The following is a 115343-nucleotide window of genomic DNA, read 5'->3' on the forward strand; positions in this document are numbered from 1 at the left end:
CTTCAACTCCGGGTGGGGCACCCTGTCGCCGAGAGCGGCCGGGCTGGCCGCGTTGCGCGAGGCGTACGCCAAGCGGCCGTACGTCTGACCGAGCCGCCCCGACGTCGAGGTCGGCCCGTCCAGCGTGGACGGCGTACGCGGGGCGGTAGGGGCGTCGGCGCCGGATGACCCGGCCGCGATGACGGCCCGGTCGGGGGAGGTGCCCGGACGTTGCCGCCCGTCCGGGCACGGCCCGCCGATCGGCTACCTATGCTCGGATCATGGAACTGAGGATCTTCACCGAGCCGCAGCAGGGCGCCACCTACGACCAACTACTCGCGGTGGCCCGCTGTGCCGAGGACGCCGGCTACGGCGCGTTCTTCCGGTCCGACCACTACCTCAAGATGGGTGGGGTGAGCGGCGACCCCGGCCCCACCGACGCGTGGACGACGCTCGCCGGCCTGGCCCGGGACACCAGCCGCATCCGGCTCGGCACCCTGATGACCGCCGCCACCTTCCGGCTGCCCGGCCCGCTGGCGATCACCGTTGCGCAGGTCGACCAGATGAGCGGCGGTCGGGTGGAGCTGGGCATCGGCGCCGGCTGGTACGCCGAGGAGCACACCGCGTACGGCATTCCGTTCCCGGCGCTGGGGGAGCGGTTCGACCGCCTGGAGGAGCAGCTCGCGGTCATCACGGGTCTCTGGGCCACGCCAGCGGGGGAGCGGTTCCGGTACGACGGCCGGTACTACCCGGTCAGCGACTCGCCCGCCCTGCCCAAGCCGGTGCAGCAGCCCCGCCCGCCGATCCTGCTGGGCGGCATGGGCCCGAAGCGGACGCCCCGGCTGGCCGCCCGCTACGCCGACGAGTTCAACCTGCCGTTCGCCTCGGTGGCGGACACGGCGGAGCAGTTCGAGCGGGTACGTGCCGCGTGCGCCGAGATCGGTCGCGACCCGGCCGGGATGGTCTGGTCCAACGCCCTGGTGCTCTGCTGCGGGCGCAACGACGCAGAGGTGGCCCGGCGTGCCGCCGCCATCGGCCGCGACCCGGACGAGCTGCGGGCCAACGGCCTGGCCGGCACGCCCGACGAGGTCCTGGACACCATCGGTCGGTACGCCAAGATCGGCAGCCAGCGGCTCTACCTCCAGGTGCTGGACCTGGCCGACCTGGACCACCTCGAACTGGTCGCCGCCGAGGTGATGGCCAACCTCTGAGCGCTGGCCGGTAGGTCAGGCGGCGGGCTCGCGCGGCGGCGGCCCGGGCGCTGGTACGGGCGTCGGGGCGGGCGCGGGCGCGGGTGTCGGACGGGGGCCGGGCGTGGGCGACGGGTGGCTCGCCCACCGGGCGTCCGGTGGGGCGCTGGCCGGCTCGACCGCGCTGCCGGTCGGGTCCAGCTCCTCCTCGGACGGGAACACGTCGCCCCGTGGGGCAGGGTCACGGTAGCTGCTCATGGGCGTAGGGTTCCCCGACGATGGCGAGAACAACCGTGCCCGATCGTCCGGTGTCCGTGGCGCCCGGTCTGTCGGAGGATGCTGGGAGCGACGCCACGGTCAGAAACGGGGGTCCGAGCGTGGAGCTGCGCCGGAGCCGGGGGTCCCGGCTGCTCGCCCTGGTGTGCGTACTCGGCGGGGTGGTGCTGTTGGCCCTGCCCAGCGACGGCGCCCTGCTCCGGACGATCATCGCGGTCGGTGCGGTCGCGCTCGGTGTCGTGGCGCTGGTCAGCGCCCTGCGGCCGTTCCGGTTCACGATCGGCGAGGACGGGCTTACCATCCGGCGTCCGGGCCTGCGCCGGTCGATCGCCTGGGCCGAGGTCGACGCGCTGGTCCTCGACGAGCCACCCCGACGGGACGGCCATCGGGACCCACCGCGTCTGCTGCTGGTGCCCCCGCCGGGTGTGCCTGTCGAGCCGGTGACCGCCCGCCACCCGATCGACGGGCGGCCCGCGATCGAGCTGCTCGTCCTCGACCAGATCCGGGAGCAGCCCGAGCAGGTGGCCGCCGCGCTCGCCCGCTACGCCGGCGGCCGTTTCGTGGACCTGCCCGCGCAGCGCCGTGCCGCCTTCGCCGACCCGGACCTGCCCGTCGGCCTGCGCGGCTACCAGATGAACCGGGTCGACGACCTGATCCGACGCGGCCAGGACGCGCTGCTGTCCGGTGACGCGCAGGCCCGGCAGGCCGCCCGCGACGAGATCGAACACGCCTGCGCGGCCGGCCTGCCGATCGCCCAGCGGGGGTACGGCGGGCTCCAGGCCGACACGGCACTTGACGCCCTCGCCGCCGCGCTGACCGACCACCCGACCACCGACCGGAGGACCACGCAGTGACCGCCCCCGGACAGGGCGGCCCGCCGGCCGCCGCCGACGTGCCGCGCCACAACTGGGCCGGCAACGTGCGCTACGCCGCGCGGGAGTTCCACCGACCCGCCACGACCGACGAACTGCGCCGGCTCGTCGCCGGCAGCAGCCGGATCCGCGCGGTCGGCACCGGGCACTCCTTCAACCGCCTCGGCGACACCGACGGCGACCTGGTCGCCCTCGCCGGCCTGCCCCCGACGATCGAGATCGACCGGGAGCGCGGGCAGGTCACCGTCGCCGGCGCGCTGCGCTACGGCGACGTCGCCCAACACCTGCACACCCAGGGGTACGCCCTGGCGAACCTCGCCTCACTGCCGCACATCTCGGTGGCCGGCGCGGTGGCCACCGCCACCCACGGCTCCGGTCAGACCCACGGCAACCTCGCCACCTCCGTCGCCGCCCTGGAACTCGTCACCGCCGACGGCGACCTGCTGCGCGTGGACCGCGACGACGACACGTTCGCCGGCATGGTGGTCGGGCTCGGCGCGCTCGGCCTGGTCACCCGGGTCACCCTCGACCTGTTGCCGACCTTCGACCTGCGCCAGTACGTGCGCCTCGACCTCGCCCCCGAGACGTTGGACGAGGCGCTCGGCTCGGCGTACAGCGTGAGCGTGTTCACCGACTGGCGTACGCCGCGCCTGCGGGAGGTGTGGCGTAAGCAGGTGGCGGACCAGCCGCCGCCCCCGGCGGACTGGCTCGGCACCACGGCCGCCGACGAGCCACGGCACCCGGTGCTCGGGATGCCGGCGGAGAACTGCACCCCCCAGCTCGGCGTGCCCGGCCCGTGGCACGAGCGGCTGCCGCACTTCAAGCTCGGCTTCACCCCGAGCAGCGGCGACGAACTCCAGTCCGAGTACCACCTGCCCCGCGCGGCGGCGATGGAGGCGCTCGCCGCACTGGGGGACGTGGCGCACCTGATCGCGCCGGTGCTCCAGGTGTGCGAGCTGCGTACTGTCGCGGCGGACGAGCTGTGGCTCAGCCCGAACCACCGACGCGACAGCCTCGCGGTGCACTTCACCTGGGTCGACGACGCCGCCGCGGTGCTGCCGGTGCTGGTCGAGGTGGAGGAGCGGCTGGCCCCGTTCGCGCCCCGCCCGCACTGGGGCAAGGTCTTCGTCACCGGCCCGGCTGAGTTGGCCGCCCGCTACCCGAGGTACGCCGACTTCGCCGCCCTGCTGACCCGCCTGGACCCGAAGGGCAAGTTCCGCACCGACCTGATGGACAGGTACTTCCCGGCATAACCCTCCGGCCGGGGGGTGGTTGGGATTGGGGCGCTCCCCGACAGCGGAAGACAATCGCTACTGTCGATGGATTTCCTCGACCGGCCCCGTCTCGGGGTCGTCGGCTCCTTCCCCCGGAGCGAGACATGCAGCCCTTGCCCGCCATCACCCCTGTCCCGTCCGCCCTCCCTCGCCCTCGCCCCCGCCGCTTCCGCCCCGTCCTACGGTGGGCGCTCACGCTGGCCGTGGTCGGAGCCGGCCTCGGTGCCGCGCCGGCCGCTCACGCGGTGGGCGCCGGCCTCGGTGCCGCGCCGGCCGCTCACGCCGCCAGCCCGTATCAGCGCGGCCCCGCCCCCACCGTGACCAGCATCGAGGCCACCCGGGGCGCGTTCGCCATCGCCCAGAGCACCGTCACCGCCAGTAGTGTCACCGGCTTTGGCGGCGGCACGGTCTACTACCCGACCAGCACCGCCGAGGGCACCTTCGGCGCGGTGGCGATCTCACCCGGCTACACCGCCGCCCAATCCAGCGTGGCGTGGCTCGGGCCGCGTCTCGCCTCGCAGGGCTTCGTGGTGATCACCATCGACACCCTGTCCCGGTACGACCAGCCGGGCAGCCGGGGCACCCAGCTGCTCGCCGCCCTGGACTATCTGACCAACACCAGCAGCGTGCGTACCCGGATCGACCGTAACCGGCTCGCCGTGATGGGCCACTCGATGGGTGGCGGCGGCAGCCTCTCGGCGGCGAACACACGGCCGCAGTTGCAGGCCGCCATCCCGTTGACCGGCTGGCACACCGTCAAGAGCTGGTCGGGGGTACGGGTCCCGACGCTGGTCATCGGCGCGGAGAACGACTCGGTGGCCCCGGTCACCTCACACTCGGAGCCCTTCTACACCAGCCTGCCGTCCACGCTCGACAAGGCGTACCTGGAACTCAACAACGCCAGCCACTCCGCGCCCACGTCGTCGAACGTCACGGTCGCCAAGTACAGCATCTCCTGGCTGAAGCGCTTCGTGGACGACGACACCCGCTACGAGCAGTTCCTCTGCCCCGCCTCCCAACCCTCAACAACCATCCAGGAATACCGCAACACCTGCCCCCACTCCTAACCCGCCTCCCACCCTGCCCCCTCCTGGCCCCCGCCCTGCCCCGCCTCGCCCCGTTGATCATGAAGTTAGCGACGCCGGTGTCGGCGTGTCGCGCCGCTAACTTCATGATCAACGCAGTGACGGGCGGGGTGTGGGTGGGTGGGGTGGGTGGGGTGGGTTACTGGGCGGCGGCTGAGGTGCGGAGGGTGCCTCGTTGGACGGCTCGGCTGATGTCGCTAGGGGAGATGATGCCGGTGAGGCGGCCGTCGTCGGTCACCACCAGAGCCCGGCCGTCGGCGCACTCACTGAGCCGGGGGAGCAGGTCGTTGAGTTGTTCCCCCGCCTGGGCGAGGACCAGTTGGTCGGCCCGGCAGGCCACCTCGGCCAGCGTGGTCGACGCCCGCCGGTCGGCCGGTACGCCCCGCACCCGGTCCAGAGTGACCAGCCCGGTCGGGCGGCCCTCCTCGGTCAGCGGCAGCGCCGAATGCCGGTACGCGAACAGGTAGTGGTCGACGAAATCGGCGACCGTCATGTCCGCCGAGGCGGTCTGCGGCTGTGGGGTCATCACGTCGGCGACCCGGATCCCACGCAGCGCGCTGCCGGTGCGGGCCTGCCGCTCCTCCATCCCGGCGGCGCCGATCAGGAACCAGCCGATCAGCACCAGCCACAGCCCACCGAACCCAACGCCGGACAGGAACCGCCACAGGCCGAGACCGATCAGCAGCACGCCGAGCACCCAGCCGGCCCGAGCGGCGACCACCGAGGCCCGCGTACGGTCGCCGGTGGCCTTCCAGACGGCGGCGCGCAGCAGCCGGCCGCCGTCCAGGGGTGCGGCGGGCAGCACGTTGAAGATCGCCAGCAGTACGTTGATGCCGGCCAGCCACGCCACCGCCCCGAGCAGCAGCCCGCCCTGCCCGGCCAGCGCGAGCAGCGCCGCGATGGCACCGAAGAACGCCCCGAGCAGCAGGCTGACCAGCGGGCCCACGCCCGCGATCCGCAGCTCCGCGCCCGGGTCGCGCGGCTCGCCCCTCAGCTCGGCCACCCCGCCGAACAGCCAGAGCGTGATGCCCTCGACCGTCAGGCCGTTGCGCTTGGCCACCACGGCGTGCGACACCTCGTGGGCGAGCAGGCCGACGAAGAAGACCACCGCCGCGGCCAGCCCTGCGATGGCGTACGCCACCGGGGAGCGGTCAGGATACGAGCGGGGGAACTGGTTGGCGGCCAACGCCCAAGCGATCAACGCGAAGATGACCAGAACGCTCCAGTTGACACCGACCGGCACACCCGCGATCCGACCAAGTCGGAAGCTCGCCCTCATCCCCGGCTCATACCCGCAGATGGCGCTCTCATGCCGGCGGGTGTGATCGGGCAGCCGTGCCGGGTGAACATCCGTCGGAACTCCGCCCGGCCGCGCTCGACCACGTCGAGCAGCGGCCCGGGATCGACGTCGCCGGGCAGCGGCGTATCGGTAGTTAGGTCCCGAACGGAGAAGGGATTGGATAGCCAGCGTTGTAGTGCCCGGCGATCGACGGCCCCATCCGCCCGATCACCCAGCAGCCAGACATCTGTCTTGTACGGGGTGCTATCAGCCCCCAGTGCGGCAAGTAAACCCGAGTGACGTACGAGGCAGGGGTAGCAGTGCCCGCAGTGGTAATGCCTCGCGTTGGGCCGATCCCGTGGCGGGTGTCCGCAGCTCACGGTGGCCTGGGTGAGGGTCGTCGGGCTCAGCCCGGCGCTCAGGGCGCGTTGGCAGACCTGCCCCTTGGTCAGGTGCAGATAAGGGTTGACGACGGTCACCGCGCCACCAAGCGCACGAATGAGAGAGTTGAGCAGGTGCAGCGTGCCGGGATGGACAGACTTCGTGGAGCAGGCGGCCACCCGAGCCGCGGTGAGCGGCGGGTTGATGGCGAGCTGCCCGTTCTCGGGCACAGCGACTTGCGATACCTCGTGGGCGGCGGCCAGGTAGATGGCAGTGGCGAGGTAGAGCAATCCGCGGGTACGCGCCGATGCCTCGAGTTTCCTTCTCAGCCGCACCTGCTGTGAAGCCTTGAGTTGTGCGATATCGCGCCGGGCGGAACTTGTGATGACAGTGAGCGCCTGGTCTTGTTTGCGGCTCCATTGTGGTTCGAAGTACGAGACCAACAGGAGGGGGCCATCTGCGACATCGGCGCGCTCCGCTGCCCAGGCCGTGGAGTCGAGCCCTCCAGAGAACAGGGCGATTTCCTCTATGTCGGTGTAGGTGGTGCGTGCCTGCTGAGGCCATCGCTGGGCACCGGGACGGACGGTGATCACCCAGCTGTCCGCGCTCAAGGTTTCCAAGAGGCGGGTCAGCAGTTGCAGTGTCGAAGGGCTCCAGGCGTCGGGATTGATCACCTCCACGGACAGGTCGAGCCTTCGGGTCCAGCCGTCGAGGGAGCGGTCGCGCAGCGACAGCTTGTCAACCAGGTACGCGGCTCGGGCGATCTGCAGCAGGTCCTGCGCCCAGTCGGGGCGGTGCTTAGGCACCTCTGCCAATTTCTGCAACCGCTCATCGGCGTGAGCAAGTGACGGCCAGCCGATGGTCTCCCGCATCGGCTCCATGGAGGTTCGGCCGCTGGCGGCGTAGTGGTAGGCGAAGCTCCCCGAGCTCATGCCGCCAGCTCCAAGTCGCTGCCGCCGAGCCCGAGAGCCGCGGTCACGGTGGTGGTGAGCAGGTCCTTCGCGACGTCTGCGAGCCGTGGTGGCGCAGGCCCACGTTTGGCTGCCTCGGCGCAGGGGTTTGGCAGCACCCTCGTAACCTGATCAGCGACGAAGTCAGCGACAACGTCCGTGGGGTCGAGGATGACCAGTGCTGGCATCGCGATCTTGACGTTTTCGGCGATGAGAATGTGAACGAATTCGCCGACCACCTCACCGAAGAACGCCTGGTACAGCGCGCAAAACAACTCGCCGGGCAGCCTTGCTGGGCGATCGGCGTTGGCAAACGGACCATCGGAATCCACAAGGCTCGACGCGATCCGTAGGGCGGCTCGGCGGACAGCCGCGTCCACGATCAGTTGACCGTCGCCCGCAACGTGGCTGACGAATCCGCGGACGAACTCATCGGGGTTGCTCTGCGCCACTGGTAGGCCAGCGCTTCGGCTGAGGTCATCCAGCAGTTCGATAAGCCGTCCGCCGGCCTGTTTAGCCGCGTCTTGGATGCCGAACGCGTCGGGGTCCGCGATCAGCGCGTCGCGCAGCGCATCCTGGTATCGGGTAGCGATGACCTCGGCGCGCCGTCGGTCAGGCTCGAGCAATTGGTCAGGCTGGCTGGCAGAGTCCGGTTTCCATCTGCTCAACCGGTCTTTGGCGCCGGTCCAGCCCGCGTTCTTTGGCCCAGGTAGACGGGACGAGGTGCCCATGCAACCTCCCGGAGGGGTGGGAAGGCATTGCGGGAAGTCTATTGATACGCAGGGTGCGTGGCCAGATCCATTCCGTGCGCAAGCTGCGGTCGTCGCTGATCAGTCTCCGGAAAGGTAAAGTGCGCAGGCTGAGCCGGAACATGGACGGCCAGGGCGGAAGGGTCGGCGGATGCGGGAGGATTCACCGCGCTGGGAGCAGATCAACTCCAGCTCGTACGTCTGGGAGCAGGACGGGCTGCGTGAGTTGGCCGGCTACCTGCCCGACACCGACCCGTACCACGTGTGGACGAATGTCGAGTTCGTCGGCGCCGACGGCTCGATCAACGAGGTCGACGCTCTGGTGCTCGCGCCCAGCGGGCTCTACGTTCTGGAGCTGAAGCACTGGCAGGGTGAGATCCGCGGTGACGGCACCCAGTGGGTGCGCCGGGCACCGAACTCCCGGCTGATCCCGGAGGACAACCCGTACATCCTGGCCAACCGAAAGGCGAAGCGGCTGGCCAGCCTGATCCGCTATTACGCCAAGCAGCACGGACGGCAGCGCGAGACGCCCTATGTCGGGGCCGCCGTGTTTCTCCACGCGAAAGCGATGCGAGCCGACCTCGATGCGATCGGCAGCCAGCACATCTACGGGCTGGAGGAGCATGACTCGGGCCTGCCCGGTCTGAAGAAGCTGCTGCTGGCCCTGCCCCGTAACCCGGACCATCTGGTGGACGAGGCGCGTGGTCGGGAGATCGTCGAGCTGGTACGCGGGGCAAAGATCCGGCCGTCGGTGGCGGACCGCAAGGTCGGCCAACTGCTGCTGCATCCGAAGCCCTTCGCGGAGGGCCTCGGTTGGCAGGACTTTCTCGCCGGGCACGCGCTGGACACCTCGCTGGTGCGTCGGGTGCGGTTCTACCTGACCAGCCGGGCTGCCGAGCACGAGGTGCCGACGATCCGTAAGGCGGCGGAGCGGGAGTTCCGCCTCTTGCAGGGCATCCACCATCCGGGGGTGGCCCGCGCTCACGACCTGGTCGAGCATTCGTGGGGCCCTGCGGTCGTCTTCGACCACCAGCAGGACTGGGTACGCCTCGACCAGTGGTTGCTCAGGCGCGGTGACGCGTTGACGCTGGCCCAGCGCTTGCAGTTGGTGCAGGATCTCGTCGAGATCATCGACTATGCGCACTCCCGCCGGCTGGCTCACCGGGCGCTCTCGCCCCGGGCGATCTATGTCGGTGACCCGGACGGGTCGCGTCCGACCCTGGTGGTCACCGATTGGCAGACCGGCGGTCGGCTGGCCGGCACCACTCAGCTGACCCGGCTGGGCCCGTCGAGCGATCCGGCCAGTCTGGAGTTGTTCTTCGACGACGAGGTTCGTCGTTACCAGGCGCCGGAGGCGGAGAACGCCACCCGGCGGCCGGGCCATCAGCTTGACGTGTTCGCGCTCGGCGCGTTGGCGTACCGGATCTTCGCTGGGGCGGCGCCGGCTGCCACACCGGAGGAGTTGATCAACGCGGTCCGAGACGGCGGGTTGCACCTCGATGCCGCCGTCGATGGGATGCCGGACAGGCTCGTCACCCTGGTCTACGACGCGACCCGAGGTGACCCGGCGCACCGGCTGGCCAGCGTTTCCCGCTTCCGCAGGGACCTGGAAGAGGTCTGGGACGAGCTGACCGCACCGGAGCCGGAGCCGGTGACGGACCCGCTCTCGGCCCACCGGGGGGACCAGCTCGACGGTGGCCTGGAGGTGAAGGACCGGCTCGGCTCCGGCGCCACCGCCGTCGCCCTGTTGGTGACCCGGCAGGACGAGTCCCGCGATCTGGTGTTGAAGGTGGCCCGGGACGAGCAGCACGAGGAACGGCTGACCGCGGAGGCGCACACCCTCACGAAGTTGAAGCATCCGCAGGTGGCCGCGTTGGTCCAGGGTCCGGTGCGGGTTGGCGGCCGGACCGCCCTGCTGATGGAGAGCGCCGGGTCGCGCACCCTCGCCGAGGAGTTGCGTGGTGGCCGGTTGGCGCTGGACCTGCTGGAGCGGTACGGGCGGGATCTCCTCGACATCGTCAATTACCTCGACGGGCAGGGTGTCTGGCACCGCGACCTGAAGCCTGCGAACCTGGCGGCCCGGCCCCGCCCGAAGGACAAGCAGCCACACCTCTGCGTCTTCGACTTCTCGCTGTCGTCGATCCCGGCCGACCAGATCGGCGCGGGCACGGTCGGCTACCTCGACCCGTTCCTGGGCCCGCCGCGCCGACTGCGCTACGACGCGGCGGCGGAGCGGTTCGCGGCGGCTGTCGTCCTCTACGAGATGGCGACGGGCACCCTGCCTCGGTGGGGCGACAACGCCAACCCGGCGGTGGTCAGCGACGAGGTGGCCCTCGACCCGGCGGCGTTTGACCCGGCGGTCGCCGACCGGCTGGTGGAGTTCTTCGGCCGGGCGCTGGCCAGGGACGCAGCCGCTCGGTTCGACACGGTCGACGAGATGACCGATACGTGGCGGGCCATCTTCCAACAGGTCCCGCAACCGGCCGTGACGCCGGTCGGGCCGGTGCCGGCGGTCGTGGGCCTGACCCGTGAGTCGCCGCTGGAGGTGACCGAGCTGACCGCGCGAGCCCGCTCGGCGCTGGAGCGGCTCGGCATGCACACCGTCGGTGACCTGCTGAGCGCCGAGCCTTCGGCGTTGACCAGGGCCAAGGGGGTGCCGGACGCCACCCGCAAGGAGATCCTCGCCGTCGGGCGGGCGTTGCTAGCGGTGCTGCCCGGCGACAGCGAGCCGACTCCCACCGACGAGCAGCCGCTGGCGCAGGGCGTGGAGTCGCTCTGCGCGACCCTGCTGCCAGCCACCACGTCGCGCAATCACCGGACCTTGGCCGTGCTGCTCGGGCAGGCACCCGCGGATGACGGCACATTCCTGTGCTGGCCGGCCCAGAGCGAGGCCGCCCGGGCCACCGGTCGGAGTCAACCGCAGATCTCCAAGCTGTTGAGCGCACAAGCCCGGACCTGGCTGGCCAACCCGGCACTGGAGGCGGTTCGCAACGAGCTCGTGGCGTTGCTCGACGCCCGCGGTGCCGTGATGTCCGCCGAGGAGTTGGCGCAGTCGTTGATCGCTGCACGCGGCTCCTACACTGCGGCGCCGAAGCGGTTGCCGCAGGCGGTCGGGCTGGTCCGCGCCGCCGTCGAGGCTGAGCTGAGCACCGGCGGGGACGCCCGGTTGGCCATCCAGCGGTTCCGTACCTCCAACACCATCCTGGTCGGTCGGGAGCCGGACGACCCGGCGTCGGACGTCACCGCCGCGGACTTCCTCGGGTACGTGGTGGAGCTGGGCAGTCGGGCCGTCGAGCTGGCTCTCGCCGACCCGCTGCCGACCCGGCAGCGCGCTGTCGAGGAGCTGCGCAGGCTGCCCTTGCCGGCTGGCATGCCGGCGGTAGCCGACCTGCGGCTGTTGCAACTCGCCGCCGTCGGAAGCAGCGATCGGGTCGACGTCAACGCGCAGGGGCAGCTCTATCCGGTGGGCATGTCGGCGGAGCGCGCGCTGCGGTTGTCGGTCGGTGGCCTGATCGGCCAGCGGCTGGGGCCGCAGCAGATTCGTGACCGGGTGCACAGCCGGTTCCCCCGGGCGGAGCGCGTCCCGGAGCGGCCGGCCCTGACCGACCTGCTCGCGGCGGCCGAGGTGCCGCTGACCTGGCATTCACAGGAGCGGGTGTACGGGCCGGTGAGCACGCCAGCGTCGGTGACCGGCACCCGCCTGGCCACCACCCATGCGCCGTTGCTCGGGCTGACCGCCGCCGACGAGGTGGGCGACAAGCTCGCCGCGGCCATCGATCGGCGAGCTTTCCTGGCGGTGCTGGCACCGCTGCGCAGACTCGTCCCGGCCCGGCGGGCGCTGCTGGCCCGGCTGCCATTGATCGAGGTGGACGTCACCGCGATCCTGCTGGACCGGCTGCGCACGCTGGGCTTCCCCTGGGAGGCGATCGTGGCGGCCGACAACGGCTCACCCCTGGATGCCGACTTCCGCAGCCTCGTGGATCTGGTGCGGCACCAGGTCGTGCCGGCGCTCAACGAAGCGATCGCCGCCGCCGACCGGCCGGTGTTGATCACCGAGGCGGCGCCGTTGGCCCGCTACGGGCAGCTCGGGCTGCTCCAGGAGTTGGCCGACCCGACCAGACCTCGACCGGCGGCCCGGCTGCTGCTGGTGCCCGCCCGTCGACCTGACCCGGCGGTGCTGGACGGGACGCAGTTGCCGCTGACCTCGCCGGCCAGCCAGTCGCTGTGGCTCGCCGACGATTGGATCGAGTCGTCGGGCCGGGCGGTATCGCCGACGAGTTGAGAGGGAGACGCCCGGAGCGGTGACGCTTCGCCCCTCGGATGGCATCTTCGTTGCTGGGCGCCGGAAGCGGTGAGCCAGCGAAGGGATTGAATTATGGCGAAGCTCGTGTTGACGCCGGCCGAGGCCGCGCTCTATGAGCTGGTCGGCTCCCGGATTTTCGTGCGCGCGCGCCAGCTGCTCGAACGCGGGAAGCTGCTGGACGTGACGTGGGATCCGGAGACCGGGCAGGGGCATGGTCGGGTCGACGGCAGCGCAACCGGCCGGGTGGTGGCCACGGTGCGGCTGGGCGCCGACGGCATGATCGAGGCGCTCGATGGTTCGTGTACGTGCGGGCAGGCCGGCTGTGCCCACCCTCCCGCGCTGGTGCTTGCGATGCTCGCTGAGGCCGAGCCCCGGAGACCCCGCCCGGCGCGGCCCACGACGAGCTGGGAGCGGGCGGTCTCCGCGTTGGTCCGGGACGTCGCCCCGCCGCCGGTTGTGCCGGAGTCGGAGCCGCCTGGGCTCGGCCTACAGTTCGAGGTCGTCTCTCAGGGCCCGGACGCTGCGGCGGGTTTTCAGGTCGACCTGCGGCCGGTGGTGCCGGGCCGCACCGGCTGGGTACGTTCCGGGATCAGCTGGTCGACGCTGAGCTACACCTATTTCGATCGGTCGACGCGGACCGAGCGGCACCGCCGACTGCTCGTCGAGATCGCCCGACTGTCGCGTGCGGACACCGACCCCCTCGACCACTACTACGACAGCAATCGGCGTGCGGTCGCGCTACACGAGTTCGCCAGCCGGCGAATCTGGGACCTGCTGGCTGAGGCCGACGAAGCCGGGCTGCCACTGGTGCAGGCCGGCAAGCGCGCCGGGCCGGTCGTGCTGGGCCGTCCGGCACGGCTCTCGGTGCAGGTCGGTCGACTCGATGGGGAGCTGGTGCTGGCGCCGACATTGTCGGCCGGTGGCGCGCCGATCCCCGTGTCGCGCGTACTCCTGATCGGTGAACCGGCGCACGGCCTCGCCGGGTTGGGGGAGCTGGGCGGGCCTGACGCCCGATCCGGCGTACCGGCACTCTGGTTGGCGCCGCTGGCCGGGACGCTGCTGCCGGGGATGGTGCGGGCGCTCGCCGGGCCGGCGATCCGGGTTCCGGCAGCCGACGAGCAGCAGTTCTTCGACCGCTTCTACCCGGAGCTGCTCCGCCAGGTGGACGTGTTCGCCGCCGATCCGGCTGTCCAGCTTCCGACGGTCGGGCCGGTCACGCTGACCGCGACGGTGAGCCCCGAGCCCGACCACCGTCTCCGGGTGGGCTGGGAGTGGCATCGGGTCGTCGGTGGCCAGCGCCACCCCGAGCCGCTGCGGGACGGGATGGCCGCCGAAGCGGACGAGCGTCGTGCGGAGCTGCTGCGGCGGGTCGCCGACCTGGTCGCCAAGCCGGTACCCGAGCTCCTGGAGCCGTCGTCGGCCGGGCCCCGGCTCGCCGCCTCGGTGAGCCTCGCCGGCGATGCCCTGATCCGGTTCGTCAGTGACGTCCTGCCGCGACTGGCCGAGCTCGACGGTGTCGAGCTGGTCACTCCGTCGGATGGGGCGCTCGACGACTATCAAGAGACGTACGCCGCGCCCACCATCACCTTCGCCGACGGCGGTGCGCCCGGCGAGCACGACTGGTTCGACCTGTCGGTGCGGGTCACCGTCGGTGGGGAGCAGGTCGACTTCGTCGAGCTCTTCGCGGCGTTGGCGCAGGAGCAGCAGTACCTCATCCTGCCCAGCGGCACCTACTTCGCGCTCGAACGACCGGAGTTCCAGCAGCTGCGGGAGCTGATCGCCGAGTCCCGGGCACTCGCCGACGCGCCGCCCGGGGTGTTGCGGGTCGGCCGGTTCCAGGCGGGGCTCTGGGACGAACTGGCCGAGCTGGGTGAGGTCACCGGCCAGGCCGCGGCCTGGCAGCGGTCGGTACGCGCGCTCAGCGAGGCGGAGCACTCCGCCGAGCAGCAGATCCCATCCGGGGTACGAGCGCAGCTTCGCCCGTACCAGCAGGATGGTTTCCGTTGGCTGGCCACCCTGCACGACCACGGGCTCGGTGGCGTCCTCGCCGACGACATGGGGCTCGGCAAGACCCTGCAGACGCTGGCGCTGATCTGCCACGCGCGCGCCGAGGCGCCGTTCCTGGTGGTCGCCCCGGCCAGCGTCGTCCCCAACTGGGTGGCTGAGGCGGGCCGTTTCACTCCGGAGTTGGACGTCCGGGCGGTCACGCAGACCGCGGCACGGCGCGGTGCACCCCTGGCCGAGACGGTGGCCGGCGCGAACGTCGTGGTCACCTCGTACACGCTGTTCCGGCTGGAGTACGACGACTATCGCGCCATCGAGTGGGCCGGGCTGATCCTCGACGAGGCGCAGTTCGTCAAGAATTCGCAGTCCCAGGCGCACCGCTGCGCGAAGCTGCTGCCGACCCCGTTCAAGCTGGCGATCACGGGCACGCCGATGGAGAACCACCTCGGGGAGCTCTGGGCGCTCTGTTCGATCACCGCACCCGGGTTGCTGCCGCGCGCCGACCGGTTCACCGAGTACTACCGAACCCCGATCGAGAAGGAGCGGGACGCGGAGCGGCTCGCCCAGTTGCGTCGCCGGATCCGGCCGTTGATGTTGCGCCGACGCAAGGCGGACGTTGCGGCCGACCTGCCGGCCAAACAGGAGCAGGTCGTCGAGGTGGAGCTGGACCGCCGGCACCGTCGGATCTATCAGGCGTACCTGCAGCGGGAGCGGCAGAAGGTCCTCGGTCTCCTCGGCGACCTGGAGAAGAACCGGTTCGAGATCTTCCGGTCGTTGACGCTGCTCCGGCAGGCGAGCCTCGACGTGGCGCTGGTCGACCCGAAGCACCAGAATGTGCCGGCGACGAAGCTGGACGTGCTCACCGAACGGGTCAGCAACCTGGTCGCGGAGGGGCACCGGAGTCTGGTGTTCAGCCAGTTCACCCGCTTCCTCGGTGCGGCCCGCCAACGCCTTGAGGCGGCCGGGATCACCTGTAGCTACCTGGACGGGTCCACCCGGGACCGGGCTGCCGTCATCGACGGTTTCAAGAGCGGCGACAGCCAGGTTTTCCTGATCAGCCTCAAGGCCGGCGGCTTCGGCCTCAACCTCACCGAGGCCGACTACTGTCTGCTGCTCGACCCGTGGTGGAACCCGGCTGCGGAAAACCAGGCGGTCGACCGGACGCACCGCATCGGCCAGACCCGCAACGTCATGGTGTATCGGCTGGTCGCCAAGGACACCATCGAGGAGAAGGTGATGGCGTTGCAGGCGCGGAAGGCGGAACTCTTCAGCAGCGTCCTGGACGGCGGCGAGTTCGCCTCCGCGCAGTTCACCGCCGCCGACATCAAGAGCCTGTTGGAGTGAGCGGCACCGGCGACGGTGTCGCCATGCCGACATCTGAATATGGACGCGGCTCACCCGTCGGGATAGTTGCGAGGGTGGCGAGGCTGACCGACGAGGGCGATGACCCGTACCTCTGGCTGGAGGAACTTGACGGCGCGGACGCTGCCAGGTGGGTCTGGAACCGCAACGCGGAGGTCGTTGCCGCATTGACCCACGGTGCGGCGTTCGCGGGTGTGCGGGCCGAGATCCGGCAGGTGTACGACGACGAGGAGCAGATTCCCTATCCGGGCTGGCTCGGGGACGGCTTCTACTACAACTTTTGGCGCGACGGGACGCATCCTCGTGGGCTCTGGCGGCGGACGACCCTCGACCAGTACCGCCGCCCTGAGCCGGAGTGGGACGTGCTGCTCGACGTCGACGCGTTGGCAGCCGAGGAGGGCGAGAACTGGGTCTGGAGCGACGTGGCGGTGCTGCGGCCCGGTTACGATCGCGCCCTGATCAGCCTGTCCCGGGGTGGTGCGGACGCGGTCGTGGTGCGCGAGTTCGACCTCGGGAGCCGTGCTTTCGTCGTGGACGGATTCACGCTTCCCGAGGCGAAGAGCGGCGTCTGTTGGATCGATGTCGACACCATCTACGTCGCCACCGACTTCGGGCCTGGCTCCCTGACCACCTCCGGCTATGCCCGGGTGGTGAAGCGGTGGCGGCGCGGCAGCCTGTTGGCCGAGGCCACCGTTGTCCACGAGGCGCGGGCAGACGACATCGCCGTGTACGCCTCGCACGACCCGACACCCGGGTACGAGCGCGACTTCGTGGGCCGCTTCCTGGACTTCTACCGCCGCGAGAACTACCTGCTGACGGAGGCGGGCGAGTTGACCCGGATCGCCGTGCCGGAGGACGCGCGGTGGGACGTACACCGGGATTGGTTGTTGATTCGACTGCGGTCGCCGTGGGCGGTTGGGGGAGTGACGCACCCGGCTGGCGCCCTGCTGGCGACCCGGTTCGACGCGTTCCTGGCCGGTGGCCGGGACATGGCGGTGCTGTTCCGGCCGGATGGTCGCACGGCGCTGAGCTACCACTACTGGACTCGTAACCACCTGATCCTGGGCACCCTTGCCGATGTGAAGAGCCGGTTGGAGGTGCTGACGCCCGGCGAGACCGGCTGGCAGCGGGAACCGCTCGCGGGAGTGCCGGAGGTCGACCACAGCCACATCGTGGCGACCGACCCGGACCACAGCGACGACTACCTGCTCGCCTCGGAAGGGTTCCTGCGACCGGCGACGTTGCGGCTCGGGCAGATCGGCGGAACGGTCGAGGTCCTCAAGCGGGAACCGGCCATGTTCGACGCGGCGGGCCTGACCGTGCGTCAGTTCTTCGCCACCTCGGCAGATGGCACGCGGGTGCCGTACTTCGTCGTGGGCGACCCGGACGCGCCCGGCGGCCCGACGCTGCTCACCGGGTACGGCGGGTATGAGCAATCCCTGGTCCCGGGGTACGACGGCGTGATCGGGCGGGGGTGGCTGGCCAGGGGCGGCACGTACGCGGTGGCGAACATTCGGGGTGGCGGGGAGTACGGCCCGGAGTGGCACCGGGCCGCGCTGCGGGAGAACCGGCCCAGGGCGTTCGAGGACTTCGCGGCCGTGGCGGCCGACCTGGTGACGCGCGGCATCACCACACCGGCGCAGCTCGGCATCGAGGGCGGCAGCAACGGCGGCCTGCTGATGGGCGTGATGCTGACCCGTTACCCGGCACTCTTCGGAGCGGTCGTCGCGCAGGTGCCGCTGCTGGACATGCGGCGATACCACCGGCTGCTGGCCGGCGCGTCGTGGATGGCCGAGTACGGTGACCCGGATCGAGAGGCGGACTGGGCGTACCTGCGCGAATATTCGCCGTATCACAACACCAATGGCGACTCGTCGTACCCGCCGGTCCTGCTCACCACCTCCACCCGCGATGACCGGGTGCACCCCGGTCACGCCCGCAAGATGGCGGCCCGGCTGCGCGAGCATGGCCACGAGGTGTCCTACTACGAGAGCGTCGAAGGTGGGCATGGTGCGGCGGCGAACAACGAACAGCGGTCCTTCGTCTGGGCGCTGACGCTGGAGTTCCTCTGGCGGAAGCTGCGCGGGTCGGACCCCGGGTCGGTGGCGCTGCCACGTCAGCACGCCCCTACCAACGAGCCGATAGTCGACGGGCGCTGACGCCCCGAACGTCCCTGTGGCGCGGAAGAACCCGTGATGTCGTGGCCGATGACGATTCGGAGTAGTGGCAGCCGGAGGGACAGACCTTAGGATCTAGCGGTGATCGAGCTGAGGGCATTGCAAGCGCAGGTCAAGACCCTGGTGGAGGACCTGCGCACGCAGGTCGCGGAGGCGCACGGGCTACGCGCGGAACTGCGCCAGGAGTACGACCAGGCGCACGCCGCCCAGCGGGTCGGCGGCAGCTTCGAGACCTGGCTTGATGATGTGCTCGACCAGGCGGCGGTGGCCTGGGTGCTCGGCTGCGTGTTCGTCCGGTTCTGCGAGGACAACGGGCTGGTCGAGAAGCTCTGGATCGGCGGAGCTGACCCGGCTGCGCCGGCCGAGCGTGCCGTGCAGCACCGACAGGCGTACCTGATCGCCAACCCCCGGAACAACGACCGGCACTGGCTGCGGGAGGCGTTCGGCTACCTGGCCGAACTGAAGGCCACCGGCAAGATCTTCGACCAGCACAACCCGCTGTGGCGCTTCGACATCTCCGGGCCGGCCGCCGAGGAGCTGAGCGACTTCTTCCGGCGCGGGCCCGGCCGGGAGTCGCTGCGCCGCGACGACCTGAACACCCGCTTCCTGGGCGACCTCTACCAGGACATGTCGGCGCACGCGAAGAAGACGTACGCGCTGTTGCAGACCCCGGAGTTCGTGGAGGAGTTCATCCTCGACCGCACCTTCGAGCCGGCGGTCAAGGAGTTCGGCCTCGCCGCGACCAGCGTCATCGACCCAACCTGCGGCTCGGGCCACTTCCTGCTCGGCGCGTTCCACCGGCTGGTGGACAAGTGGCGGGACCGGGAGCCGGCCACCGACGTCAGGGTGCTCGCCGATCGGGCGCTCGGCCAGGTGACCGGCGTCGATATCAACGGCTTCGCGGTGGCGATCGCGCGCTTCCGCCTGCTGATCGCCGTGATGAAGGTCTGCGGCCTGACCAAGCTGGAACGGACACCAGCCTTGCCGATCCGGGTGGCCACCGGCGACTCGCTGCTGCCGTGGGGGGCGTTCAGCTCCCGGGCGCAGGGCGACCTGCTCGCCGAGATGGAAGGCAAGGCCGTCTTCGCGTACGAGAGTGAAGACGCCGATCTGCTGAAGGACTACCTGGCCGAAAACCTGTACACGGTGGTGGTCGGCAACCCGCCCTACATCACCGTTTCTGACAGCGCCCGCAACCAGCTCTACCGCAGCATCTACCCGACCGTATGCCACCGGCAGTATGCGTTGACCGTGCCGTTCGCCAAGCGCTTTTTCGACCTCGCTAAGCGCTCTGATGAGCATGGTGAGGGGGCCGGGCGCGTAGGTCAAATCACAGGTAACGCCTTTATGAAGCGCGAGTTCGGCAAAAAGCTAATTGAAAACTACTTCGCCCACGAGGTCGAGTTGACCGAGGTAGTCGATACCTCCGGCGCGTATATTCCCGGACACGGCGTCCCGACCGTCATCTTGGTCGGACGTGCCAACAATCGCCGCCGCAAAGCAACGCTACGCGCCGTTCTTGGCCTGCGAGGCGAGCCGTCTGTCGCCGAAAACCCAGGTGAGGGTCGAGTCTGGACGGCGATCGTCAACCAAGTAGACAGCCATGGCTCCGAATCAGATTGGGTTAGCGTAACCGACCTCGCCCGCGACCAACTGACAAAGCATCCCTGGAGCCTCTCGGGCGGCGGTGCTGCTGACCTCATGAAGGCGCTGCGCGAATCCGGAGCGATGCGGCTCGAATCAAAAGTGGAAGAAATCGGGTTCGGTGCTGTCACGCGCGAGGACGGTGTCTATATGGTTGGTGACGGCTACTTGCGCCGCCGCCGGGTGCCAGAGCGCTTCCGTCGGGCGATTGTGGAGGGAGACGCTGCGCGGGATTGGACAATCACATCTCCGACAATTTCTGTTTGGCCTTATGACGAGCAGACCCTGGAAGCTGCGGGTGAGGCGACTGTCGAGGCCGCGCTTTGGCCGATGCGTTCGGTTCTTGCCCAGAGGGTCGCCTATGGTAGTACCCAGATCCAACGTGGGCTTCGCTGGTTTGAGTATTCGATGTTCTTCAAGAAACGCTATCGGGTTCCGCTCTCAATCGCTTTCGCCGCAATCACCACCCATAATCATTTTGTATTTGATCGCGGAGGCAAAGTATTCAAGGATTCGACGCCGGTGATTAAGCTATCCGAGAGTGCAGGCGAAGATGGTCATCTGAATCTGCTCGGCCTGCTGAATAGCTCGACTGCCTGTTTCTGGCTGAAGCAGGTGAGTCATGCGAAGACGGGTGCTGACAATTCGAGTGGTGGCGGAAATCGGTGGAGTCCGGAGCCTTGGTACTCCTTCTATCAATTCAACGGGACTAGATTGCAGGAGTTTCCGCTGCCTTCGGCGTACCCGTTGGGGCGGGCGCGGGAACTTGATGGGCTGGCGCAGCGGCTCGCTAGCTTGACCCCGGCGGCGGTTGCCGCCTCGGGGGTGCCGACCCGGCAGCGGCTCGCGGAGGCTGAGGTGGAGCACTACTCGGTGCGGGCGCGGATGATCGCGTTGCAGGAGGAGTTGGACTGGGAGGTCTACCGGCTCTACGGGCTGATCGACGAGGATCTGACCTGCGCCGCCCCGCCGGAGCTGGCGTTGGGGGAGCGGGCCTTCGAGATCGTGCTGCACACCAGCGGGGCGCAGACCGAGTGGTTCAACCGGCACGGGTCGAAGCCGATCGACCGGCCGCAGCCGCACTGGCCGGCGGAGTATCGGTCGCTGGTGGAGCGGCGGATCGCCACCATCGAGTCCAACCGGCACATTGGGCTGATCGAGCGGCCGGAGTGCAAGCGGCGCTGGTCCACCGACGGGTGGGAGAAGATGCAGTCGGTCGCGCTGCGGGACTGGCTGCTCGACCGGTTGGAGTCTGCGGAGCTGTGGGCGGGGCAGCCGACGCCACTGTCGGTGGCGCAGCTCGCTGACCGGGTCGGTGGCGATCAGGAGTTCCGGACGGTGCTGGACCTGTGGGTCGGGCACGACAGCTACGACCTGACTCGCACGCTGGGGCAGTTGCTCGCCGACGAGCACGTGCCGTACCTGCCGGCGCAGCGCTACAAGCCGGCCGGGCTGCGCAAGCGTGCGCAGTGGGAGCGGACCTGGGCGTTGCAACGTCAGGAGGACGCGGGGGAGAAGGTCGAGATCCCGGTGCCGCCGAAGTACGCCTCGGCGGATTTTGCGCGGCCGTCCTACTGGAGGGCGCGCGGCAAGCTGGATGTGCCGAAGGAGCGGTTCATCTCGTACCCGCAGGCGGGGCGGGACAACGACGGTAGTGAGCTGCTCGGCTGGGCCGGCTGGGACCACCTCAAGCAGGCGCAGGCGCTCGCCACCGTCTACCTCGACCGCAAGACGCAGGAGGCGTGGCCGGCGCACCGGCTGCTGCCGCTGCTCGCCGGGCTGGTCGAGATCGAGCCGTGGCTGCACCAGTGGCACTCGGGTTACGAGCTTGGGTTCCCCGGATCGCCGGCCGAGTTTTTCACCGACTTCATCAACGCGGAGCTGGCCCAGCTCAGCTCCGACCGCTCGGCGTTGGCGCTGCTGCGGGGCGTGCCGGAGCTGCTCCGAGAGTGAGGATGCAGGAGTGGCTACCCGGCAGTCTGACCCCTGCCCTGACCGTGGGCAGTGTCGGCAGGACGTCAATCCAATCCTGTCGAAGATGGTGGGCGCACGCGGGCGGTGTGTAGACTGAATCAAACGACGTGATCATGATTCAGTTTGGGGAGTAGATCATGGCCAAGGTCGATGTAGGTCTATCGATTGAGCGTGCCAGGACGGCTGCCGACCTTAGTCAGCGGGCCCTTGCCGAGCGGACGGGCATCTCCCAGGCCACGCTGTCGCGCATCATTTCTGGCGACCGGGCGGCGAAGATGCCGGAGATCGTGGCGATCGCCTGGGCGACGGGGCATACCGTCGCCCAGCTCACCGGGGCGCAGACGGTGGCCGACCGCGCCCAGTATGCGGCTCGGGCCACCAACGGTTCCGGAATGGATGAGATGCGTCGGGCGCTTCTGCATTTCCTGGAACTGGACGACTACCTCGATGAGCAGGCCATCCCGGCAACGATCTGACCTTGGTGGTTGACCGTGAACGCTGAAGTTGAAGGGTGTGCCGCTGCCGCCCGCTTCCGCAAAGAACACCGCTTGGGTGTGCAGCCGCTGGGTGACCTCATCGCGATCATCGAGCAGGCGATCGGGATTGACGTGGCCGTGCTCGACGCGGGACCGGACGAGCACGGCCTGACAATGCGAGACCCGAAGCGCAACATGATGTTCGTCGGCGTCGCCCGCTCCCGCCGCCCTATGCGGCAACGCAGCACGCTTGCCCATGAGCTCGGCCACGTGCAGTTCGGCGACTGGGCGGACGCCGACGCCGGCGACCTGAGTGCTCGGTCCCCTGCTGAGATTCGAGCTGACGCCTTCGCTCGGCACCTGCTGCTTCCCATGGAGGGCCTGCGCGACTTCCTCGACGAACGGGAACAGCCAACGACTCGATCCGTCCTCTCCGTCGTCGTCCAGCGGTTCCTGGTCTCGCCCGCCGTCGCAGCCATCGCGCTGCACCAGGGTGGCTACATCGATGCCGCCACCAAGACGGAGTGGATGGCGCTCTCCGCGCCCCAGCTTGCCGTACGTTTCGGGTGGATCGACCAATACCAGGCGCTGCAAGCCGACTCCGACAAGCGGCGGGCGCCGCAACGCCTGCTCGCCCGCGCGACCAAGGGCTATGTCGAAGGTGTGCTCCCCGTGCAGGCCATCGCCAACCTGCGAGGCATTGCCGCGGAGGCCGCTGAAGCCGAGTTGCGGGACGCGGGCGTCGTGCCCGTTGATCGCCCGATCGCCTGGCTCGATGCCGCTGAGCTGCCTGGGGTTCCGATCGACATGGCCGCGCTGGACGCGGATCTGAGCGAGCCAGACAACCCGCCGGATCGAGGCATCGAGGCAGACATCCCGTGAACCAACGGCCGATCATCGACGCCGGGCCCAGCCTGAACTTCCTCTCGATAAACCGTGAGCGGCTTCTCATCGGCGTTCTCGGCCCGCTCAGCGCCCCGGAGACGGTCCAGGCCGAGGTGATGCGCAAGTCTCGCGACGACCCGCGTTTCCGACCCGCCGCCACAGTGTGGCGAAAGCTGGCACCGCGCTGGCTGCAGATCCTTTCCGACGACGAGACACCCGAGCTCGCTGCAGTGGTTCACAGGATCACCCGGCAACCCATGCGCGAGCGGCTGAGACAGTCGACGGATCTGGGTGAGGTGATGGTGGTGGCGCACGCTGTTGTCGCTGCCGAAGCCGGTGAGTCGACGACCGTGCTCATTGATGATGGGGCGGGAGCGCGCCTGGCCACCGCTGAAGTAGGTCGACTGCAACGACTTCGGGCTCAAGGCCGCACGGTGGGGACGATCAGACTGGTGAGCACGCTGACGGTCCTGGAACGCGCGGCGGGCAGCGAACACATCCCGGACAAGGCCGCGATGCGCGATGTCTACGAGCGGCTACGCGGTCTCGATGACGGCCTGCCGCCGGTCGACACGACAAACCTGATGTCGACGGCCTGCTGGCGGTAGCCGGGCCGAAGGAGAGCCGCTATCGACCAGGGGTAGGTCGTGAGGCCCGGAGTGGCGAGGCCGGCTGGCTGGGCGCGTGGAGCCACCGTCCGTAAAGGTCAATGATCTGGACCGATCGTCGGCACCTGCGGGGTCACGTATGCAAGATCGGTCAGCCAAGATCTTCAGGCGTACTGATCAACGCGAAGCCTTCTCGCCTGATTCATGCGGGAGGTCGCGCGACGAGACCGCCGGGAGACCCCTCAACGTGATCAACAAGTTCGCCGGACGCTGTGGCAAGTGCGGGCAGCGGGTGGCAGCCGGAGCAGGGCAGGCCCTCAGGATCGGCGGCGGCTGGAGCTCGTTCCACGATGCCTGCGCGCCGGTCCAAACCGCGCCGCCGGTGAGAAACCACCGTGGGTGGCACGACATGCCGGTAGTCGGCTTCGACATTGAGGGCACCGACCCTGAACCGCAGGACACCCGGATTGTCACCGCGGCGCTCGTGTACGCCGATGGCACGGCCAGGACCTGGCTGATCGATCCGGGGGTGCCGATTCCGGCCGGCGCGACCGCGATCCACGGCATCACCGACGAAATGGTGCGTGACGCCGGAGCGTCACCCCGGGAGGCGCTGGCCGAACTGGGTATCGAGATCGCCAAGCTGATCGCGGACAGCACGCCGCTCGTTGCCTTCTGCGCCCACTACGACGTCACGGCGCTCCACACCGAGCTGGCCCGGCACGGCCTGCCGGCCGTGGAGTGGGAACGTGCCATCATCGTCGACCCGTCGATCCTGCATGCGGAGGTCGAGCCCAGGTGGACCAATCGGCGGCAGCTCGGCGACCTCTGCGGGTTCTACGAGGTCGAGCTCGCCACCGCCCACGACGCGGTGAGCGACGCCAAGGCGGCGGCCGGAATGGCCGTGTCGATCGCAGCCCGCCACGAGCGGATCGCCCTGATGCGACCCGACGACCTCCACCGAGCGCAGGTCACTTGGTACGCCGAGCAGAAGCGCGACCTTCAGGCGTACTACGACAAGCAGGGGCGCGACGTGTCGGTCAGCCTGGAGTGGCCGCTGGAGACCAAGCGTCGTCGGTAGATGCTGCGCGAGATCCAGACAGCCGCCGCTGTTGTATTTCCGAAGGTAGAAAATGACCGTGGTAGGTCACTGAACAGGGTTACCGGGCACCCGTTTCGCGGAACGGGTGCCCGGCGATCGGCGTGACTGTCTACAAGCATCGCCCGAATCCCCAACTGATCAGCGATCCGCCGGATCGCTCCGATCACGGACGCCGGATCCCGGCGGCCTCGACAGCCAACCTGGTCGCACGCTCACGCAGGCGATGGGTGAGGCCAGCGAACCCTAGAGTTGGCCGCGACGGCTCTTAACGCCCCAGCGCTTGCACTCGTCGCACTGCGTTTGCCAGAACATGGTGCTGGCGATCACCGCCTCGGGTGTGGCTCGCTCATTTCGTGGGTCGGGCTTGCGGTTGACGCCGAAGTAGCCAGCACCGGGGAAGCCGGCGCGAGGGCCGCCGACGTGGACCACGAGGGAATCCAGAGGTGGTAACTGGCGCTCCCGGCAACGGTGGTGAAAGGCCGCCATGAACTCCGTGACCAGGTGCGACTCGCCGCCTTCGTGCAGATTCTGCGGGTTCGGCAATCCGGCGGCCTGGAAGACCCGTGCGTAGGCGACCGTCTGCCCACGGTCCTCGGCACCGTTACTGATCACGAAGTCGATCGCCGCATCGACCTGATCCCCGGTGAACTCGTGTTTGCGGGCCATGGCCGGACGATACTGGCGCATGTCTCGGCGCGGCAGGGCAGGTTCGGTCGAGAAGCCGACCGATCGGGCCGAGATTCCTCTGCCATGCTGGACAGCTTCCTGGCAATCGCGGCGCGGGCTGAGGGTTGAGGCTCCGCAGGCGGACGACTCCGCTGATCCAGCCGGGTTCCGGATCCGGGCCACCCGAGGCGCAACGGGTGGGTCAATTTCGCGGCCAGCAGCGGCGGCACGCACCTTTGCCCCGGTCACGAGCGGAAGCGGCGCTCACGCACTCCACCTTGTTGATCCTGCGGCCCTTTTTCTCTGCCTGGCGGACGCCCTGGCGGTAGCCAGGACAGGCGGTATCTCGATGGAAGGTACGACCTCCGGTGGTCACGATGCCGAGCGTCCCACCCGGCGGCCAGCGATTTTCGAGCTGGACCTGCACAGCTTGGGCATCCTTCGCCTGTTTCCTGCGTCGCTCGCCGTTGCGTCGTCCGTTGAGCTCCATGGCCCGATTGTTGCCGTCGCAGTGAACGCCGTCGAGCCCTCGGATCCGGCGGCGTGCGCGGCCTCCGAGCCATCGGAGGCCGCGCGGCCAACCATCATTGACTGATAGCGCCCGCCTTTGCGGCTCGGACGAGCGCCGTCCATGCGGCCGGGCCGAACGTCAGCACCGGGCCGGTCGGGTCCTTGCTGTCGCGCAGCCCGACGACGCCGGGCAGGTTGTCGGCGACCTCGACACAGTTGCCGCCGTTGTTGCTTCGGCTCGACTTGCGCCAGATGGCACCGGTCAGGTCAGGCACGGGAGTACTCCTCTGCGACTTCGTGGATCAGGCTCTTGGAACGGGACTCGTTGAGGGCGCGGGCCGTCATGTCGGCCCAGATGCTGTTGTAGGCATTGGTCTCGTGTGGCTTGTCGAGGTAGATCGCGCCGGTTGCGGCCTCCAGATAGGTCACGGGTGGTTCCGCTTCTCGGCCGTTGCCGACCTGAGGAAACTCCAGGATCGAGAAGGCTCCTGCCATCGCCCCGGCATGCAGCCCGGCAGAGAAATTCAGCACCTGGACGGTTACGTTCGGTAGCTCCGCAGCCTTCAGGATCTGATGGAGTTGCTCATTCATGATCGTGGCGTTGCCGACCGGGCGACGCAGTACAGCCTCGTTGATTATCACGCTGAGTTGCGGCGCGGAGAACCGGGTTAGAAGCGACTGTCGCTCAACCCGGAGCTGAACGGCGCGTTGTTGCTCGGCGGTGTTCGCGGCGTCGATCGAGCCGCCGGGTATCTGAAAGACGCGCTCGGCGTAGGCACGCGTCTGGAACAGGCCAGGAACGAGTTCCGCCTCGTACTGGCGGATTCTGGATGCTCCGGCCTCAAGGCCGATGTAGAGCTGGAACCAGCGCGGCAGGCCGGAGCCAATGTAGTCGTGCCACCAGTTCTTGTTCTCCCGAGTGGCCGCTGTCATGGCAAGTAGTAGCTCGGAGTCTTCGGGGGACGCGCCGTAGAGGTTGAGCATCTGCTGCACATCGGCCTGCCGGAAACGGACGTGCTCGGCGCCGCTCTCGATCCGGTGCAGCGTCGCTCGTGCGCGGTCCAGTTGCTCGGCAGCCTGCTCCATCGTCAGCCCGGCCGCTTTGCGCAACGCCTCCAGCTTGCGCCCGATCTGTCGGCGCAACATGGTCGAGCCGGTTACTGACTGTGACACTGTGTTCCCCTCCTCGATTGCGGTCCGTAGACGACCGTCTGGCCAATTGAAGCGCCCTAACGTCTCACAATCAATAGACACGCTACAGGCAGTGCATTCGCTTAGTAATCTTGTAAGGGAGACATCCTGATTGCGATGTTGCAATTGCGCCTTGTCGCTGTTTAACTGCCTCTGCGGCCACTGTGGAGTTCGTGCAGCTCAGTGACCATGACTGCCCTGCTGTCGTACCGCTGATGAGAGCTGCGGTGGCAGGTGCCGGGGTGGGTCCGCCAGCGCGGGGCGGGCCGGCGGGCCCACTCGTTCACAGGTCAATCTCGACGGTGAGAGGCAGGTCCACGTATGCGCGTCTTCTTTCGGCGTGTCCGGCGTCGGCAACGATCGGCCCACGGGCCGACCAGCTACCGGTCGGCGGTCTACCATCCGCTGCGGCCGTGGCAGGTGCGCGAGCGGCGGTTCCGTCCGACCCCGCTCGGCCGGCGCGGCTTCGAGCCCGGTGAGGTACGGGAATTCCTCGACCGGGTCGCCGATGACCTGGCGATCGTCTACGACGCACTGGCCCAGAGTCGCCGCGAAACCGAGCGGATCAAGGACGCGTTGCGCCACTGGCAGTCGGTGCAGGCCCGCGCCCGCAACGAGCGGAGCCAGGGCCAATGAGCGAACGTTGGGTCATCCACCTGCCCGCAGTCGCGGGTGACCTGTCCTCCGCGCAGCGGCTCGCCCGGGTGGTGGCGCACTGGGCGCACGTCCTCCCGCAGCTCGAACCGGGCGGCACCACCGTCTCGGCCGAGGACGACCAGAACGTACGCCACTGGGCCTTTTGCGACCGGGTCCTGCCTGGTGGCCGACGCTGCCAGCTCCGCCCCGACCACGACGGTGCCTGCTCCCGGCGGGCGGTGCGACCGCGATGAGCGGCGTACCCGTGATCACCTGCCCAGACTGTGCCGGGCTCGCCTTCCAGGTGCGGCGGTGCCAGTGCACAAGCGGTGGCGACCGGCTGATCGTCGAGTGGGACGCCGGGACGGATCAGCCCTACGCCGACTGCCAGCTCTGTCGCGGCGACGGTAGCGTCGCGGTGCCCTGCCGGCCCTGTGCGCGCAACGGTCGACGGCGGGCGGAGCTGGTGCTGACCGTCGTCAACCTCGACACCGGGCTTGCCGCATCCCGGCAGCTCCGGCCAGGCCGCCTCGCGCCCGAGCCCGATCCGGGCGGCGGATGGCAGGTGCCGCTGGCACCGATCCTGCGGGAGTTGGCCGACGCCGCGGGCGTCCACGGTCTGCGCGAGCACTGGCGGCTCGACGGTGCACCGCCGTACCCGGCACTCTGGCTGCCTCGGCGGTGGCAGCCCGACCTGCCCGCCGCCGAACGGCACGCCATCGAGGCCGAGGTGCTCGCCGGTCAGGACTACGACCCGTGGTGGGTCCTGCTCGGCCGGTCCAGCGAGAACCCGCCGCCCCCGGATCCGGGTCAGCGCCTGAGTCGGCTCTGTGCGCTGGCCGACCTGCTGCACCTGGATCTGGTGGTCGAGGCTCGGCGGTGCGACGGCGAGGTTGCCTGGGACGTCCGCTACGAGATGCCCGGCGGGGAGGTGCCGGCCCAGGCCCAGCTCAGGGGCGACGACCTGCGCACCGCCGTCGCCGCCGCCACAGTCGCCGAGGCGATGTACGGGCTCGACGTCCGAGGGCTCAGCGCGCCCGCGTACACCGTGCGGTTGGCCTCCGACGAACCGACCGTGCCGGTGGCGATCGACCTTGACCTGGTCGAACGCCGGGTCGTCGCGGACCTCGCCACCGGTGCGCCCGGCGCGCAGGCGATCTGGCGGAATCGCCGGTGGTGGCACACCCAGCTACATCCCGGCGGCGGCGTCGAGGTGCTGCACGAGCGCGCCACCGGTCAGGTCGTCCGACGCCGGGTCACCACGCTGCTGCGGGCCGGGGAGCCACCCGACCCGACCTGGTGGGGAGAGCCGGTCGACTGGCGGGCCTGCCGCGACTGCCGCCCGGACAGCCGGCTACGGCGCTGTCACTGCCGGCTTGGCCGCCCGACCGCGGACCCGGACTGCCCCCGCTGCGGCGGCGCGGGGATGGCACCCTCGGCGCTGGCCTGCCACACCTGCCGGGACAGCCGCCGGATCTACTTCGCGCTGACCGTCACGGTCACCGACCTGACCCGCGCCACGCACACGCTGTGGCGCCCGTCAGCCGGCGAGCCGGCGACGCTGGTCGCCACCCAACCCGGCGGCAAGCCCGTTTATCAGCTCCGCGACCACTACCGGGCCGCGCGCCTCGCGGCGAACCTCGGGGTACGCCCGCAGGACCTCACCCACCTCGACGACGCGCCCGGCCACGGCGTGGGCCAGGACCTGTGCGACGGAACCGTCACCGTCGATGGTCCGGACGTGGAACCGGCCCGCCACTACGTCTCCTCGGCCGCACGGGGACGCCCCGGTGCCCGGCTGATCGTGCTGGCCCAGGTGCCCGACGCCCCGCCGCTGGTCGACCTGATCAGGCTCGCCCTCGGGCTCGATGTGGCTCTGGCGGTCACCGTCTGCGACTACCGGCTCAACGCGGCCGACCCGCTGCTCGTACACGGCGAGCGGTGGCGGGTGCAGGTCGTCCACCCTGACGCACCCATCGAACCGGCTCCGGTGCTGTCGAGGTCCCTCCAGGCTGCCGTCGCCGACTGCCTCGAACACCTGGACAACGCCCTGCTCGCCGTCGTACCCCGGGACCCGGAGCAGCCGGTGCCCGCGCCTGGGCTCTCCGTGCCGCCGGTCGTCGCCGACCCGACGGCTCTGCTCAGCCGACTCGGACGTCACTACGCCGGCCAACTCGTCACCGCCCGCTTCACGCGCGGCGGGTGCCAACTGCACCTCGGCCAAAGGGACGGACCGTTACCGCTGGCCCGAGCGGCCACCCTCGCCGACGCCGTGGCCGCCCTGCGCCTGGCGTGATCCAGCCGGAGTTCCTCTCGGCCGAGCCGCCCGGCGGGTGGGCCGAGATGCGGCTACACCTTAGGATCGTCGGGTTGCCGGTGACGCCGGCGTCACGGGGAGCGCGGGGCGAGGAGCGGTGATGACCCTGTTACGGGACGTGATCGACATTCCGACCTCGGTCGGTGACGGCGACTTTGTCGTCCGCGCCGCCGAGGGTGCGGACCTGCGCCGGTACGTCGTCACCGACCAGCTCCGGGCCAACTTCGCCGACGCGCTGCGGCGTATCGGCCACGCCGTCACCAGCGGCCGTTCGCAGGCGATGTTCCTGCACGGCTCGTTCGGCTCCGGCAAGTCGCACTTCATGGCGGTGCTGCGAGAGATCCTCCAGCACAACCCGGCAGCGCGGGAGGTGCGTGGCCTGGCCGAGCCGGTCCTCGCCGCCGACTCCTGGCTGCGCGACCGCAAGCTGCTCACCCTCACCTTCCACATGCTCGACGCGCGGTCGGTCGAGCAGGCGATCCTGGAGGGCTACCTCAACCAGATCACCGCCATGCACCCGGAAGCGCCCGTTCCCGCCGTACACCGGTCGGACGCGCTGCTTGACGACGCCGCGCGGCTGCGCGCCCGGATGGGTGACGAGGCGTTCTTCGCCGCGCTGCGGGACGGCGGCGGCGACCCGGGCACGGGCGGTGGTGGGCTCGCCTCGCACGTTGCACGGGCGACCGGCTGGACCCCGGAGGGTTACACCGACGCCGCGGCGGCACCGCCCGGCACGGAGCAGCGGGACCGGCTCGTCAGTGCCCTGACCAGCACCTTCTACACCGGCGCCGTCCGCAGCGGGGAATATCTCGACCTGGACACCGGCCTCGCGGTGATCACCCGGCACGCCAAGTCCCTCGGGTACGACGCGATGGTGCTCTTCCTCGACGAGCTGATCCTCTGGCTCTCCACGAAGATCAGCGACCACGTCTTCGTCAACACCGAGGGCGCCAAGCTCAACAAGCTCATCGAGTCTGCCGACGCCACCCGGCCGCTGCCGCTGATCTCGTTCGTCGCCCGGCAACGCAACCTGGAGGACTTCCTCGGCCCGCAGGTCGGCGGCACCGAGCGGGAAGCCCTCGCGCACGTCATGCGCAGTGTCCAGGGCCGGTTCGGCGAGATCGTCCTCGCCGACACCAACCTGCCCGAGATCACCGAGAAGCGGCTGCTCAAGCCCAACGACGACGCGGCCCGCGCGGTGATCGACAACGCCTTCGCCGCCGTCAAGGGCAACCGGGAGGTGTGGGACGCGCTGCTGCTCGGCGCCCAGTACGGCGACGCCGGCATCGGCTCGGACGCCGCCGCCTTCCGCAAGCTCTACCCGTTCTCGCCGGCGCTGGTCGCGACCCTGGTGGCGCTGTCGCAGGCGCTGCAGCGCGAACGCACCGCGCTGAAGGTGATGACCGAGCTTCTCGTCGACCGCCGGGACACCCTCCAGGTCAACGACCTGATCGGGGTGGCCGCGCTCTTCGACCCGTTGGTGCTGCACGGCGAGCTGCCCGATCGGCCCAAGCTCAAGCAGCTCTTCCAGGCCGCCCGGAGCGTCTACACGCAGAAGCTGCGGCCGATCCTGCTCAGCCTCAACGGCATCGGCGAGGAGCAGGCCACCGGGCACCAGCAGTTCCAGCTCGACGACAAGCTGATCAAGACGGTGCTGCTCGGTGCGCTGGTGCCGGAGGTGCCGGCCCTGCACAGCCTCACCGCCGCCAAGCTGCACGCGCTCAACTTCGGCTCGATCACCTCGCCGATCCCCGGCTACGAGCGGCAGATCGTGCTCAACCGGCTCAACCGGGTCGCCGACAGTGCCGGTGAGCTGCACCTGACCAAGACCCCCGACCCGGTGGTCACGCTCAAGTTGCACACCGTCGACTACGACAAGCTGCTCGACCTGGTCCCCGAGGACGAAGCCACCACCACCGGCGTCCGGCAGCAACTCATCCGTGAGCTGGTCACCGCCGAGATGGGCATCGCCGGCAGCGAGGGCCAGCTCGGCGAGCTGCTGCACTCCCGCGACTGGCGCGGCCGGCGACACACCATCCAGGTCAAGTTCGGCAACGTCCGCGACCCCGACACCATGCCGGTCTCCGCGCTGATCGCCAACGGGGACGCCTGGCGGGTCGTCATCGACTACCCGTTCGACCCGCAGGGCTTCGAACGGGCCGCCGACCGTGCCCGGATCGAGCGCCTGGAGCGCGGCTCCCGGACCGTCTTCTGGCTGCCCTTCTATCTCACCGACGAGCTGATGGGGAAGGTCGGCCAGCTCGCAAAGATCAACTACCTGCTCGGTAACGGCACCGGCGACCGGCTCAACTCGCTCGCCGCCGACTGGCCCCTCGCCGACCGGCAGCAGGGCCGGGTCTACCTCCAGCAGCGTCAGACCCAGCTACGCGGCACGCTGATCAGCGCCCTCATGCAGGCGTACGGGTCGGCCACCTCGCGCGGCTCCGACGTGCAGGACGACGCCATCGGCGTGTTCCACACCCTCGCCGAGGGTCTGCACGTCGGCGACCCCCGGGGCGGCACCCTGACCGAGGCGTTCACCAACCTCACCGGCGAACTCCTGGCCTGGTCCTACCCCGGCCGCCCGGCCATGCCGGACGACGAGAAGCCCGTCACCCGCAGCGAGATGACCAAGATCATCGAGTACGCGCGGCAGGCCGCCGCCGACCCCGCCCGGGGCGTCAGCGTGCCCAACCCGGCCGACCAGCGCATCCTCCGGCGCGTCTGCAACAACCTGCGCCTGGGCGAGCTGATCGACGGCCGGTACGTGCTGACCACGAGCACCTGCCGCTGGAGTCAGCACCTGCTTCAAGCCGCCGCCAACGAGGGCTACACCGACCACTTCCCGGTGCACGTGCTGCGCAAGCTCATCGACGAGCCCGCCGCGTTCGGCTTCGACCGCGACCTGCAAAACCTGATCATTCTGGTCTTCGGGCTGGAGCAGCAGCTCGCCTGGTACCAGCACAGCGGCAAGATCGATGTGCCCAACCTGGCCGCCGTGCGGGACGAACTGCAGCTGCGGCACCCGCCGATGCCCGACGAGCAGGCCTGGAGCGCTGCGGTGGGCCGGGGTGCCGCGCTCTTCGGCGGCGTGTTGCCCGCGTGGCGTACGCCCGCCAACCTTGGCGAACTCGCCGGCACGCTTCGCCGTGCGGCGAGCGGGCGGCAGAAGTCGGCTGGTGACCTCGTGCACGCCCTGGAAGCCCACGCTGAGGTGCTGGGGCTCGACACGTCCGCTCCCGTGGGCCGGTTGGCCACCGCCCGGCGGGCGGCTCGTCTCGTGACCGCGCTGGCTGCCGAGCGCGATGACGTGGTGCTGGTCGAGGTGCTGGCGCAGGCCGACCTCGGCGATGTCGACGACCAGGCCGTCGGCGGGGTGCTCAGCCAGGCGGGAGACATCGTCACGGCACTGGCCCAGGGTCACCAGTGGCCCCTGCTCCAGGCAATCCGCGCTCGCGCCACCCACGACGACCGGGCGCGAGTGATCATCGAGCAACTGCAGAGCGTCGCCCGCCACGAACAGCACGGACAGGACCTGGTCGACGCCCTCGAAGCGGCGTCCGCGGCATCCGCGGCGCTCCTTGCCGCCGAGCAGCCGAAGCAGCCCACCGTGTCCGGAGGGGGCAACACCAACCACACGGCCAACGGCGGTCCCAGCGTCTCCGTGCCGGGCCAGCAGTCTGGGCGCGACCCCGGACCGGCGGCACTGCCCGGCGACCCCGGGGCGGGAGGCGTGGAACAGACCCCGGCGCGTGCCACCACCGGGCTGGTCAACGTCGTTCCCCGGCGACGGGAGGTCAGCGACATCGCCACCTGGGATGAGGTCACCGCCGAGATCGCCGCCGAGATCACCAACGGACGACGCGTCACGATCACCTGGGAAATCCGATGACCGGTGCGGAGGCAGGCACCCCGCGACTCGCCGGAGCCCGCATCTCTGCCCCTCGTCGCGCGGGGACAGAATCGTGAGCGCGCCGGTCGCCGCGGCTCAGCCGGACGCCGTCCGCCGCAAGATCGAAGCGTGGCTGGCCGAAAACGACCAAGCGGAGAGCATCGCGCTGACCGCCCGTCCCGAATGGTCAGCCGAGCCGGTGCTCACCATCGGCGGCACCCAGGTCCGGGTGGTTCCATGCCCCACCCCGCTGGCCGCTCGCGCGGCCCTGCACGACCGGGTCGACGGCGAACGGCTGGTGCTGCTCACCGAACTCACCGACAGCGAGCTGGGCGACGGGCTCCTCGCCCACGTCAGCAAGCAGACCGTCCGCAAGATCGACCCGTGGGACCTGGTCCGGCAGATGTTCGGCGGGGTGAGCGCCCTAGACCCCACCCTGGTGCGGGTCGGCCGGTGGGTCGCCAACGCGCTCACCGACCACGCCCCGACCGACGGGTGGCCCGCCCCGCCCGGCGCGATCCTCACCCGCGACCACGCGCTGCGGAGCCTCACCTCGGAACTGCTCGACCTGCCACCCGCCGAACTCGACGACAGCGGGTTGGTGCAGTGGAGCACCGACGCCCGCCGGCAACTGCGCTTCACCACGCTGCCGGACGCCGTCGCCGACGGCATCACCGCGTACCTGACCGGGACCGCCGGCCGTGCTGCCGTTCCCGTGATGGCAGCCGTACGCGCCGGGCACGGAGTCGACATCATCGCGCTGGGACTCCTGGCCGGGCTGCTCTGGCCCGCCCGTGGTCAGCAGGCCGCCGAGGTGGAGGCCGCCGTCGGGCGTACCCGACTGGAACCCCTTTTCGGCGGCCTTCGGCTCACTTCGCAGCAGGCCACGGCGCTGCACCAAGCTGCCGAGGCGTGGGTCTACCGCACTGTCGACGCCGGCGCCGAGGGCCGGGATGAGGCGATGCGGATGCTGCGGCGGGCGGAAGCGATCGCCGTGGAGGTGGGCATCACCCCGCTGCTCGGCGCCTCAGCCGTACTGCCCAGCGGTTTTGTCCAGCGTCTGCGGGCCTTCGCCGACGCCGTACGGCTCGCCGTGCCGGCCGGAGCTGCGGCGCAGCCGGCGGCGGTTGCCCGTGCCCAGTCGGCCCTCGCCACCGTAGAGGCGCACCGAGCCGCCGACCCGCGCCGGGTGGAAACCGCCCGGATGGCCGTACGCCTGCTGCGCTGGCTGCACACCACCGACGGTCCCGCACCGGCGACCCTGCTCGACGCGCTGCACCGACAGGTCCGGCAGGACGGCTGGGTCGACCGGGCACGGCTCGACGTTTTCGCCGGTGATCCCGACCAGCAGGTTGCCGAGGCGTATCGCCTGCTGCACCAGTCTGTCGATGCTCGCCGATCCCGCCACGATCAACAGTTCGCCACGCTGCTGGCCGCGATGACCAGCGCCGAGACCGAGCCGGGCGCGCTGCTGCGCGTCGAGGACGTGCTCGACCGCGTGGTGCAGCCGGTCCTTGATCACGGCCGCCGCGTGCTGCTGCTCATCATGGACGGCATGGGTGTCGCCGCCGCCACCGAGCTGGCCGAGTCCGTGACCCGGAGCGGCACCTGGGTTGAGCTCACCGTCAACGGCGGCGCGCGGACCGGCGTGCTGGCGGCTCTGCCAACCGTCACCGAGGCCAGCCGGTGCAGTCTGCTGAGCGGGCGGATTGCCGCAGGCCGTCAACAGGCCGAGCGCAAGGCGTTCCGGGCGCGCTTTCCCACCGGCAGGCTGCTGCACAAGTCCGCTTTGCGGGCGGGTGCCGGGGCAGCCCTGGACCCGGAACTGCTCGCGGCCCTCGACGACCCGTCGATCCCGCTGGTCGCCGCTGTCGTCAACACGATCGACGATGCCCTGGACCGTAGCGATCCGGGCACCACTGTCTGGGGCGAGGAGACCATCACCGCCGTAGGCGACCTGCTGGCCTCCGCGGCCGATCGGGTGGTCATCCTCGTCTCCGACCACGGCCACGTCGTCGACCGTGGCCCCGACGCGGTCACCCTGCCCAGCGCCAGCGGCGAAAACCGGTGGCGTCCGCCGACCGAACCAGCCGGCGACGCCGAGGTGGCCGTCAGCGGCAGCCGGGTGGCGCTCGGGGGCGGGTCGGTCGTCCTGCCCTGGCGGGAAGACGTGCGGTACGGGCCGCGCAAGGCGGGCTACCACGGCGGCGCTTCACCCGCTGAGGCTGTCATCCCGCTGCTCGTGCTGAGCGCCGGCGACGAGCTTGCCGTGCCCGGCTGGGCAGGTGCGCCGGTGGCCAGCCCGGACTGGTGGCGTGAGCCGTTGACGGACATCGCACCCTTGCCGGCCGAGCCCGCACCGGCAACCCGACGTCGCTCACGTCGGCCCGCCGAGGAGCAGCCCGACGGCCTCTTCGACCTCGCGCCCGCAGGTGCCGCGCCGGCCGCCGCTCCGCAGCCGGCACCCACCGCACCTGACCTGGTGACGGCTCTGCTCGCCAGCGACCGCTACGCACAGCGGCGAGACCCCCGTCTGCCACTGGCCGATGAACGGGTCGCCGCGCTGCTGGGCACACTGATGGCCGGCGGTGACCGGGCAACCCTGGACACTCTCGCAGCCCGGTCCGGCGTGCCTGCACATCGCATCAACGGCACCGTCGCCGTGCTGCGCCGACTTCTTCAGGTCGAGGGCTATCCCGTGATCACCCTCGACGCGGACGGCCGAACCGTGCACCTCAACCGCGCGCTGCTGATCGAGCAGTTCGAGCTGGAACAGCCGTGACTGTCGACGTATCCGCCCGTCGCCGCCGGGACATCATCGACGCGCTGCGCCGCGGTGTCGTCCCGAGCAACGGGCTCGACGTGCTCGCGGTCGGGCTCGACCGTTTCACCGTCGCACTCGACGACGACCTCGACCGCGTTGCCGAAGGCGGCAGTGTCTTCAAGGCCGTCCGGGGCGAGTACGGCGCTGGCAAGACCTTCTTCACCCGCTGGCTGGCCGAGCGCGCCAAGCGGCGAGGCTTCGCCGCCGCAGAAGTGCAGATCTCCGAACTGGAGACACCCCTGCACCGGATGGAGACCGTTTACCGACGGCTGGTCGAACACCTCAGCACCGAACAGTTCGCCCCGAGCGCGTTCCGACCGGTCCTCGACGGTTGGATCTTCGCGTTGGAGGAGGACGTGCTCGCCGCAGGTACGGTCGCGGAGGATGACGCGCCAGGGCTCGACCGTGCGGTGAGTGACCTGCTGGAGCGTCGACTGGGCGACATTTCCCGGAGCACGCCGGGTTTCGCCGCAGCGCTACGCGGTTATCGGGCTGCCGGCGCAACCGGTGATCACCTCACCGCCGACGGGCTCGCTGCTTGGCTCGGTGGTCAGCCGCACGTCGCGGCATCCGCCCGGCGGGCTGCCGGCGTGAAGGGCGACCTCGACCACTACGGTGCGCTGAGCTTCCTCCAGGGCCTGTTGACCGTTTTGCGCGACAGCGGGCACCAAGGGTTGCTGCTGGTGCTCGATGAGGTCGAGACCTTGCAACGGGTACGCTCCGACGCTCGGGACAAGGCGCTCAACGCGCTCCGGCAGCTCATAGACGAGGTCCATGCCGACCGTTTCCCAGGTCTGCTGTTGGTGATCACCGGGACGCCTGCATTCTTCGACGGGCCGCAGGGTGTCCAGCGCCTCCCACCGCTTGCGCAACGGCTCGCCACCGACCTCGGTCCCGACCCGCGTTGGGACAACCCCCGGGCCACCCAGCTGCGACTACCCGGCTTCACCAGCGACGCTCTGGTGGAACTCGGCACGCGGGTCCGAGACATCTACGCCAGCGCCCAGGTCAACGCGCGAGTCGACGACGAATATCTGGCCACCCTGGCCCGTGCCGTAACCGGTGCCCTGGGCGGGCAGGTCGGGGTGGCACCCCGTGTCTACCTCAAGAAGCTCGTCGCGGATGTCTTCGATCGGGTGGATCAGTTCGCCGACTGGGAACCGCGGCGGCACTACGCACTGACCCTGCGAACCGACGAGCTGACCGAGGTGGAACGTAACGCCGCTGCCCGGGCCGACGACATCGAACTGACGCTCTGACGTGCTGCCGGACCTGGACCCGGTCGTCGTGCACCACGTGGTCAACACCCTCGGGTGGCGAGACCTGCGGCCCTTGCAGCGAGCTGCGGTTGAGCCGGTGCGCGGCGGCCAGGACGCCCTTCTGCTGGCGCCGACAGCTGGCGGAAAAACGGAGGCGGCGATGTTTCCGCTGCTCTCCCGGATGACCGAGCACCAGTGGACCGGAACGTCTGTGCTCTACCTCGCCCCGCTCAAGGCGCTGCTCAACAACCTGCAGCCGCGCCTGGAGCAGTATGCCGGCTGGCTCGGACGGCGGGTGGCCCTGTGGCACGGGGACGTCAGCACATCCCAGCGGCGAGCGGTGCTCTTTGAGCGGCCGGACATCCTGCTGACCACACCCGAGTCACTGGAAGCCATGCTGGTAAGCGTCAACGTCGACCATCGGCAGTTCTTCGCCGGCCTGCACGCGGTCGTCGTCGACGAGGTGCATGCGTTCGCCGGAGACGACCGGGGATGGCACCTGCTGGCCGTCCTTGAGCGGCTGACCCGGGTAGCCGGCCGACCGCTGCAACGGATCGGTCTCTCCGCCACGGTCGGCAACCCGGACCAACTGCTCGCCTGGCTTCAGGGATCCGGCGTCGAAAGCCGCCCAGCCCGGGTGGTGGCTCCCGACGTGGTCCGGGTCGTTGATCAAGCGCAGCCGGTCGAGATCGAGCTGGACTACGTGGGCTCGCTGGTCAATGCCGCAGCGGTGATCGCGGGTCTGCACCACGGCGAGAAGCGTCTCGTCTTCTGCGAGTCCCGGCAGACCGTGGAAGAGCTCGGACAACTACTGCGGGCACAGGGCGTCACCACCTTCCTCTCCCACGCCTCCCTCTCCGTCGATGAGCGCCGTCGGGCAGAGCAGGCTTTCGCCGAAGCCCGGGACTGCGTCATCGTCTCGACCAGCACGCTCGAACTCGGTATCGACGTCGGCGACCTGGATCGCGTGATACAGATCGATTCGCCAGCCAGCGTGGCGTCCTTCCTGCAGCGGCTCGGGCGCACCGGTCGGCGCCCGGGGAGCAGCCGAAACTGCCTGTTCCTGACGCTCGGCGGTGCACCGCTCGTGGAGGCGGCCGGACTGCTCCTGCTCTGGTCGCGTGGCTGGGTGGAGCCGGTCACCGCACCGCCGGAGCCTCGACACATCGTCGCTCAGCAACTGCTTGCGCTCTGCCTGCAGGAGCACCGCATCGGGGATGAAACCTGGGCTCGTGCCTGGAACGGGTTCCACCCCTTCGATGAGAGCGCACGGCCGATCATCCGGCATCTCATCGAGCACGGCTATCTGGAGCAGGACGAGGGCATGCTCTTCATCGGCCCCACCGCCGAGGAGCGATTTGGCCGTCGCCATTTCATGGAGATGACGGCTGTCTTCACCGGCCCTCCGGAGTTCACCGTTCTCCTGGGGCGCAGCGAGCTGGGTCGGATCGACCCCAGCCTGCTCACCGAGGAGGTTAGAGGCGAGCGCCGATTACTGCTGGCCGGCCGGAGCTGGCGGGTCACCTACATCGACTGGCGCCGCCGGCGGTGTTTTGTTGAGCCAGCCGACGGCGGGGGACGCGCCCGGTGGTCGGGCACCGGCTGGGCGTACCGCGGCTATCAGCTCTCCCAGGCGATGCGGGAGGTGCTGCTGGGGACAGACCCGCCGGTCGCGCTGACCCGCCGCGCGCTGACCCGACTCGCGCAGGAGCGCGAGGACAAGCGGCACCTTGTGCACCCGGGCGGCACACTCGTTGTCCGCGAGGACAACGGCGACCTTCGCTGGTGGACCTGGGCGGGTTTCCGAGCGAACGCGACGTTGACCGCGACCCTGGGCGAGGTCGTCGACCCGGTGGAACGATTCGACGGCAACAGCATCCGCCTGCGGGAGAATGTCACACCCGCCAGTTGGCGGACGCTCACCGCCGACGCCACTACCCGACTCTGCCTGCCGGAGATCAACGACAAGGCCCTTGACGGACTTAAATTCAGCGCGGCCCTGCCGAGACGAATCGCGACAGCGACGCTAGCCATGCGTTTGGCCGATCTGAACGCGGCTGCCGCCGTTTTGGGGCAACCCGTCCGTTTCGTCATGCGCTGACAGCGTCAGGTGGTCATCGTGAACGATTTCAGCGGCGCGGGGTCTCGCTGGCGATTGTCGCTTCCCGGGGCAGCGCCGCCGCGCGCAGCGCCCAGTCCAGTGCGTAGTCGGCGATCCGCTCCCAGCCGTCCTGTCCGACGGTGAAGTGGGACCGGTCGGGGAACTCCTCGTACGCGGTCAGCGCCCGGGACTTCTGGTAGAGCCCTGCGTTGGACTGCACCACGCTCGCCGGCGCCACGTGGTCCTGTCCGCCGGCCATCAACAGCAGCGGCGCGCGGTCGTTGCGCCCGTTGTCGATACGGGCGGGCGAGCGCGGGTCGAGGTTGGCGAACACGCTCTCGAAGAGCACCCGCCCGGCTCCCGGTACGGCGTAGCGCTGCCACGCCCGGTCGGAGTCGGCGCGGCTCATGGTGTTGCCGAAGGTGTAGGCGAAGTCGTCCTGGGTGAAGGGGACGGCCCGGTGCCGGTTGGCCGGGCTGCGCAGGATCGGGAACGCGGAGCGCAGCTGGCTCAGCGGCACCTTGAGCACCCCCTTCGGCGGTGCGGGGTGCACGCCCACCCCGGCAGCGCCAAGGCCCCGGTCGACCAGGATCTGGGTGAACAGCCCTCCGAAGGAGTGCCCCATGATGATCGGCGGTCGCGGCAGCGCCCGGATGATCCGGTCGTAGTGCGCGACGATCGTGGCGATGCTCTGCTGGGCGATCGGCGTGGGATCGTCGCGCAACTGCTCGACCGACTGGTCCATGCCGGGCCAGGCCGGGGCGAGGACGTGCATGCCCCGCGCCGTGTACCGGTCGATCCACCCCTCCCAGCTGCGCGGGGTCATCCAGAGTCCGTGGATCAGTACGACCGTGTCGACTCGGCCCTGCGGCGTGGCGCCCATCGTGTCTTCCCCCGGTGTCGTGGCATTCGATCCGGCGGTTACCCGCTGCCGTGCGCGGAATTCCTCCGCCGGCTGCCAGGGCTGCTCGCCGCCCCGGCACCGGGGCGCTGCGGTCCGCTTGGTCGGCGCGCCGGGGTCCGACCCCGGCGGACGTCACGCTCCGTATCGCACCGGCCTGCCGGCCTGCCGGCCCGCCGGCCGGCGTCCATGCCGAGCGGAACGGCTGGCTGCTTGGCGACTGAGGCTCTGTGCCTCCGCCGCTCAGGCGGTCGGCGGAGGTGTGGGTAGCTGCTCGACCACGACCAGGCTGCTGCCGGGGCGGACCTCGGCGAGCAGCTCGCGCTGGCCGCTGCGGGTGACCCGGATGCAGCCGTTGGTGGTGTTCTCGCCCAGGTCGTCGTCGTTGTGCCAGGTGTGCAGGCCGATGTGGGCGCCGCGCAGGCTGGCCGGCACCGCCTCGGGGTCGTCGGGCACCGAGCCGAGGGCGTAGATGTCCACCCCGCCGTAGACACGCTCGGGCGGTTCGGTACGGCCCAGGATGAACGTTCGCCCGAGCGGGGTCTCCTGCCCGGCCTGGCCGAGGCTGGTCTGCCAGGAACGCATCGCCTTGCCCGCCCGGTACCAGGTGAGCCGGTGAACCTTGCGCTCCACCACGATCTGGTCGCGCAGCGGCACGGTGTCGAACCCGCCGGGTGGCAGCCACGCGAGGCGTCGGTTCGCCGAGGGCAGCAGGACGGCCGTCCAGCCGACCCGCCGTTCGGCGATCGGCACGGTCAGCTCCACACCGGCGAGTGTCGGTTCGAGGAAGGCCAGCGGACGTCCGCCCGGCGCGTCGTACGCGGCGATCCGCCGGGTCGGGTGCACGCCCTCGGTCAGTGGCGTGGTGTCCATGGTGGCCGGATCGGCCGGGAACCCCTTCGGCGCCGGGTCGTAGTCGACCACCGGAAGCCCATCCGGGGCGGGAGCCGCCGCCGGCACCGACTCCTCGGGGCTCTGCTCGATGCTGCTCGGCGTCGGGTCGGGCACCGCCGCGACCGGCCGGTCGCGGTTCGGCGAGCGCGGGGTGAGGGCCTGGCCGACCAGCAACGCGACGGTCAGCAGCGCGGCCACGGCGATGGCGGCGACCACCCAGACACCCCGACGACGGTACGGAGCCATTCGGTCAAACTGCACCAAAGCACTGTATCGGACCTGGACCGTAAGGAAGGGACCCGTGCCGCACAAAAGGCGACAAGGGCCCCTTCCCGCCTTCTCAGACCCGCGCGCCGATGTGGATGGCCACCGCGTCGTGGGCAGGAACGTTGGCGGCGAACCAGCCGCTACCGTCCACGGTGATCACCGGCCCGCTGCACGTGCCGCCCGCGTACGTGCCGTGGATGACGTCGCAGTACCGGCCGGCGGGCAGCCCGGTGTAGTAGGAGCGGCCGTTCACCGCCGAGTCCTCGTCGTTGACGGTGATGTAGCCCTTGCCGCTGCGGCTGAACGCGATGTGATTGTTGCCGTTGTCGTACCAGTTGGCCACGCCCGCGCCCTCGGTGGCGTTGCGGAACCCGACCATGTTGGCGATCACCGGCCAGCGGTGCTCGCACTCCCAACCCGAGTAGCAGGTGGTGTTGAGCGTCTTGTTGGCGCCGTCCGAGGGTGGGCCGGCGTCCCGGTTGCTGAAGGTGTAGCTGGACATGACGGTCGGCGAGCCGTACGGCCAGGCCAGCATGAACGCGTTCGCCAGCGCGTAGATGCCCCGGTCCCGGTAGGTGAGCACGCCGCCGACGTCGCGCTGGGTGTCGTGGTTGTCGACGAACACCGAGGCGACTCCGGTGGGCAGGTGCCCCCAGCCCTCACCGAAGTTGCGCAGGTACGCCAGCCGCTCCGAACGGAACACCCGGGCCAGGTCCTTGCCGTAGCGGAACTCGTGCACGTCGCCGTTGCCGGTGTACTCGGTCGGCTGGATCGGCTCACCGGCGCCGTAGATGACCTCCTGCACGATGTACGCGGACCGGGAGAGCTTGCCCCTGATCGCGGCGATGTCGGCGGCCGGCATGTGCTTGCTGGCGTCCAGCCGGAAGCCGTCCACGCCGAGTGAGAGCAGGTCGTTGAGGTACGACGCGATCTTCGTGCGGACGTAGTCCGACTCGGTCTTCAGGTCCGACAGGTTGACCAGTTCGCAGTTCTGCACCTCGTACCGGTCGTTGTAGTTGACGATGTCGTCGCTGCCGTTGCGCCCGCAGTGGTGGAAGTCCTGGGTCTGGTAGATGCCCGGGTAGTCGTAGTGCGAGTAGGGCGAGCCGGCCCAGCCGGTGCCGCCGTTGGCCTGCCCGGACATGTGGTTGATGACCGCGTCGACGAGGACCTTGACCCCGGCGGAGTGGCAGGTGTTCACCATCGACTGGAACTGGGCGCGGGTGCCCTTGCGGGATTCGATCCGGTAGCTGACCGGTTGGTACGCCAGCCACCACTGGTTGCCCCGCACGTGCTCCTGCGGGGGCGAGACCTGGACGTAGCCGTAGCCCTTCGGGCCGAGCGTGCTCTGGCACTCGCTGGCCACCGAGGGCCAGTTCCACTCGAAGAGCTGGACGATGACCTTCTTGTTGCCCGCCGGGGCGGCGGCGGCCGGGGGTGCCGTCACGGTGAGGGGGACGAGCAGGCTGGCGATCAGGCCGAGGGCGAGGATCGCCGAGCCGCGTCGACGACGGTGCATCGAGGACTCCTGACGGGAGCGGGGGTGGGGTGGTGCTGCGGGGGAACACCGGGATTGCTTGAATCTTGCAACCCATGCTGAAAATTGCCGAAAGATTACAAGCACGTTGCAACGGCTGTCAATGCACGGGCGTCAATCGGTGTCCGTCCCGTCACGAGGGGTTCGGCTACTACGCGCGCCGCCGCCGGTTGGTTCGATCCGGCCCAGAAATTTCCATCCCCAGGTGATCCGCACGCCCCGTCCGTCCGTACTGGATGGGGGAGCAGGGGTCGGCCGGTGGTGCGCCGCCGCGAGACGATCGAGGAGCAGATGGCCCGGGCAAAGCAGAACGAGAAGGCCACCACGGTCCGGACCAGCGCCAGCAGCCGTGGGGTACGAACTCGGTCGCGGTCGGCGACCATGCTGCTGATCGCATCGGTGGTCGCCGCGCTCTGGGCGGCGACGATGCTGACCGGCGCGGGGCAGACGGCGTACGCGTACGGCTTCTTCTTCACCGAGTTCTTCGCCGGGGTGATCGCCCTGGTGTCGCTGAGCATCACCGTGATGCTCGGCCTGCTCGCCACCGACCGACTGGTGCTGAGCATCCCGCACCGGGTGTTGATGCAGTCGGCGCACCGGGCAACCGGCGTACTGGGCGTGGCCGGGCTGGGCTTCCACGTGCTTACCAAGATCGCCACCGGGCGGGCGGCGGCGACCGACTCGCTGATCCCGTTCGTCGGCGGCCGAGGGCTCTACGTCGGCCTCGGCACCGTGGCCGCCCTGCTGATGGTCAGCGTGATCTGGACCGGCATCATCCGGGCCCGCTTCGCCGGCGTCGGCCCGAAGTGGCTGTGGCGCGCCCTGCACTCCACCGCGTACCTGGCCTGGCCGTTCGCGGTGCTGCACGGCCTCAACGCCGGCCGGGCCGCGAACTCCTGGGTGGTGCTCAGCTACCTCGCCTGCATCCTGCTGGTCGTGTTGGCGCTGCTGGTGCGGCTCTCGGTGACCATCGGCCGGCGCAGCCGCGAGCAGCACCAGGCCGCCGTGCGCAACGCGGTGATGGCCGGCCGGGGCAGCGTGGAGAGCCGCGGGCGGTCGCTGCTGGCCGGCCTGACTCGACGCCGCGACACCAGCGAGGACAAGCGTCCCGCCTGGGCGGAGGCCACCACCGCCAGTTGGACCGCACCACCCGCCAGCTCACGGCGGCGCGACCCCGAGCGGTTCACCGTCCCGGTGGTGCCCGAGCCCGGCTCACTCGCCGAGCCGGCCCGGCCCAGCCGACGGCGGCGGGACGAGGAGCCGGCCGCCCGGCAGGACGTCGACCGGCCGACGCGCGGGCGCCGCGACGAGGCGGAACCCCGCCGGTCGGCCCGCCGCGACGAGGCGGAGCCCCGCCGGTCCGCCCGCCGCAGCGCGCAGGAAACCCCCACCCGTCCGCGCGACGAGGAGGAGTTGGAGCCCGTGGCCCGCCGACGCGGTGAGCGCAGCCGGACCCGGACCCGGGACGAGGCGGCCACCACCGGCCGGCGACGCGGCACCGCGCCGGTCGAGGAACCGGTCGCCGAACGGGCCAGCCGCCGCTCCCGTACCGAGGACGAGGGCAGCCGGTACTCGGCGCCGCCACGACGGACGCTCGACGAGGCCGAGGAGCCGTGGGACAGCCCGCGCCGCTGGCAGGCCGCCGAGCCGATCTCCGCCGAGCCGATCTCCGCCGGCCCGATCTCCGGCAGCCCGATCTCGGCCGGCCCGATCTCGGCGGCGCCGCGCAGCGGCAGCGGCCGGCACAGCGCCGAGGACGACCTGCCGGAGGAGCCGGACTACTGGCGCCCGCCGGCCCGGTACGTCCCCGAGGAGGTGCCGCCGCCCGTCGACGACACCCCGACCCTGGTCGACCTGGCGTCGCGGCGAGCCCGTCGGGCCGCCGGCGAGGGCCGCTCCGCCAAGCGCCGCAAGGCCAGCGCGGACGCCGTGGACGGCGCGTACTGGGCCGGGCTGCGGGGTGAGGCCAAGTGATGCGGACGACCGTGCCCCCGGTCGCCTGCGTGGGCGAGCCCCGACTGACCGCCGGCTTCGCCGAGTTCGGCCGGCTCGACCTGGCCGCGCACGAGGAGGTGCACGGGCCGATCGGCCCGATGGAGCCGGCCCAACTGCTCCGGCTCGCCGAGGGCATGCAGCTCAAGGGCAAGGGCGGGGCCGGCTTCCCGTTCGCCCGCAAACTGCGCGCTGTGCTGGAGTCCTGTGAGCGACAGGACCTCGCCGCCGTGGTCGTGGTCAACGCCACCGAGGGCGAGCCGGCCAGCTGGAAGGACAAGGTGCTGCTCACCCGCGCGCCGCACCTGATCCTCGACGGCGCGGCGTTGGCCGCGTACGCCCTGGACGCCGAGGAGATCGTGATCGGTGTGGCCGACGACGGGGTCGGCCGGGAGTCGCTGATGGAGGCGCTGAGCGAGCGCCGGATGCCGGTGCCGGCCACCATCGTCACCGTGCCGCACCGGTTCATCTCCGGCGAGGGCGGCGCGCTGGTCAACGGGATCAACGGGTTGCCGCACATCCCGCCGGGCACCAAGAAGCGCTCCAGCGACTCCGGTGTCGGTGGACTGCCCACGCTGCTGTCCAACGCCGAGACGTACGCCCAGCTCGCCGTCGGGGCGCGACTCGGCCCGTACGAGTACGCGGCGCTCGGCACCGACGACGAGCCCGGCACCGTGCTGCTCACCGTGACCGGCGCGGCGGGCCGACCGGCCGTGGTGGAGTGCACCGCGGGCATGCCGCTGCGCGACGTCCTCGACCTGTGCGAGGTCCCGGACGTGCAGGGCATCCTGATGGGCGGCTACCACGGCAAGTGGATCACCCCTGAGGCGGCGGAGAAGGCCGAGGTCTCCCGCAAGGGCCTGGCCGCCGTCGGCGGCACCCTGGGCGCGGGCATCATCGTCCCGCTCGGTGTCGACACGTGTCCGCTCGGTGAGGCCGCGCAGGTGGTGCGCTACCTGGCCGGCGAGTCCGCCGGCCAGTGCGGCCCCTGCAAGATGGGCCTGCCGGACCTGGCCCGCGCCGTCGACCTGGCCGTCGCCGGCAGCCAACCGGCCGACGTGGTACGCGCCGCCGCCGGCGAGGTGAAGGGCCGGGGCGCGTGCAGCCACCCGGACGGCACCGCCCGGTTCGCCCTCTCCGCGATCGAGGTCTTCGCCGACGACCTGCGGATGCACAGCACCGGCGACGGCTGCGGCCGGCGGGTCAAGGGCGTGATGGGGCTGCCGGGCGCGCCCGATACCAACCCGCAGAAGCTCACCCTGGACTGGTCGCGCTGCGACGGTCACGGGCTCTGCGCGCACGTGGTGCCGGACTTCATCCGGCTCGACGGCAACGGATATCCGGCCTTCCCGGCCACGCCGGTGCCGACCTGGCTGCGCGAGGGCGCGCTGAAGGCGGTCAAGGTCTGCCCGGAGCTCGCCCTGCGCCTGGCCAAGGCCGAGTAGGGACGCCTGCGCAACGCCGGTGTTCCGTCCTGACGACGAACGGAGAAGCGGATGCCGATGGGGATCGGGCGAACAACGGTCGGGTTTCTGCCCCGCGCCGCCACCGTCGGGGCGCTCGTCGCCGCCCTGCTCGCCACGGCGTCCTGCACCGGCACGGTGCCGCCCGACGCTGCCGCCGCCGGGGCCGCGCCGGCCCCGACCAGCGCGCCGACCGGCACACCGGCCGACCCGCCGTCGGCCGCGCCCGCCCCGATCCCGGACACGCTGCGCTTCGCCGGCACCACCCTCACCGGCGGCGCGTTCGACGCGACGCGGCTCGCCGGCCGACCCGTGGTGCTCTGGTTCTGGGCGCCGTGGTGCGCCACCTGCGCCAGTCAGGCGTGGACGGTGGCTGAGATCGCGCCGCGTTACCGGGACACCGTGCCGATCGTCGGCGTCGCCGGGCTCGGCGAACAGAAGGCCATGAAGGACTTCGTCACCGAGTTCGACCTGGACGGCACGACGCAGATCGACGACCGCAAAGGGACGCTCTGGCGTCGGTTCAAGGTGACCGAACAGAGCATCTTCGTGATCATCGACCGGGACGGCAAGGTGGTCCACCAGGGCTTCCTGGACGGTGAGGCGCTCACCGCCAAGGTCGCCGCGCTGGCCCGGGCGTGACCGCCCCGCTGCTGCTCGCGCTGACCGCCGGCATGCTCGGCGCGGTCAACCCGTGCGGCTTCGCGCTGCTGCCGGCGTACCTCTCGTTGTTGGTCGCCGGGCCGTCGGACACCCGGGGCGCGGTCGGCCGCGCGCTCACCGCGGCGGCCGGGCTGACCCTGGGGTACGTGCTGGTCTTCGGCGCGTTCGGCCTGGCGGTCGCGCCGCTCGCCGGTTGGCTGCGGTCCCGGCTGCCGTGGCTGACCATGACGCTCGGCGTGCTGCTGGTGGTGGCCGGCTGTTGGCTGCTCGCCGGCCGGCGACTGCCCGCCCCCGGCTGGTCGGCGCGGGCACCCCGACTGACCCGCTCCTGGCCGTCGATGGCGCTGTTCGGCGCGGCGTACGCGCTGGCCTCGCTCGGCTGCGCCATCGCGCCGTTCCTGGCCATCGTGGTGACCAGCCTCCAGGCCGGCTCGACCGGCGAAGGGCTGGCGCTGTTCGGCGCGTACGCCCTCGGGATGGGTCTGGTGGTCGCGGTCGCCGCGCTCGGTGTGGCGCTGTTGCGCGACGGCCTGGTGGCCCGGCTGCGGGTCGCCGGCGCCCTGGTGCCCCGGCTCAGCGGCCTGGTGCTGCTGCTCAGCGGCGGGTACGTCGCCTGGTACGGCTGGTACGAGCTGCGGCTGTTCGACGGCCGCCGCGACGCCCTACACGACCCGGTGATCCGCGCAGCCGCCCACGTCCAACAAACCCTGGCCGCCGCCCTGGACAAACTAGGCCCAGCACTCCTCCTAGCGGCCCTGACAGCCCTACTGCTCCTAAAAGCCCGCTCCCGCCCCCGCACCCCCCAACCCACACCCAGCCCTGTTGACCATGAAGTTATTGCCACGACACGCCGAGGTGAGGGGCAATAACTTCATGATCAACGGGCTGGGTGCGGGCCGGGGGGTCAGCGCGGGGTGGGGGTTAGGCGGTCGGTGCCTAGGCGGTCGCGTAGTACCTCGGGGATCTGCACGCTGCCGTCGGTTTGCTGGAACTGCTCCAGGATGGCCGGGAAGAGCCTGCTCGTGGCCAGCGCCGACCCGTTGAGCGTGTGCACGAACCGGGTCTGCTTGCCGCCCGGCTCGCGGTAGCGGATGGCCGCCCGGCGTGCCTGGTAGTCGCCGCCCCAGGAGACCGACGACACCTCCTTGTACTTGTCCATGCTCGGCATCCACACCTCGATGTCGAGGGTCTTGCGCATGGACGCGCTGGCGTCGCCGGCCGACAGCAGGCTGCGCTGGTAGTGCAGCCCCAGCTTCTCGACCAGGCTCTCGGCGTGGGTGACCATCTCCTCCAGCGCCGCGTCCGCCTGCTCGGGCAGCGTGAACTGGAAGATCTCCACCTTGTTGAACTGGTGGCCCCGCACGGTGCCGCGCTCGTCCGAGTGTGAGCCGGCCGCCTCCCGGCGGTAGCACGGCGTGTACGCGAACCGCTTCAGCGGCAGCTTCGGCGTCTCCAGGATCTCGTCCTGGTACGCCCCGAGGATCGCCGTCTCCGAGGTGGGCAGCAGGAACTGCCCGCGCGGGGCGGACTCCCGGTCCAGGTGGTAGACGTCGTCGTAGAACTTCGGGAACTGCCCGGCGGCGAAACCGGCCGTGTCGAGCAGCAGGTGCGGCGGCAGCAGGAACTCGTAGCCGGCCTTGATGTTCTCGTCGATGAGGAAGTTCAGCAGCGCCCACTCCAGGCGGGCGCCCATCCCCGTGTACATCCAGAAGCCGGAGCCGCCGAGCTTCACGCCCCGCTCGTGGTCGACCAGACCGAGCATCCGCGACAGCTCCACGTGATCGCGGACCTTCTCGATCACCGGGGCCTCACCGAAGGTCTTGACGACCCGGTTGGCCTCCTTGCCGCCGGGGAGGACGTCGTCGGCGGGCAGGTTGGGCAGCTCGCTCATCGCGGTGCGCAGCCGGGCCTGCACCTCGTCCAGCTCGGACTCCAGCTCGGAGAGCTGCCGGCGGCCGGCATCGGGCGCGGCGGCCTCCGGCTCGCGGCCGGCGCGCTTCGCCTCCGCGTACGCCCGCGCCTCCGCCTTGCGGCGCTGCCGATCGGCGTCGATCTCCGTGATGAGTGCGCGTCGTTCCTGGTCGAGCCGCTGGATCTCGTCCAGGGCACGGGTGACCTCGGCGGGATCCAGACGCTTCGCCAGCGCGGTCGCCACCGCCTCGCGATCCTTCCGGATCAACTCCATGTCGAGCATGCTGCTCCGTACGCCTCCGTCCGGGGTCAGGTGGACCACCAGATGCTACCGTCGCGCCCCTTTCGACCCGGGACGGGGAGTGACGGCCCGGTTCAGAGCCGGATCGGCATCAGCACGGAGAAGGTGTCCGCGTCGTCCGGACGGCGTACGGCCAGCGGGGCGATCGGCCCGTCCAGCTCCAGCACCAACTGCGGCCCGCCGGCCGCGTCCAGCGCGTCGAGCAGGTAGTCACCGTTCACCCCGATGCGCAGCCCGCCGGCCCGGTGCGGCTCGCGGCCCGTGCCGGCCGGGTGGGGCTCGGGCAGGTCGGTGGGGTCCAGCAGGCGCAGGTCACCCCGGTCGTCGAGGCCGAGGACGCTGACCGCCAGCGGCCTGCCGGCGTGCTCACGGACCACCGTGGGGGCGGCCGGGTCGGTCAGCGCGGCACGCAGCGCCGCCACGTCCACCGGGATGCGGTACGTGGCGGGCCGCTCGCCGACCGCCTCGCGCAGCAGCCGACGGTAATCCGGGAAGTCGTAGGGCAGGGCCGTGCCGGTCAGCGTCCGGCCGCTCACCACCGCCCGCAGGTCGGTGCCGGCCACGGTCAGCCGTACCGGCTCGGCGTCGGCGTTGTCGAGCAGCCGGCGGAGCCGGTCGACGAGGTCCACCGGCAGGAGCATCCGCGCTGGCGGACCGTCGACGTCCGCCGCCGCTCGGGCCAGCGCGAGTCGGTGCCGGTCGGTGGCGACAAGCCGAACAGCGTCCGGCTCCACGTCGAGCAGCACCCCGCAGAGCACCGGCAGCTCCGGGTCGACGCCGACGGCGAAGCGCACCGCGTCCAGCGCGGCGGCCAACCCGGCGGGGGAGAGCAGCAGCGTCGTGGCCGTGGCCGGCGTCGGGTCGACCAGGGCGCGGAGCCGGACGATCTCGCGGCGGGCGTCGGCGAGCCCATCGGCCAGCCGGCGCAGGTGCGCGTCGAGCAGGCGGTGCACCTCGGCGGGCTTCGCGCGGACCGCGGCGGCGATCTCCGGCACCGGCATGCCGACCCGGCGTAGCCCGGCCACCAGCCGGGCCGGGCCGATCTGCTCGTCGGTGTACCAGCGGTAGCCGGTCACCGGGTCGACCAGGGCCGGCTCCAGCACCCCCGCCGAGTCGTAGAAGCGCAGGGCGCTCACGGTCAGGCCACTGACCCGGGCCAGCTCGCCGATGCTGTGCAGGTCGCTCACCACATCCGGCATCCTGCCCCCTCGACCTGGTCGAGGGTCAAGCCGCCGACCCGGTCCCACGCTCCGCCGGGCTCTCGCCCCGCTCCAGCACCCGGAAGGTGAGCCCGGCCCGGATCAGCCGGTCGAGCAGCGCGTCACCCATCGCGCTGACCGGGGTGAGCTGACCGGCGGTCGGCGGCAGGTCGTCGAGTGCCAGGCAGAGCGCCGACTCGGCGAGCATCTTCGCCGTCTCGTCGTAGCCCGGGTCGCCGCCGGCGACCTCGGTGACCACCCGTTGACCGCCGCCGGTGCCGACGAACCGGACCCGGAACCAGGACGCCGCTCGCTGCTGCGGCGTCGGCCCCTGCCCGGACGCGAGCCGACCGAGCAGCCAGCGTCGGGTGGGTGGCAGCTTCACCAGGCCGACCAGCGCGCCGAGCCCCACCGCGCTGACCAGCACCGTCGGCAGCCGCTTCAGGGCGGCGAAGTGCCGGTAGCGGAAGTCCGGGCCGTACTCGGGGCGGGCCGCCGCCGACCGGCGGATCACCTGCGGGTCGATGGTGGGCAGCGGCACGGTCCAGATGCCCAGCTCCGCCGAGCGGGCCAGCCGGCCGGGCACCGCCCGGACCCGGCGGTCGGTGGGGCGCGGCTCGACGGCCCGGCGGGCGCGGGCGGCCCGGCTCGCCTCCCCGGTCCGGGAGAACGCGGTGAGCGCGGAATGGTACGTGCCGGCGGAGAATCGGCCACCCGCGCGCACGTGGCCGTCCACGCAGATTGGACCGTCGGCGGGCAGCTGCTTGACGGTGAACCAGACGCCCAGGTCGTGCGGGATGGAGTCGAACCCGCAGGCGTGCACCAGCCGCGCGCCGGTGCGGGTCGCCTCGGCGTGGTGCCGGACGTACATCAGGTCGACGAACTCCGGCTCGCCGGTGATGTCCAGGTAGTCGGTGCCGGCCTCGGCGCAGGCGGCGACCAGCGGCTCCCCGTGGTGGATGTACGGGCCGACGGTGCTGGCGACCACCCGGGCGCTCAGCGCCACCGCGCGTAGCGAGTCGGCGTCGGTCACGTCGGCGGTGAGCAGCGCCAGGTCGGCCAGCGCCGGGTCGATCGCGGTGAGCCGGGCGCGTACGGCGTCGAGGCGATCCCGGTTACGCCCGGCCAGCGCCCAGCGCAACCCGGGTGGCGCGTGCCGGGCCAGGTATTCAGCGGTCAATCCGCCGGTGAACCCGGTCGCGCCGAACAGCACCACGTCGTACGTCCGCTCCCCAGCCATCCCCGGAGTCTGCCACCCATCGACCTCGATCGCCGAGGGCGGTTCACGGCGTGAACACGGCTCGGACGCACCCGTCGGCGCGATCCCGGAACAGCGCGTACCCGTGCGGGCCGTCCTCCAACGGCAACTGGTGGGTGGCCAGGTGCTCGGTGCGCAGCTCGTCGCGGGCCATCCGGTGCAGCAGCATCGGCACGTCCCGCAGGTCCGGTCGGCGGGCCCCGCGCAGCGTGAGCCGCTTGTCGGTCACCGCGCCCAGCGGGAACGCGTCGACGAACGCGTCCGCACCGCCGAGCACCACCACCACGCCGTCCTTGCGGCAGGCGTGCACCGCCTCGTGCAGCGCGTCCGGGCGGTCGGCGCCCCGGCCGGCGAGACGTTCGGCGAGGGACCGCGCGGGCGGTGCGCCGACGGCCAGCACGCACACGTCCGCGCCGCGTCCACCGCTGCGGTCCCGCAGCTCCGACCCGACATCGGTACGGCGGTAGTCGAGCGGCTCCGCGCCGGCGTGCCGTTCGGCCATCCGCAGCCGTTCCTCGTGCCGGTCCACGACGAGCACCCGGGCGGCACCGCGCAGCATCGCCGCGCGGGCCGTCAACTGGCCCACCGCACCGGCACCCCACACCGCCACCACGTCGCCGGGCCGCACCTCGCCCAGCTCGGCCGCCAGCCAGCCGGTCGGCGCCGCGTCGGCGGCGAACAGCGCCCGGTCGTCGCCGACCGCGTCCGGCACCCGGAACGCGCCCACGTCGGCGTACGGCACCCGGACGTACTCGGCGTGACCGCCGGCGAAGCCGCCCGCCGCCCGGGGTCGGCCGAAGCAGCCGGCGTCCGGGTGACCCCAGCCAAGATCGGCGGTCGCCGGGTCGGTGCTGCCGTTGTCGCAGCAGGAGTGCCGGCCCTGACGGCAGTACCAGCATCCACCGCAGGCGACGCTCGCGCCGACCACCACCCGGTCCCCGATCCGGTGTCGCCGGACCGCCGGACCGGCCTCGACCACCTCGCCCAGGAACTCGGTGCCGAGGACGTCACCGGCACGCACGAGCGGGTCCCGACCGGCCAGCAGCGGCAGGTCGGCACCATTGGTGGCGCTGCGCCGGACGCGGACGATGGCGTCCCGCTCGTTGCGCAGCTCGGGGTCGGGCACCTCGCGTACCGCCAACTCGTCGGCGGCCACCCAGCACAGCGCCCTCACCCGCGGGCCTCGTGGCGGTCCAGCGCGGAGCGGTCCGCGCGCAGCACCTCACCGGCCTCGACGTGCTGCTTGACCTGGCGCAGCGTTCGGCGGACCAGCAGCCGCGGGTCGTCACCGACCAGGTGCGCGGCCAGGCCGACCGTCGGTGCGGCGCTGGCCCGCGGCCGGGCGGCCAGCTCGGTGCCCCGGTCGCCGGGGGCCGGGCGCACCCGCACCTCGACCGCGCCGTCCAGGCGGCGCAGCGGCTCGGGCCACCGGCCGCCCGGAAGCACCTGCTCCGGGGGGCGATCCACCGTCACCACCTCCCACCGGGCCGTCGCGGCCGGGTCGCCGTCCGCGCCGGGCCGGCACCACCGCCGGGGTACGCGCAGCAGCCGCACCGCCCCGGTCAGCGCAGCGCCGCCCAGGGCGGATCCCGCGCGCCTCAGCCGTCCCATCGGTCCCACCCGTCCTGCCAGGTCCACGTCCCCCGATCGTCGGTCGGGGCCGGGTGAAGCGGGCTCGCCCGGAAGGGGTGAACCGGCCCTGGTCGGGTAACCGCTCGCCGACCGGGGGGTGGGACGTCGGCGGGGGGTGGGGCCGGGTGACGGAACAGCGTGATCGCGTGCGGGTGGGTACGGCGGCGGGGCTCCCCGGGGAGCCGCCGCTGCTGGCATCCCGGCTGACCCCGGCCGTGCCGCCCGAGCCCGTGGTGGCCCGGCCCCGCCTGCTGCGTCGGCTCGACGAGGGCAGCGCCGGGCCGGTCACCCTGGTCACCGCGCCCGGCGGTTGGGGCAAGACCACGCTCCTCGCCACCTGGGTGCGGCTGGCCGGCACCGCACGCGAGGCCGACGCCGGGCCGCTGGTGCCCGACTCCGGGCCGCTGGTGGTGCCCGAGGTCGGGCCGGAGCCGGCGTGGGTGTCGGTGGAGGCCGGCGACGACGGCGACCGGCTGTGGGCGTACCTGGCGGCGGCGCTGCGGACCGCGACCGGGGCGGCGGACGACAACCCGCTGGCCCCGCTGCCCGCCGGGCCGCCGCGCCCCGACCAACTGGAACTGCTCGCGGCCGGGCTGGCCGCCCTGGAACGTCCGGTGCTGCTGGTCCTGGACGACCTGCACCGGGTCACCGACCCGGCGGCGCTGACCGGGCTGGAGTTCCTGCTGCGCCACTGCGAGCAGCGGCTGCACCTGGTCGTCGGCGCGCGGGCCGGGCTGCCGCTGGCCCTGCACCGGCTGCGCCTCGCCGGTGAGCTGACCGAGATCGGCCCGGACGAGTTGGCCTTCACCGACGATGAGGTGGCCGACCTGCTCACCGCGCACGGCGCGGCGCTGCCCGCGACCGCGGTACGCCGACTGCGGGAACGCACCGGGGGCTGGCCGGCCGCGCTGCGGATCGCCGCACTGGCGCTGCGCGGGCAGCCCGACCCGGAGCGCTGGGTGGGGCAGTTCGGCGGCGACCAACCGGAGATCGCCGGTTACCTGCACGAGGAGGTGTTGGCGGCGATCGACCCGGCCGACCGGGACCTGCTGCGCCGCACCGCCCTCGCCGAGACCATCTGCGCCGATCTGGCCGAGGCGCTGACCGGCCGCGCCGACGCCGGGCAGGCGCTGGCCGACCTGGCCGGGGCCGGTGGCCTCCTGCGCCGGGAGGACAGCCGCCCACCCTGGTACCGCTGCGACCCACTGCTCGCCGACCTGCTCCGGGCCGAGCTGGCCCGGCTGCCCAGCGACGAGCTGCGTGAGCTGCACGTACGGGCGGCCGACTGGTACGCCGGGGACGGTCGTCCGGCCGACGGGCTGCGGCATGCCCTGGCGGCCGGCCGGTGGGATCTGGCCGGGGACCTGTTCGTCGCGCACTGGCCGGAGCTGACCCGGTACGACGACGAACCGGTCCGCGGCCCGGCACCCCCGTCCCCGCCGCCGGACGTGGTCCGCGCCGATCCGGAGGTGGCCCTGGCCTGCGCCGCCGAGCGGGCGTACGTCGGCGACCTGCCGGCCGCCACCGGCCACCTGCGTACCGCCGTCGGATATGCGAACACCCTGCCGGTGCCGCGCCGGGACCGGTTCCAGCGGATGGCGACCGCCCTGGAACTGACCATGGCCCGGCTCGCCGGTGACCGGACCGAGGTCCGTGCCGCCGCCGCCCGACTGCTGCGCACCCGTCCGGTCGACACCCCGCCGACCGGGCCGGCCAGCGCACATCCGGCACCCGGTTCCGCGTCGAGCGCCGACGACGCCGACCTGCGCGCGTTCACGGGCACCGCTCTCGGGCTCGTCGAGCTGGCCGGCGGCGGGCTGCCCACCGCGCGGTTCATCCGGGCGCGGGTGGCGGCCCGGGACGCGGGTCGGCCCCGTACCGAGCTGGTCTGTGCCAGTCGCTCCGCCCTGCTGCTCGCGGTGCGCGGCGAGCTGCGCGCGGCGGAGCGGGCGGCCCGCGACGCCCTGGGCATGCCGCCGTGCCGAGGTTGGTCCTGCCGGCTCGACTGCGCCTACGCGTACCTGGCGTTGGCCGTCGTGGCGCTGCACCGTGACCAGCCCGAGGAGGCTGCCGCGAACCTTGCGCTCGCCGTGCCGGCGACCGGCCCGGTCGGCGTCGTCGAGGCGGGTTCCGGGCACGACTGGTCCAACTCGGGGGGCGACCCGGTGGCGACGGCCCTGGCCGCGTGGTGCGGGGCGCAGCTGCACCGCGACGCCGGAGACCCGGCCGCTGGCCAGCGGATGCTCGTCCAGGCCCGCGAGTCACTGCCCGACGAGCCGGCCGCCGCCGAGCTGTCGGGTCTGCTGCGGGCCGTCGAGGCCGAGATCCGCGCCGAGCGGGGCGACCAGGACGGCGCCCGAGCCCTGCTCGCCGACGTCAGCGGCGACCCGGACAGCCCGGCGCTCGCCGTGGCCCTGGCCCGGCTGGAGCTGCGAGCCGGTGACCTCTCCGCCGCCGGGCGGGCCCTGCCGGACTGGCAGGCGCCGCCCGCCGCGGCCTGGCCCCTGCCGGTACGCCTGGACGCCGGCCTGCTGGAGGCGGTGCTGGCCGACCGGGGCGGGGACGCGCGCCGGGTCGGCCGGACCCTGGAGCAGGTGTTGGACCTGGCCGGCGCACAGGGCTGCCGGCGGGTCTTCACGCGCGCCGACCCGTCGGTGCGGGACCTGCTGGCCGCGCACCTGGACGCGGGCACCGCGCACTTCCCGCTGGTCAGCGACCTGGTGCGGGGGGCCGAGCAGAGCACGGCCCGACCCGGCGGCGAGCCAGCGGGAGCGCTCGACGAGCCGCTCACCGAACGGGAGCTGACCATCCTGCGTTACCTGCAGAGCATCCTGTCCAACGTGGAGATCGCCGCCGAGCTGTCGCTCTCGGTCAACACGGTGAAGACCCACGTCCGCAACATCTACCGCAAACTCGGCGCGACCCGCCGGCGCGAGGCGGTCCGGCGGGCGCGCGAGCTGCGCCTGATCTGAGCGGCCGATCAGCCGCGCAGGGTCAGGCGTCGGCCGCCGCGTCCACGGCGGCCAGCAGGTCGGGCAGGTCGTACCCGCCGTCGTGCCGGACGTCGTTGATGAACAGGGTCGGCGTGCCGTTCACCCCGCTGCGGATCCCGCCCACGAAGTCCCGGCGCACCCGGTCGGCGTACGCCCCGCGCTCCACCTCGCCGTTCACCTCGTCCGGCGGCAGTCCGAGCTGCTCGACGCCGAGCGAGAGGTGCACCGGGTCCAACTGGTCCTGGTGCTCGTACAGCCAGTCGTGCATCTCCCAGAACCGGCCCCGACTGGCGGCGGCCTCGGCCGTCTCGGCCGCACGCTCGGCGTACGGGTGCACGTTGGCGATCGGGAAGTAGCGGTAGACCAGCCGTACCGTGTCGGCGCGCTGGCGCAGCAACTCGTGCAGGTTCGGGTACGCGGCACCGCAGAACCGGCACTGGAAGTCGCCGTACTCGATGATGGTGACCGCCGCGTTCGACGGCCCGCGGACGTGGTCCTCGACGGTTATCGGCTCCCGCAGCCGGGCGGTCACCTGAAGTGGCGTGGTCATCCGGCCATCACCTTCCGATCGGCGGCGATCCGCTCCAGCGCGTCGAAGATCCCGTCGGCGCCCGGGTTGACCTCCGGCGAGGACAGGTAGCTCCAGGCCACCGTGCCGGACGGGTCCAGCACCACGAGCGCCCGTGCCGTCACACCCTGGGCGGTGTACGCGCCGTACCGGCGGGCCACCTCGCCCTTGGGCTCGAAGTCGGCGAGCAGCGGAAACTCGATGCCCTGGCTCTGCGCGAACGCCCGGTGCGACCAGATGCTGTCCACGGAGATGCCGAGCACCACCGCCTGGTACTGGTCGAACACCGGTGCCGCCGCCTGGTAGAGCGACATCTGGTCACCGCAGACAGGGCTCCAGTCGGCGGGGTAGAAGGCCAGGACGACCGGTCGACCCCGGAACTGCTCGGGCCCGGTCTGGCGCCCGTCCGGAGTGCTCGCCAGGGTGAAACCGGGCGCGGGGCGTCCCGGCTGGATCAGCCCGTTCGGATCACTCATGGCCCCAGCCTGCACCTGGGGCGGGTGAGGTGGGCTCACCCGCCCCGGGTGGTTCCGCGCTCGCGGTCAGCGCAGGACCGGGGCGACCGCGATGTGGTTCTGGACCTCCCGGATGCCCGGCGCGGACCAGGCCACCTGCTCCACCTCGGTACGTTCGGGCATGGAGTGCACCAGCCCGGCGAGCACGGCCGTGTCACCGTGCACCCGGACACTGATCCGCTCGGCCTCGGTGGCCCCGGCGCGGGCGAGGGCGTCGACGATCCGTTCGGCCAGGTTGACACCGTCCGGCGGGGCGGCCGGTCGCACGGCGACGCCGTTGCTGACCCCGCGTACGCCGGTCAGCCGGCAGACGGCCCGCTCGGCGGCCCGGCGCTGGTACTCCCACTCGACCTCGCCGTGCAGCGTCACCCAGCCGGCAGACACGGTGACCTGGAGCTTCTCGATGGGCACGAACGCGTCCCACTCCAGCGCGTGGCCGGCCGCGGCGGCCAGGTCGGGGTCGGTGCGCTCGGCGCTGCCCGGTAGCCGCACGGCCAGGTCGTTGGCGACCGCCCGGACCTGGACCACGCGGTGCGCGGCCCGTTCGGCCGCCCACTTCTTGGCGTAGCTGTCCACCCGCCCGGTCAGCGTGACGACGCCCTCGGCGACTGTCACGCCGATCTCGTGCGGCTGCACCCGGGGTTCCCAGGTCAACTCGTCGAGTACGGCGGACTGGATGTCCTGGTCGGTGCGGCTGATCGTCGCGATGGCCATCGGTCCCTCCTCCGCTGTGTGACTGGCGGACCGGGTGACGGCCGCGGCCGAAGGCCCGCCCGGGATCCGATCCTGCCGCCGGCCGGGGTGACCCGTCCTCATCCGGTGCGGGTGACGGGTCCAGCCCGGGCACGAACATCGATGGGAGCGCTTCCAAAGCGGCTCCGGATCGGTTACGGTAAGCGCGTTCCTCGATAGCGGAGAGCCGTCGCGTCGGGTGGTTGGAGCCAGGGCAGCTCCGGCCCGTCCCCAGCGTCGCGTGCCCGTCCCCCGGGCCACGGCGTCACTACCCGCCGCTCCCGTCCCCCGGGCGTGCCTCCCGAGAGGAACCGCGCTTGTTGAAAAGTCTGGCCGGTGCGGCCGTGTCCGCGCTGGTCGTCGCCACGGCCGTCGTGGTGACCCCGTTCACCGCCGCCGGCTCGGCGTCGGCGCTGGCCGCCGCCGACGCGTACACCTGGCGCAACGTCCAGGTCGGCGGCGGCGGCTTCGTACCCGGCATCGTCTTCAACCCCACCGAGAAAAACCTGATCTACGCCCGCACCGACATCGGCGGGGCGTACCGCTGGGAGCAGGCCAGCCAGTCGTGGACGCCGTTGCTCGACTGGGTCGGTGCCGACCGGTGGGGCTACAACGGGGTGGTCAGCATCGCCACCGACCCGGTGCAGACCAACCGGGTGTACGCGGCGGTCGGCATGTACACCAACGGGTGGGACCCGAACAACGGCGCGATCCTGCGCTCGGCCGACAAGGGCGCCACCTGGCAGATCACCGAGTTGCCGTTCAAGAACGGCGGCAACATGCCGGGCCGGGGGATGGGTGAGCGGCTCGCCGTCGACCCCAACCGGAACAACATCGTCTACTACGGCGCCGAGGGCGGCAACGGGCTGTGGCGCAGCACCGACCACGGGGCGACGTGGGCCCGGGTCACCGCCTTCCCGAACGCCGGCAACTACCGGGCCGACCCCAGCGACCCGAACGGCTACAACGGGCAGAACCAGGGCCTGACCTGGGTGAGTTTCGACAAGAGCACCGGCACCGCCGGCTCCACCACGCAGACCATCTACGTGGGTGTGGCGGACAAGGACAATCCGGTCTACCGCAGCACCGACGGGGGCGTCAGCTGGGCGCGCATCCCCGGCCAGCCCACCGGCTACCTCGCCCACAAGGGCGTCGTCGACCCGGTCGGCGGTCACCTCTACATCGCCACCAGCGACACCGGCGGCCCGTACGACGGTGGCAAGGGCGACGTCTGGAAGTTCACCCGGTCGACCGGCGCCTGGACGCGGATCAGCCCGGTGCCGTCCACCAGCGCGGACGCCTACTTCGGCTACAGCGGTCTGACCATCGACCGGCAGCGCCCGAACACGCTGCTGGTCGCCACCCAGGTCTCCTGGTGGCCGGACGCGATCTTTTTCCGCAGCACCGACGGCGGGGCGAGCTGGACCCGGATCTGGGAGTTCAGCAACTACCCGGAGAAGACCCGTCGCTACACGATGGACGTCAGTTCGGTGCCCTGGCTGACCTTCGGCGTCAACCCGGCACCGCCGGAGGAAGCACCCAAGCTCGGCTGGATGAACGAGTCGGTGGAGATCGACCCACACGACTCCAACCGGATGATGTACGGCACCGGCGCCACCATCTACGGCACCACCGACCTGACCAGGTGGGACACCGGCGGCCAGTTCACCATCAAGCCGATGGTGCGCGGCCTGGAGGAGACCGCCGTCCTCGACCTGATCAGCCCGCCCAGCGGCGCGCCGCTGATCAGCGCGCTCGGCGACATCGGCGGCTTCCGGCACAACGACCTGGACACCATCCCGTCCATGCTGTTCACCCAGCCGGTCTTCACCAGCACCACCAGCCTGGACTACGCCGAGAGCAAGCCGGCCGTGCTCGTCCGCTCCGGCAACTTCACCGACGCCGACCGGCCCGGCGACAGTCACGTCGCCTTCTCCACCGACGGCGGGGCCACCTGGTTCCAGGGCACCGAGCCGTCCGGGGTCAACACCGGTGGTACGGTCGCCGCCGCGGCCGACGGCAGCCGGTTCGTCTGGGCGCCCGGCGACGCCGGCCAACAGGTGGTCTACTCGGTCGGCTTCGGCAACTCCTGGGCGGCGTCCACCGGCATCCCGGCCAACGCGACGATCGAGTCCGACCGGGTGGACCCCAACCGGTTCTACGGCTTCAGCGGCGGGCGGGTCTACCTCAGCACCAACGGCGGGGCGAGCTTCACCGCCACGGCGGCGACCGGGCTGCCCACCTCCGACGTCCGGTTCAAGGCTCTGCCCGGTCGGTCGGGCGAGCTGTGGCTGGCCGGGCCCGGCGGGCTGTGGCGCTCGACCGACTCGGGCGCCAGCTTCGCCAAGCTGAGCGGCGTCAGCGCCTCGGGCAACGTCGGCTTCGGCAAGGCGGCGCCCGGGCGCACCAACCCCGCGGTCTTCCTCTACGGCACGGTGGACGGCCAGCCCGGCGTGCACCGCTCCGACGACGGCGGGACGACCTGGGTACGCGTCAACGACGACCGCCACCAGTACGGCAACCCGACCGAGGCGCTGACCGGCGATCCCCGTGTCTACGGCCGGGTCTACCTCGGCACCAACGGCAGGGGCATCCTGGTCGGCGAGCGCACCGGCGGTCCCACCACGCCGCCGCCGACCACGCCGCCCCCGACTACCTCGCCTCCCACCACGCCGCCTCCCACCACGCCGCCGCCGACCACGCCCCCTCCGACGACGACGCCTCCGACCACGCCGCCTCCGGGTGCCGGGTGCGCGGCGACGTACCGGGTCACCGGCTCCTGGTCGGGGGGTTTCCAGGCCGAACTGGTGGTCAGCAATTCCGGCAGCGCGCCCATCGCCGGTTGGACGCTGGGCTGGACCTTCCCGAACGGGCAGCGGATCAGCCAACTCTGGGGCGGCACGTACACCCAGAGCGGGGCCGTCGTCTCGGTCCGGGACAGCGGCTGGAACGGCGCGCTCGGCGCCGGAGCCAGCACCACCGTCGGGTTCCTCGGCTCGTGGACCGGCAGCAACTCACCCCCGGCCACCGTCACCTGCACGAGTCGCTGACCTGGGTGGTCCGGGGGTGCGCCCGGACCACCCTCCGTTACACCGGCCCGCCGGGGCTGCCTGAGGGGTCCGGCACCCCGGCGGACCGGCCCTGAAAATTGCCCCGTATACGCGAGCGGGCCCCGCCGACCCGGAGGTCGAGCGGGGCCCGTGGCGGGTGGGTGGGTGGTCAGTCGTCCAGGCCGACGGGGGAGTTGGGGCGGTCGACGTCGACGAACTCGACGTCGTCCACCGCGCGGTCATCCCGACTGCCGGCGGCACGGGCGGCGGAGCCGACGGCCCAGCCGACCGCCGCGCCGACCAGCGCGGCGCCGATCAGCAGCGTCCAGGGCAGCGCCGGCTGGCGGCCGGCGAGCGCGTCGAAGGCACGCGAAGCTCGCCGCCGCGCCTCCTCGGCCGCCGAACCCACCAGGTCACCCGCGCCGTCGGCGAGGTCGCCGCTGCTGCGGCGGGCCGAGCGGGCGGTGTCCCGGACGCTGTCGCCCGCGGAGCTGACGGCGGAGACCAGGTGCTCCCACGCCTGGTCCGCGATCCGCTCCGGCTTGCTGCGGCGGTCCAGCAGGTTGGTTCCGAACATCGTGGTTACCTCCTCGGGTGCCGAAGCCGCCAACCACTTCGGACTTCGGCGTCTGTCCAGCCGTCACGGCTCGCTCACCCCGCAGTGCCCCGCGCCGACCGCGCGCAAACCCGGCCGGCACGGCTCACCGGCCGGTTCAGCGCACCGTCACCACGGCAGCGCCCCGGGCGAAGTCGTCGTCATCGTCGTCATCGTCGTCCCCGCCACCACCGAACCCGCAGGCCAGCACGAGGGCGAGCAGTACGCCGACGCCGGCCAGCCCAGCCAGTCTCTTGATCATCGAAGGTCCTCTCCGTCACGGTGGGTGTCCCGGGTCGATGCTAGGCGGCGTCGACAACCATGGGCCTGGATCTGCTGCCGGTGGGCAGGCGCGACACGCCGGTACCACTCGGGGCTGAGGCGCGGGTCAGGTCGGTTGTCGGGCGCGTCGGGCTGGGGCCGCTACCCTTGTCCGCGGCACGTTGGTTCCGACCGATTGTCGACTGAGCAGATGACGAAAAGTATTGAGTGATCAGATACCGAAAAGTGGGGATATGGGCGACTTTGTGAGCCCGGATCCGTGAATTGCTCATCCCGAGGGGTGGCGACCGAGGCCGTCGGAGGAATACTCTCGGTCGCGGCCCGCGTACTGATGAGGCGCCCGGGGGACGGGCGGGTGGAGGTGCTCGCGTGAGCCTGTCGATCGTGCAATCAGTTCTGTCCGGTGGAGTCGTGGAGATCGCCCCACGAGGCGAGATCGACGTCGACACAGCGTACGAGGTGCGAGAAGCGATCGCGGAGGTGCTGGCCAAGGGCCGTCCGCTCCGCATCGAGCTCAACATGAGGCTGGTCACCTTCATCGACTCCGTCGGCATCAGCGCCATGGTCGCCGGCTTCCAGACAGCCGAGGTCAGCGGCGTCAAGCTGGTGGTCACCGAACCGAGCCGGTTCGTGCACCGGCAGCTCTGGGTAACCGGCCTGCTCGGCCTCTTCGGCGCTCCGGAGCCCTACTTCGCCGGCGCCGCCACACCCGAGGTGCTTCCCGGCGCCTGAGCGTCGACCATCCTGCCCGTCAGGGCTGCTCATCCAGGCCGGTCAGGTCCACGTCGGCCGCCTCGGTGACCGCCCGGATGGCGGTCACCGAGGCGTACCCGCCGGCCAGCAACGCCACGTCCGTGCCGGGCTGCGCGGCCTGCCCCGGCTCCTCCAACGAGGTACGCACGAAGCCGTGCCCCGACTCGGCCACCGTCATCTGCACCTGACCGAAGCTGGCCAGCGAACCACGGCGCACCCCGCGCAGCCGGCCGTGCGGCAGGTCGGGGGCGTTGACGTTGAGCACGCTCTCCAGCGGCCCGGCGGTCAGCCGGGGCAGCAGGTCCAGGGCGACCCGGGCGGCGGTGCTCCAGTGCCGCTCGGCGTCGCGTACCCGGGCTGCGGCGTCCACCGCCGCGCCACCGCTGGCGGCCGTCGCCTCACCCGCCGACAGCACGTCCAGCGACACCGCCATCGCCCGACAGCCGTTCGTGGCGGCGGTGAACGCGGCACCAACCGTGCCGGAGTGCAGCACGGCGCGGCCGGCGTTCGCGCCCCGGTTGATGCCGGACAACACCACCGACGGCGGTGGGCCGAACGCGCCGTGCAGCGCGATAAGCGTGATGAACCCGGGCGAGCCACCGACCCCGTACGCCGGCACACCCGGCAGGTCCGGGAGCGGATGGTCGTGCACCACCACCCGGCCGTCCCGTTCCACCGCGCTCATCGCGGCGCTGGTGCCGCTCGCCTCCTCCAGCGGCGCCGCGACCACCACGTCCAGGCCCCGCTGCGCCGCGGCCCAGGCCAGCGCCTGGATGCCCGGCGCGGCGATCCCGTCGTCGTTGGTGACCAGCACCCGCAGGGTCATCTCTCGACCGCCCGGTCGGCCAGCTCGTCGGGGGTGGTCCGCTCCTGCGGCCGGCTGTCCGCCGGGACCAGCCGGACGCGTTCCACCAGCCCGGTTATCGAGTCCAACCGGCCGGTGCCCAGGCCGTGCCGGGTCACGTTCAGCGCCCCGGCTGCGGCACCGGTGCGGATGGCGGTCCGGATGTCCCCGCCGCGAGCGACAACGGCGGCAACCCCGGCGGTCATCGAGTCGCCCGCGCCGCGCGGGTCGGCGGCCTCCAACCGGGGCATCTCCACCTCGAAGAGCTCCCCGTCGATCAGCGCCAACGCCGGCTGGTCGGCCCGGCTCACCACCACCGTCTCGGCGCCGGCGGCGTGCAGTTCGTACATCGCCCGGGTCAGCTCCGCGCTGTCGTCGCTGCTGGCGCGGCCGTCGCGGATCAGCTCCTCATGGCTCACCTTGAGGAAGAACACTCCGCCCTCCAGTGCCGCGCCAAGATGATCACCGGAGAGGTCGACCACCACCCGGCTGCCGTTGGCGCCGAGATCGGCGGCGAAGCGCCGGTACACGTCGGCCGGGACCAGCCACGGCGCGTTGGGCCCACTGAGGACGCTCACCTCGGCGCGGAGGCCCTCGCCGAGCGCCAGGTTGTACAACTCGTCGAGCTCGTGCCGGCTCAGCGGCTGCCCCGGCACGTCGGCGACTTCCTGCCGGGAGCCGTCCCGACGGTCGTGCACGTACCCGCCGCTACCGGAGTCACGGACCACCACCTTGAGGTCCACGCCCTCGCTGACCAGCAGTGGCTCCAGCACCTGGCCGATCTCGCCGCCGAGTGCGGCGCAGAGCACCACGTCGACCCCGAGCGACAGCACCATGCGGGCCTGCCAGACACCCTGCCCGCCGGGGTGCAGGTGCAGTTCGGGATGGTCGTTCGGCTGGTCCACCGTCACCGTCAGCTGCGGAGTGGGCGCGAAGACCATCACGTGCCCGCTCACCGAGCATCGCCGTTCATGTCTCCGCCCTCCGTCACGACCGGTGATATCCCCACAGCCGACGGTAGTGATAACGCGCCGCGAATGCCGGGGCAACGGCCGGCGTCCGTCCGGGCGTTGCCAGCCTGACCGGGGTACGGGACGATCGTGCGACCATCGACGGCAGGAGACGGTGTGTTCAGCAGCGATACGTTCAGCTACACCGTCCAGGCCCGCTGCTCACTCGCCGACGCGGCGGCGTTGCTGAGCGACCTGACCCGCCAGGGCGAGCTGCATCCGCTGATCATCCGGGTTCGCCGGGTCCCGCCCCGGCCCGGCGCCCGGGCCAGCTACACGATCAACGACCGGCTGGCCGCCGGCCCGCTGCGCTTCAAAACCACCTACCAGGCGGACGTGCTGGTCTGCGAGGACGACGAGATCGTCACGGTGGCCCGCCAGTGGCCGGCCACCACGGTGCGCAACCACACCCGGCTACGCACCGAGCCGGACGGCCTGGTCCGGATCGACGTCGAGATCACCCTGCGGGCGCCAGCGCCCCTTTTCCGGTACGCGTTTCGCCAGGCCAGAGCCGCCCACCTGGCCCTGGCGACCCGACTCGGCGCGGCCCTCGACCGCACCGACAACCCCCCAACCCCCGCCTGACCACACCCGCGCCCACGCCGCCCCGCCCACGCGCGCCGTGCCGCCGCGCCCTCGCGCCCTCGCGCGCCGCCGCGCCGCGCCGCGAGCCGCGTCCTGTGCGCGGCGACCTCGCCATGATCGTGCTCGATCCAGGATGTAGTGGCCTCCGGCTGCTTGCGAGGCCACTACATCCTGGTTGCAGCGCGATCATGGCTGGCGTTGCCGGGCAATCGGGGTGCGGCCGGTGCCAGGCCAGCCCGCTCAGCGGCCTGAGGGCCGACGGCCGGCGCCCCACATCGGAGAGGCGCCGGCCGGGTCGGGTCAGTACACGGACAGGTGCACGTGGTTGGTGTGATCGCTGGACGGGTCGCCGCCCGCTCCGCTGTAGGACTTCCACCCGCTGCTGGGTAGCCAGATCTGCCTGTACCAGATCACGTACAGCACGGCGAGTCGGTCGGCGTTGCGGATGAAGTACGCGGCCAGGTTGTTGCCGTACGTCTTGTCGCCGCCGGTGGCGTCTCCGCCGAAGCCGTTCTTCTGCGCGGCGAAGTCGCAGGCCCGGCCCTTGGGGTGCTCGCCGGAGCCGCCGGAGCGGTGGCAGGAGACGTACCGGGTGAAGCCGGCGGCCTTGGCCTGGTTGAGGGCGTGCAGGGTGCGGGGGGTAATGCAGCCGTTGGCCGGGGTCGGGTCGTTGACGCTGCACGACTCGGACGGCCAGGAGCCGTCGGAGTTGCGCGGCGCGGCCTTGGCGTTGGCGCTGGAGGTGCCCCGGTTGGAGTTGGTGTCGGCGGTGGTGGTCTGCGGCTTGGTGGTGGCCACGGTCAGGGCTCGCTCGGCCTGTTCCTTGCGCTTGGCCATCACCTCGACCTGCTTGCGCTGCTCGCGGATCTCGCCGTCGAGGGCGACGCGGGTGCGGTTGGCCTCGTCCTTGGTGGCGAGGAGGTCGCGCAGTGCCCGGTCCTCGTTGGCGGCGACCACGTCCAGCGCGGCGGCCCGGTCCATGAAGCCTTCGGGGGTGTTGGTGCTGAGCAGCGCCGAGACGGTGCTGAGCCGGCCGGTGCGGTACGCGACGCCGGCGATCTGACCGACCTTGCCGTTGCGCTCGTTCATCTCGGCTTCGGTGGTCTTCAGTTTGGTGGCGAGTTGCTGCTGCCGTTGTACGGAGGTGTCCAGGGCGCGCTTCGCGTCGAGGTAGCCCTTGCTGGCCGCTTCGAGCTGGGCCCGCAGGGCCGGGGTGCCACCCTCTTCGTCGTCGCTGGGTGCTGCGGCGGCCCGCTGGGCGGCCGGGGGAGCGGCCGAGGCTGCGCCGGCCGGGATCGCGACGCCGAGGGTGAACATCATGACGATCAGCGCCGCCAGTCGGGCGGCGGGGGGTCGTGCTGGTGCCACTATGCGTGTCCTTCCGTTAGCCGCCGACCGGGTTAGCTGACGGGTTCGGGACGGAAGATCCCTACCGCTGACGCGGATGCACCCCAGGAACGTGGTTCCCCGGTTCGCCCTCTCGGGCGATTAGGCGGCGGCCCCCACCGGCGCCGGGAGGGCGCCGCCTGGTGGTGGCCGAGACCGAGCCTACCGGTGCCGCTGGGGCAGGTGCAGCCAATGTGACGGACGGTGCCTACGTCGTCACCGTGAATGTCGACTAATGCGATGAAATCTCGGCAAATTGTCACCAGGTGACGGCACCGCAGGCACCGGGTGCGGCCCCGGGCTCGATCTGGAGCGTGGCGTGCTCGATCCGGAAGTCTTCCTGGAGGGCGGCACGCGCGGCGGTGAGCACGGCGCCGACCTCCGCGCCGGGGGCCATGGTCAGGTGTGCGGAGGCCACCTCCATGCCCGAGGTGAGCGTCCAGACGTGCAGGTCGTGCACCTCGACGACGCCGGGCACGGCGGCCAGCCGGTCGTGCACGGCGGTGACCTGGAGGTGTTCCGGGGCGGCCTGCACCAGGATGCGGACCGCGGCGCGGCCGAGCCGCCAGGTGCGCGGCAGGATGAACACGCCGATGGCGACCGCCACCAGTGGGTCGGCCCACCACCAGTCGGTGACCGTGATGAGCAGTGCCGCCCCGATCACGCCGACCGAGCCGAGCAGGTCGCCGAGCACCTCCAGGTAGGCGCCCTGGAGGTTGATGCTCTCCCGGGCCCCGGTGCGGAGCAGGGCGAACGCGACCACGTTCGCGAGCAGGCCGAGTACGGCCACCGCGAGCATCGGGCCGGCCACCACCTCGTGCGGGTCGCCGAACCGGCGGATCGCCTCGATCACCACGTAGATCGCCACGCCGGAGAGCAGGACGGCGTTGGCCAGGGCGGCGAGCACCTCGAGGCGGTAGAGCCCGAAGGTGCGCTGCGGGTCGCCGGTGGCCCGTTGGGTGGCGGTGATCGCGGCGAGCGCCATCCCGATGCCGAGCACGTCGGTGAACATGTGCCCGGCGTCGGAGAGCAGGGCCAGCGAGCCGGTGTGCAGGGCGGCCACCGCCTCGACCACCATCAGGGTGGCGAGCAGCCCGAATGCCGCCCAGAGTCGGCCCCGGTGCTGGTGCGCGGCATTGGCGACCGAGGCGTGGTGGTGGTCATGACCTGCACCCACGACACCCACCCTCCGTTGCCGTCCGGGACCGGGTCAAATGTATGCTCACATCGCTATGTATGCAACTGTCCGGCAGTGCCGACTCCGGGCCGCGCCGATTCGGATTCAGCCGATCGGGTCGATGGTGGTGAGCCGCTGGGTGGCACGGGACAGCGCGACGTAGAGCGTGCGTACGCCCGCCCCCGGATCCGCCCGGATCTCGCTCGGTGCGACAAGCACCACGCCGTCGTACTCCATGCCCTTGGCCTCCAGGCTGGTCACCACCTGTAGCCGCGACGCGCCGAGCGCGCCGAGCCAACCGGCGACCTCGTCCCGGCGGGGGACCGGCGTGATCACCCCCACCGTGCCGTCCACCTCGGCCAGCAGGCCGGCGGCCGCCTCCACGACCGCGGTCTCCAACCCGGCTGCCGGCACCACCAGCTCCACCGGGTCGACCCCGGTGGAGCGGACGGCCCTCGGCAGCGGCAGGTCCGGATAGAGCCGGCGGATCTCGGCCGCCGCCACCGCGAAGATCTCCGCCGAGTTGCGGTAGTTGGTGGTCAGCGTGAAGTCGTGCCGCTTGCGGCGGCCCAACGCCTGGTCCCGGGCTCGGGCCAGCTCCTCCGGGTCGCCGGTCCACGCGGTCTGCGCCGGGTCGCCCACCACGGTCCACGAGGCCAGCCGGCCGCGCCGGCCGATCATCCGCCACTGCATCGGCGAGACGTCCTGCGCCTCGTCCACCACCACGTGCGCGTAGTCCCGGTAGTCCGCCGGGCGCTCCCGCGCCGCCGCGCGGGCCGCCCGCTGGCGGTCGCCGAGGGTGGTCAGCTCCCGGACCCCACCGGCGAGCTGGAACGGGTCGCGCCGGGCCCGCGCCGGCTGCGCCGGCTTGCCGAGCAGCGCGTCCAACTCGTCCAGCAGCGCGATGTCGGCGATGGTGAGGCCGTCGGTGTCCAGGCTCCGGTACGCCGCCTCGAGCAGCCGGATCTCCGCGCCGGAGAGGATGCCGCCGGCGTACCGACGCAGCCGGTCCGGACGGGCCAGCCAACCGAGTACGTGCCGGGGGTGCAGCCGGGGCCACCACGCCTTGAGGAACTCGCGGAACTCCGGCCGCTCGGCGATCTCGCCCTCGAAGGACCGCTGCTCCGGCAGCCGGCCGGTGCCGGTGTTCAGACGACGGGCCTGCGCCCAGAGCGCGGCGAAGATCCCGTCGAAGCCGGCCCGGCGGGCCTCGTTGCGTCGGGCGCCCCGGTGCAGCGCGCGGTCCCGGATCGCGTCCAACTCGGCGCGGTCCAGCCGCAGCAACCCGCCCCGGTAGAGCAGCCGCAGCTCACTTGGCCCGCCCGGCACCGCGTCCCGGGCGGCCTGCTCCAGCACCCGACGCATCCGCAGCGAGCCCTTCACCGCCGCCACCTCCGGCGGATCGGTGCGGGTGGCCGTCATCCCCGGGAAGAGCGTGCCCAGCGAGTGCAGGGTCGCCGTGTCCTCGCCGAGCGAGGGCAGCACCGAGGCGATGTACTCGACGAAGACGGTGGACGGGCCGACCACCATGATGCCGCCACCGGCGTACCGGCTGCGGTCGGAGTACAGCAGGAAGGCCGCCCGGTGCAGGGCGACGGCGGTCTTGCCGGTGCCCGGTCCGCCGGCGACGATCGTCACCCCGGAACCGGGCGACCGGATCGCCTCGTCCTGCTCCCGCTGGATCGTCGCCACGATGTCCCGCATGCCCCGGCCGGTGGCCTGGGACAGGGTAGCCAGCAGCGCGCCGTCGCCGACCACCGTCATCCCCTCCGGCGTGGCGGTGGGATCGAGCAGGTCGTCCTCGATGCGGGTGACCCGCTCCCGCCGGGACTGGATGGTCCGGCGCCGCACCACGCCCAGCGGCTGCGCCGGGGTGGCCTGGTAGAACGCGGCGGCGGCCGGCGCACGCCAGTCGACGACCAGCGTGGTGGCGTCCTCGTCGCGGATGCCGAGCCGCCCGACGTGCAGCACCTGACGGTCCCGCAGGTCCAGCCGGCCGAAGACCAGTCCCTCGTGTTCGGCGTCGAGGGTGTGCCGACGCTGCGCGGCGTGGAAGACCATCGCGTCCCGTTCGACGAGCGCGCCGAACGTGCCCACCCGGGCCATCCGGTAGCCGTCGCGCTCGGCGCGGACCGCGGACTGGCGCAGCTCGGCCAGGCGGGCGTACACCCGGTCGAGGTGCCGTTGTTCGACGGCGATCTCCTGCTCCAGGGCGGTCTGGTCGGTCAACGCACGCTCCTTCGATGTCGCCGGCGAGCGGCGCGAACCGCGCGGGCCAACCGCAGAAGGGTACGGCCCTCGCTCCGGTCCGGCGCGCCCGAGGTGCGGGAACGTGGTCAGGCACCCGTCCTGACGGCGCTCGCGTCGCTGGCCCGCGGCGGCGGTTCGGCGAGCACCCGACGCAGGACGCCGGTCAGCGCGGCGTTCACCTCGTCCGGACGCTCCATCATCAGCATGTGCCCGGCGCCGGAGCAGATGGTCAGCTCGGTGGCCGGCAGCGCCGCGGCGATCGACTCGGCGCACGGCGGCGGGGTGAGCCGGTCCCGGTCGCCGACCAGGGCGGCGGCGGGCAGGTGCGCGAGCGTGGCGAGGGTGTCCAGCCGGCGCTGGGCGCCGATCGAGGCGCGGAACCCACCGATCGAGCGCAGCGAGGCGTGGGCCACCGCCGAGGTCACCAGCCGGATGTCGGCCGGGTCGCAGCGGTCGCCGAAGAGCATCCAGCGGATGCTCGGTTGCAGCGCGCGTAGCAGCGGCCGGGGCGGTCGCCACGAGCCGCACCGGGCCAGTACGCCGGCCCCGGTCGTCTCGGCGAGCCGGATCAGCCGGGTGATCCGCGGCGAGAGTCCGTAGGCGGTGTGCGTGTGCCCCTCGGCGGTGGTCGAGACGAAGACCAGGCCGGCCGTGCGGGCGGCGAAGTGGGCGGGATGGCGGTGCGCGTACTCCATGATCGTCATGCCGCCCAGCGAGTGGCCGACCAGGACCACCCGACCGGCCGGCGCCACCGCGTCGATGACCGCCGCGAGGTCGTCCCCGAGCTGAGCCAGGGTGGCTGTGGGCAACGCCATGCAGCTGGACCGTCCGTGGCCCCGGGCGTCGAAGGTGACCACCCGCACCGCGCCGTCCGGCATCCCGGTGAGCGCGTCGAGTTGCCGGTGCCAGGCGCGCCCGTCCAGCGTCCAGCCGTGCAGCAGGATGGCGGTGACCGGGGCGTCCGCCGGCCCCGTGGTCTCGACGTGCAGCCGCACGCCGTCGGGCAGACCGACCTCGAACCGCTCCGGCATCGCCACCTCCCAGGGCCGCCAGGAACCACCAGCACCGGGATACCCGGCGGTAACACCGGCTACCCGCCATGACACCACGCCAATCGCGCCGAGGCGAACATTCCCGACCCGGCCCCCGCCCATCGTCGGCGGGCCAAGCTGGACGGCATGGGGTCGGCGCAGGCAACGCCCGGACCGCCGGTGGGCGGACCGGTGGCTCAGGGAAGACAGGCCGGCGGTACGCCCCGGGCCGCGCTGGCCGAGCTGCTCGCCGGCAACCGGCGCTTCGTCAGCGGCCAGCCGGTGCACGGGCACGACGTGACGGCCGCGGCGGCCGCCTCCGGTGACCAGCAGCCGTACGCGGTGGTGCTCGGCTGCATCGACTCGCGGGTGCCGCTGGAGGCGATCTTCGACCAGACCTTCGGCGCGATCTGCGTGATCCGCACCGGCGGGCACGTGCTCGACCGCGCGGTGTGCGGCTCCATCGAGTTCGTGGTCGGCCAGCTCGGCGTACCGCTGGTCATGGTGCTCGGCCACGAGCGGTGCGGGGCGGTGGGGGCCGCGGTGGACGCGCTGCGCAGCGGCCAGCGGCCCGGCGGGTCGCTGGCCCACCTGGTCGACGAGATCGCCCCGGCGGTCATCGAGGCAGGGCTCGACGATCCGGCGGTGCATCCGTTGGCGATCCGCCGGCACGTCCTACGTACGGTGCACACGCTGCGCCACGACGCCGTGCTGGGCGGGCCGGTCGCCGCCGGTCGGGTGGCCGTGGTCGGCAGTCTCTACGACCTGGCCACCGGCGAGGTCGCCCTGCTCGACCCGCCCTGAACCCCCGCCCGACTCGACGGCCGTCGCGCGGGGCTGCGGACGCGAAACCGCCCGCCGGGAAGTCCCGACGGGCGGTTCGTTGATGCGGTGGGGGAGGGCTCAGCCCTCGAAGACACCGGCCGCGACCAGGCGCTTCTCGGTGGCCTCCCAGCCGTCACCCGGGTGGGTGGCGGCCAGGTTGTTGATCTCCGCCCGGATCTTGGTGGCGTGGCCGGCGGCGGCCAGCACGCGGATCTCCTCGACGAAGGCGTCGGAGTCGGTGCGCAGGTGCGCGGTCTTGCCGTTGGTCAGGTTGCGCACGTAGGCGTGCTTGCCGCCGTTGAGCGGGATGAGGTACTTGAACTCGCCCAGCACGCTGAGGGCGCCACCCTGGCCAGCCTGGCCGGCCCGGACGGACGCGCGCGCGGTCTTAGAGGTGTTGCTCGCCACGGAGGTACTCCTTGCAAGACGTACGGGAGGACTGGACGTCCGGGGGCTGTGTGCGGGTGACACTGGGTCGACCCGCGAAGGTGTAACGCGGCAGAAGCCGCCGATGGAACTGTACAGGACCACGACATCAGGCTGGTCGTCGCGGTGTCCTCAGGGCTAACCGAGACCACCCGTCCGGCTATTCCGGCCAGCGAATTTTCCGATTCCCTGGCGCACCATCCGCCACACGAGTCATCATGTGTTGCAGTAACCACCTGGGTGGCCGAGGTCGTAGGGGAAGACGCACCTCGCTCTCCGGGAGGTCACCGTGCCAACGCGTGGCGTCGTATACGTCCACTCGACCCCGCTCGCCGTGTGCTCGCACGTCGAGTGGGCGATCGCGCGCGTCCTAGCCGCGCCGGTCAACCTGCAGTGGACGGCTCAGCCCGTCGATCCCGGCGCACGCCGGGCCGAGTGCGGGTGGACCGGGCGTCCCGGGACGGGCGCCGAGCTGGCTGCTGCCCTTCGGCAGTGGCCCATGATCCGTTTCGAGGTCACCGAGGAGCCGAGTCCCGGCGCCGACGGTGAGCGCTACATGTACGTGCCGGCCCGTGGCCTGTTCCGGGCCACCGTCGGCGCGGCCGGTGACATCCAGCTCGGCGAGGACCGGCTGCGGGCGCTGATGGCCTCCGCCCGGGCCCCGGAGGCGCTGTCGCACGCCCTCGACAAGGCGCTGGGCACCGCCTGGGACGATGACCTGGAGCCCTACCGGTACGCCGGTGACGGCGCGCCGGTGACTTTGCTCACCCGAGTCGGCTGACCGGGCCGCCATCCTGGCGCTCACCTGGTCGTGTCCGCGCCGACCGGTAAGGTCAAGTTGCCCCGATAAGGGGGAAGCTGGTGGGATGGGTGGCGTGCCGATTCGCCCGCGACGCGCCGGCATCGCCGTCGCCGCCCTGACTGCCCTGCTCGTCTCCGGCTGCTCGGGTGCCCCGGAACGCCCCGACCCGACGCCCAGCCCGGCGGGCACCTCGGCCGCCCCGAGCACCCCTGCCGCTACGACGGGCACCGACCCGGCCGCCCGCGCCGCCGCGCTGGTCGCCACGCTCTCGGACGAGGACCTCGTCGGTCAGGTGCTGATGCCGTACGCCTACGGCGACTCGGCGACGAAGGTCTCACCCGGCTCGGCGGCCGGCAACCAGGCACTGGCCGGCGTCGACACCCCCGCCCAGATGATCGCCAAGTACCGGCTCGGCGGGCTGATCCTGGTCGGCTTCAGCGCCGACGACCCGACCAAGGGCAACCAGGAGACCACAAACGTCGACAACCCCAAGCAGGTGCACGAGCTGACCGGCGGGCTGCGCGACGCCGCGGGCCGGCTGGCCGCCGGCCCGGCGCCCTTCCTGGTCGGCACCGACCAGGAGTACGGCGTGGTGACCCGCGTCACCGACGGCGTCACGCTGCTGCCCAGCGCCCTCGCGGCCGGGGCGGCCGGCAACCCGACGCTGACCGAGAACGCCTGGCGGGCCGCCGGCACCGAGCTCGCCGCGATGGGGATCAACGTCGACTTCGCCCCGGTCGCCGACGTGCTGGCGACCCGCAGCACGGTCATCGGCTCCCGCTCGTACGGCGCCGACCCGAAGGTCGCCGCCGCGCAGGTCGGCGGCGCCGTCCGGGGTCTGCAGGCCGGTGGCGTCGCGGCCACCCTGAAGCACTTCCCGGGGCACGGCCACAGCGCCGACGACTCGCACCAGGACCTGCCCGTGCTCACCCAGTCCGCCGAGGCGCTGCACAGCGGCGCGTGGCCGCCGTTCACCGCCGGGATCGAGGCCGGCGCCATGGCCGTGATGTCCGGCCACCTGGACGTGCGGGCCATCGACCCGGGCACCCCGGCGACGTTCTCGCACAAGCTGCTCACCGACGTGCTGCGGGGTCAGCTCGGCTTCAAGGGTGTGGTGATCACCGACGGGATGAACATGCCGCCGGCGAAGCGCTGGGCCCCCGGCGAGGCCGCCGTCCGGGCGCTGAACGCGGGCAACGACCTGATCCTGATGACCCCGAACGTCGGCCAGGCGTACGACGGGTTGCTCGCCGCGCTGCGCGGTGGGTCGCTGCCCCGGACCCGCCTGGTCGAGGCGGTCACCCGGGTGCTGACCATGAAGTTCCGGCTCGCCGACGCCCCGGCCGCGCAGATGTCCACGCTCAACTCTCCCGCGCACCGGGCGGCGGCGGACGCGCTGGCCGCCGGTGCCGTCACCGTGCTGCGCGGCGCCTGCGGCAAGGCGGTACCCGGTCCGGTGACCGTCACCTCCTCCGGCGGCCGGGACGGCACCCGGGCGGCGCTGACCGCCGCGCTGACCGCTGCCGGCGTGACCGTGAAGGCGAGCGGCGGCACGGTGGTGCACCTGGTCGGCTACGGCGACGGCGCAGGCGACCTGCGCGCCGACGCGGCGGTCACCGTCGCCATGGACACCCCGTACGTGCTGGCCGGTGCGGCGTCGCCGACGCTGCTGGCGACGTACTCCTCCAGCAAGGCGTCGATGACCGCGCTGGCGGCCGTGCTGGCCGGCAAGGCCCGCCCCGGCGGCCGGTCCCCGGTTGCCGTGCCCGGCCTGCCCGCCACCACCTGCGGCACCTGACAGCCCACCACCCGCGGCATCTGGTCGGCCGCCGGCGGGCGGTCCCGGCCCGGCTGTCGCCGCCGTGCGTCGGGGAAATCGCCTCGCGCCGGGCCGTCCCGGCCTGGCAACCTCGGGCCATGGCAACGGCAAAAGGCTTCCGGTACGACCAGCGTGCCGACGGCACGGTGGTGATCACGCATCACGGCCGGGTGGCGGGCACACTGCGCGGCGGCCGGGCGGCGGAGTTCCTCGCCGAGGTCGACGACGACCCGCAGTTGGTGATGGCCCGCTGGACCGGCAACTACCGCCGGGGCAACGAGCGCACCGCCAAGCAGCACCCCCGCAACCGGTCCTGAACGGCAAAAGGGCCCCTTCGAGAAGGGGCCCTTTCTGACGTGCGCGCCGCGGTCCGGCGGAGGTGGCTCCGCGGCGGTGGCCTCAGGCTCGCGTGAAGACGAGAGCCACGTTGTGGCCGCCGAAGCCGAACGCGTTGTTCAACGCGGCCGGGATCTCCATGTGGCGGGCCTTCTGGGTGGCCACGTCCAGGGTGAGGCCGTCGTCCGGGTCGTCCAGGTTGATCGTCGGCGGGACGACACCGTCGCGGATGGCGAGGATCGTGGCGATCGACTCCAGCGCGCCGGCCGCACCGAGCAGGTGGCCGGTCATCGACTTGGTCGCCGCCAGCACCGGGTGATCGCCGAGCGCCTTGTGCAGCGCGCCGATCTCCAGCATGTCGCCGACGGGGGTCGACGTGGCATGCGCGTTGACGTGCACGATGTCCTGCCTGGCGACGTCCGCGTCCGCGATCGCTTTGGCGATGGCACGGATGGCGCCCTCACCCTCGGCGTGCGGCTGCACGATGTCGTACGCGTCGGAGGTGATGCCCGAGCCGGCGAGGCGCGCGTACACCCGGGCGCCCCGGGCGGCGGCGTGCTCCGCCCGTTCCAGCACCACGACGCCAGCGCCCTCGCCGAGGACGAAGCCGTCACGGCCCTTGTCCCACGGGCGGGAGGCCCGCTCCGGGTCGTCGTTGCGGGTCGACATGGCCCGCATCGAGCTGAATCCGGCGATCGGCAGAGGGTGGATGACCGCCTCGGTGCCGCCCGCCACCACCACGTCGGCCCGGCCGGAGCGGATGATGTCCAGCCCCAGCGCGATCGCCTCGGCACCCGTGGCGCAGGCGCTGGCCACTGTGTGCACGCCGGCCTTGGCGCCCAGCTCCAGCCCGACCCAGGCGGCCGGGCCGTTCGGCATCAGCATCGGGATGGTGTGCGGGGAGACCCGCCGCGGCCCGGATGCCTCCAGGATGTCGTCCTGGGCGAGCAGGGTGGTGGCGCCGCCGATGCCGGAGCCGATGCTGACGGCGAGCCGCTCCCCGTCGAGGCCGGAGTCGGCCAGGCCGGCGTCCGCCCACGCCTGCTGCGCGGCGATGATGGCGATCGCCTCGGAGCGGTCCAGCCGGCGCAGCCGGACGCGGTCCAGGACCTCCGACGGATCCACGGCCAGCTGCGCGGCAATCCGGACGGGCAGTTGCGCGGCCCACTCCTGGGTGAGGGCACTCACCCCGGAGCGGCCGGCAAGCATGGCGTCCCAGGTCGACGCGACGTCCCCGCCGAGCGGGGTCGTCGCGCCGAGCCCGGTGACGACGACGTCAGGACGACTCATGATCAGGCCTGCGCCTCGATGTAGCTGACGGCGTCCCCGACGGTCTTGAGGTTCTGCACCTCGTTGTCCGGGATCTTGACGCCGAACTTCTCCTCGGCCGCCACCACGACCTCCACCATGGAGAGCGAGTCGACATCGAGGTCGTCGGTGAAGGACTTCCCCTCGGCCACGTCGTCCGGGTTCACCCCGGCAACCTCTTCGAGGATCTCGGCGAGGCCGGTGGTGATCTCGTCACGGGTCATTGCGGTTGGTTCCTCTCATAGGGGATCTCCGGCGGCCGGCGTCGCCGACCGCCGCTCCTCGACGCGTACGCGCCCGAGGGGGTTTCAGGGGCAGCGGACGACCTGACCGGCGTAGGTCAGACCGCCGCCGAAGCCGAACAGCAGCACCGGGGCACCCGAGGGCACCTCCCGCCGCTCGACCAGCTTGGACAGGGCCAGCGGCACGCTCGCCGCCGAGGTGTTGCCCGACTCCACCATGTCCTTCGCGATGATCGCGTTCGGGATGTTGAGTCGCTTGGCGATGCCGTCGATGATCCGGCCATTGGCCTGATGCGGCACGAACGCGGCCAGCTCCGACGGGTCGACCCCGGCGCGCTCGCACGCCTGCAGGGCCAGCGGCGCCAGCGCGGTGGTGGCCCAGCGGAACACCGACTGCCCCTCCTGCTGGATGTACGGGCGCCAGCCCTCGATGCGGACCGCGTCGCCCTTCTCCGGCACCGAACCCCAGACCACCGGGCCGATGCCGGCGGGCTCGTCGTCGGCCGTGGCGGTGACCACCGCGGCACCGGCGCCGTCGCCGAAGATGATGCAGGTGGAGCGGTCGGTCCAGTCGGTGAAGTCGGAGAGCTTCTCCGCGCCGATGACGATGGCGTTGCGGGACGCCCCGGCCCGGATGGCGTGGTCGACGGTGCCCAGCGCGTAGGCGAAGCCGGAGCAGGCGGTGTTGACGTCGTACGCGCCCGGCGCGCCGATGCCCAGCTTCGCGGCGACGCGGCAGGCCACGTTGGGGCTGCGGTCGATCGACGAGCAGGTGGCGACCACGACCAGGTCGATGTCGGCGGCACTCAGGCCGGAGTTGGCCAGCGCCTTGCCGGCGGCGGCGGCGGCCATGTCGGCCACGGTCTCACTGTCGGCGATCCGTCGGGTGACGATGCCGACCCGGTCCCGGATCCACTCGTCGCTGGTGTCGACGAGCTGGGCGATGTCGTCGTTGGTCACCACCCGCGAGGGCTGGTAGTGCCCCATCGAGACGATGCGACTGCCGGTCATGAATGTCCTCCGATGGGGGCGAGCGGTTGGCCCGGCGTGCCGTGCCGGGCGATCAGATCCCGCGCGGCCGGTAGGTCGTCCGGCGTGTTCAGGGTGACGATCTCGGGCGCGCCGTCGCCCTTGAGCTCCCGCTTCACCAGGCCGGCGAGGGTGCCGGCCGGAGGCAGCTCGATCACCCCGGTCACACCGAGGTCGGCCAGGGTGCGCATGCACAGGTCCCAGCGGACCGGGGCGGTGACCTGGCGGACCAGGCGCTGCACCATGACCCGCCCGTCGGTGACCGCCGTGCCGTCGAGGTTCGACAGCAGGGTCCGCTCCGGGGCGGCGGGGGTGATCCCCTCGGCCACCGAGGCCAGCGCGGTCTCGGCCGGGGCCATGTACGGGGTGTGGAACGCGCCCGCCACCTGGAGCCGGATGACGCGGGCCTTCGACGGTCGCTCGGCGGCGAGCTTGTCCAGGCCGTCCAGCGCGCCGGCGGCGACGATCTGACCGGCGCCGTTGCGGTTGGCCGGGTACAGCCCGTTCGCCTCGATCGCGGCGAGCACCTCGTCCGGGTCCCCACCGAGCACGGCCGCCATCCCGGTCGGCTCCAGCGCGCACGCCGCGGCCATTTCCCGGCCCCGCACACCGGCGAGGGTGATCGCCGTCTCGGCCGACAGCACCCCGGCCAGCGCCGCGGCGCCCAGCTCGCCGACGCTGTGCCCGGCGGTCAGCGCCACGTCGTGCAGCGGCAGGTGCTCGGCGGCGAGCAGCGCGGCGGCGACGAGCAGCGGCTGGGTGCGGGCGGTGTCCTTGATCTCGTCGGCGTCGGCGTCAGTGCCCAGGTGCACCAGGTCGACCCCGGCCAACGCGGACCACCACCGCAGGCGTGCCTCGGTGCCGGTCAGGTCGAGCCAGGGGGTCAGGAAGCCGGGTTTCTGGGAACCCTGGCCGGGACTAAGTACGGCGAGCACGCCTATGACTCTTCCGGATACACGTAAGGAACGCTGTGCCGGCCCGGACCAAACCGCACTAGGACCTTTGGAGGTTTCCTACAAAGATCGGCCGGGATCATCACTGGTTTGGGTGGATTTCCGGGCGGCCGGGGTCAATGTCTGGGTCGGTACGGACGAGGCGATCGGGACCACCGGATCCAGCCGGCCGACAGTCAACGCCACCTGCAGCGCGAACGCGTCCCGGGGCGACAGGGGTGAGAAGCCGGTCACCTCGGCGATGCGGCGCAGCCGGTACCGCACCGTGTTCGGGTGCACGAACAGCGCCCGCGCGGCGCTTTCCAGCGTGCCACCGGCGGCGAGGAAGGCGTCCAGGGTCTCCAGCAGCTCGCCACCGGCGCGGACCAGCGTCGCGTACACGTCATGACGTAGCTGACGACGCGCCTCCGCGTCCCCGGCGAGGGCGCGCTCCGGCAACAGGTCGTCGGCCGGCACCGGCCGCGGGGCCGCCGGCCACGCCAGCGCCGCCCGGAAACCGGCCAACGCGGCCCGCGCCGACGACGTCGCCTCGTCCAGACTGGGCACCGCCGGACCGACCACCACCGGGCCGTCCCCGAACGCGTCCAGCAGCTTGCCCGCCGCGCTCAGCGGGTCCGCCGCGCCGCCCAGCACGATCACCAGCCGGTCGCCGTGCACACCGCCGATCACCTCGACGTCGATCCGGCGGGCCAGCCGGTAGACGACGTGCAGCACCGCCGAAACCTCCCCACCAGGGGAACGACCGACCGCCACCGCGACCGGCGGCGCGTCCGCCCACCCCAGCGCGGCCGCCCGGCTGGCCAGCACGTCCGGCGAGTCACCACGCAGCAGGGCGTCGACCAGCAGCGCCTGCAACCTCGCGTCCCAGGCGCCGCGTGACTCGGCGGCCCGCGCGTACACCCGGGCGGCCGAGAAGGCGATCTCCCGGGAGAAGCGCAGCACCGCCTCGCGCAGCTGCTGCTCCTCACCCTCGACAGCCAGCTGCGACACCTGCTCCTCGACCACGTCGATGGTCACCTTGATCAGCGCCACGGTCTGCTGAAGGGTGATCGACCGGGCCAGCGCCAGCGGCGCGGTGGCGAAGACCTCGTCGGAGACCTCCTGCGTGCTGTCCGCCGTGCCGCCGCCGTCGCGCAGCCACTCGACCAGCGACCGGGCGCCGGCCTGGGCGACCAGCATCACCCAGGAGCGCTGGTCGGCCGGCAGGGCGCGGAACCACGGCAGCGTCTCGTCCATCCGGGCCACGCTGGCAGTGGCCAACGCCCCCGCCGAACGCTCGATCCGGCGCAGCGTGGCCGACAACTCTCCACCGCCGGGCGCACTCACCGCCCTAGCCTGACATGTCGTGAGCAGGCCATCCACGTCGGCACCGGTCAACGGGCCGCAGCGAGGCCGGTACGGCCGACACCCTTCAGCGACGTGTTGATCGGCCGATCAGGGCTGTAGAGGAAGCACCAGACGCCGGGCGTGCCCGCCAGCCACTCGGGCTCGCCCTCCGGCAGCAACGCGAACACGTCGAGCCGGCCGTCCAGGTCTCCCTCTGACACCCCGACGTACCCGGAGATGGTCGACCGGCACCCCGCGTCCAGGACCTCGTCGGTGATCTCCTCGACCTCCGGTTCGGCCCACCAGATCCCGGCGAACTCGGTGGCGTGTGGCCCGGAGCAGGAGGCGGGCGGTAGGTCGACGGTGTCGCCGGACTCGGCCGGCTCGGTGAAACAGGTGTACCGCAGCGGCGAATCACCGGTCAGTCCGTTGCGCAGGCTGTTCGCCCGGGGGTTCGGGAACCACCGGTCCACCGCATGCATCTCCAGCAGGTCGCAGCGGTACCACCGCTCACCCGCCTTCCACCGCGCCGCCGACGGGGTCAGCGCCCGCATCGCCAGCCGCGACTCGCGCCACTCGCCGCCCAGGAAGCGGGCAGCCTCGGCGTCGCAGGATTCGTACACCCGCCAGATCCCCTCGGTGTCGGCTGCCGGCGGCGCCTTGGCGGCGGCGTCCGCGCCGTCGAACCGGCCGACCAGGAACGTCTCCACCTCGTGCTTCGAAGAGCAGGGGATCGGTGTGTACGACGTGGGGCTGCGCTCGTCGGAGGCGGTGGCGTGGCACACCCCCGCCTCGGGAGTGAAGCTAGAGGGCTTCTCCTCGGCGAGAACGCCGTCGCAACCGCCCGTTCCTACGGTCAGCGCCACAAGGACCGTCGTCCCCCACCACCGTCGCACGTCGTCTCCATTTCGGCAGCCGTCATCGGCATCGATGGCGCGCAGCGTACGGCAGCCAGGCCGCCCGTCGCCGTCCCGAGCGGGCCGGCCCCGGGCTCAGGGTTGCGGGGGAGTGGGCAGGCCCAACTCCTGGGCCAGGATCGCGGCCTGCACCCGGCTGCGTAGGTCCAGCTTCGCCAGGATCCGGCTCACGTGCGTCTTGGTGGTGCTCTCCGCCAGCACCAGCCGGTCGGCGATCTGCTGGTTGGACAGCCCCAGCCCGAGACAGGCCAGCACGTCACGTTCGCGCGGGGTCAGCGTCTCCAGAGCGGCCCGGGTGCCCGTCGACGCGCCCGGCGCGGTGGCTGCGAAGGCCGCGATCAGCCGACGGGTCACCGTGGGGGCGATGAACCCCTCGCCGCGCGCCACGGTGTGCACCGCCGCGACCAGTCCCGCCGCGTCGGTGTCCTTGAGCAGGAACCCGGCCGCACCGGCGCGGAGCGCACCGAAGACGTACTCGTCGAGGTCGAAGGTGGTCAGCACCAGCACGTCGGCGAGCCGGTCGGCGACGATCGCCCGGGTCGCGGCGATGCCGTCGCGGCGGGGCATCCGGATGTCCAGCACCGCCACGTCGGGGCGTGACTCCCGGCACAGTCGGACCGCCTCGTCGCCGTCGCCCGCCTCGCCGACCACCTCGATGCCCGGCGACCCGGCCAGGATCAGGGCCAGTCCCGCCCGTACCGCCGGCTGGTCGTCCGCGAGCACCACCCGTACCGGCGCTGCCGCGTCGCCCGGCCCGGTCATCCGCCGACCCCGGTGGGCAGCGCGGCCCGGACCTGCCAGCGGCCGTCGTGCGGCCCGGCGGTGAACCGGCCGGCCAGCAGCGTCGCGCGTTCCCGCATCCCGATCAGCCCGGCCCCGGCGCCCGGCACTCCGGCCCCGCTCCGGCGCACCGGGTTCTCCACCGTCAGCACCACCTCCGCCGGCCGGTACGCGATGGTCAGCTCCGCCTCGCCCGTGCCGTGCTTGAGCGCGTTGGTCAGCGACTCCTGCACGATCCGGTACGCGGCGAGATCCACCCCCACGGGCAGCGTGCCCGGCGTGCCGTCGGTGTGGACCCGCACCACGAGGCCGGCGGCCCGGATCCGCTCGATCAGCCCGTCCGCCTCGGCGAGCCGCGCCGTCACCGCCTCGGGCAGCGATCCACCGACCGGGGTCCGCTCGCCACCGGCATCCGGCTCGCGCAGCACTTCGATCATCTGCCGCATCTCCGCCAGGCCCTGCACGCTGCTCTCCCGGATCACCCGCAACGCCGACTCGACCTGGCCGCGCTTGAGACCGGGCACGGACAGCACCGCGGTGGCGTGGATGGCCACCGCGCTGAGGTGGTTGGCGACCACGTCGTGCAACTCCCGGGCCATCCGGGCGCGTTCGTCGCTGACCGCCTGCCGGCGGTCCAGCTCGACCAGCCGGGCGGTCTGCTCGGCGCGCGCCCGTTCGGCGGCTGCCTGGTCGCGGTACTGCCGCACGCTGATCCCGGTCAGCACCGGCAGCAGCCCGGCCAGCACCACCGGCACCCCGACGGCGACCCCCCGCCACTGGCCGAAACCGAGGACGCCGACCACCGCGCCGATCAGGCTCAGGGCCACGGTGATCCGCAGCAGCCACCGCCACAGCCGGGGCGGGCCGTACACGCAGGCGTCGTAGAGCACCTGCGTGTAGACCACGACCGTGCCCAGCGAGTTGCCCAGCGCCGTGTCCACCAGGAGCGCCCCGGTCCCCACGGCCAGGCTGGTGCGTGGCGCGACCCGACGAAGGCCGACGGCCACACACATCACCAGCAGCGGCGGCAGGAACAGCGCGGGCGGCACGTCCGGGTGCGGGACGATCTGCGGCTGCATGCCCAGGCCGTACAGCACCAGGCCGCCGGCGAGCGACGCGCCGGCCAGCGTCAGGTCCCGGCCGGGCGTGCCGGAACCGAGCCAGGGTGGCGGTCGCATGCCCCGATCCCATCACAACGTCGCCCCCGGCAACTCCGACCGGGGGAGGAGCCCGCCGACCCCGGCATGCGCCGAAAGGGGTACGTCGAGGGTACCGAGCTGGCTGACCCCCGGGTACGCCGTGCACGGGCCGTCGGTCCCGGCCAGTACGGTGACAGGGCACGTCGGGGGGAGCACCCGCACGTGAGTGCGAGCGTGAGGAGACCGGGATGGCGCACGGGGAGGCCGAGCACGGCTGCGCCCAGGGTGAGCCCTGCCGGCCGGGGCACCACGACCCGCAGGCGACTGGCAAGCCCCGCCGGCCGGTCGGCGGGTTGCCGGCACACCCGGCGGAGTCGACCGGTGGCCGCCCTGCCGAGCGGGCTGACGACGACCTGGCGGTGCCGCGCCAGCGGGCCGGTGAGCCGGCGCTGCCCGACGAGCCCGACGACGACGCCGGCTGCCGCAGTGACCTGCCCGGGTGGGCTGGGGCGCACCGGCACGGCCCGGTTCGGCCACGACAGCGGGCTACCCGCCGGGAGCGGCCACCGCGCCGCTGGTGCTGACCGCACGGTCGATGGGCGGCAGCTAGCGTGCGGTCGCCGCACGGGACACGTGCGGCGACTCCGGGTGGGTCAGCGGGTCCGGCGACGGATCAGCAGGGCGATGCCGGCGAGACCGACCGTGATGGTCAACATCACCGCGACGTTGAGCAGCAGCAGTCGCTGCAACTCGCCGAGTGCCTTGTCGATGTCCCGGGCGGGGTCGAGAGTGTCCTCCGGGAGCACCCGCTCGCCGCCACCCACGCCGCCGCTGACCGTGTCGAACTGCCGTTCCAGCGGCACTCCGGCGGTGCGCAGCGTTTCGGACATGCTGAGCCGGCCGAGGAACCAGCCGGCGCTGGTCTTGCGGCCGTCCGGCTGCTTCGCCGGCCGGTAGACGCGAGGCCCGCCGACAGCCTTCGGATAGAGGTCGTACGTCTGCTTCGGCGTCTCCCCGGCGAGCACCACGACCGTGAACTTCGGGCCGAGGTTGGCCGCCTTCGGGCCGGTCGACTGGCCGGTACGACCAAGGAAGTTGACCTGGTCGATGACCGCGACCACGTGGGCGGGCTGCGTGTCCGACCGCAGCCGCAGCGGCTCGGACAGCCCTTCGCCGGTGACGTCCACTCCGGCGGGCGCGGCTGGCTTCGGCGCGGCGGTGGCCGGGCCGGCGGTGCCGAGCGCCAGCAGTGCCGCCGCCAGCGTGCCCGCCAGCACGGCCAGCGACCGTCTCATCTGTCGGACCATCCCGCCTCCTCGCCCCGTTCGATGGATGGCTTCGTTGTGATGTCCGGACCGGTAGGCCGGTGAGCTCACCGGCCGGGCGGTCGTGCCCACTCACAGACTCCGCAGAACGTCGATGATTTGCAGCTTGTGGAACAGTAATTGGAACTATCTGCGATCTCTGCTCGACTAATGAGGAGCGGTTTTGATCAGCGGGCGGATCGTACCCTTACGGAGGGGTTCATGGGGGGCAGGGTTACACGTTTGGCGCGGGTCGTGCCAGTGGTGCTCGGCGTGGCGTTCGGTGTGTCGTTGCTGGCCCCGGCGCTGCCGGCCGCCGCGCACAACTCGCTGACCGGCAGCGATCCGCGCGACGGTGCCCGGGTGGCCACCGCGCCGGCCCGGATCGAGCTTCGGTTCCTGGCCAGACCGGCCCCGGCCACCACGAAGATCACAATAACGGGACCGGACAATGTGGTCGCTGATGGGTCGCCCACCTTCGACGGCAGCCGCGTGCGTGTGCCGTTCAAGCCGGCTGCCGCAGGGCTCTACATCGTCGGTTACCAACTCGCGTCCGCCGACGGACATCCGGTCAAGGGCGAGGTGCGTTTCACGCTGACCACCGGCACGGCCGCCGACCCGTCCGCGACCGCCGGTGGCACCACCCCGACGGCTGCTGCGGCGGGTCCGACCGCCACCACCGGGTCGCCGTCGCCGGTCGCCACCGCGACCGTCGACGCGACTCCGGCGGGCGGCGCGGTGCCGGCCTCCCAGGAGGGCAGTCAGTTGCGCGGCTGGCTGTGGACGATCGGGGCGGCTCTGCTGGTGGGCACGCTCGTGATCGGACTGCAGCGCCGGTACCGAGCGCGGCGCCGCTGAGCCGCCGGGCGCCAGCCTGACTGGCGGCCGGCGGCGGAGACGGCGCGGGAGTCGGTGGTAGAGGGTCAGACCAGGCGGAGCCGGGCGGCGCGCATCCGGGTCAGGGTGCGCTCACGACCGAGCACCTCCAGCGACTCGAACAGCGGCAGGCCCACGGTGCGGCCGGTGACCGCGACCCGGACCGGCGCCTGCGTCTTGCCGAGCTTGAGGCCGCGTTCGGCGCCGACGGCCTCCAGCGTCGACTTCAACGACTCGGCGTCCCAGGGCTCCAGCGCCTCGAACGCCGCGATGGCGGCGTCCAGCAGGTCGGCGGAGCCGTCCTTCATGGTCTTGGTCCAGGCCGCCTCGTCGATCAGCGGCGAGGCCAGGAAGAGGAAGTCGACGTTCGGGACGATCTCGCTGAGGACCGCGAGCCGGGTCTGGGCCAGCGGCGCGACGGCGGCGAACGCGTCGGCGTCGAACTCCTCGGGCTGCCACGGCGGCGGCGCGATCGTCCCCGTGCCGGTCAGCCACGGCTGGCAGGCGTCGATGAACTCGGGCACCGGCAGCGCGCGAATGTACTCACCGTTGAACGCGCGCAGCTTCTTCTCGTCGAAGAACGCGGGGGAGGGGTTGACCTCGTCCAGCCGGAACTCGTCCTCGATGACCGACCAGGGGACAATCTCCCGGTCGCCCGAGGGCGCCCAGCCGAGCAGCATCAGGTAGTTGCGCATCGCAGCGGCGAGGTAGCCCTCCTCGCGGTACGCCTCCAGAGCCACCTTGTCCCGGCGCTTGGAGAGCTTCTGGCGCTTCTCGTTGACCACCACGGGCACGTGCGCCCAGACCGGCGGCTTGACACCGAGGGCGTCCCAGAGCAACTGCTGCTTGGGCGTGTTGGGCAGGTGCTCCTCGGCCCGGATCACGTGGGTGATCCCCATGGTCATGTCATCGACGACGTTGGCCAGCAGGAAGACCGGCGAGCCGTCGCCCCGGGCGATGACGAAGTCCTCGATGAGCTTGTTCTCGAAGGTGGGCTCGCCGCGGATCAGGTCGACGACCACTGTCGCGCCCTCGTCGGGCGTACGGAAGCGCAGCGCCCGCCCCTCGCCGGGGGTGAGGCCGAGGTCGCGGTGGTAGCCGTCGTAGCCCTGGTACTGCGAGCCGGTACGCGCCTGCACGTCCTCGCGGGTGCAGTCGCAGTAGTAGGCGCGGCCGGACTCGTAGAGCCGGGCGGCGGCGGCGCGGTGCTCGCCGGCGTTCTCCGACTGGAAGTACGGTCCCTCGTAGCTGCCCCGGGAGATGCCGATCCAGTCCAGCGCGGTGAGGATGCCCTCGGTCCACTCGGGCTTGTTGCGCGCCGCGTCCGTGTCCTCGATGCGCAGCACGAACACCCCGCCCTGCTGCTTGGCGTAGATCCAGTTCTGCAGCGCCGAGCGGGCGCCGCCGACGTGGAACATACCGGTCGGGGAGGGGGCGAAGCGCACACGTACCGTCACGTCCCCCAGCCTACGGCGGCCCGCCATCGCGTTACGCCACGCCCCCTGACTCAGGGAACTGAGCGGATCTTGACGACCAGCGCGCTGCCGATCAGGGTGACCACGGCGGTGACCGCGTAGAGCGTGGCGTAGCCGCCCAGGTAGACCACGAGCGGGGCGGAGAGCGCCGGGCCGAGCACCTGCGGCGCCGAGTTGGCGATGTTGATGACGCCGAGGTCCTTGGCCCGGTCGGTGGCCCGGGGCAGCACCTGCGTGATCAGCGCGGCGTCGACCGAGAGGTAGACGCCGTAGCCGGCACCGAGCAGCAGGGCGGCGACGATCGCCATCGGCCAGATCGGCGCGACCGCGAGCAGCAGCGCCGCCACCGCCATGATCAGCCCGGAGGCGATCACATAGATCTTGCGCCGCCCGGAGCGGTCCGACAGCCGGCCGGCGACCACGGCGGTCAGCATCATGCCGAGCGTGTAGAGCAGGATCAGCACCAGCAGGCCACCCTCGGGGTCGGGGTGGCGCACCCCGTCGGTGAGGAAGTACAGCAGGTAGAGGGTGCCCAGCGCGTTGCCGAGCTGGACCAGGAACCGGGTGATCCAGGCCCAGGCGAAGTCCGGGTGCTGGCGCGGGCTGATCCACATCGAGGCCAGCAGCGCCCGCGCCCGCAGCACGGGCCGATGCGTACGCGGCAGCGGCTCGTCGGGGGTGAGCAGCGCGAACGGCAGCGACAGCAGCAGGATGGCCACGGCGATGGCCAGGTAGCCGGCGGCGTTGCCGGTGACCAGGGCGGTGACCAGCACCGCGCCGAGCACCAGCCCGAGCGCCTGCGGGATGCCGACCCAGCCGGAGACGCCGCCGCGCTGCGTCACCGGCACCCGGTCCGGGATGGCGGCGGTGAGGCTGGCCAGCATCGCGTTGAAACAGATCTGGGCGGCGACCCAGCCGAGGGCGACACCGAGGATGGTCCGCTGCTGGGCCAGCAGCACCAGCGCACCGGCGCCGAGCACCGCCCCGCCAGCGGTCCAGACATGCCGGCGGCCGAACTCCCGGCCGGCGATCCGCAGGCAGGTCCGGTCCGACAGCGCGCCCGCCAGGGGGTTGGCGAGCACCGCGGCCAGCGCGCCGAGGCCGGTGACCACGGCCAGCATGTTCTCCTTGTTGCCGGGCGCGATCTGCTCGATCTGCTGCGGCAGCAGCACCTGGATGGGCGTGAAGAACGCCATCCACACCCCGAGGTTGGCCGCGAAGATCAACCCGATCCAGCCGCGCCGCACCGGCACGGTCGGTTCGGCGAGCGCGGCCGGCAGCGACGCCGGGGTCGGGTCGAAGGTGGTCACTCCGCCGACCCCTGCCGGCGGGTCGCGATCACCTCCCGCAGCCAGGTGTACGAGGACTTCGGCGTACGGGTCTGGGTGGCGTAGTCGACGTGCACCAGCCCGAAGCGTTTGGTGAACCCCTCGGCCCACTCCCAGTTGTCCAGCAGCGACCAGACGAAGTACCCGCGCACGTCCACCCCGTCGTCGATGGCGGCCCGGACGGCCCGCAGGTGCCCGTCCAGGTACGCGATCCGCTCCGGGTCGGCCACCTGCCCGTCCGCGTCGGGTACGTCGTCGTACGCGCAGCCGCTCTCGGTGATCTCGATGGGCGGCAGCGCGTCGCCGTACGTGTCGCGCAGCCAGCCGAGCAGCTCGCGCAGCCCGTCGGGGGCCACCGGCCAGTCGAAGGCGGTACGCGGGTAGCCGTCGAGCGGCACCAGGTCGAACGGCAGCGGCGAACCCTCCTCGGCGGCCCGTACTCCGGTGGGGTTGTAGTAGTTGACCCCCAGCACGTCGATCGGGGCGGCGATGGTGTCGAGGTCGCCGGGGTGGATGACGCTCGGGTCGAAGCCGGGCAGGTCCGGGTAGCCCCGGCCGAGCAGCGGGCCGGTGAAGAGCCGGTTGTGCAGCGCCTCGTACGCGGCGCCGGCGGCGCGGTCGGCGTCGCTGTCGCCGAGCACCCGCACCGGGGAGTAGTTGTTGGCGATCGCCACCGGGCTGGCGGTGCGACCGCGCAGCGCGGCGACCGCGAGCCCGTGGCCGAGCAGTTGGTGGTGGGCGACCGGGAAGGCGTCGAAGAGCAGCATCCGGCCGGGGGCGTGCGTGCCCATGCCGTAGCCGAGGCTCATGTGGATGAACGGCTCGTTGAGGGTGATCCAGAGCCGGACGCGGTCGCCGAGGCGGGCGGCGGTCCGGTCGGCGTACTCGGCGAAGCGGGCGGCGGTGTCGCGGTGCAGCCAGCCACCGGCGTCCTCAAGTGGTTGGGGCAGGTCCCAGTGGTAGAGGGTGGCCACCGGGTCGATGCCGGCGGCCAGCAACTCGTCGACCAGCCGGTCGTAGAAGTCCAGGCCGGCGGCGTTGACCGTGCCGGTGCCGGTGGGCTGCACCCGGGGCCAGGCGATCGAGAACCGGTACGCGGAGACGCCCAGCCCGGCGAGCAGGGTGACGTCGTCGGCGTACCGGTGGTAGTGGTCGCAGGCCACCTCGCCGCTGCTGCCGTCGCTGATCCGGCCGGGGGAGCGCGCGAAGGTGTCCCAGATGGACGGCCCGCGCCCGTCGACGGTGGCGGCACCCTCGATCTGGTGTGCCGAGGTGGAGACGCCCCAGCGGAAGCCGGCGGGGAACTCGGGCATCGATGCGGTCGACAAGGCACCCTCCCGGTCAACGTGAAACGTGCTCGGGACTTTAGAGCGCTCTCGATGAATGCGCCATAGGCCGGTCTGGCGCGATGCGCAATGGTTGATCGGCGTGTCTTTTTCCGAACCCGTCCAGGTAAGTCCGATTTAACGCATAGAGTGCCGATATCGTGGGATGTCCTCACTGGAGGAAAGACGGAAATGATCCTCGTGGAACGCAGTGCGCACGTGGCGGCGCCGGTGGAAGTGGTCTGGGACGTCGTACAGCGGGCCGAGCAGTTGCCGGCCTGGCTGGCGGGGGTCCGCGCGGCCGAAGTGCTCTCGGGGGAGGGCTTCGGCCGGCGGCAACTGGTCCAGGCGGGGCGCGGCTCGGCGCATGAGGCCGAGGTGATCGCCTACCAGGAGCCGACGCTGATCGGCTGGCGGGAGCGGGCCAAGGGTGCCGGTGCTCGTGCGGAGGCGCGCACCGAGATCTATGTCCAGCTCACTCCCGATGAGGAGGAGGGCGGGACCATCGTGCGGCTCATCGTGGTCCGCTGGCCGGCTGGTCCGGTCAAGGCGGCCCTGCTGCGCCTGGGCCTGCGCCGGGTGGGCGCCGACCTGGAGGACTCGCTGGCCCGGCTCACCGACCTGGCCGCCGTCGGCTGACGAGAGCCCATCCTCCCGGCGTCACCGGCAACGGCGGTGGTCCGGATCCCCGCCAGGGACCCAAACCACCGCCCGCCCTCACCCCACCCGCCCCGCCGCCCTGCTCCGCCCCCACCGCCCCGCCCTCGCCCGGGTCGATCATGGAGTTGTGGTGCCTGGATTGAGGTGACTTCACCGCTTCGTCCCCCACCACAACTCCATGATCGACCCGGCGAGGGGTGGGGACGGGGGCGGGACGGGGGCGGGACGGGTGGGTGGAACTTGGAAGGGCCCGGCGCAACTGCGCCGGGCCCTTCTGGTGCGTGCTGGGGTTAGCTGTCGCCGCCGGTCTCGCCGACCGGGGCGGCGTTGACGTCGTCGATCGCGTACTTCTTGGCGGCCTCGGCCGGCACGGTGGCCGGCACCGCGCCGCTGCGGGCGAGCTGCCGCAGCGTGGCGACCACGATCGACTCGGCGTCGACGTGGAAGTGCCGGCGCAGCGCGTGCCGTGTGTCGGACATGCCGAACCCGTCGGTGCCGAGCGACGTGTAGTCGCCGGGTACCCAGCGGGAGATCAGGTCCGGTACGGCGCGCATCCAGTCGCTGACCGCGACCTTCGGCCCGTCCGCGTCGGCCAGCTTCTGCTGGATGTACGGGACCTTCGCCTCGGCGCCCGGGTTGAGCAGGTTGTACTCCTCGGCCTGCACCGCGTCGCGACGCAGCTCGGTCCAGGAGGTCACCGACCACACCTCGGCAGCCACCCCCCAGTCCTGGGCGAGCAGCTGCTGGGCCTTGAGCGCCCACTGCATGCCGGTGCCGGAGGCGAGCACGTTGGCCTTCGGGCCGTCGACCTGCGGTGCCGGCGAGTAGCGGTAGATGCCCTTGAGCAGGCCCTCCACGTCCACGTCGGCCGGCTCGGCCGGCTGCAGCGTCGGCTCGTTGTAGACCGTCAGGTAGTAGAAGACGTTCTCCTGCGCGTCCCCGTACATCCGGTGCAGGCCGTTTTCCATGATGTGCGCGATCTCGAAGGAGAACGCCGGGTCGTACGCGACCACCGCCGGGTTGGTGGCGGCGATCAGCAGCGAGTGCCCGTCCTCGTGCTGCAGGCCCTCACCGTTGAGCGTGGTCCGGCCCGCGGTGGCGCCGAGCAGGAAGCCCCGGGCCATCTGGTCGGCCGCGGCCCACAGCCCGTCGGCGGTCCGCTGGAACCCGAACATCGAGTAGAAGATGTACATCGGGATCATCGGCTCGTCGTGCGTGGCGTACGCCGAGCCCGCAGCGGTGAACGAGGCGACGGAACCGGCCTCGTTGATGCCCTCGTGCAGGATCTGCCCGGTCGTCGACTCCTTGTACGACAGGAACAGCTCCCGGTCGACCGAGGTGTAGCGCTGGCCGTGCGGCGAGTAGATCTTCGCGGTCGGGAAGATCGAGTCGAGGCCGAAGGTGCGCGCCTCGTCCGGGATGATCGGCACCCAGCGCTTGCCGAACTCCTTGTCCTTCATGATGTCCTTGAGCAGGCGGACGAAGGCCTGCGTGGTGGCCACCTTCTGCTTGCCCGAGCCGCGCTTGATGTCGGCGAACCGCTCCGGGCCGGGGATGCTCAGCCGCTTGGTGCTGGTCCGCCGGGTCGGCAGGTAGCCGCCGAGCTGCTCGCGCCGCTCCTTGAGGTACGCCAGCTCCTCGGACTTCTCGCCCGGGTGGTAGTACGGCGGCAGGTAGGGGTTCTCCTCCAGCGCCGAGTCCGGGATGTCCAGGTAGAGCCGGTCGCGGAAGGTCTTGAGGTCCTCCAGCGTCAGTTTCTTCATCTGGTGGGTCGCGTTGCGGCCCTCGAAGTGCGAGCCGAGCGTCCAGCCCTTGATCGTCTTCGCCAGGATGACGGTGGGCTGCCCGGTGTGCTCGGTGGCCGCCTTGTAGGCCGCGTAGAGCTTGCGGTAGTCGTGCCCACCCCGCTTGAGGTTCCAGATCTCGTCGTCGCTCAGCGGCTCGACCATCTTGCGGGTGCGCGTGTCACGGCCGAAGAAGTGCTCCCGCACGTACGCGCCGGACTCCGCCTTGTAGGTCTGGTAGTCGCCGTCGGTCGTGGTGTTCATGAGGTTGACCAGCGCGCCGTCGGTGTCGGCGGCGAGCAGCGGGTCCCACTCGCGGCCCCAGACGACCTTGATCACGTTCCAGCCGGCGCCCCGGAAGAACGACTCCAGCTCCTGCATGACCTTGCCGTTGCCCCGGACCGGGCCGTCCAGCCGCTGCAGGTTGCAGTTGATCACGAAGGTGAGGTTGTCCAGCTCCTCGCGGGCGGCCACACCGATCGCGCCGAGCGTCTCCGGCTCGTCCATCTCACCGTCGCCGAGGAACGCCCACACGTGCTGCTGCGAGGTGTCCTTGATGCCGCGGTGCTGCAGGTACCGGTTGAACCGGGCCTGGTAGATCGCGTTCAGACCGCCGAGACCCATCGAGACGGTGGGGAACTCCCAGAAGTCCGGCATGAGCCGCGGGTGCGGGTACGACGGCAGGCCGCCGCCCGGGTGGGACAGCTCCTGGCGGAACCCGTCGAGCTGGTGCTCGCTGAGCCGCCCCTCCAGGAACGCCCGCGCGTACATGCCGGGGGAGGCGTGGCCCTGGTAGAAGATCTGGTCGCCGCCACCGGGGTGGTTCTTGCCCCGGAAGAAGTGGTTGAAGCCCACCTCGTAGAGCGACGCCGAGCTGGCGAAGGTGGAGATGTGCCCGCCAACGCCGATCTCCGGGCGCTGCGCCCGGTGCACCAACATCGCGGCGTTCCACCGGACGTACGCCCGGATCCGTCGCTCGACGTGCTCGTCACCCGGGAACCACGGCTCGCGCTCCGACGGGATGGTGTTGATGTAGTCGGTGGTGGTCAGGGGCGGAACCCCGACCTGGCGCTCACGAGCCCGCTCCAGCAGGCGCAGCATGACGTAGCGAGCGCGTTTGGCGCCGCGGTCGTCAATGACACCATCAAGCGACTCGACCCACTCGCTTGTTTCTTCAGGGTCGATGTCCGGAAGCTGGCTCGGTAGGCCGTCGCTGATCACCGGGCGCTTGCGTTCCGTAGCCACAGGCGTTCCCTCGGTTGTGTGTGGGATAGGTCTCTAGCGCCATCCTGCCCCCTGGTGGCACCCCTCGTCACGCCTAGACCCCCCGGACGCGATGCTGAACACAGGTACCCGCCGGTAACTTAGCGCGACGGCGGGCAGCAGTTGAGTGGTTGCCCACCACTCCTACCGTCTGAGTCATGAACAGAGGCCATCTCGCGGTTGCCGTGAGCATGATCGTTATCGGGGTTGCCGGAGTGGTGATCGGCGCGGTCGCGGTCGCCTCCGGTGACGTGGCGGTGGTGGGGGCGGTGGCTCTCGGCGCCCTGGTGGTGGCGCTCGGCGTGGTCCTGCTCCGGGACGCGATCCGAGCGGCTCGTGTGCCGCACGGACCGGGCCAGCGACCTCGTCCGGATACGGGCGGAGGCGCGGTCTTCTACCCGGGGACGGCCGGCGACCCTGGTAGCGCAGACCTCGGCCGCCAGCGCAAACGCGACGACGGCGGGTCCGGCGGCCCGGAACCGGTCGGCGGTGACTCCGGCGGCGGCTCCGGTGGTGGTTGGTCCGGCGGTGGCGACTTCGGTGGCGGTGGCGGCGGTTCCTGACCGCCTACTGCGGCAGAATGCGACCTATGCGCAGTGACGTGATCACCGTCCAGACCGGGTCGCGGCCGACCGTCCGGGACATCACCGCCGAGGCACAGGCGTTCGTCTCCGGCGAGGACGACGGCCTGCTGCACGTCTTCGTGCCGCACGCCACCGCTGGCCTGGCGATCATCGAGACGGGCTCCGGCTCCGACGACGACCTGCTCACCGCGATCGACGCGCTGCTGCCCACCGACGGCCGCTGGCGGCACCGGCACGGCTCGCCCGGCCACGGCCGCGATCATGTGCTGCCGGCCTTCGTCCCGCCGTACGCGACGCTGCCGGTGCTCGGCGGCCGGCTGGCGCTCGGCACCTGGCAGTCGATCTGCCTGGTCGACACCAACGGCGACAACCCGACCCGCCAGGTCCGCTTCTCGTTCCTCCCGGCCTGAGGCGACCCAGCCGAGGGGGCCGCTCGGCCGGCGTGACCGAACCTGATCGTCGACCTGCTGAGCCAGGGGCGTTGCGTACGATGTGGCGATGGCGCAGGAGGTCGTTTTCGGATCAGCCGGGCCGGTGGAACGCGCCGGCCTGGCCGCCGACGTGGTGCGCCGGATGGGGCACGTGAGCGCCGCGCTGCGGCATCGGCAGGATTCCGGGTTCGCCGAGCTGGGGCTCACCCCGGCGTCGGCCCGAGCGCTGCACGAGCTGGACCCGGACCGCCCGTCGCCGGCCCGTGACCTCGCCGAGCGGTTGGGCTGCGACCGGTCGAACGTGACGGCACTTGTCGACAAGCTGGAGCAGGCCGGGCTGGTCGAGCGCCGCACCGACCCGACCGACCGGCGGCAGAAGACGCTGGTGGTGACCGGGCAGGGTCGGAGCGTGCGGGACCGGGTGGCCGAGGTGATGTCCGACTCCCGACTCCTGGCCGGGCTGACCGACGACGAGCTGGGCACCCTGCGTGACCTGGTGTGGAAGGTGTCCGACGGTGGCTGTCCGGAGCCCTGCGGACCGGAGTGACTGGACCCGCGCCGGCCGTGTCCCAGTGGGCGACCATGGCTCGCGTCGGTAATGCTGTCCGACGTGACCACCCCGCAAGATCTCGACGACCGCTTCCGGGAGACGCTCGCGGCCCTTCCCGCCGCGCAGCATCGGCGTGACCCCGCCGACCCGGTCACCGACGACGCCCCACTGACCGGCGCACAGCTGCTGGACCTGTTCGACGCGCAGGTGACCAGCCGGCAGCTCGACCTGGCCGGCCGCTGGTTGCGCAGCTTCGGGGAGGGCTTCTACACCATCGGCTCGGCCGGGCACGAGGGCAACGCTGCGGTCGCCGCGGCGCTGCGCCCCACCGACCCGGCGTTGCTGCACTACCGCTCCGGCGCGTTCTACTGCGTACGCGCCGCCCAGGCCGCCACCGACCGGGCGGACACCGGTGAGCCGGTGCCCGCCACCGACCCGGAACCACCGGCCGACCCGGAAGCACCAGCCGACCCGGAGGCGCCCGCCGACCCGGAGGCGCCCGCCGACCCGGAGGCGCCCGCCGACCCCGAGCCGTCCGCCGCCCCTGAGCCGTCCGGCCCCGCGCCGAGCGCAGGTGGGTTCGCGGCGTACGCGGACGCGGCCCGGGACGTGCTGCGCGGGATGGTCGCGTCCAGTCAGGAGCCGATCGCTGGCGGCCGGCACAAGGTGTTCGGCCGGGCCGACCTCGCCATCGTGCCGACCACCTCCACCATCGCCTCGCACCTGCCCCGGGCGGTCGGGATGGGGCTGGCCGTGGAGCGGCTGCGCCGGCTGGACAGCGCCGGCCGGCGTACCGGCGCCGGGGCGCGGGTGGGCGGTGGGGCCGACGCCGCGAACGCCCCGTGGCCACCGGACGCCATCGTGGTCTGCTCGTTCGGTGACGCGTCGGTCAACCACGCCAGCGCCACCGCGGCCTTCAACACCGCCGGTTGGTACGACCACGCCGGGCTGCGCATCCCGGTGCTCTTCGTCTGCGAGGACAACGGGCTGGGCATCAGCGTCCGCTCCCCGCAGGGCTGGGTGGAGGCGACGCTGCGGGCCAAGCCGGGCATCCGCTTCTTCAGCGCCGACAGCGCCGACCCGGTGCGGGCGTACGCGGTGGCGGTGGAGGCCGCGGCGTGGGTGCGTCGGCACCGGCGACCGGCCGTGCTGCACCTCCGCACGGTCCGGCTGATGGGGCACGCCGGCGCGGACGCGGAGTCGGCGTACCGCAGCCCGGCCGAACTGGCCGAGGACCTGGACCGGGACCCGGTGGCCGCGACCGCCCGGCTGCTCGTCGAGGCCGGCGTGGCGACCGGCGAGGAGTTGCTGGCCCGGTACGACGAGACCGGCTGGCAGGTCCGCCGGCTCGCCGAGGATGTGTTGGGTGAGCCGAAGCTGGCCTCCGTGGCCGAGGTGGTGTCGGCGCTGGCGCCCCGCCGGCCGGTGCGGGTGGCGCGGGCGGTGGCCGACGCGGCGGCGCGGGCCAGTGGGCCGGGCGCGGGTGCCCGCGCGGAGGCGTTCGGGGGCAAGCCGCCTGAGCTGACCGGCCCAATGACGTTGGCGCAGAGCATCAACGCGGCGCTCGCCGACGGGATGATCGACCACCCGCAGATGGCCGTCTTCGGCGAGGACGTGGCCGCAAAGGGCGGCGTGTACGGGGTGACGAAGGGCCTGCGGGACCGGTTCGGGGCGGCCCGGGTCTTCGACACCCTGCTCGACGAGACGTCGGTGCTCGGGTTGGGCCTCGGCGCCGGGCTGGCAGGGATGCTGCCGGTGCCGGAGATCCAGTACCTGGCGTACCTGCATAACGCCGAGGACCAGCTGCGCGGTGAGGCGGCCACCATGCAGTTCTTCTCGCGGGGGGCGTTCCGCAACCCGATGGTGGTGCGGGTGGCCGGGCTGGCGTACCAGGAGGGGTTCGGCGGGCACTTCCACAACGACAACTCGGTGGCCGTACTCCGGGATGTGCCGGGTCTGGTGATCGCGGTGCCGGCGCGGCCGGACGACGCCGCGCCCATGCTGCGGACCTGCCTGGCCAGCGCGGCCGTGGACGGCAGCGTAGTCGTGTTCCTGGAGCCGATCGCGCTTTACCACACCCGCGACCTGTACGCCGAGGGCGACGGGGAGTGGCTGGCCGGCTATCCCGAGCCGGGCTCGTGGGTGGCGGGGCACGTGCCGATCGGCCGGGCGCGGGTCTACCCGGTCGGCTCGGCCGACGACCTGACCATCATCACCTTCGGCAACGGGGTGCGGATGTCGCTGCGGGCCGCGGCCGTCCTCGCCGAGGAGAGGGTGGGCACCCGGGTGGTGGACCTGCGCTGGCTGGCGCCCCTGCCGGTGGCCGACATCATCCGGGAGGCCTCGGCGACCGGCCGGGTGCTGGTGGTGGACGAGACACGCCGGTCCGGCGGGGTCGGCGAGGGAGTCATCGCCGCGCTTGTCGACGCCGGATATGTCGGCGCCGCGCGACGAGTAGCCGGAGTTGACTCGTTTGTACCATTAGGTCCGGCAGCACGCCAGGTTCTGGTCTCCGAGGAAGCCATTACCGACGGTGCCCGTACGCTGCTGGCACGGTAAATTCCGATCCACCCGGTGTGCCACTTGCGCGGGGGCCCACAACTGTGTGGACTTTGCCAGACGGCGTCGCCCTGACGCCGCGAGCAGGAACGAGAAGAGGAGGCACGCGACAGTGAGCGCGACCGCTGGTCAGGCCGCCGACGGGGTACGCAGCCTGGCGGACCGGTTCGGCATCGAACCGGGGATGGTCGTCATGGAGATGGGGTACGACGATGACGTCGACCAGGATCTCCGGGACGCCCTGACCGACCGCTGTGGAGACCTGGTCGACGAGGACACCGACGAGGTGGTCGACGCGGTGCTGGTGTGGTACCGCGACGGCGACGGTGACCTCTTCGAGCTTCTCGTCGACGCCCTTGGCCCGCTGGCCGACAACGGTGTCGTGTGGCTGCTCACCCCGAAGGCGGGGCGCGAGGGGCACGTCGAGCCGAGTGAGGTCGCGGAGTCCGCGCCCACTGCCGGCCTTCAGCAGACCTCGACCGTCAACGCCGGTCGGGACTGGAGCGGCGCCCGCCTGGTGCTGCGCCGGGGGGCCAAGGCCAAGAAGTAGCCCAATCGGCCCCTCGCACCCGGCGGTCCACACCGCCGGGTGTGGCAGGCTGGCGTCATCCAGCGAGCGACCCGAGGAGTCCTCATGCCCATCGTCACGGTCGGCGCCGAGGCACCGGACTTCGTGCTGAAGGACCAGAACAACCAGGAGGTCCGGCTCTCGGCCTTCCGGGGCAGGCGCACCGTGCTGCTGGTCTTCTACCCGCTCGCCTTCACCGGCGTCTGCCAGGGCGAGCTGAGCGAGGTGCGGGACAACCTCGATGAGTACGTCAACGACGCCGTCCAGGTGCTGACGGTCAGCGTCGACTCGGTCTACAGCCACAAGGTCTGGGCCGACCGCGAGGGCTACCAGTTCCCGATGCTTGCCGACTTCTGGCCGCACGGCGCGGTCGCCCAGGCGTACGGGGTCTTCAACGACGTGGCCGGCTTCGCCAACCGGGGCACCTTCGTCATCGACAGGACCGGCGTGGTGCGCTTCGCCGAGATGAACGGCCCGGGGGAGGCCCGCGACCAACAGGGCTGGCGCAAGGCCATCGCCGAAGCCGCCGCCTGACCGGGGTACGCCGCGCGCCCCGAGCCGGCGGGAGCAGGTAAGCTTGCCAGCCACCGGCCCGCCGCACACGGGGCGTTCCGGGCGCGTAGCTCAGTGGGAGAGCACTCGCCTTACAAGCGAGGGGTCGCAGGTTCGAAACCTGCCGCGCCCACCATCATCACCAGCGGAAACCGCCCCAGGAAAATCAGTTCCCGGGGCGGTGACAGTAACGGTGACAGCAATAGCACTCACGAGAGTCTTCCGACGCGGACACGTTGCGGCGGGGTAGAGGGCTGGCCGGGCTGCCGGTAATGTCGGGCTCCACTTGATGCGTGACGGATTGGTTGTCAGATGTTGGGTGACACGTCCGGCTAGATCGGGTCACCCCGGGAATGAGGTCAGCCAGGGTTGGCGGCGCTGTCGACCAATTGTGCGAGCTTCAGTAGCTCCCAAGCATGGAAGCGGCTTTCCGAGTTGCCATGCCCCGCGTCGAAGCGTGCAAGCCGCCGAAGCTGGGTGATGGTGTCTGCCAGCAGTTCCCGTTGATCCGGTGCCAGCTCACCGCTTGTCGTAAGGATCGCCGTCACGAGGGTGTTGAGGTCAGCCGCCGCAGGGTCGCGGAGCATGGACATAGCGATAAGTCCCCTACGTCTGCCGGCATGGAGCGCGTGTAGGGCGGCCTGTCTCGACGCGCCGTACCAGCGGTCGGGGACGTTGCTGGGGTTGCGGTCAGCGGGTCGAGGGCTGCGCTGGCCGTGCAGCTTTGCTTGCCGGCGCTGTTCGGCGTATCGACGAACCTCGGCCTTCCATTGCTCGCGGCTTTCGGTCAACGCGTCGAGGGCTCGTATGAGAGCGGCCTCGTCCCGCTCGTACGGCCCTGCGATCTGCGCCAAGAAGCTTAGGGTCGCGTTGAAGCCGATCGGCCGGTACAGCTGCACGCATGACCGCAGAGCCCCGACTCGATGCCGGTACGGCAACGCCTCGTCGCGGACCTTACGGGCGTAGGTGCCAAAGCTCACCCGGGAAGGCTACCGGTCCGGATCCGACCGCTGGGCAGCGTGATCTTGTCACCCATCATGTGAAGTCAGCGTGTAACGCGTCATTCGGAGTCGGACACCGGGTTGTCGGCAATGTCGGGTCTCAGGATGTGCGTGACAACGGCGATGCCGGCGATGTCGACTGTCGGCGGACTGCCGGCGGGCTGCCGGCAATGTGGTTCAAACTTTCTGTACGTCTTCAAGGCGGCCCTGAACGGGCCGCACGCGCCGCCGCCTGGGCGCGCGCCGGCCGCTGCCGCTGTCGCTCTGCGGCCGTCACGCCTGATGCCTGGCGGCTGGCGCGAACAGCGGGAAGCCCGGAGGGCCGCCGCATGACGACAGGCCGTTGACCGGTGGGGTGGTGGCCGGCAGCCGGCCGGGCCGCGCGGCCACGAGCCCGCGCGGCGTAGGGGAGCGCACGCCGGCCGCGTCGACGAACTGGCGGCGGTCGCGGGGCGCGGCTACTGCGCCTCCGGCGGGGGCGCTCCGGCTCCAGGATGGCCGGGGCCGTCAGCGGCTCGCGGTCCGTAGGTGGTTACGGTGGCGAGCCCATCCCGCCCGCCATCGACCCGGGCGAGCCGAGCAGACCGCCGCCCGGCCCGCCAGCGTCCGACCGTGCGTCAAGGCCGTCTTGACGTGGCGGGCCGGGCGGCGGCCCGCTCCCTAGGAGGGCGGGTCGGCGGCAGACAGTGAGGATGGTGGGGTGGGTCGCCGGGCTGGTCTGACTCACCGGCAGACCGACGATTGCTGTCCTCATCCCGATTCGTCGACCACGCCCGGTGGCCCCGGGAGCTGCATGTCACCGGTTCGGCGTCGTGACCTGATAGGAGCCTGTGCGAGAGGCGCCCACCACTGTGTTGTCCGCATCGCCTGACCGGTGACGTGTCCATGTGTTCTCGACGCGACCGAGAAAGGCGGACTTCACCAGCATGGCAGCGAAGAAGCGATCGGTCATCGGTGGTGTCGACACCCACCGCGACACCCACCATGTGGCGGTCATCGACAGCACCGGCGGCCTCCTGGGCGACGCCGAATTCCCGGCAACCGCCGCCGGCTACGTAGACCTCCTGGCCTGGATGCGCTCGTTCGGCCGGGTGTCCACGGTCGGAGTCGAGGGCACCGGCAGCTATGGCGCTGGCCTTGCCCGCCATCTGACCAGCAAGAAGGTCACCGTTGTTGAGGTCGACCGCCCGGATCGCAGGACTCGCCGGACCAAAGGCAAGTCTGACCCGATCGACGCCATCGCCGCCGCCCGGTCCACCCTCGCCGGCACCGCCATGGGCACACCCAAGACCCGCAGCGGACCTGTCGAGGCCGTCCGTGCCCTGCGAGTGGCCCGCCAAGGCGCAGTCAAGGCCCGCACGGCGGCGATCAACCAGATGCGCGGCCTGGTCGCCGCCGCCCCCGAAAACCTGCGAGCCCAGTTGGCCAAGCTCAGCGCCGCCGTCCTGGTCAACCACTGCGCTGCACTCACCAGCGACCCCGCCCGGCTGCACGATCCGGAACAGGCCACTGCCGCCGCGTTGGCCGGACTCGCTCGGCGAGCCAGCACCCTCACCGAGGAGATCACCACCCTCGACCGACAGCTGGCGCCCCTGGTCCGCCAGGCCGCGCCCCGCACCAGCGCTCTGTTCGGCGTCGGCACCGACGTCGCCGCCCAACTGCTCACCACCGCCGGCGACAACCCCGACCGGCTGCGATCAGAAGCCGCCCTCGCCCACCTCTGCGGCGCAGCACCCATCCCCGCCAGCTCCGGACGAGTGCGCCGCCACCGCCTCCACCGAGGAGGCGACCGCGGCGCCAACCACGCCCTGCACACCATCGCACTCTGCCGCCTGCGCTACGACCCACGCACCCGCGCCTACCAGCAACGACGCATCACCGAGGGCCTCAGCAAGCAGGAGATCCTCCGCTGCCTGAAGCGCTACATCGTCCGCGACGTTTACACCGCCCTACGGGCCGACTTCGCCGCCCTCGCTCCTTGACCTCCATAGGAGCATCGGGATGGGCGGTGTGGCTTCTCCTAGGTAAAGTCGCTGCTACTCGAACGCCGGATTAGGACGGAGCGCGTCGGCGTGCTTACGAAAATATCTCAACTACTGATGCAGCGCGGGCACGAAGTTACGAAGCAGGGGTCCGATCGGGACATTCTTTTGCCTGACTGTGACGACGCGAATGTCGTGCGCGCATTGAAGGACATCCTTTACTTTGAAATGTCGAAAGACTCATTTCGAAAAGCGCTTCGCGACATGGCTTTCGGGAGCACCGAGTTAGAGGGGCCGAGTGTTGACGCGGTGAATGGCTACCTAGCCATTTGTCGAAGCATTGGGACTCGTCGCGGAAAGCGCTTTCAGCTGACGCAAGGCCTGTATGCCAATACCTTCGAATGGTATATTAGTCAGCTATTCGTTCGTGAATTCGCTGCGCGTGCATCGGGGTTTGGGATCAGACTAAAGGACGCTGACCCGGGCGACGAATTCGATTGCGTAGCGCTACTTGATGAGGGATTAGTGTTTGTAGAATGCAAGACGGGAAAAGGTAGCCTATACCCCGAGGTGGGCAAATTTGTACGTCGAGACAGGGAGGTGATGGCCAAGTACTCATTTTTCCTCTATGATCGAGACTATACCTTCAACAAGGGGCCGGAAGACCTCCCGGAACTGGAGAAGGCGTCCGCCGTGAAGCTAGGAATCGACAGCATCGCGCGTGTGGAGAAGGGTGTGTGTTCCTTTTTTGAAGTTACCGGAATCCCGAATGAGCATGGCGAAAGCAGGTTCTTTCTTGCATCCTCTGCTTTTAATGGTCTACGGTCTCGCATGAGGTACATGTTGAGGTACACGGACCATCTCCGCGAATTCGAGAACCCGACTCACGACTTCGTTCATATTCCGTTGGACTTTGCCTGACGAGTGGCGGTCCGGACCATGGAAGCCGTGCCCGATACGTGCCCGATGTAGCGGTCAACACCGGCCTACAGCGGCACTACCGACAGTTGAAAGCCGAACGCTCCGTGCCCGACTCTCTGTTAGATCGACTACACACCGCGTGGATCAACGCGATTCCCAAGCTGAGATTTCGGTCGGAGCTACTCGTCTGGGTACTTGTGGACTCCGATCCGCCACGGCGAGCCGACGTCGTCGCGTTCAGCGATGTGCCCGATCGGGAGCGAGGCTAGCTCGGCGACTGTCTCGTCCTGGTCGGCGATGTGCCGGATGCATGCCACCACCGAGGCTCCGGGAAGGGTTGGGTCGTTCACCCCGTCGCCAACTAACCAGTCGTTGTCGCCGTCATGGATGACGACGCGTGCTGGCTCCGCCGCGTTGAGTACGGTCGTTTGGACTACTGCGCACAGGTTGTGTGGGAACTGGTCCTCGTCGAAGGGGAACGCGACATCCTGGAAGACCTCGTGCGACATGGGAACAGTATGAAGCAGACCGAGGTCCAGGATCGGCCAGGTGAGTTGGAGGATCTGAGTGACTAGCTGGGTGACAACCGGGCCGGACAACGCCGGACGCCCGCGGACTGCCAGGGACCGCAGTTCGAGCTCAGGGGCAGATCGGCCGCAGGTCACGGCCGGCTGTTGATTGCCTGGGGGTCAAGGAGTCGGGTCATTCCAAGCGCGTCCTGTAGCGATGGCCGCTCAGGCTGGATGGTGGCGAAGGAACGACTGCGCCGCTGCCTTCATGGCCGCTACCGCTTCGTCTGCCTGGTCATACGTTGCGCCCCATCCGGCATACAGCTCTAAGAAGCGATCGCCCACCGCTCGCAGTTCTGGCATTCCGGAGTAGCACGCCTGCCAGTAGATCTCGTGGGCCAGGTCCTCGGGATCACCCTTGCCAGCAACGATGTTCGCCGCTGCCTGACGCATGAGGTGTAGCCGGGCGCCGCTCTTGTCCGGGACCGGACAGCCGAGCTCGTCCATCGCCTTCCGGAACAGGTCGACGGCCTCCCGTGACTGGCCCTTGGAAAGGCCAGCGAGTTCACGCAAGCTCGGAGAGTCGATGCCTCGGGTCAGGGCGTGAGCGGCCGCCATCGGCAGGTCATCGCCGACCGGCTCGTCCATCGCTAGCCGAATGGCAAGGCCGCGCAGCTGCTCCATGCCGCAGAGGCTAGGCGGTGCGCAGGTCGCCGGCCAAGGCGTGGATGATCGAGAGCATGCTTGGGGACGCGGGCAAGGGTGGACAGCCCTCGACGGTCTGGGGCACAGGCGGGGCACAAGACCTCGTGAAACGTCGTCAACCAGTGCCGAACCATGGCAGCCCGAGACGCCGCATGAGCAGGCGTGCAGGGCCGTCCCGCTGGTTGCGAGCTTGCGGCTCTTAGTTCCGCTTCAACGTCTGACACTCGGGCTGGGTGACCAACTGGGTGACGACGGGCGCGGGCAAGGCCGGACGTCCGTGGACTGCGGTGGACGGTTCGGACAGCTCAGCCCTGCGGCTGGCGCAGCTCATAGCCGGCTGGTGGTTCCTTCACACCGAAGCGGTCGCCGTGCCCGATGTGTGCCCGATGCAGGGGTCAACACCGGCGCACAGCGGCACTCCGGCTGCGGCCAGATGGACGCTGCGTGCCCGCCTGCCAGGTGGGACGGGTACCCACGGTGCAGATCAACGCAATTCCCAAAGCTGAGAGTGAACGCCCCTGGGCCAAGGTGCCACAGGTAGAGACGTCCTATCATGATCGGCGTGGTGGAGCCCAGGATTCTGGCTGAGGTGCGGTTGGGGTCGCAGCATCGGCCTACCGGGTTCACCCGCCACTACTACGGCTACGCCGACGGGCATCGTGTCGAGGTGCCGCCCCCAGTGAGCTTGCGCATCGTCCAGTACGACGGTGACGAACCCCGGGCCTACCTGTTCTACTGCGACGACAGCGGCGAGGAGATGACCGACACCTTGCACGACTCCGTTGCTGAGGCCATGGAGCAGGCCACGGCGGAGTTCGGTGTCCAGCGATACGACTGGGACTTCAGGCAGTAGGAACACGCGCGGGCGCTTCCCACTGCCGCATCCTCGACAGCAACGGCGACAGCAACCGGCCCGGACGAGGGCAGCCACCGACAGCCGGGCGCGGACAGTCGGCCGAGGTCGCAGACGCGGACGGACACCGCCGGACGAAGCGCCCAGAACTTACAAGCGAGGGGTCGCAGGTTCGAAACCTGCCGCGCCCACCCTCCGACCAGTAAGCGAAGAGGGCCACCGGATCACCGGTGGCCCTCTTCGTCTCAGTTGTCGTCTCAGTCGGCCTTCCAGAGCAGTCCGGCGACCTGTCCGGCGATGCCCTCGATGAGTTGCGGCGCTAGGTGCTGGTACCTCGTCGTCATGGCCATCTGGGACCAGCCCATCACTTCCATGACGGCGCGGGTTGGCACGCCGAGAACTAGGAGCGAAATCCTTGCGGACGCCTGGGAGGCATGGCCGCGCGGCTAACTCGTTGGCGCGAGCCGTCTTAGGGGCGGGGCCTGGAGTTGTGTGACTGGGTGTCAAGCGCTGCCTTCCAAGAGTTTTACGCTGTCAAGCAAATTCCTTACTCGCGCGAGAGGTACGCGTACTTTCGCTCCGGAGCCACGTGCGCGTGCATCGTTGAGGGCGTCCACTGTCTCTATGCATTCGATAAGCATTTTCTCAGTCCTCGCTAGCTCTTGCCGTATTGACTCGATCTCGGCGTCAATGGCGCTTAGTAATTCGGGCATGTCTTTAAATTGCTCACGCCTATGCATGGCGTGTTCAATTTCGTGCGTAAGTCGTACGTGTCTAGAGTTGAGATGGTCGAACAATATTTCAGTCTTGCTCATTGCTATCCCTAAGGTTGCTGAGGAAAGTCGCAGCTCGTCCTTCGACTCGCTAGGCGGTGGCAACGCATCTGCCTGCCTTAGGGTGTCCTCGCTGACCGAAATCATTAGATGCTTGCGAGCGTGGAACAGGAAGGTCTGCGTGGACATGAGCACGAAGGGCACACCCGCTTCTTTCCGGCACTCATCGACCAGTTCGGGTCTAGCGCCTAGTGTCCTGCCAGACGGCTTCCAAAACCAATCGTCTTTGACGTCCCGCGTGACAATTAAAAGCGGGATATCACGCCTCTTGACCTCGGCTAATGCCTGAGACCACAGGAGGTAATCGCCGTGGGGATCATCCTTCTTGTGATCCAAGAATCCCGGCGGTCGCTTCTCTGATATTCTGCGGTCGGCCTCTGCTCGTGCATCTTTGTCTGCCTCGGCTGTCGGCGGCTCGCCGACCTTTCCCTCCAGGATTTGTTGGAGGTCTGCGAGGATTAGATCGTTGCGCAGCGCGTCCTGGGGCACGCCATGTTGCTGGCGCATCCTCTGAAGTTCTTTGATCGCTTGATCTAAGCCGTTAAGGGCCAAAGTTTTAAGGCGATCGGCCTCAGAGTTTGGTAGCGCAACCCTCCCGGATAGCTCGGTTAGCTTAATCCGAAACTCGGTGTCGAGCTTATCCCGAAACTCAGTAACTAGTGATATCGAATCTCGGTAGGCTGAATCGTGTTCGACGATTACCGGGACGCGGTTCTTGTGGAACTCTAGGGCAACCTGGTGGGGAATCCAAAGGCGGCTACCGACTTTGCGCAGGGTGTCAAGTAATTCGTTCCTGGCTTGAGCTGCAAACCTGTAAGCGTCTAAGAGAACGTTCGTGTCTAGCACGATAAGGCCATTCGTTATTGCCTCTAGAGTGTCCGCTTCTGTGGGTGGCAGCCAATGGTGAAAGTGATTGCTGAGGCCAGTCACTAGTTCCCCTGGACGGTCTTGTATGCCTAACGGATGGGGTGGTGGAAGCTTACCGGAGAGAAGTGCTCTTCATGGATACGTTGCCGTGCGACCCGCAGGGCGGCCGCGGGTGGTGGGACGGACTGAGCCTGGGTCAACGCGTCGTCTCAGATCTCGTCTCGTTCATCCTCGTTCGCGCGTGATCGCGAGCCCTGTGGGAAGACGCTGGCCAGAGCAGGCGACGCCCGGCGAACTCAGCGGAACAAAGCAGCCGCCAACTTACAAGCGAGGGGTCGCAGGTTCGAAACCTGCCGCGCCCACCCTTCACCACCAGCGCAAACCGCCCCGAGAAGACCACTTCCGGGGGGGGGGGGGGGGCTGACAGCAACGAGGTCCACGAGAGCTGCCCACCGAGCGCCTGACGCATCGCGTCGAGGTTGGGTCGCAGCGACCACCGCCAGTGGCATTGCCGCAACACTGGCCGTCCTTCTACCGAGCGCCGCACTACACAGCCGGGTCATGGCCGTGGCAGATGCCCGACCGGCGCGGGACTCCGCTGGTGGCGGATCCCGCCACTGATCATCCGTTCACTGTCCGAGCCGGCTGGTGGGTCAGCCATACGCCGACCAGCGCCACGAAAGCCACGCCGTCAGCGACCAGGCACCAGATGATGGACGCCATGAGTTGGGGCTGGGCCTCGAACAGAGGGGTGCCGATCAGGGCCACCCAGCAGGTGAAGAGCGCGACGCCGACCGCAGTGGTGGTCAGGAGCCCCGACAACCAGCCGCGGGTCGAGACCAGGGCAAGGGCGACCACGACGGCCAGGGCGAGCGCCAGGAAGTAGAACGGCAGGTAGCTGAGGATGAACGTGCCGAACCTGCCGCCGGCCTCCAACTCGCCCCACGCCTCTCGGTCTGGCTGGGAGAAGCGCAGACCGTAACCGAGGATCACCCAGGCGATCGCGACCGCGCAGGCGGCGACTGCCTGTGAGGCTCGTCGACGGTGCCTCGAATTCCGCACGGCGACACCGTACTTGCCGGCGGCAGACGCCGGCTCCGCGCTTCGGCTCAGTGTCGGACACGAGCTTCGACGGCGCCGGGGCGGTGGAACGGTCAGGCACCGGGCCGCACCCAGCGCGGTTTGGCCCACCTGCTCGGCCGTGTTGCCGCTCGCTCTTTTCGGTGTTATGAGGGCATTTGTTGCCGAGCATTACCGTCCGAGACGACGGCAATCGGAAGATCTTCGCTATTCAAGATAATGTTATGACTTATTGCGGATGCTGGGGATGTCCAGTTTGTTGGCAGTGGGTCGATGCATCTGATCGGCGCTCCTGATTGCCTTATTGTAAATCGCATTTAGGGTTCCGGCTGACCGGTGGGTCCGGCGCGGCCAATCAGCGTCCACAGCGGACCGAGAAACCAGACGGGCCGCCCCGAACGGGCGCAGTTTTGCCACCCGCTTGACCTGTTGTCGGCCATCAAGCGCACGCCGTACGGTTGCGGCACCAGCATCTCGTGCGATTGGCCAGATAAATTACGGCAAATTGCAGCGATTCTGTGGAGTCGAAATTCGTCTTTGATGGGAATAAAAGTGAAGAACATGACAAGGTCTGTGGCGGTCTTGGCGGTTCTGGCCATGGCCGCGGCGGGATGCGGGCAGGACGCAGAGTCAAGCCCGTCCGCGTCCGAGCCGGCCACGCCGACGAGCGCGGCGTCCGCACCTGCGTCCGCATCCGCATCCGCGTCCGCATCCGCATCCGCATCCGCGCCCCAGGCGGCGGCGGTCGACACGTCCATCAACGAGAAGCCGGTGGACGGCTCAGACGCCGCTGCCGTGAAGACAGTCGATGTCCGGACGCGGCCGGCGGCGCAGGCCCCAGCCTCGGCGTCGGGGTACTACAAGCTCAAGACGGTGTTCCGCGGCGAGGACGAGTGCCTGGAAGGCAACCGCGTCGACGGCAACTCGACCCTCGCCGGCGCCGCGTTCCAGGACACCTGCAAGGACGTGGACGGGCAGGCTTGGAGTTTCACCAAGCGCCCCGACGGCTACTACACCTTGCGGACGAAGTTCCTCGGCGAGGAGAAGTGCCTGGAAGGCAACCAGATCGCCGGGAAGGTCCTCGGCGGTGCCGCATTCCTCGACACCTGCCGCGAGGTCACCGGACAACAGTGGAAGCTGGTCGAAGCCGGTGACAACCTCTTCCGGCTACAGACGAAGTTCCGGGAAAAGGAAGGCGAATGCCTGGAAGGCAACCGGTTCGCGCCGGAGTCCGTCCTGAAGGGTGCGTCATTCACGGACAAGTGCCAGAACGTGACCGGTCAGCTCTGGTACCTTACCGCGATTCCTGCCTGACAGCACTGCACTGACCCGGAGGAGCCCGGACAACAGTCCGGGCTCCTCCGCGTGCGCGTGGTAGGTCCGGCGTCACTACGGCGACGTCAAGCCGGCGCCAAACTGCTGCGGGTCTAATCGGTCAGTCGGGATATCAGTTCATTACGCAGGGGCCACGATTCGTCATTGACGCACTCTGCGAGGGAAGCCAGCCCAAGTGCCAGAGGCCAGGAAACCGCATCCCGGTGCTTGCGCGGCAGCATCTCAAGCGGCCGACGAGGGTCCCACAGTCGCACAGGTGCGAGGTTGACCGGCATGACTTCGTGGACGAAAGACCGCTCCACCCGCCGCACTGACCGGTCGAGCATCTGGTCACCGGTGAGTCTGAGGAGGGTTGCTGCGCAGAATTCGGGCATGGCTCCCCGGCTGATCCAACGACCATGGCCAACGACAGCGCTGCGCCGTATCTCGTTCGCTTCCAGGTGGCATTCTTCCTGTAGTTCGCGCTCGGCCCCGTTGATGACAATTGTTTGGATCGTCCAGTCGGCCATGTTGTCAGGCATGTCCTTGGGTTCGAGTGCACCCGATCCGGACGGGGCAAGCAAGCCGGGACTGCCCATGTTCTCGGGGGTCTGCGACACAAGGAGCAATTGCCCATCGGTGGTGAAGGCAAGCGTCGATACGCCGATGATGTTCGCGAGACGGCTGCGCCTGAAGGGGATCAGCCGTCCCTCGGGGTCGAGGATGAGATCACGACCACGAAGGGCGGGGCTCTTGCGCCCCACCTGCCAGACATCCAAGGGGGCGAGCAGGTTGCTGCACAAGAAGTCGAAGTAGCGGGCCGCTCTCAGCTTGGCGACGTCGTCGCCCAGAAGATCCGATGCCAGGCAGAGCACGCGGTCGTTGTAAATCTTCCCGGTCTTGGCGCGGCGGGTCAGATAGTCAAGGGACCAGGTCCTCAAGTCACGGGGAAGCACGTAGTCCGGGGTTTGAAGAATGGCGCGGATGGGTCGTTTGCGGAGTTCGGCGTTCTCCCGAGACAGCATTATTCCTACGTCTCGGGCGCTTTCTATGCTCGGGCCGAGGGCGGCCGACTGATCTACAACGTCCTTGTATTTGTCGCCCTCTCGCGGCTGGAACCGCAATTCCTCTGAGCGGCGGCGGTTGGCCCGGGTCTCCATGAAGGAGAGGGTAGCGCCAGCAAGTCCCGCAGCCACGCTAACTGTCCGAGGCGGATTGACCAGGGCGGTTGCTGCGCCGAACGAGGCCAAGGCAATGCCGACGGTGGTGAGTCGGAAGCGCCACAGCCGGTAGCGCCAGATGGTCAGCTTCGTCCTCACCGATCTCTTAGCTCCAAGCATCTGTGCTCTCCGCCGGTGTGGCTGCCTCGGGTGCTGCATCCTAACGGCGGATGAAAACTTGTCGCGTACGGCTTAAATCCAAGAGCCGGCAGAGAAGTGGGACAATTCTGAACACGACCGGCGGCCGAGATCTTGTCTGCATCGCCAGCGTCGGATATTTGACTCCTGGGCGAGCCTACGAGCAACGTACCCGTACCCGATCCAGCTCGTCTTGCGTGCCGATGGCCGACCGGTGCTCGGGGTGCTCGACGTAGTGGCGGATCGTTTCCGCGAGGAATGTCGGATCGATGTGCAGTGGCGCCATCGGCAGCGAGAACGGTACGGGTGGGCGGCCCGGTGTCGCCGGCTGTTGCATGAGGGTGAGGTTCACGGTGCGCCGGGCCGGTGACGGTGGTCCGCCCGGAAGCAGCCGGTCCCAGCGGACGAACGCGCGCCGTGCCAGCCCCTGCTTGGTGATGCCGTCCCGGTCCAGGATCAGGCGTGGTCGGTCCAGCAGCAGCACGGCCGCCATGGCTGCCAGGACGACGGCCGGGACGGCGATGCTCACGGCGAGGACGCCGGGTATCTCGGCGAGCCGCACGCGGTCCGCGCCCGGAACCCGCTCGGTCAACACGGCACCCCCGGCCAGCCAGCCGATGAGGATCACCCAGGGGCCGAGCCAGCGCGGGCTGGCCGACGCGACGAACTTCTCCGCCCCGGCCGCCACCTCCCAGGTCGCCGGCCACTGGCGCACCCGTCTGGTGAGCAGGGCGTGTCCGGCCCACGGCACCAGCAAGCAGGCGGCCTGGACGGCCGCCCAGACCAGGAAGGCGACGCCACTCGGATCGATCCGCCAGGTCACCGGTTTGAACCACAGTTCGGCGCAGACCCGCAGGGCGAGCGCGGTCACCGCGAAGGGCCAGATCAGCAGGCGCGCCACGCGAGGGGACATGCGTGGCACCGTAGGCGACCCGGGCAACATGTCCGGGTGCCGTCCCGTTCAGCACCCGCCGGCAACTCGCCCATCAGCTCGCCCTGGCCCGCCAGGAGAACGCCGAGCGGCGTGCGACCCGCCGCGACGAGCTGCGGCGCGAGGCGTACGTCGGGTTCCTGAGCGCCTGCGACCAGGCGTACCGGCGGCTGGACCGGCGGTGGGTCGAGCCCGCCGGCGACGGGCCCCCGCCCGGCTACGACGAGACGTACGCGGCGATGCGCGCCGTGGACGAGGCGTACAACCTGGTGTTGCTGGAAGGCCCGGCGGACGTCGCGGCGGCGGCCCGGTCGGTGCTGGCCAGCCTCACCACGGAGTACGCCGACCAGCGCCGGCTGGCCGGCGAGCCGGGCGACGCGGTGGTGCCGCTGCGCGACAGGCACCGGGACCGCTGGCTGGCCGCGATCGAGGTACGGACGGATCGGCGCGTTGCGTACGTCGACGTCGTGCGCCCCGTGTTGGATCGGACCTGTGACGCCGAAGAGCGGGAGGCCGGGTGAGTTACGCGCAGGTCAACGGGCTGCGGCTCTGGTACGAGTCGCACGGCACGGGTCGGCCGCTGGTGTTGCTGCACGGCGGCTACGGGTCGGTGGAGATGTTCGCCCCGATCGTGCCGGCGTTGGCCGAGCGACGCCGGGTCGTCGCGGTCGACCTTCAGGGTCACGGGCGCACGGCCGACGTCGACCGGCCCCTGCGGTACGAGTCGATGGCCGACGACATCGCGGCGCTGCTCGGGCACCTCGACCTGTCCACGGCCGACGTGCTGGGCTACTCGCTGGGCGGCGGTGTCGCGCTGCGTACCGCGATCCAGCATCCGGCGTTGGTGCGTCGGCTGGTGCTGGTCTCCACCCCGTGCAAGAGCGCTGGCTGGTATCCGGAGGTGCTGGCCGCCATGGCGACCCAGGACGAGCGCACCGGCGAGCAGATGCGCGGCACGCCACCACACGTGCTCTACGAGCGGGTCGCCCCGCGTCCGCAGGACTGGCCGCGACTGTGGGCCAAGAGCGGTGACCTGCTGCGCCGTGACTACGACTGGTCGGCCGAGGTGGCCCGGCTGAGCATGCCGACGATGCTGGTCTTCGCCGACGCCGACTCGATCCCGACCCGTCACGTGGCGGAGTTCTACGGGCTGCTCGGCGGCGGGCACCGCGACGCCGGCTGGGACGGCACCGACCGTCCGGCGGCCCGGCTGGCCGTGCTGCCCGGGCACACGCACTACGACATCATCGCCGCGCCGGCCCTGCCGGCGGCGGTGCTGCCGTTCCTCACCCACCAGGTCGGCGCGCCCACCTGAACCCTGGGATGGTCGAGGCGGGGTGGTGGTCCGGCGCCGTCGGTGTGGTCCAGGGCGCGCTGGTGGCACCTGGCCGGCGGCCCGATCGGCAGCTCCCTATCCTCGTTACGGAGCGTATTCGGGGAGGGTGATCGTGGAGCTGGCGGACATCGACGCGGTGCTGTTCGACATGGATGGCACGCTGGTGGACTCCGACGCCGCCGTGGAGCGGGCGTGGGAGCGGTGGGCGGCCGAGTACGCCGTCGTGCCGGCGGCGGCGCTGGCGATCGCGCACGGCAGGCCCGCCGATCAGACGATTCGCCGGCTGCTGCCCGCGCTCGACGACGCGGCGGTCGCCGTGGCGGCGGCCCGACAGTTGGCATTGCAGTACGACGACCTGTCGGACGTGTCGCCTACCACCGGCGCCCACGAGCTGCTGACGACCCTTGCCCGGTTGGGGATGCCCTGGGCAGTGGTGACCAGCGCCGACGCCCGGCTGGCCGAGGCCCGGCTCGGTGCCGCTGGCATCGAGCCGCCGGTGCTGGTCACCGTGGAGGACGTACGGGCGGGCAAGCCGGACCCGGAGGGCTACCTGCGCGCGGCCGCGTTGCTCGACGTGCCGCCGACGCGGTGCCTGGTCGTCGAGGATGCCGAGGTCGGGCTACAGGCCGGGCGGGCGGCTGGCGCGCTGACCGCTGCGCTGAAGGGACTCGACGGCGACCTGCGGCTGGTCGACCTGACGCAACTGGCGGACGGACTGGCGTCGGCTCCCACGGCACGCTGACCGGCGAAAGGAACCAGTCGGTGGGTGGGGTGGCAGGGTCGGGTCGGTTCTGCTGCACTACCCGCTGGAGGCTGACACCCAGAGGAAGGCGGAGCCGGTGGATGTGACGTTGACGCCGTTGAGCGAGCAGGAACTGGCCCGGTTGCGGGACCCGCTGGAACGGGCGTACGCCGAGGATCTGGCCGCGCACCAGGGGATGAGCCCACAGGCGGCGCGGGAGCGGTCGGCGGACCAGCTACGGCAGTTGCTGCCGGCGGGCGCGGCCACCGAGGGGGTGCTGCTGCGGATGGCGCGGGTCGGCGACACCGAGGTCGGCTGGATCTGGGTGACTCTGCCCGGGGCGGCCGGAGCCACCGACGTCACCCGTGCCTGGATCCACAACATCGAGGTGCAACCGGCGCATCGGGGACGGGGGTACGCACGGCGGATGATCCAGCTCATGGAGGCGGAACTCGCCCGACTCGGGGTGCCCGAGCTGGGGCTGAACGTCTTCGGCACGAACACCGTGGCGATCGGGCTCTATCAGAGCCTCGGATTCCAGGTCACCGCTCAGCAGATGGCCAAGCGGATCGACCGGCGGGCTGACCCGGCGGCGACGCCGGTCCCCTGAGCAGGACTGTTCGTCCGTCCAGCGGGAAACCGCGCCGGACCGCACCCGGGGAGGAGCGACGGATGACGCATGACGCCGGACTGACGATCGGTGTGCTCGGCTCGTACGGTGGTCGGAACCTCGGTGACGAGGCGATCCTCACCGGCCTGCTCACCGATCTGCGCACGCAGGAGCCGAACGCCCGGATCATCGTCTTCTCCCGCAACCCGGACCACACCCGGGCCGCCCACCCGGACGTGGAGGCGGTGCCCTGGGAGGGCGTCAGCCGCACCGACTCCGCGCTGGTCCTGGCCCAGCTCGACCTGCTCATCCTGGGCGGCGGCGGCATCCTCTACGACCGGGAGGCCCGCCGCTACCTGCGGGTCGTCCGGGTCGCCCAGGAACGGGGCCTACCCCTGATCACGTACGCGGTGGGGGTCGGGCCGCTCAGCGACGCGGTGGACACCGGCATGGTCCGGGAGACGCTCGCCAGCGCAACCCAGGTGACCGTCCGCGACCAGGAGTCCCGGATGGTGCTGGAAGAGGCGGGCCTGCTCAACCCGATCACGGTCACCGCCGACCCGGCGTTCCTGTTGCAGCCGGCGGACTTCCCAGCCCACCTGCTGGCCGAGGAGGGTGTGCCGGTCGGCAAGCCGCTGGTCGGGATCAGCGTGCGGGAGCCGGGACGGGCCGCCGAACGCCTCGACGTCGACGGCTACCACCGGCTGCTGGCCCAGATCGGTGACTTCCTGGTGCACCGGATCGACGCGCACGTGCTGTTCGTGCCGATGGAACGCGACGACATCCGGCACTCGCACGGGGTGCTGTCGCACATGGTCGCCGCCGAGCGGGGGCGGATCCTGCACGGCAACTACTCCCCGGAGCAGGTGCTCGGTCTGATGCGCCACTTCGATCTGGCCGTCGGCATGCGCCTGCACTTCCTGATCTTCGCGGCGATGGTGGGCACGCCGTTCCTGCCGCTGCCGTACGCCGGGAAGGTCTTCGATCTGGCCCAGCGGCTCGGTGTGCCGGCGCTGCGCGGCGTGGAGCGGGAGGTCGAGGGTCCGTTGCTGGCCGAGGTCGACCGGCTCTGGGACGAGCGCGAGGCACGTGCCGAAGCCACCGCCCGGCGGGTCGCCGAGGTCTGCGAACAGGCCCGAGGCACCTCGGAGGTCACCCGCGCCGTGCTGGAGAGGCTGCGCAGCCAGACCCTCACCCGGGTCTGATCCGGCTGGTCACACCGCCGGGCCGGTCCACCGGTAGCGCCACTCGCGGGCTTCCTCGCGGGCGGACTCCAACTCGTAGATCTGCGCCTCGGCCAGCCCTCCGGACCCGAGGTGGTGGTGGGTGAGCGGCGGGCGGCCGTTGCTGTCCAGCTCGACGGTCACGGTCTGCCCGTCCGCCGC

101 protein-coding genes, 1 tRNA gene and 1 riboswitch (2 of these 103 running past the window's edge) are annotated in these 115343 nt (G+C 71.0%); of the genes, 51 read left to right on the top strand and 51 right to left on the bottom strand.

Going from position 1 to position 115343, the window contains the following annotated elements; genetic code table 11:
• Both ABZ780_RS13350 and ABZ780_RS13355 read left to right on the top strand, forming a co-directional pair.
• Positions 1 to 88: the end of a hypothetical protein gene (locus ABZ780_RS13350; RefSeq protein WP_357486023.1), read on the top strand. The gene continues 950 nt to the left of window position 1, outside the view; 88 of the gene's 1038 nt are visible here — the last part of the coding sequence; the start codon falls outside the window, past its left edge; its stop codon occupies positions 86 to 88.
• A gap of 172 nt (positions 89 to 260) precedes the next feature.
• Positions 261 to 1190, top strand: coding sequence for an LLM class F420-dependent oxidoreductase (locus ABZ780_RS13355; protein WP_357011748.1), 930 nt, complete (start codon positions 261 to 263; stop codon positions 1188 to 1190).
• 15 nt (positions 1191 to 1205) lie between these two features.
• Here the strand turns inward: ABZ780_RS13355 and ABZ780_RS13360 are convergent, their stop codons facing one another.
• On the bottom strand, positions 1206 to 1427 hold the full coding sequence (locus tag ABZ780_RS13360) for a hypothetical protein (RefSeq protein WP_357011750.1): 222 nt from the start codon (positions 1425 to 1427) through the stop codon (positions 1206 to 1208).
• 119 nt (positions 1428 to 1546) lie between these two features.
• Here ABZ780_RS13360 and ABZ780_RS13365 point away from each other — a divergent pair, with 119 nt between their 5' ends.
• The 3 genes from ABZ780_RS13365 to ABZ780_RS13375 all read left to right on the top strand — a co-directional run bounded on the left by ABZ780_RS13365 (position 1547) and on the right by ABZ780_RS13375 (position 4658).
• Entirely contained in the window at positions 1547 to 2299 is a 753-nt protein-coding gene (locus ABZ780_RS13365) for a hypothetical protein (protein WP_357486025.1), read from the top strand.
• The gene (locus ABZ780_RS13370; RefSeq protein WP_357486026.1) at positions 2296 to 3570 is read left to right on the top strand and encodes an FAD-binding protein; all 1275 of its coding nucleotides are present in this window, start codon (positions 2296 to 2298) and stop codon (positions 3568 to 3570) included. Before ABZ780_RS13365 ends, ABZ780_RS13370 begins: the two co-directional genes overlap by 4 nt.
• 125 nt (positions 3571 to 3695) lie before the next feature.
• The gene (locus tag ABZ780_RS13375; protein WP_357486028.1) at positions 3696 to 4658 is read left to right on the top strand and encodes an alpha/beta hydrolase; all 963 of its coding nucleotides are present in this window, start codon (positions 3696 to 3698) and stop codon (positions 4656 to 4658) included.
• A 157-nt stretch (positions 4659 to 4815) separates the two neighbouring features.
• On the opposite strand, the gene ABZ780_RS13380 is transcribed toward ABZ780_RS13375, so the two are convergent.
• Genes ABZ780_RS13380 through ABZ780_RS13390 form a run of 3 tightly spaced genes read right to left on the bottom strand, consistent with a single transcriptional unit; the run spans position 4816 to position 8017 of the window.
• A complete protein-coding gene (locus tag ABZ780_RS13380; RefSeq protein ID WP_357486030.1) occupies positions 4816 to 5955 on the bottom strand; it encodes a site-2 protease family protein in 1140 nt (379 codons plus the stop codon).
• Positions 5952 to 7268, bottom strand: a complete 1317-nt coding sequence (locus tag ABZ780_RS13385) for a 7-cyano-7-deazaguanine synthase (RefSeq protein ID WP_357486031.1) — start codon at positions 7266 to 7268, stop codon at positions 5952 to 5954. Before ABZ780_RS13385 ends, ABZ780_RS13380 begins: the two co-directional genes overlap by 4 nt.
• A complete protein-coding gene (locus ABZ780_RS13390; protein WP_357486033.1) occupies positions 7265 to 8017 on the bottom strand; it encodes a hypothetical protein in 753 nt (250 codons plus the stop codon). Before ABZ780_RS13390 ends, ABZ780_RS13385 begins: the two co-directional genes overlap by 4 nt.
• Before the next feature lie 169 nt (positions 8018 to 8186).
• Here ABZ780_RS13390 and pglW point away from each other — a divergent pair, with 169 nt between their 5' ends.
• The 8 genes from pglW to ABZ780_RS13430 all read left to right on the top strand — a co-directional run bounded on the left by pglW (position 8187) and on the right by ABZ780_RS13430 (position 24549).
• Positions 8187 to 12317 carry a BREX system serine/threonine kinase PglW gene (gene pglW / locus ABZ780_RS13395; protein WP_357486035.1) on the top strand — a complete coding sequence of 1377 codons (4131 nt, stop codon included), beginning with the start codon at positions 8187 to 8189 and terminating at the stop codon, positions 12315 to 12317.
• A gap of 93 nt (positions 12318 to 12410) precedes the next feature.
• Complete coding sequence (locus ABZ780_RS13400) at positions 12411 to 15686, top strand: DEAD/DEAH box helicase (protein WP_357486037.1); 3276 nt, start codon at positions 12411 to 12413, stop codon at positions 15684 to 15686.
• 74 nt (positions 15687 to 15760) lie between these two features.
• On the top strand, positions 15761 to 17863 hold the full coding sequence (locus ABZ780_RS13405) for a prolyl oligopeptidase family serine peptidase (protein ID WP_357486038.1): 2103 nt from the start codon (positions 15761 to 15763) through the stop codon (positions 17861 to 17863).
• Between the two features lie 99 nt (positions 17864 to 17962).
• Positions 17963 to 21478, top strand: coding sequence for a BREX-2 system adenine-specific DNA-methyltransferase PglX (gene pglX / locus ABZ780_RS13410; RefSeq protein ID WP_357486040.1), 3516 nt, complete (start codon positions 17963 to 17965; stop codon positions 21476 to 21478).
• A gap of 158 nt (positions 21479 to 21636) precedes the next feature.
• The gene (locus tag ABZ780_RS13415) at positions 21637 to 21975 is read left to right on the top strand and encodes a helix-turn-helix transcriptional regulator (protein WP_357486042.1); all 339 of its coding nucleotides are present in this window, start codon (positions 21637 to 21639) and stop codon (positions 21973 to 21975) included.
• Positions 21976 to 21990: 15 nt separating this feature from the next.
• Positions 21991 to 22857, top strand: a complete 867-nt coding sequence (locus tag ABZ780_RS13420) for an ImmA/IrrE family metallo-endopeptidase (protein WP_357486044.1) — start codon at positions 21991 to 21993, stop codon at positions 22855 to 22857.
• Positions 22854 to 23468: a hypothetical protein gene (locus tag ABZ780_RS13425; RefSeq protein WP_357486046.1), complete on the top strand. Its 615-nt coding sequence runs from the start codon at positions 22854 to 22856 to the stop codon at positions 23466 to 23468. The genes ABZ780_RS13420 and ABZ780_RS13425 overlap by 4 nt, the downstream gene beginning before the upstream one ends.
• Positions 23469 to 23544: 76 nt before the next feature.
• The gene (locus tag ABZ780_RS13430) at positions 23545 to 24549 is read left to right on the top strand and encodes an exonuclease domain-containing protein (RefSeq protein WP_357486048.1); all 1005 of its coding nucleotides are present in this window, start codon (positions 23545 to 23547) and stop codon (positions 24547 to 24549) included.
• 264 nt (positions 24550 to 24813) lie between these two features.
• On the opposite strand, the gene ABZ780_RS13435 is transcribed toward ABZ780_RS13430, so the two are convergent.
• The 4 genes from ABZ780_RS13435 to ABZ780_RS13450 all read right to left on the bottom strand — a co-directional run bounded on the left by ABZ780_RS13435 (position 24814) and on the right by ABZ780_RS13450 (position 26892).
• Positions 24814 to 25236 carry a hypothetical protein gene (locus tag ABZ780_RS13435; protein ID WP_357486049.1) on the bottom strand — a complete coding sequence of 141 codons (423 nt, stop codon included), beginning with the start codon at positions 25234 to 25236 and terminating at the stop codon, positions 24814 to 24816.
• A gap of 202 nt (positions 25237 to 25438) precedes the next feature.
• The gene (locus ABZ780_RS13440) at positions 25439 to 25726 is read right to left on the bottom strand and encodes a hypothetical protein (RefSeq protein WP_357486051.1); all 288 of its coding nucleotides are present in this window, start codon (positions 25724 to 25726) and stop codon (positions 25439 to 25441) included.
• 94 nt (positions 25727 to 25820) lie between these two features.
• The gene (locus ABZ780_RS13445) at positions 25821 to 26021 is read right to left on the bottom strand and encodes a DUF397 domain-containing protein (RefSeq protein ID WP_357486053.1); all 201 of its coding nucleotides are present in this window, start codon (positions 26019 to 26021) and stop codon (positions 25821 to 25823) included.
• Positions 26014 to 26892: a helix-turn-helix transcriptional regulator gene (locus tag ABZ780_RS13450; RefSeq protein ID WP_357486397.1), complete on the bottom strand. Its 879-nt coding sequence runs from the start codon at positions 26890 to 26892 to the stop codon at positions 26014 to 26016. Before ABZ780_RS13450 ends, ABZ780_RS13445 begins: the two co-directional genes overlap by 8 nt.
• A 366-nt stretch (positions 26893 to 27258) precedes the next feature.
• Between ABZ780_RS13450 and ABZ780_RS13455 the strand changes: the two genes are divergently transcribed.
• The 7 genes from ABZ780_RS13455 (at position 27259) to ABZ780_RS13485 (ending at position 39966) form a co-directional block, all read left to right on the top strand.
• Positions 27259 to 27573 carry a DivIVA domain-containing protein gene (locus ABZ780_RS13455; RefSeq protein WP_357486054.1) on the top strand — a complete coding sequence of 105 codons (315 nt, stop codon included), beginning with the start codon at positions 27259 to 27261 and terminating at the stop codon, positions 27571 to 27573.
• Complete coding sequence (locus tag ABZ780_RS13460; protein ID WP_357486056.1) at positions 27570 to 27827, top strand: hypothetical protein; 258 nt, start codon at positions 27570 to 27572, stop codon at positions 27825 to 27827. Before ABZ780_RS13455 ends, ABZ780_RS13460 begins: the two co-directional genes overlap by 4 nt.
• Entirely contained in the window at positions 27824 to 29869 is a 2046-nt protein-coding gene (locus ABZ780_RS13465; RefSeq protein ID WP_357486057.1) for a hypothetical protein, read from the top strand. The genes ABZ780_RS13460 and ABZ780_RS13465 overlap by 4 nt, the downstream gene beginning before the upstream one ends.
• Before the next feature lie 121 nt (positions 29870 to 29990).
• Positions 29991 to 33782 (top strand): phage resistance protein, encoded by a 3792-nt coding sequence (locus ABZ780_RS13470; protein ID WP_357486059.1) that lies wholly within the window; start codon positions 29991 to 29993, stop codon positions 33780 to 33782.
• Positions 33783 to 33855: 73 nt separating this feature from the next.
• Complete coding sequence (gene pglZ, locus ABZ780_RS13475) at positions 33856 to 36564, top strand: BREX-2 system phosphatase PglZ (RefSeq protein ID WP_357486061.1); 2709 nt, start codon at positions 33856 to 33858, stop codon at positions 36562 to 36564.
• Positions 36561 to 37865 (top strand): BREX system ATP-binding protein BrxD, encoded by a 1305-nt coding sequence (gene brxD / locus ABZ780_RS13480; protein ID WP_357486063.1) that lies wholly within the window; start codon positions 36561 to 36563, stop codon positions 37863 to 37865. The genes pglZ and brxD overlap by 4 nt, the downstream gene beginning before the upstream one ends.
• Positions 37866 to 37902: 37 nt before the next feature.
• A complete protein-coding gene (locus ABZ780_RS13485) occupies positions 37903 to 39966 on the top strand; it encodes a DEAD/DEAH box helicase (RefSeq protein WP_357486065.1) in 2064 nt (687 codons plus the stop codon).
• 28 nt (positions 39967 to 39994) lie between these two features.
• Here ABZ780_RS13485 and ABZ780_RS13490 read toward each other — a convergent pair whose 3' ends face one another.
• From ABZ780_RS13490 to ABZ780_RS13500, 3 genes are all read right to left on the bottom strand, one after another.
• Entirely contained in the window at positions 39995 to 40849 is an 855-nt protein-coding gene (locus ABZ780_RS13490; RefSeq protein WP_357486067.1) for an alpha/beta fold hydrolase, read from the bottom strand.
• Between the two features lie 261 nt (positions 40850 to 41110).
• Entirely contained in the window at positions 41111 to 42022 is a 912-nt protein-coding gene (locus ABZ780_RS13495) for a L,D-transpeptidase family protein (RefSeq protein ID WP_357486069.1), read from the bottom strand.
• A 79-nt stretch (positions 42023 to 42101) separates the two neighbouring features.
• The gene (locus ABZ780_RS13500; RefSeq protein WP_357486071.1) at positions 42102 to 43547 is read right to left on the bottom strand and encodes an alpha-amylase family protein; all 1446 of its coding nucleotides are present in this window, start codon (positions 43545 to 43547) and stop codon (positions 42102 to 42104) included.
• A gap of 276 nt (positions 43548 to 43823) precedes the next feature.
• Here ABZ780_RS13500 and ABZ780_RS13505 point away from each other — a divergent pair, with 276 nt between their 5' ends.
• From ABZ780_RS13505 to ABZ780_RS13520, 4 genes are read left to right on the top strand one after another with little or no spacing between them, the layout of a single operon-like run.
• Entirely contained in the window at positions 43824 to 45539 is a 1716-nt protein-coding gene (locus ABZ780_RS13505; protein ID WP_357486073.1) for a hypothetical protein, read from the top strand.
• Positions 45539 to 47002, top strand: coding sequence for an NADH-ubiquinone oxidoreductase-F iron-sulfur binding region domain-containing protein (locus tag ABZ780_RS13510; protein WP_357011767.1), 1464 nt, complete (start codon positions 45539 to 45541; stop codon positions 47000 to 47002). Before ABZ780_RS13505 ends, ABZ780_RS13510 begins: the two co-directional genes overlap by 1 nt.
• Before the next feature lie 51 nt (positions 47003 to 47053).
• Complete coding sequence (locus ABZ780_RS13515) at positions 47054 to 47662, top strand: thioredoxin-like domain-containing protein (protein ID WP_357486075.1); 609 nt, start codon at positions 47054 to 47056, stop codon at positions 47660 to 47662.
• Positions 47659 to 48552 carry a cytochrome c biogenesis protein CcdA gene (locus ABZ780_RS13520; RefSeq protein ID WP_357486077.1) on the top strand — a complete coding sequence of 298 codons (894 nt, stop codon included), beginning with the start codon at positions 47659 to 47661 and terminating at the stop codon, positions 48550 to 48552. The genes ABZ780_RS13515 and ABZ780_RS13520 overlap by 4 nt, the downstream gene beginning before the upstream one ends.
• Positions 48553 to 48587: 35 nt before the next feature.
• Here the strand turns inward: ABZ780_RS13520 and serS are convergent, their stop codons facing one another.
• From serS to ABZ780_RS13545, 5 genes are all read right to left on the bottom strand, one after another.
• Entirely contained in the window at positions 48588 to 49877 is a 1290-nt protein-coding gene (serS, locus tag ABZ780_RS13525; RefSeq protein WP_357486399.1) for a serine--tRNA ligase, read from the bottom strand.
• 92 nt (positions 49878 to 49969) lie between these two features.
• Entirely contained in the window at positions 49970 to 51094 is a 1125-nt protein-coding gene (locus ABZ780_RS13530; RefSeq protein ID WP_357011773.1) for a MerR family transcriptional regulator, read from the bottom strand.
• Between the two features lie 25 nt (positions 51095 to 51119).
• Complete coding sequence (locus ABZ780_RS13535; protein WP_357486079.1) at positions 51120 to 52334, bottom strand: saccharopine dehydrogenase NADP-binding domain-containing protein; 1215 nt, start codon at positions 52332 to 52334, stop codon at positions 51120 to 51122.
• Between the two features lie 43 nt (positions 52335 to 52377).
• On the bottom strand, positions 52378 to 53526 hold the full coding sequence (locus ABZ780_RS13540; RefSeq protein WP_357011777.1) for an alcohol dehydrogenase catalytic domain-containing protein: 1149 nt from the start codon (positions 53524 to 53526) through the stop codon (positions 52378 to 52380).
• On the bottom strand, positions 53523 to 53963 hold the full coding sequence (locus tag ABZ780_RS13545) for a hypothetical protein (protein WP_357486081.1): 441 nt from the start codon (positions 53961 to 53963) through the stop codon (positions 53523 to 53525). The genes ABZ780_RS13540 and ABZ780_RS13545 overlap by 4 nt, the downstream gene beginning before the upstream one ends.
• Positions 53964 to 54109: 146 nt before the next feature.
• On the opposite strand from ABZ780_RS13545, the gene ABZ780_RS13550 reads away from it, so the two are divergent.
• Positions 54110 to 56956 (top strand): LuxR C-terminal-related transcriptional regulator, encoded by a 2847-nt coding sequence (locus ABZ780_RS13550; protein ID WP_357486083.1) that lies wholly within the window; start codon positions 54110 to 54112, stop codon positions 56954 to 56956.
• A 22-nt stretch (positions 56957 to 56978) separates the two neighbouring features.
• Here the strand turns inward: ABZ780_RS13550 and ABZ780_RS13555 are convergent, their stop codons facing one another.
• The 3 genes from ABZ780_RS13555 to ABZ780_RS13565 form a co-directional block, all read right to left on the bottom strand.
• Positions 56979 to 57527, bottom strand: coding sequence for a thioredoxin domain-containing protein (locus tag ABZ780_RS13555; RefSeq protein WP_357486084.1), 549 nt, complete (start codon positions 57525 to 57527; stop codon positions 56979 to 56981).
• Positions 57524 to 58021: a redoxin domain-containing protein gene (locus ABZ780_RS13560; protein WP_357011785.1), complete on the bottom strand. Its 498-nt coding sequence runs from the start codon at positions 58019 to 58021 to the stop codon at positions 57524 to 57526. Before ABZ780_RS13560 ends, ABZ780_RS13555 begins: the two co-directional genes overlap by 4 nt.
• 66 nt (positions 58022 to 58087) lie before the next feature.
• Positions 58088 to 58774, bottom strand: coding sequence for a BON domain-containing protein (locus ABZ780_RS13565; protein WP_357486086.1), 687 nt, complete (start codon positions 58772 to 58774; stop codon positions 58088 to 58090).
• Between the two features lie 335 nt (positions 58775 to 59109).
• On the opposite strand from ABZ780_RS13565, the gene ABZ780_RS13570 reads away from it, so the two are divergent.
• Positions 59110 to 61842, top strand: a complete 2733-nt coding sequence (locus tag ABZ780_RS13570) for a cellulose binding domain-containing protein (RefSeq protein ID WP_357486088.1) — start codon at positions 59110 to 59112, stop codon at positions 61840 to 61842.
• A 169-nt stretch (positions 61843 to 62011) separates the two neighbouring features.
• Here the strand turns inward: ABZ780_RS13570 and ABZ780_RS13575 are convergent, their stop codons facing one another.
• Together ABZ780_RS13575 and ABZ780_RS13580 are read right to left on the bottom strand one after the other, a co-directional pair.
• Positions 62012 to 62419, bottom strand: coding sequence for a hypothetical protein (locus ABZ780_RS13575; RefSeq protein ID WP_357011791.1), 408 nt, complete (start codon positions 62417 to 62419; stop codon positions 62012 to 62014).
• Positions 62420 to 62555: 136 nt separating this feature from the next.
• The gene (locus tag ABZ780_RS13580) at positions 62556 to 62699 is read right to left on the bottom strand and encodes a hypothetical protein (protein WP_357486090.1); all 144 of its coding nucleotides are present in this window, start codon (positions 62697 to 62699) and stop codon (positions 62556 to 62558) included.
• A gap of 389 nt (positions 62700 to 63088) precedes the next feature.
• On the opposite strand from ABZ780_RS13580, the gene ABZ780_RS13585 reads away from it, so the two are divergent.
• Entirely contained in the window at positions 63089 to 63451 is a 363-nt protein-coding gene (locus ABZ780_RS13585; protein WP_357011795.1) for an STAS domain-containing protein, read from the top strand.
• Between the two features lie 19 nt (positions 63452 to 63470).
• Here ABZ780_RS13585 and ABZ780_RS13590 read toward each other — a convergent pair whose 3' ends face one another.
• Both ABZ780_RS13590 and ABZ780_RS13595 read right to left on the bottom strand, forming a co-directional pair.
• Positions 63471 to 64298, bottom strand: coding sequence for a 5'/3'-nucleotidase SurE (locus ABZ780_RS13590; RefSeq protein ID WP_357486091.1), 828 nt, complete (start codon positions 64296 to 64298; stop codon positions 63471 to 63473).
• Complete coding sequence (locus tag ABZ780_RS13595) at positions 64295 to 65272, bottom strand: PfkB family carbohydrate kinase (protein WP_357486093.1); 978 nt, start codon at positions 65270 to 65272, stop codon at positions 64295 to 64297. The genes ABZ780_RS13590 and ABZ780_RS13595 overlap by 4 nt, the downstream gene beginning before the upstream one ends.
• A 171-nt stretch (positions 65273 to 65443) precedes the next feature.
• Between ABZ780_RS13595 and ABZ780_RS13600 the strand changes: the two genes are divergently transcribed.
• Complete coding sequence (locus ABZ780_RS13600; protein WP_357486095.1) at positions 65444 to 65911, top strand: SRPBCC family protein; 468 nt, start codon at positions 65444 to 65446, stop codon at positions 65909 to 65911.
• A 300-nt stretch (positions 65912 to 66211) separates the two neighbouring features.
• On the opposite strand, the gene ABZ780_RS13605 is transcribed toward ABZ780_RS13600, so the two are convergent.
• From ABZ780_RS13605 to ABZ780_RS13620, 4 genes are all read right to left on the bottom strand, one after another.
• The gene (locus ABZ780_RS13605; protein WP_357012012.1) at positions 66212 to 67231 is read right to left on the bottom strand and encodes a hypothetical protein; all 1020 of its coding nucleotides are present in this window, start codon (positions 67229 to 67231) and stop codon (positions 66212 to 66214) included.
• Between the two features lie 53 nt (positions 67232 to 67284).
• Positions 67285 to 67416, bottom strand: a riboswitch (cyclic di-AMP (ydaO/yuaA leader).
• Positions 67417 to 67556: 140 nt separating this feature from the next.
• Positions 67557 to 68474: a cation diffusion facilitator family transporter gene (locus ABZ780_RS13610; protein WP_357486097.1), complete on the bottom strand. Its 918-nt coding sequence runs from the start codon at positions 68472 to 68474 to the stop codon at positions 67557 to 67559.
• Between the two features lie 105 nt (positions 68475 to 68579).
• Positions 68580 to 70703 (bottom strand): AAA family ATPase, encoded by a 2124-nt coding sequence (locus ABZ780_RS13615; RefSeq protein WP_357486099.1) that lies wholly within the window; start codon positions 70701 to 70703, stop codon positions 68580 to 68582.
• Between the two features lie 107 nt (positions 70704 to 70810).
• Positions 70811 to 71755, bottom strand: coding sequence for an alpha/beta hydrolase (locus ABZ780_RS13620; RefSeq protein ID WP_357486101.1), 945 nt, complete (start codon positions 71753 to 71755; stop codon positions 70811 to 70813).
• Between the two features lie 192 nt (positions 71756 to 71947).
• On the opposite strand from ABZ780_RS13620, the gene ABZ780_RS13625 reads away from it, so the two are divergent.
• Positions 71948 to 72559 (top strand): carbonic anhydrase, encoded by a 612-nt coding sequence (locus ABZ780_RS13625; protein WP_357011809.1) that lies wholly within the window; start codon positions 71948 to 71950, stop codon positions 72557 to 72559.
• A gap of 99 nt (positions 72560 to 72658) precedes the next feature.
• Here the strand turns inward: ABZ780_RS13625 and ABZ780_RS13630 are convergent, their stop codons facing one another.
• On the bottom strand, positions 72659 to 72988 hold the full coding sequence (locus tag ABZ780_RS13630) for a hypothetical protein (protein ID WP_099856326.1): 330 nt from the start codon (positions 72986 to 72988) through the stop codon (positions 72659 to 72661).
• Between the two features lie 307 nt (positions 72989 to 73295).
• On the opposite strand from ABZ780_RS13630, the gene ABZ780_RS13635 reads away from it, so the two are divergent.
• The 3 genes from ABZ780_RS13635 (at position 73296) to ABZ780_RS13645 (ending at position 75944) form a co-directional block, all read left to right on the top strand.
• Positions 73296 to 73787: a DUF3145 domain-containing protein gene (locus ABZ780_RS13635; protein ID WP_357011811.1), complete on the top strand. Its 492-nt coding sequence runs from the start codon at positions 73296 to 73298 to the stop codon at positions 73785 to 73787.
• Positions 73788 to 73872: 85 nt separating this feature from the next.
• The gene (locus ABZ780_RS13640; protein ID WP_357486103.1) at positions 73873 to 75606 is read left to right on the top strand and encodes a glycoside hydrolase family 3 N-terminal domain-containing protein; all 1734 of its coding nucleotides are present in this window, start codon (positions 73873 to 73875) and stop codon (positions 75604 to 75606) included.
• A 119-nt stretch (positions 75607 to 75725) separates the two neighbouring features.
• Positions 75726 to 75944, top strand: a complete 219-nt coding sequence (locus ABZ780_RS13645; protein WP_357486105.1) for a hypothetical protein — start codon at positions 75726 to 75728, stop codon at positions 75942 to 75944.
• Between the two features lie 82 nt (positions 75945 to 76026).
• On the opposite strand, the gene fabF is transcribed toward ABZ780_RS13645, so the two are convergent.
• The 8 genes from fabF to ABZ780_RS13685 form a co-directional block, all read right to left on the bottom strand.
• Positions 76027 to 77253, bottom strand: a complete 1227-nt coding sequence (gene fabF / locus ABZ780_RS13650) for a beta-ketoacyl-ACP synthase II (protein WP_357011817.1) — start codon at positions 77251 to 77253, stop codon at positions 76027 to 76029.
• A 2-nt stretch (positions 77254 to 77255) separates the two neighbouring features.
• On the bottom strand, positions 77256 to 77495 hold the full coding sequence (locus ABZ780_RS13655) for an acyl carrier protein (RefSeq protein WP_357486107.1): 240 nt from the start codon (positions 77493 to 77495) through the stop codon (positions 77256 to 77258).
• 84 nt (positions 77496 to 77579) lie between these two features.
• Positions 77580 to 78524 (bottom strand): beta-ketoacyl-ACP synthase III, encoded by a 945-nt coding sequence (locus tag ABZ780_RS13660; protein ID WP_357011819.1) that lies wholly within the window; start codon positions 78522 to 78524, stop codon positions 77580 to 77582.
• On the bottom strand, positions 78521 to 79477 hold the full coding sequence (locus ABZ780_RS13665) for an ACP S-malonyltransferase (protein WP_357486108.1): 957 nt from the start codon (positions 79475 to 79477) through the stop codon (positions 78521 to 78523). The genes ABZ780_RS13660 and ABZ780_RS13665 overlap by 4 nt, the downstream gene beginning before the upstream one ends.
• Before the next feature lie 78 nt (positions 79478 to 79555).
• Entirely contained in the window at positions 79556 to 80857 is a 1302-nt protein-coding gene (locus ABZ780_RS13670) for a helix-turn-helix domain-containing protein (RefSeq protein ID WP_357011823.1), read from the bottom strand.
• Positions 80858 to 80868: 11 nt separating this feature from the next.
• Positions 80869 to 81717: a septum formation family protein gene (locus ABZ780_RS13675; RefSeq protein WP_357486110.1), complete on the bottom strand. Its 849-nt coding sequence runs from the start codon at positions 81715 to 81717 to the stop codon at positions 80869 to 80871.
• Positions 81718 to 81813: 96 nt separating this feature from the next.
• Entirely contained in the window at positions 81814 to 82500 is a 687-nt protein-coding gene (locus ABZ780_RS13680; protein ID WP_357486112.1) for a response regulator transcription factor, read from the bottom strand.
• Complete coding sequence (locus ABZ780_RS13685) at positions 82497 to 83696, bottom strand: histidine kinase (protein ID WP_357486114.1); 1200 nt, start codon at positions 83694 to 83696, stop codon at positions 82497 to 82499. The genes ABZ780_RS13680 and ABZ780_RS13685 overlap by 4 nt, the downstream gene beginning before the upstream one ends.
• A 209-nt stretch (positions 83697 to 83905) precedes the next feature.
• On the opposite strand from ABZ780_RS13685, the gene ABZ780_RS13690 reads away from it, so the two are divergent.
• Positions 83906 to 84241: a hypothetical protein gene (locus tag ABZ780_RS13690; RefSeq protein WP_357486115.1), complete on the top strand. Its 336-nt coding sequence runs from the start codon at positions 83906 to 83908 to the stop codon at positions 84239 to 84241.
• Positions 84242 to 84310: 69 nt separating this feature from the next.
• On the opposite strand, the gene ABZ780_RS13695 is transcribed toward ABZ780_RS13690, so the two are convergent.
• Entirely contained in the window at positions 84311 to 84964 is a 654-nt protein-coding gene (locus tag ABZ780_RS13695; protein WP_357486117.1) for a hypothetical protein, read from the bottom strand.
• Positions 84965 to 85204: 240 nt separating this feature from the next.
• Between ABZ780_RS13695 and ABZ780_RS13700 the strand changes: the two genes are divergently transcribed.
• Complete coding sequence (locus tag ABZ780_RS13700) at positions 85205 to 85819, top strand: copper resistance CopC family protein (RefSeq protein ID WP_357486119.1); 615 nt, start codon at positions 85205 to 85207, stop codon at positions 85817 to 85819.
• A gap of 65 nt (positions 85820 to 85884) precedes the next feature.
• Here the strand turns inward: ABZ780_RS13700 and gltX are convergent, their stop codons facing one another.
• The 3 genes from gltX to ABZ780_RS13715 all read right to left on the bottom strand — a co-directional run bounded on the left by gltX (position 85885) and on the right by ABZ780_RS13715 (position 89953).
• Positions 85885 to 87282 (bottom strand): glutamate--tRNA ligase, encoded by a 1398-nt coding sequence (gene gltX / locus ABZ780_RS13705; RefSeq protein ID WP_357486401.1) that lies wholly within the window; start codon positions 87280 to 87282, stop codon positions 85885 to 85887.
• Between the two features lie 62 nt (positions 87283 to 87344).
• Positions 87345 to 88622: an MFS transporter gene (locus tag ABZ780_RS13710; protein ID WP_357011839.1), complete on the bottom strand. Its 1278-nt coding sequence runs from the start codon at positions 88620 to 88622 to the stop codon at positions 87345 to 87347.
• Positions 88619 to 89953 carry a GH1 family beta-glucosidase gene (locus ABZ780_RS13715; protein ID WP_357486403.1) on the bottom strand — a complete coding sequence of 445 codons (1335 nt, stop codon included), beginning with the start codon at positions 89951 to 89953 and terminating at the stop codon, positions 88619 to 88621. Before ABZ780_RS13715 ends, ABZ780_RS13710 begins: the two co-directional genes overlap by 4 nt.
• Positions 89954 to 90157: 204 nt before the next feature.
• On the opposite strand from ABZ780_RS13715, the gene ABZ780_RS13720 reads away from it, so the two are divergent.
• Complete coding sequence (locus tag ABZ780_RS13720) at positions 90158 to 90604, top strand: SRPBCC family protein (RefSeq protein ID WP_357011842.1); 447 nt, start codon at positions 90158 to 90160, stop codon at positions 90602 to 90604.
• A gap of 311 nt (positions 90605 to 90915) precedes the next feature.
• Here the strand turns inward: ABZ780_RS13720 and aceE are convergent, their stop codons facing one another.
• Entirely contained in the window at positions 90916 to 93654 is a 2739-nt protein-coding gene (gene aceE / locus ABZ780_RS13725; protein ID WP_357011845.1) for a pyruvate dehydrogenase (acetyl-transferring), homodimeric type, read from the bottom strand.
• Between the two features lie 176 nt (positions 93655 to 93830).
• Here aceE and ABZ780_RS13730 point away from each other — a divergent pair, with 176 nt between their 5' ends.
• The 7 genes from ABZ780_RS13730 to ABZ780_RS13760 all read left to right on the top strand — a co-directional run bounded on the left by ABZ780_RS13730 (position 93831) and on the right by ABZ780_RS13760 (position 99052).
• A complete protein-coding gene (locus tag ABZ780_RS13730; protein ID WP_357486121.1) occupies positions 93831 to 94235 on the top strand; it encodes a hypothetical protein in 405 nt (134 codons plus the stop codon).
• Positions 94236 to 94261: 26 nt separating this feature from the next.
• A complete protein-coding gene (locus tag ABZ780_RS13735; protein ID WP_357011849.1) occupies positions 94262 to 94666 on the top strand; it encodes a YjbQ family protein in 405 nt (134 codons plus the stop codon).
• Between the two features lie 88 nt (positions 94667 to 94754).
• Positions 94755 to 95234 (top strand): MarR family winged helix-turn-helix transcriptional regulator, encoded by a 480-nt coding sequence (locus ABZ780_RS13740; protein ID WP_357486123.1) that lies wholly within the window; start codon positions 94755 to 94757, stop codon positions 95232 to 95234.
• Between the two features lie 51 nt (positions 95235 to 95285).
• Positions 95286 to 97796: a thiamine pyrophosphate-dependent enzyme gene (locus ABZ780_RS13745; protein ID WP_357486125.1), complete on the top strand. Its 2511-nt coding sequence runs from the start codon at positions 95286 to 95288 to the stop codon at positions 97794 to 97796.
• 112 nt (positions 97797 to 97908) lie between these two features.
• Positions 97909 to 98346 carry a DUF3052 domain-containing protein gene (locus tag ABZ780_RS13750; protein WP_030330240.1) on the top strand — a complete coding sequence of 146 codons (438 nt, stop codon included), beginning with the start codon at positions 97909 to 97911 and terminating at the stop codon, positions 98344 to 98346.
• Positions 98347 to 98430: 84 nt separating this feature from the next.
• Positions 98431 to 98898: a peroxiredoxin gene (locus tag ABZ780_RS13755; protein WP_357486126.1), complete on the top strand. Its 468-nt coding sequence runs from the start codon at positions 98431 to 98433 to the stop codon at positions 98896 to 98898.
• 79 nt (positions 98899 to 98977) lie between these two features.
• Positions 98978 to 99052, top strand: a tRNA-Val gene (locus tag ABZ780_RS13760).
• A 223-nt stretch (positions 99053 to 99275) separates the two neighbouring features.
• Here the strand turns inward: ABZ780_RS13760 and ABZ780_RS13765 are convergent.
• On the bottom strand, positions 99276 to 99896 hold the full coding sequence (locus ABZ780_RS13765; protein WP_357486128.1) for a hypothetical protein: 621 nt from the start codon (positions 99894 to 99896) through the stop codon (positions 99276 to 99278).
• A 947-nt stretch (positions 99897 to 100843) separates the two neighbouring features.
• On the opposite strand from ABZ780_RS13765, the gene ABZ780_RS13770 reads away from it, so the two are divergent.
• Both ABZ780_RS13770 and ABZ780_RS13775 read left to right on the top strand, forming a co-directional pair.
• Positions 100844 to 101899 (top strand): IS110 family transposase, encoded by a 1056-nt coding sequence (locus tag ABZ780_RS13770; RefSeq protein ID WP_357486130.1) that lies wholly within the window; start codon positions 100844 to 100846, stop codon positions 101897 to 101899.
• 195 nt (positions 101900 to 102094) lie between these two features.
• Positions 102095 to 102820: a hypothetical protein gene (locus ABZ780_RS13775; RefSeq protein ID WP_357486131.1), complete on the top strand. Its 726-nt coding sequence runs from the start codon at positions 102095 to 102097 to the stop codon at positions 102818 to 102820.
• 179 nt (positions 102821 to 102999) lie between these two features.
• Here ABZ780_RS13775 and ABZ780_RS13780 read toward each other — a convergent pair whose 3' ends face one another.
• Both ABZ780_RS13780 and ABZ780_RS13785 read right to left on the bottom strand, forming a co-directional pair.
• Complete coding sequence (locus ABZ780_RS13780) at positions 103000 to 103329, bottom strand: hypothetical protein (RefSeq protein ID WP_357486132.1); 330 nt, start codon at positions 103327 to 103329, stop codon at positions 103000 to 103002.
• A 225-nt stretch (positions 103330 to 103554) separates the two neighbouring features.
• Positions 103555 to 104013, bottom strand: coding sequence for a hypothetical protein (locus ABZ780_RS13785; RefSeq protein WP_357486133.1), 459 nt, complete (start codon positions 104011 to 104013; stop codon positions 103555 to 103557).
• Between the two features lie 583 nt (positions 104014 to 104596).
• Between ABZ780_RS13785 and ABZ780_RS13790 the strand changes: the two genes are divergently transcribed.
• Positions 104597 to 104887, top strand: a complete 291-nt coding sequence (locus tag ABZ780_RS13790) for a hypothetical protein (RefSeq protein WP_357486135.1) — start codon at positions 104597 to 104599, stop codon at positions 104885 to 104887.
• 257 nt (positions 104888 to 105144) lie between these two features.
• Here the strand turns inward: ABZ780_RS13790 and ABZ780_RS13795 are convergent, their stop codons facing one another.
• The 4 genes from ABZ780_RS13795 to ABZ780_RS13810 all read right to left on the bottom strand — a co-directional run bounded on the left by ABZ780_RS13795 (position 105145) and on the right by ABZ780_RS13810 (position 108425).
• On the bottom strand, positions 105145 to 105279 hold the full coding sequence (locus tag ABZ780_RS13795; RefSeq protein WP_357486137.1) for a hypothetical protein: 135 nt from the start codon (positions 105277 to 105279) through the stop codon (positions 105145 to 105147).
• Positions 105280 to 105390: 111 nt separating this feature from the next.
• Positions 105391 to 106566 (bottom strand): PIN domain-containing protein, encoded by a 1176-nt coding sequence (locus ABZ780_RS13800; protein ID WP_357486139.1) that lies wholly within the window; start codon positions 106564 to 106566, stop codon positions 105391 to 105393.
• Positions 106567 to 107208: 642 nt separating this feature from the next.
• Positions 107209 to 107649 (bottom strand): hypothetical protein, encoded by a 441-nt coding sequence (locus ABZ780_RS13805; RefSeq protein ID WP_357486140.1) that lies wholly within the window; start codon positions 107647 to 107649, stop codon positions 107209 to 107211.
• 335 nt (positions 107650 to 107984) lie between these two features.
• Positions 107985 to 108425: a hypothetical protein gene (locus ABZ780_RS13810; protein WP_357486142.1), complete on the bottom strand. Its 441-nt coding sequence runs from the start codon at positions 108423 to 108425 to the stop codon at positions 107985 to 107987.
• Positions 108426 to 108438: 13 nt separating this feature from the next.
• Here ABZ780_RS13810 and ABZ780_RS13815 point away from each other — a divergent pair, with 13 nt between their 5' ends.
• Entirely contained in the window at positions 108439 to 108981 is a 543-nt protein-coding gene (locus tag ABZ780_RS13815) for an RICIN domain-containing protein (protein WP_357486144.1), read from the top strand.
• Between the two features lie 113 nt (positions 108982 to 109094).
• Here the strand turns inward: ABZ780_RS13815 and ABZ780_RS13820 are convergent, their stop codons facing one another.
• Positions 109095 to 110300, bottom strand: a complete 1206-nt coding sequence (locus tag ABZ780_RS13820) for a hypothetical protein (RefSeq protein ID WP_357486145.1) — start codon at positions 110298 to 110300, stop codon at positions 109095 to 109097.
• A gap of 196 nt (positions 110301 to 110496) precedes the next feature.
• Positions 110497 to 111252 carry a hypothetical protein gene (locus tag ABZ780_RS13825; RefSeq protein WP_357486146.1) on the bottom strand — a complete coding sequence of 252 codons (756 nt, stop codon included), beginning with the start codon at positions 111250 to 111252 and terminating at the stop codon, positions 110497 to 110499.
• Between the two features lie 257 nt (positions 111253 to 111509).
• Between ABZ780_RS13825 and ABZ780_RS13830 the strand changes: the two genes are divergently transcribed.
• From ABZ780_RS13830 to ABZ780_RS13850, 5 genes are all read left to right on the top strand, one after another.
• The gene (locus ABZ780_RS13830) at positions 111510 to 111791 is read left to right on the top strand and encodes a hypothetical protein (protein WP_357486148.1); all 282 of its coding nucleotides are present in this window, start codon (positions 111510 to 111512) and stop codon (positions 111789 to 111791) included.
• Positions 111788 to 112585: an alpha/beta hydrolase gene (locus ABZ780_RS13835; RefSeq protein ID WP_357486150.1), complete on the top strand. Its 798-nt coding sequence runs from the start codon at positions 111788 to 111790 to the stop codon at positions 112583 to 112585. Before ABZ780_RS13830 ends, ABZ780_RS13835 begins: the two co-directional genes overlap by 4 nt.
• A gap of 133 nt (positions 112586 to 112718) precedes the next feature.
• The gene (locus ABZ780_RS13840) at positions 112719 to 113348 is read left to right on the top strand and encodes an HAD-IA family hydrolase (protein WP_357486152.1); all 630 of its coding nucleotides are present in this window, start codon (positions 112719 to 112721) and stop codon (positions 113346 to 113348) included.
• Positions 113349 to 113445: 97 nt separating this feature from the next.
• A complete protein-coding gene (locus tag ABZ780_RS13845) occupies positions 113446 to 113958 on the top strand; it encodes a GNAT family N-acetyltransferase (RefSeq protein ID WP_357011874.1) in 513 nt (170 codons plus the stop codon).
• Positions 113959 to 114020: 62 nt separating this feature from the next.
• Complete coding sequence (locus tag ABZ780_RS13850) at positions 114021 to 115163, top strand: polysaccharide pyruvyl transferase family protein (RefSeq protein WP_357011877.1); 1143 nt, start codon at positions 114021 to 114023, stop codon at positions 115161 to 115163.
• 9 nt (positions 115164 to 115172) lie between these two features.
• Here the strand turns inward: ABZ780_RS13850 and ABZ780_RS13855 are convergent, their stop codons facing one another.
• On the bottom strand, positions 115173 to 115343 hold the 3' portion of the coding sequence (locus ABZ780_RS13855) for a hypothetical protein (RefSeq protein WP_357011880.1). 36 nt of this gene lie beyond the right edge of the window; 171 of the gene's 207 nt are visible here — the last part of the coding sequence; the start codon falls outside the window, past its right edge; its stop codon occupies positions 115173 to 115175.

The organism is Micromonospora sp. NPDC047467 (assembly GCF_040643095.1).
Taxonomy (GTDB): Bacteria; Actinomycetota; Actinomycetes; order Mycobacteriales; family Micromonosporaceae; genus Micromonospora.

Coding starts and splice junctions, on each gene's coding strand:
- ABZ780_RS13355 (WP_357011748.1), top strand. CDS start 261: ATGGAACTGAGGATCTTCACCGAGCCGCAGCAGGGCGCCACCTACGAC.
- ABZ780_RS13360 (WP_357011750.1), bottom strand. CDS start 1,427: ATGAGCAGCTACCGTGACCCTGCCCCACGGGGCGACGTGTTCCCGTCC.
- ABZ780_RS13375 (WP_357486028.1), top strand. CDS start 3,696: ATGCAGCCCTTGCCCGCCATCACCCCTGTCCCGTCCGCCCTCCCTCGC.
- ABZ780_RS13380 (WP_357486030.1), bottom strand. CDS start 5,955: ATGAGGGCGAGCTTCCGACTTGGTCGGATCGCGGGTGTGCCGGTCGGT.
- ABZ780_RS13385 (WP_357486031.1), bottom strand. CDS start 7,268: ATGAGCTCGGGGAGCTTCGCCTACCACTACGCCGCCAGCGGCCGAACC.
- ABZ780_RS13390 (WP_357486033.1), bottom strand. CDS start 8,017: ATGGGCACCTCGTCCCGTCTACCTGGGCCAAAGAACGCGGGCTGGACC.
- pglW (WP_357486035.1), top strand. CDS start 8,187: ATGCGGGAGGATTCACCGCGCTGGGAGCAGATCAACTCCAGCTCGTAC.
- ABZ780_RS13400 (WP_357486037.1), top strand. CDS start 12,411: ATGGCGAAGCTCGTGTTGACGCCGGCCGAGGCCGCGCTCTATGAGCTG.
- ABZ780_RS13415 (WP_357486042.1), top strand. CDS start 21,637: ATGGCCAAGGTCGATGTAGGTCTATCGATTGAGCGTGCCAGGACGGCT.
- ABZ780_RS13435 (WP_357486049.1), bottom strand. CDS start 25,236: ATGGCCCGCAAACACGAGTTCACCGGGGATCAGGTCGATGCGGCGATC.
- ABZ780_RS13440 (WP_357486051.1), bottom strand. CDS start 25,726: ATGGAGCTCAACGGACGACGCAACGGCGAGCGACGCAGGAAACAGGCG.
- ABZ780_RS13450 (WP_357486397.1), bottom strand. CDS start 26,892: ATGTTGCGCCGACAGATCGGGCGCAAGCTGGAGGCGTTGCGCAAAGCG.
- ABZ780_RS13455 (WP_357486054.1), top strand. CDS start 27,259: ATGCGCGTCTTCTTTCGGCGTGTCCGGCGTCGGCAACGATCGGCCCAC.
- ABZ780_RS13460 (WP_357486056.1), top strand. CDS start 27,570: ATGAGCGAACGTTGGGTCATCCACCTGCCCGCAGTCGCGGGTGACCTG.
- ABZ780_RS13465 (WP_357486057.1), top strand. CDS start 27,824: ATGAGCGGCGTACCCGTGATCACCTGCCCAGACTGTGCCGGGCTCGCC.
- ABZ780_RS13470 (WP_357486059.1), top strand. CDS start 29,991: ATGACCCTGTTACGGGACGTGATCGACATTCCGACCTCGGTCGGTGAC.
- ABZ780_RS13490 (WP_357486067.1), bottom strand. CDS start 40,849: ATGGGCGCCACGCCGCAGGGCCGAGTCGACACGGTCGTACTGATCCAC.
- ABZ780_RS13500 (WP_357486071.1), bottom strand. CDS start 43,547: ATGCACCGTCGTCGACGCGGCTCGGCGATCCTCGCCCTCGGCCTGATC.
- ABZ780_RS13510 (WP_357011767.1), top strand. CDS start 45,539: ATGCGGACGACCGTGCCCCCGGTCGCCTGCGTGGGCGAGCCCCGACTG.
- ABZ780_RS13515 (WP_357486075.1), top strand. CDS start 47,054: ATGCCGATGGGGATCGGGCGAACAACGGTCGGGTTTCTGCCCCGCGCC.
- serS (WP_357486399.1), bottom strand. CDS start 49,877: ATGCTCGACATGGAGTTGATCCGGAAGGATCGCGAGGCGGTGGCGACC.
- ABZ780_RS13530 (WP_357011773.1), bottom strand. CDS start 51,094: ATGCCGGATGTGGTGAGCGACCTGCACAGCATCGGCGAGCTGGCCCGG.
- ABZ780_RS13535 (WP_357486079.1), bottom strand. CDS start 52,334: ATGGCTGGGGAGCGGACGTACGACGTGGTGCTGTTCGGCGCGACCGGG.
- ABZ780_RS13545 (WP_357486081.1), bottom strand. CDS start 53,963: ATGGGACGGCTGAGGCGCGCGGGATCCGCCCTGGGCGGCGCTGCGCTG.
- ABZ780_RS13555 (WP_357486084.1), bottom strand. CDS start 57,527: ATGACCACGCCACTTCAGGTGACCGCCCGGCTGCGGGAGCCGATAACC.
- ABZ780_RS13560 (WP_357011785.1), bottom strand. CDS start 58,021: ATGAGTGATCCGAACGGGCTGATCCAGCCGGGACGCCCCGCGCCCGGT.
- ABZ780_RS13565 (WP_357486086.1), bottom strand. CDS start 58,774: ATGGCCATCGCGACGATCAGCCGCACCGACCAGGACATCCAGTCCGCC.
- ABZ780_RS13575 (WP_357011791.1), bottom strand. CDS start 62,419: ATGTTCGGAACCAACCTGCTGGACCGCCGCAGCAAGCCGGAGCGGATC.
- ABZ780_RS13580 (WP_357486090.1), bottom strand. CDS start 62,699: ATGATCAAGAGACTGGCTGGGCTGGCCGGCGTCGGCGTACTGCTCGCC.
- ABZ780_RS13590 (WP_357486091.1), bottom strand. CDS start 64,298: ATGACCCTGCGGGTGCTGGTCACCAACGACGACGGGATCGCCGCGCCG.
- ABZ780_RS13605 (WP_357012012.1), bottom strand. CDS start 67,231: ATGATGTTCACCCTCGGCGTCGCGATCCCGGCCGGCGCAGCCTCGGCC.
- ABZ780_RS13620 (WP_357486101.1), bottom strand. CDS start 71,755: ATGCCGGAGCGGTTCGAGGTCGGTCTGCCCGACGGCGTGCGGCTGCAC.
- ABZ780_RS13640 (WP_357486103.1), top strand. CDS start 73,873: ATGGGTGGCGTGCCGATTCGCCCGCGACGCGCCGGCATCGCCGTCGCC.
- ABZ780_RS13645 (WP_357486105.1), top strand. CDS start 75,726: ATGGCAACGGCAAAAGGCTTCCGGTACGACCAGCGTGCCGACGGCACG.
- fabF (WP_357011817.1), bottom strand. CDS start 77,253: ATGAGTCGTCCTGACGTCGTCGTCACCGGGCTCGGCGCGACGACCCCG.
- ABZ780_RS13655 (WP_357486107.1), bottom strand. CDS start 77,495: ATGACCCGTGACGAGATCACCACCGGCCTCGCCGAGATCCTCGAAGAG.
- ABZ780_RS13660 (WP_357011819.1), bottom strand. CDS start 78,524: ATGACCGGCAGTCGCATCGTCTCGATGGGGCACTACCAGCCCTCGCGG.
- ABZ780_RS13680 (WP_357486112.1), bottom strand. CDS start 82,500: ATGACCGGGCCGGGCGACGCGGCAGCGCCGGTACGGGTGGTGCTCGCG.
- ABZ780_RS13685 (WP_357486114.1), bottom strand. CDS start 83,696: ATGCGACCGCCACCCTGGCTCGGTTCCGGCACGCCCGGCCGGGACCTG.
- ABZ780_RS13690 (WP_357486115.1), top strand. CDS start 83,906: ATGGCGCACGGGGAGGCCGAGCACGGCTGCGCCCAGGGTGAGCCCTGC.
- ABZ780_RS13695 (WP_357486117.1), bottom strand. CDS start 84,964: ATGGTCCGACAGATGAGACGGTCGCTGGCCGTGCTGGCGGGCACGCTG.
- ABZ780_RS13715 (WP_357486403.1), bottom strand. CDS start 89,953: ATGCCCGAGTTCCCCGCCGGCTTCCGCTGGGGCGTCTCCACCTCGGCA.
- ABZ780_RS13720 (WP_357011842.1), top strand. CDS start 90,158: ATGATCCTCGTGGAACGCAGTGCGCACGTGGCGGCGCCGGTGGAAGTG.
- ABZ780_RS13730 (WP_357486121.1), top strand. CDS start 93,831: ATGAACAGAGGCCATCTCGCGGTTGCCGTGAGCATGATCGTTATCGGG.
- ABZ780_RS13735 (WP_357011849.1), top strand. CDS start 94,262: ATGCGCAGTGACGTGATCACCGTCCAGACCGGGTCGCGGCCGACCGTC.
- ABZ780_RS13740 (WP_357486123.1), top strand. CDS start 94,755: ATGGCGCAGGAGGTCGTTTTCGGATCAGCCGGGCCGGTGGAACGCGCC.
- ABZ780_RS13745 (WP_357486125.1), top strand. CDS start 95,286: ATGCTGTCCGACGTGACCACCCCGCAAGATCTCGACGACCGCTTCCGG.
- ABZ780_RS13755 (WP_357486126.1), top strand. CDS start 98,431: ATGCCCATCGTCACGGTCGGCGCCGAGGCACCGGACTTCGTGCTGAAG.
- ABZ780_RS13770 (WP_357486130.1), top strand. CDS start 100,844: ATGGCAGCGAAGAAGCGATCGGTCATCGGTGGTGTCGACACCCACCGC.
- ABZ780_RS13780 (WP_357486132.1), bottom strand. CDS start 103,329: ATGTCGCACGAGGTCTTCCAGGATGTCGCGTTCCCCTTCGACGAGGAC.
- ABZ780_RS13785 (WP_357486133.1), bottom strand. CDS start 104,013: ATGGAGCAGCTGCGCGGCCTTGCCATTCGGCTAGCGATGGACGAGCCG.
- ABZ780_RS13810 (WP_357486142.1), bottom strand. CDS start 108,425: ATGGACGTGTCGACCGCCGCCGCCTGGGGCGCGGATGCGGATGCGGAT.
- ABZ780_RS13825 (WP_357486146.1), bottom strand. CDS start 111,252: ATGTCCCCTCGCGTGGCGCGCCTGCTGATCTGGCCCTTCGCGGTGACC.
- ABZ780_RS13830 (WP_357486148.1), top strand. CDS start 111,510: ATGCGCGCCGTGGACGAGGCGTACAACCTGGTGTTGCTGGAAGGCCCG.
- ABZ780_RS13850 (WP_357011877.1), top strand. CDS start 114,021: ATGACGCATGACGCCGGACTGACGATCGGTGTGCTCGGCTCGTACGGT.